Origin of the sequence: Nonomuraea sp. KM88, from assembly GCF_052245635.1 — a bacterium.
In the GTDB taxonomy this organism is placed as follows: domain Bacteria; phylum Actinomycetota; class Actinomycetes; order Streptosporangiales; family Streptosporangiaceae; genus Nonomuraea.
In genome coordinates this window covers 1-115,343 of sequence record NZ_JBQQCC010000005.1, presented here as the reverse complement: position 1 = coordinate 115,343, position 115,343 = coordinate 1, and the positions used below count along the sequence as shown (strand labels likewise).

87 protein-coding genes are annotated in these 115,343 nt (G+C 72.9%); 40 read left to right on the top strand and 47 right to left on the bottom strand.

Annotated elements, in window-relative coordinates; translation table 11 throughout:
* Positions 1-64: 64 nt before the first annotated feature.
* Positions 65-694 carry an Lrp/AsnC family transcriptional regulator gene (locus tag ACTWPV_RS17115; protein WP_347644923.1) on the bottom strand — a complete coding sequence of 210 codons (630 nt, stop codon included), beginning with the start codon at positions 692-694 and terminating at the stop codon, positions 65-67.
* Between the two features lie 109 nt (positions 695-803).
* Here ACTWPV_RS17115 and ACTWPV_RS17110 point away from each other — a divergent pair, with 109 nt between their 5' ends.
* The 6 genes from ACTWPV_RS17110 (at position 804) to ACTWPV_RS17085 (ending at position 7,248) form a co-directional block, all read left to right on the top strand.
* Positions 804-2,381: an ABC transporter substrate-binding protein gene (locus ACTWPV_RS17110; protein WP_443152518.1), complete on the top strand. Its 1,578-nt coding sequence runs from the start codon at positions 804-806 to the stop codon at positions 2,379-2,381.
* A 12-nt stretch (positions 2,382-2,393) separates the two neighbouring features.
* The gene (locus ACTWPV_RS17105) at positions 2,394-3,461 is read left to right on the top strand and encodes an ABC transporter permease (RefSeq protein WP_347644921.1); all 1,068 of its coding nucleotides are present in this window, start codon (positions 2,394-2,396) and stop codon (positions 3,459-3,461) included.
* Complete coding sequence (locus ACTWPV_RS17100; protein WP_443152517.1) at positions 3,458-4,333, top strand: ABC transporter permease; 876 nt, start codon at positions 3,458-3,460, stop codon at positions 4,331-4,333. The genes ACTWPV_RS17105 and ACTWPV_RS17100 overlap by 4 nt, the downstream gene beginning before the upstream one ends.
* Positions 4,334-4,451: 118 nt before the next feature.
* A complete protein-coding gene (locus ACTWPV_RS17095; RefSeq protein ID WP_443152516.1) occupies positions 4,452-5,282 on the top strand; it encodes an ABC transporter ATP-binding protein in 831 nt (276 codons plus the stop codon).
* On the top strand, positions 5,279-6,190 hold the full coding sequence (locus ACTWPV_RS17090; RefSeq protein WP_443152515.1) for an ABC transporter ATP-binding protein: 912 nt from the start codon (positions 5,279-5,281) through the stop codon (positions 6,188-6,190). The genes ACTWPV_RS17095 and ACTWPV_RS17090 overlap by 4 nt, the downstream gene beginning before the upstream one ends.
* Positions 6,187-7,248 carry a M24 family metallopeptidase gene (locus ACTWPV_RS17085; RefSeq protein ID WP_443152514.1) on the top strand — a complete coding sequence of 354 codons (1,062 nt, stop codon included), beginning with the start codon at positions 6,187-6,189 and terminating at the stop codon, positions 7,246-7,248. The genes ACTWPV_RS17090 and ACTWPV_RS17085 overlap by 4 nt, the downstream gene beginning before the upstream one ends.
* 45 nt (positions 7,249-7,293) lie before the next feature.
* Here the strand turns inward: ACTWPV_RS17085 and ACTWPV_RS17080 are convergent, their stop codons facing one another.
* The gene (locus tag ACTWPV_RS17080; RefSeq protein WP_443152513.1) at positions 7,294-8,355 is read right to left on the bottom strand and encodes a hypothetical protein; all 1,062 of its coding nucleotides are present in this window, start codon (positions 8,353-8,355) and stop codon (positions 7,294-7,296) included.
* 233 nt (positions 8,356-8,588) lie between these two features.
* Between ACTWPV_RS17080 and ACTWPV_RS17075 the strand changes: the two genes are divergently transcribed.
* Together ACTWPV_RS17075 and menC are read left to right on the top strand one after the other, a co-directional pair.
* Positions 8,589-9,374, top strand: coding sequence for a GNAT family N-acetyltransferase (locus ACTWPV_RS17075; RefSeq protein WP_443152512.1), 786 nt, complete (start codon positions 8,589-8,591; stop codon positions 9,372-9,374).
* Entirely contained in the window at positions 9,371-10,471 is a 1,101-nt protein-coding gene (menC, locus tag ACTWPV_RS17070; protein WP_443152511.1) for an o-succinylbenzoate synthase, read from the top strand. The genes ACTWPV_RS17075 and menC overlap by 4 nt, the downstream gene beginning before the upstream one ends.
* On the opposite strand, the gene ACTWPV_RS17065 is transcribed toward menC, so the two are convergent.
* The 7 genes from ACTWPV_RS17065 to ACTWPV_RS17035 form a co-directional block, all read right to left on the bottom strand.
* The gene (locus tag ACTWPV_RS17065; protein WP_443152510.1) at positions 10,461-11,138 is read right to left on the bottom strand and encodes an ABC transporter ATP-binding protein; all 678 of its coding nucleotides are present in this window, start codon (positions 11,136-11,138) and stop codon (positions 10,461-10,463) included. The genes menC and ACTWPV_RS17065 overlap by 11 nt on opposite strands.
* Positions 11,135-12,940 carry a dipeptide/oligopeptide/nickel ABC transporter permease/ATP-binding protein gene (locus ACTWPV_RS17060; protein ID WP_443152509.1) on the bottom strand — a complete coding sequence of 602 codons (1,806 nt, stop codon included), beginning with the start codon at positions 12,938-12,940 and terminating at the stop codon, positions 11,135-11,137. The genes ACTWPV_RS17065 and ACTWPV_RS17060 overlap by 4 nt, the downstream gene beginning before the upstream one ends.
* The gene (locus ACTWPV_RS17055; RefSeq protein ID WP_347644912.1) at positions 12,940-13,998 is read right to left on the bottom strand and encodes an ABC transporter permease; all 1,059 of its coding nucleotides are present in this window, start codon (positions 13,996-13,998) and stop codon (positions 12,940-12,942) included. Before ACTWPV_RS17055 ends, ACTWPV_RS17060 begins: the two co-directional genes overlap by 1 nt.
* Complete coding sequence (locus ACTWPV_RS17050) at positions 13,999-15,600, bottom strand: ABC transporter substrate-binding protein (protein WP_443152508.1); 1,602 nt, start codon at positions 15,598-15,600, stop codon at positions 13,999-14,001. It lies immediately after the preceding gene.
* Between the two features lie 97 nt (positions 15,601-15,697).
* Positions 15,698-17,296 carry a PucR family transcriptional regulator gene (locus ACTWPV_RS17045; protein WP_347644910.1) on the bottom strand — a complete coding sequence of 533 codons (1,599 nt, stop codon included), beginning with the start codon at positions 17,294-17,296 and terminating at the stop codon, positions 15,698-15,700.
* Between the two features lie 94 nt (positions 17,297-17,390).
* Positions 17,391-18,731 carry a serine hydrolase domain-containing protein gene (locus ACTWPV_RS17040; RefSeq protein ID WP_443152507.1) on the bottom strand — a complete coding sequence of 447 codons (1,341 nt, stop codon included), beginning with the start codon at positions 18,729-18,731 and terminating at the stop codon, positions 17,391-17,393.
* Positions 18,695-20,563, bottom strand: a complete 1,869-nt coding sequence (locus ACTWPV_RS17035; protein ID WP_443152506.1) for a S9 family peptidase — start codon at positions 20,561-20,563, stop codon at positions 18,695-18,697. The genes ACTWPV_RS17040 and ACTWPV_RS17035 overlap by 37 nt, the downstream gene beginning before the upstream one ends.
* A gap of 368 nt (positions 20,564-20,931) precedes the next feature.
* Between ACTWPV_RS17035 and tuf the strand changes: the two genes are divergently transcribed.
* Complete coding sequence (gene tuf, locus ACTWPV_RS17030) at positions 20,932-22,098, top strand: elongation factor Tu (protein ID WP_443152505.1); 1,167 nt, start codon at positions 20,932-20,934, stop codon at positions 22,096-22,098.
* A gap of 147 nt (positions 22,099-22,245) precedes the next feature.
* Here the strand turns inward: tuf and ACTWPV_RS17025 are convergent, their stop codons facing one another.
* Together ACTWPV_RS17025 and ACTWPV_RS17020 are read right to left on the bottom strand one after the other, a co-directional pair.
* Positions 22,246-25,014, bottom strand: a complete 2,769-nt coding sequence (locus ACTWPV_RS17025; protein WP_443152504.1) for a glycoside hydrolase family 2 TIM barrel-domain containing protein — start codon at positions 25,012-25,014, stop codon at positions 22,246-22,248.
* A 64-nt stretch (positions 25,015-25,078) separates the two neighbouring features.
* Complete coding sequence (locus ACTWPV_RS17020) at positions 25,079-26,233, bottom strand: amidohydrolase family protein (RefSeq protein WP_443152503.1); 1,155 nt, start codon at positions 26,231-26,233, stop codon at positions 25,079-25,081.
* A 205-nt stretch (positions 26,234-26,438) separates the two neighbouring features.
* Here ACTWPV_RS17020 and ACTWPV_RS17015 point away from each other — a divergent pair, with 205 nt between their 5' ends.
* The 7 genes from ACTWPV_RS17015 to ACTWPV_RS16985 all read left to right on the top strand — a co-directional run bounded on the left by ACTWPV_RS17015 (position 26,439) and on the right by ACTWPV_RS16985 (position 32,656).
* A complete protein-coding gene (locus ACTWPV_RS17015) occupies positions 26,439-26,813 on the top strand; it encodes a YbaB/EbfC family nucleoid-associated protein (RefSeq protein WP_347644902.1) in 375 nt (124 codons plus the stop codon).
* The gene (locus ACTWPV_RS17010; RefSeq protein ID WP_443152502.1) at positions 26,810-27,715 is read left to right on the top strand and encodes a WXG100-like domain-containing protein; all 906 of its coding nucleotides are present in this window, start codon (positions 26,810-26,812) and stop codon (positions 27,713-27,715) included. The genes ACTWPV_RS17015 and ACTWPV_RS17010 overlap by 4 nt, the downstream gene beginning before the upstream one ends.
* A 10-nt stretch (positions 27,716-27,725) precedes the next feature.
* A complete protein-coding gene (locus tag ACTWPV_RS17005) occupies positions 27,726-28,085 on the top strand; it encodes a hypothetical protein (RefSeq protein WP_443152501.1) in 360 nt (119 codons plus the stop codon).
* 147 nt (positions 28,086-28,232) lie between these two features.
* A complete protein-coding gene (locus ACTWPV_RS17000) occupies positions 28,233-29,237 on the top strand; it encodes an NAD-dependent epimerase/dehydratase family protein (protein WP_347644899.1) in 1,005 nt (334 codons plus the stop codon).
* On the top strand, positions 29,224-29,913 hold the full coding sequence (locus ACTWPV_RS16995; RefSeq protein ID WP_347644898.1) for a PIG-L deacetylase family protein: 690 nt from the start codon (positions 29,224-29,226) through the stop codon (positions 29,911-29,913). Before ACTWPV_RS17000 ends, ACTWPV_RS16995 begins: the two co-directional genes overlap by 14 nt.
* Positions 29,910-30,854, top strand: coding sequence for a methionyl-tRNA formyltransferase (locus ACTWPV_RS16990; protein WP_443152500.1), 945 nt, complete (start codon positions 29,910-29,912; stop codon positions 30,852-30,854). The genes ACTWPV_RS16995 and ACTWPV_RS16990 overlap by 4 nt, the downstream gene beginning before the upstream one ends.
* Entirely contained in the window at positions 30,839-32,656 is a 1,818-nt protein-coding gene (locus ACTWPV_RS16985; protein WP_443152499.1) for an NAD-dependent epimerase/dehydratase family protein, read from the top strand. The genes ACTWPV_RS16990 and ACTWPV_RS16985 overlap by 16 nt, the downstream gene beginning before the upstream one ends.
* A 70-nt stretch (positions 32,657-32,726) precedes the next feature.
* Here ACTWPV_RS16985 and ACTWPV_RS16980 read toward each other — a convergent pair whose 3' ends face one another.
* The 3 genes from ACTWPV_RS16980 to ACTWPV_RS16970 are packed head-to-tail and all read right to left on the bottom strand — an operon-like array spanning position 32,727 to position 36,234.
* On the bottom strand, positions 32,727-34,712 hold the full coding sequence (locus tag ACTWPV_RS16980) for a N,N-dimethylformamidase beta subunit family domain-containing protein (protein WP_443152498.1): 1,986 nt from the start codon (positions 34,710-34,712) through the stop codon (positions 32,727-32,729).
* Positions 34,709-35,989 (bottom strand): condensation domain-containing protein, encoded by a 1,281-nt coding sequence (locus ACTWPV_RS16975; protein WP_443152497.1) that lies wholly within the window; start codon positions 35,987-35,989, stop codon positions 34,709-34,711. Before ACTWPV_RS16975 ends, ACTWPV_RS16980 begins: the two co-directional genes overlap by 4 nt.
* Positions 35,990-36,000: 11 nt before the next feature.
* Entirely contained in the window at positions 36,001-36,234 is a 234-nt protein-coding gene (locus ACTWPV_RS16970; protein WP_347619463.1) for an acyl carrier protein, read from the bottom strand.
* Between the two features lie 147 nt (positions 36,235-36,381).
* On the opposite strand from ACTWPV_RS16970, the gene ACTWPV_RS16965 reads away from it, so the two are divergent.
* From ACTWPV_RS16965 to ACTWPV_RS16950, 4 genes are read left to right on the top strand one after another with little or no spacing between them, the layout of a single operon-like run.
* On the top strand, positions 36,382-37,836 hold the full coding sequence (locus ACTWPV_RS16965) for an AMP-binding protein (protein ID WP_443152496.1): 1,455 nt from the start codon (positions 36,382-36,384) through the stop codon (positions 37,834-37,836).
* 2 nt (positions 37,837-37,838) lie between these two features.
* Complete coding sequence (locus ACTWPV_RS16960; protein ID WP_443152495.1) at positions 37,839-39,341, top strand: condensation domain-containing protein; 1,503 nt, start codon at positions 37,839-37,841, stop codon at positions 39,339-39,341.
* Positions 39,338-45,637, top strand: a complete 6,300-nt coding sequence (locus ACTWPV_RS16955; RefSeq protein ID WP_443152494.1) for an amino acid adenylation domain-containing protein — start codon at positions 39,338-39,340, stop codon at positions 45,635-45,637. The genes ACTWPV_RS16960 and ACTWPV_RS16955 overlap by 4 nt, the downstream gene beginning before the upstream one ends.
* Positions 45,634-51,093 (top strand): non-ribosomal peptide synthetase/MFS transporter, encoded by a 5,460-nt coding sequence (locus tag ACTWPV_RS16950; protein ID WP_443152493.1) that lies wholly within the window; start codon positions 45,634-45,636, stop codon positions 51,091-51,093. The genes ACTWPV_RS16955 and ACTWPV_RS16950 overlap by 4 nt, the downstream gene beginning before the upstream one ends.
* Here the strand turns inward: ACTWPV_RS16950 and ACTWPV_RS16945 are convergent.
* The 4 genes from ACTWPV_RS16945 to ACTWPV_RS16930 form a co-directional block, all read right to left on the bottom strand.
* Positions 51,064-52,275 carry a 2-oxo acid dehydrogenase subunit E2 gene (locus ACTWPV_RS16945; RefSeq protein WP_443152492.1) on the bottom strand — a complete coding sequence of 404 codons (1,212 nt, stop codon included), beginning with the start codon at positions 52,273-52,275 and terminating at the stop codon, positions 51,064-51,066. The two genes, ACTWPV_RS16950 and ACTWPV_RS16945, sit on opposite strands and share 30 nt — an antisense overlap.
* The gene (locus ACTWPV_RS16940) at positions 52,268-53,404 is read right to left on the bottom strand and encodes an alpha-ketoacid dehydrogenase subunit beta (RefSeq protein ID WP_443152491.1); all 1,137 of its coding nucleotides are present in this window, start codon (positions 53,402-53,404) and stop codon (positions 52,268-52,270) included. Before ACTWPV_RS16940 ends, ACTWPV_RS16945 begins: the two co-directional genes overlap by 8 nt.
* Positions 53,401-54,282 carry a thiamine pyrophosphate-dependent dehydrogenase E1 component subunit alpha gene (locus tag ACTWPV_RS16935; protein WP_443152490.1) on the bottom strand — a complete coding sequence of 294 codons (882 nt, stop codon included), beginning with the start codon at positions 54,280-54,282 and terminating at the stop codon, positions 53,401-53,403. Before ACTWPV_RS16935 ends, ACTWPV_RS16940 begins: the two co-directional genes overlap by 4 nt.
* Positions 54,283-54,447: 165 nt before the next feature.
* A complete protein-coding gene (locus tag ACTWPV_RS16930) occupies positions 54,448-57,852 on the bottom strand; it encodes a phosphodiester glycosidase family protein (RefSeq protein WP_443152489.1) in 3,405 nt (1,134 codons plus the stop codon).
* 106 nt (positions 57,853-57,958) lie between these two features.
* Between ACTWPV_RS16930 and ACTWPV_RS16925 the strand changes: the two genes are divergently transcribed.
* Positions 57,959-59,149, top strand: a complete 1,191-nt coding sequence (locus ACTWPV_RS16925; protein WP_443152488.1) for a cytochrome P450 — start codon at positions 57,959-57,961, stop codon at positions 59,147-59,149.
* Between the two features lie 21 nt (positions 59,150-59,170).
* Here the strand turns inward: ACTWPV_RS16925 and ACTWPV_RS16920 are convergent, their stop codons facing one another.
* The 4 genes from ACTWPV_RS16920 to ACTWPV_RS16905 are packed head-to-tail and all read right to left on the bottom strand — an operon-like array spanning position 59,171 to position 64,712.
* Positions 59,171-61,525 carry a hypothetical protein gene (locus tag ACTWPV_RS16920; protein ID WP_443152487.1) on the bottom strand — a complete coding sequence of 785 codons (2,355 nt, stop codon included), beginning with the start codon at positions 61,523-61,525 and terminating at the stop codon, positions 59,171-59,173.
* Between the two features lie 53 nt (positions 61,526-61,578).
* Complete coding sequence (locus tag ACTWPV_RS16915) at positions 61,579-62,430, bottom strand: sugar ABC transporter permease (protein WP_347644883.1); 852 nt, start codon at positions 62,428-62,430, stop codon at positions 61,579-61,581.
* Positions 62,427-63,422, bottom strand: coding sequence for a carbohydrate ABC transporter permease (locus tag ACTWPV_RS16910; RefSeq protein WP_347644882.1), 996 nt, complete (start codon positions 63,420-63,422; stop codon positions 62,427-62,429). Before ACTWPV_RS16910 ends, ACTWPV_RS16915 begins: the two co-directional genes overlap by 4 nt.
* 3 nt (positions 63,423-63,425) lie before the next feature.
* Positions 63,426-64,712 (bottom strand): extracellular solute-binding protein, encoded by a 1,287-nt coding sequence (locus tag ACTWPV_RS16905; RefSeq protein ID WP_347644881.1) that lies wholly within the window; start codon positions 64,710-64,712, stop codon positions 63,426-63,428.
* A gap of 384 nt (positions 64,713-65,096) precedes the next feature.
* Here ACTWPV_RS16905 and pulA point away from each other — a divergent pair, with 384 nt between their 5' ends.
* Positions 65,097-67,730: a pullulanase-type alpha-1,6-glucosidase gene (gene pulA, locus ACTWPV_RS16900; RefSeq protein WP_443152486.1), complete on the top strand. Its 2,634-nt coding sequence runs from the start codon at positions 65,097-65,099 to the stop codon at positions 67,728-67,730.
* A gap of 196 nt (positions 67,731-67,926) precedes the next feature.
* On the top strand, positions 67,927-68,520 hold the full coding sequence (locus ACTWPV_RS16895; RefSeq protein WP_443152485.1) for a hypothetical protein: 594 nt from the start codon (positions 67,927-67,929) through the stop codon (positions 68,518-68,520).
* A 112-nt stretch (positions 68,521-68,632) separates the two neighbouring features.
* On the opposite strand, the gene ACTWPV_RS16890 is transcribed toward ACTWPV_RS16895, so the two are convergent.
* Genes ACTWPV_RS16890 through ACTWPV_RS16870 form a run of 5 tightly spaced genes read right to left on the bottom strand, consistent with a single transcriptional unit; the run spans position 68,633 to position 74,622 of the window.
* Positions 68,633-70,606 carry a sugar isomerase domain-containing protein gene (locus ACTWPV_RS16890; RefSeq protein WP_443152484.1) on the bottom strand — a complete coding sequence of 658 codons (1,974 nt, stop codon included), beginning with the start codon at positions 70,604-70,606 and terminating at the stop codon, positions 68,633-68,635.
* Positions 70,603-71,547 (bottom strand): N-acetylglucosamine kinase, encoded by a 945-nt coding sequence (locus tag ACTWPV_RS16885; protein WP_443152483.1) that lies wholly within the window; start codon positions 71,545-71,547, stop codon positions 70,603-70,605. Before ACTWPV_RS16885 ends, ACTWPV_RS16890 begins: the two co-directional genes overlap by 4 nt.
* The gene (locus ACTWPV_RS16880) at positions 71,544-72,374 is read right to left on the bottom strand and encodes a carbohydrate ABC transporter permease (protein ID WP_443152482.1); all 831 of its coding nucleotides are present in this window, start codon (positions 72,372-72,374) and stop codon (positions 71,544-71,546) included. Before ACTWPV_RS16880 ends, ACTWPV_RS16885 begins: the two co-directional genes overlap by 4 nt.
* Positions 72,371-73,372, bottom strand: coding sequence for a carbohydrate ABC transporter permease (locus ACTWPV_RS16875; protein WP_443152481.1), 1,002 nt, complete (start codon positions 73,370-73,372; stop codon positions 72,371-72,373). The genes ACTWPV_RS16880 and ACTWPV_RS16875 overlap by 4 nt, the downstream gene beginning before the upstream one ends.
* Positions 73,351-74,622: an ABC transporter substrate-binding protein gene (locus ACTWPV_RS16870; RefSeq protein WP_443152480.1), complete on the bottom strand. Its 1,272-nt coding sequence runs from the start codon at positions 74,620-74,622 to the stop codon at positions 73,351-73,353. The genes ACTWPV_RS16875 and ACTWPV_RS16870 overlap by 22 nt, the downstream gene beginning before the upstream one ends.
* Positions 74,623-74,764: 142 nt before the next feature.
* On the opposite strand from ACTWPV_RS16870, the gene ACTWPV_RS16865 reads away from it, so the two are divergent.
* The 5 genes from ACTWPV_RS16865 (at position 74,765) to ACTWPV_RS16845 (ending at position 80,035) form a co-directional block, all read left to right on the top strand.
* Entirely contained in the window at positions 74,765-75,538 is a 774-nt protein-coding gene (locus ACTWPV_RS16865) for a GntR family transcriptional regulator (protein ID WP_443152479.1), read from the top strand.
* A 152-nt stretch (positions 75,539-75,690) separates the two neighbouring features.
* Positions 75,691-76,734 (top strand): endonuclease/exonuclease/phosphatase family protein, encoded by a 1,044-nt coding sequence (locus ACTWPV_RS16860; RefSeq protein WP_443152478.1) that lies wholly within the window; start codon positions 75,691-75,693, stop codon positions 76,732-76,734.
* Between the two features lie 11 nt (positions 76,735-76,745).
* Positions 76,746-78,545, top strand: a complete 1,800-nt coding sequence (locus ACTWPV_RS16855) for a metallophosphoesterase (RefSeq protein ID WP_443152477.1) — start codon at positions 76,746-76,748, stop codon at positions 78,543-78,545.
* 180 nt (positions 78,546-78,725) lie between these two features.
* Positions 78,726-79,448 (top strand): VIT1/CCC1 transporter family protein, encoded by a 723-nt coding sequence (locus ACTWPV_RS16850; RefSeq protein ID WP_443152476.1) that lies wholly within the window; start codon positions 78,726-78,728, stop codon positions 79,446-79,448.
* Positions 79,449-79,492: 44 nt separating this feature from the next.
* Complete coding sequence (locus tag ACTWPV_RS16845) at positions 79,493-80,035, top strand: GNAT family N-acetyltransferase (RefSeq protein WP_347644869.1); 543 nt, start codon at positions 79,493-79,495, stop codon at positions 80,033-80,035.
* Positions 80,036-80,050: 15 nt separating this feature from the next.
* Here the strand turns inward: ACTWPV_RS16845 and ACTWPV_RS16840 are convergent, their stop codons facing one another.
* Together ACTWPV_RS16840 and ACTWPV_RS16835 are read right to left on the bottom strand one after the other, a co-directional pair.
* Positions 80,051-81,622 carry a serine/threonine protein kinase gene (locus tag ACTWPV_RS16840; RefSeq protein WP_443152475.1) on the bottom strand — a complete coding sequence of 524 codons (1,572 nt, stop codon included), beginning with the start codon at positions 81,620-81,622 and terminating at the stop codon, positions 80,051-80,053.
* Positions 81,623-81,734: 112 nt separating this feature from the next.
* Positions 81,735-82,271, bottom strand: coding sequence for a helix-turn-helix domain-containing protein (locus ACTWPV_RS16835; RefSeq protein WP_443152474.1), 537 nt, complete (start codon positions 82,269-82,271; stop codon positions 81,735-81,737).
* Between the two features lie 76 nt (positions 82,272-82,347).
* On the opposite strand from ACTWPV_RS16835, the gene ACTWPV_RS16830 reads away from it, so the two are divergent.
* Both ACTWPV_RS16830 and ACTWPV_RS16825 read left to right on the top strand, forming a co-directional pair.
* A complete protein-coding gene (locus ACTWPV_RS16830; protein WP_443152473.1) occupies positions 82,348-83,493 on the top strand; it encodes an aminotransferase class V-fold PLP-dependent enzyme in 1,146 nt (381 codons plus the stop codon).
* A gap of 19 nt (positions 83,494-83,512) precedes the next feature.
* A complete protein-coding gene (locus ACTWPV_RS16825) occupies positions 83,513-84,886 on the top strand; it encodes an amino acid permease (protein WP_347644865.1) in 1,374 nt (457 codons plus the stop codon).
* On the opposite strand, the gene ACTWPV_RS16820 is transcribed toward ACTWPV_RS16825, so the two are convergent.
* Positions 84,887-85,522, bottom strand: a complete 636-nt coding sequence (locus ACTWPV_RS16820) for a LysE family translocator (protein ID WP_443152472.1) — start codon at positions 85,520-85,522, stop codon at positions 84,887-84,889.
* A 263-nt stretch (positions 85,523-85,785) separates the two neighbouring features.
* On the opposite strand from ACTWPV_RS16820, the gene ACTWPV_RS16815 reads away from it, so the two are divergent.
* Positions 85,786-86,103 carry a hypothetical protein gene (locus ACTWPV_RS16815; RefSeq protein WP_443152471.1) on the top strand — a complete coding sequence of 106 codons (318 nt, stop codon included), beginning with the start codon at positions 85,786-85,788 and terminating at the stop codon, positions 86,101-86,103.
* A 265-nt stretch (positions 86,104-86,368) separates the two neighbouring features.
* Here the strand turns inward: ACTWPV_RS16815 and ACTWPV_RS16810 are convergent, their stop codons facing one another.
* Together ACTWPV_RS16810 and pgi are read right to left on the bottom strand one after the other, a co-directional pair.
* Positions 86,369-86,725 carry a spore germination protein GerW family protein gene (locus ACTWPV_RS16810; protein ID WP_443152470.1) on the bottom strand — a complete coding sequence of 119 codons (357 nt, stop codon included), beginning with the start codon at positions 86,723-86,725 and terminating at the stop codon, positions 86,369-86,371.
* A 53-nt stretch (positions 86,726-86,778) separates the two neighbouring features.
* The gene (gene pgi / locus ACTWPV_RS16805) at positions 86,779-88,422 is read right to left on the bottom strand and encodes a glucose-6-phosphate isomerase (protein ID WP_443152469.1); all 1,644 of its coding nucleotides are present in this window, start codon (positions 88,420-88,422) and stop codon (positions 86,779-86,781) included.
* A 165-nt stretch (positions 88,423-88,587) separates the two neighbouring features.
* On the opposite strand from pgi, the gene ACTWPV_RS16800 reads away from it, so the two are divergent.
* Both ACTWPV_RS16800 and ACTWPV_RS16795 read left to right on the top strand, forming a co-directional pair.
* Complete coding sequence (locus tag ACTWPV_RS16800) at positions 88,588-90,891, top strand: phosphoketolase family protein (protein WP_443152468.1); 2,304 nt, start codon at positions 88,588-88,590, stop codon at positions 90,889-90,891.
* Entirely contained in the window at positions 90,867-92,075 is a 1,209-nt protein-coding gene (locus ACTWPV_RS16795; protein ID WP_347644859.1) for an acetate/propionate family kinase, read from the top strand. The genes ACTWPV_RS16800 and ACTWPV_RS16795 overlap by 25 nt, the downstream gene beginning before the upstream one ends.
* 117 nt (positions 92,076-92,192) lie before the next feature.
* Here the strand turns inward: ACTWPV_RS16795 and ACTWPV_RS16790 are convergent, their stop codons facing one another.
* Positions 92,193-92,603 carry an ATP-binding protein gene (locus ACTWPV_RS16790; protein ID WP_347644858.1) on the bottom strand — a complete coding sequence of 137 codons (411 nt, stop codon included), beginning with the start codon at positions 92,601-92,603 and terminating at the stop codon, positions 92,193-92,195.
* 235 nt (positions 92,604-92,838) lie between these two features.
* Between ACTWPV_RS16790 and ACTWPV_RS16785 the strand changes: the two genes are divergently transcribed.
* Genes ACTWPV_RS16785 through ACTWPV_RS16775 form a run of 3 tightly spaced genes read left to right on the top strand, consistent with a single transcriptional unit; the run spans position 92,839 to position 95,101 of the window.
* The gene (locus tag ACTWPV_RS16785) at positions 92,839-93,321 is read left to right on the top strand and encodes a cation:proton antiporter regulatory subunit (protein WP_347644857.1); all 483 of its coding nucleotides are present in this window, start codon (positions 92,839-92,841) and stop codon (positions 93,319-93,321) included.
* An 8-nt stretch (positions 93,322-93,329) separates the two neighbouring features.
* Positions 93,330-94,490, top strand: coding sequence for a cation:proton antiporter (locus ACTWPV_RS16780; protein ID WP_443152467.1), 1,161 nt, complete (start codon positions 93,330-93,332; stop codon positions 94,488-94,490).
* 17 nt (positions 94,491-94,507) lie between these two features.
* Positions 94,508-95,101 (top strand): pentapeptide repeat-containing protein, encoded by a 594-nt coding sequence (locus ACTWPV_RS16775; protein ID WP_347644855.1) that lies wholly within the window; start codon positions 94,508-94,510, stop codon positions 95,099-95,101.
* 12 nt (positions 95,102-95,113) lie between these two features.
* Here the strand turns inward: ACTWPV_RS16775 and ACTWPV_RS16770 are convergent, their stop codons facing one another.
* Positions 95,114-95,971 carry a helix-turn-helix domain-containing protein gene (locus tag ACTWPV_RS16770; protein WP_443152466.1) on the bottom strand — a complete coding sequence of 286 codons (858 nt, stop codon included), beginning with the start codon at positions 95,969-95,971 and terminating at the stop codon, positions 95,114-95,116.
* Positions 95,972-96,140: 169 nt separating this feature from the next.
* Between ACTWPV_RS16770 and ACTWPV_RS16765 the strand changes: the two genes are divergently transcribed.
* Positions 96,141-97,127 carry an aldo/keto reductase gene (locus tag ACTWPV_RS16765; protein ID WP_443152852.1) on the top strand — a complete coding sequence of 329 codons (987 nt, stop codon included), beginning with the start codon at positions 96,141-96,143 and terminating at the stop codon, positions 97,125-97,127.
* A gap of 7 nt (positions 97,128-97,134) precedes the next feature.
* Here ACTWPV_RS16765 and ACTWPV_RS16760 read toward each other — a convergent pair whose 3' ends face one another.
* The 9 genes from ACTWPV_RS16760 to ACTWPV_RS16720 all read right to left on the bottom strand — a co-directional run bounded on the left by ACTWPV_RS16760 (position 97,135) and on the right by ACTWPV_RS16720 (position 105,577).
* Positions 97,135-97,347 carry a hypothetical protein gene (locus ACTWPV_RS16760; RefSeq protein ID WP_443152465.1) on the bottom strand — a complete coding sequence of 71 codons (213 nt, stop codon included), beginning with the start codon at positions 97,345-97,347 and terminating at the stop codon, positions 97,135-97,137.
* Positions 97,344-97,970 carry a copper resistance CopC family protein gene (locus tag ACTWPV_RS16755; RefSeq protein ID WP_443152464.1) on the bottom strand — a complete coding sequence of 209 codons (627 nt, stop codon included), beginning with the start codon at positions 97,968-97,970 and terminating at the stop codon, positions 97,344-97,346. Before ACTWPV_RS16755 ends, ACTWPV_RS16760 begins: the two co-directional genes overlap by 4 nt.
* A gap of 76 nt (positions 97,971-98,046) precedes the next feature.
* Positions 98,047-98,619, bottom strand: a complete 573-nt coding sequence (locus tag ACTWPV_RS16750; protein ID WP_443152463.1) for a hypothetical protein — start codon at positions 98,617-98,619, stop codon at positions 98,047-98,049.
* A gap of 125 nt (positions 98,620-98,744) precedes the next feature.
* Complete coding sequence (locus ACTWPV_RS16745; RefSeq protein WP_443152851.1) at positions 98,745-99,713, bottom strand: fatty acid desaturase family protein; 969 nt, start codon at positions 99,711-99,713, stop codon at positions 98,745-98,747.
* Between the two features lie 293 nt (positions 99,714-100,006).
* Positions 100,007-101,146 carry an FAD-dependent monooxygenase gene (locus ACTWPV_RS16740; RefSeq protein WP_443152462.1) on the bottom strand — a complete coding sequence of 380 codons (1,140 nt, stop codon included), beginning with the start codon at positions 101,144-101,146 and terminating at the stop codon, positions 100,007-100,009.
* Positions 101,147-101,171: 25 nt separating this feature from the next.
* Positions 101,172-102,707 carry an MFS transporter gene (locus ACTWPV_RS16735; protein ID WP_443152461.1) on the bottom strand — a complete coding sequence of 512 codons (1,536 nt, stop codon included), beginning with the start codon at positions 102,705-102,707 and terminating at the stop codon, positions 101,172-101,174.
* A 194-nt stretch (positions 102,708-102,901) separates the two neighbouring features.
* Entirely contained in the window at positions 102,902-104,302 is a 1,401-nt protein-coding gene (locus ACTWPV_RS16730; protein WP_443152460.1) for an FAD-binding oxidoreductase, read from the bottom strand.
* A gap of 42 nt (positions 104,303-104,344) precedes the next feature.
* Complete coding sequence (locus ACTWPV_RS16725) at positions 104,345-104,608, bottom strand: hypothetical protein (protein WP_347644848.1); 264 nt, start codon at positions 104,606-104,608, stop codon at positions 104,345-104,347.
* A 69-nt stretch (positions 104,609-104,677) separates the two neighbouring features.
* Complete coding sequence (locus ACTWPV_RS16720) at positions 104,678-105,577, bottom strand: hypothetical protein (protein WP_443152459.1); 900 nt, start codon at positions 105,575-105,577, stop codon at positions 104,678-104,680.
* Between the two features lie 230 nt (positions 105,578-105,807).
* Here ACTWPV_RS16720 and ACTWPV_RS16715 point away from each other — a divergent pair, with 230 nt between their 5' ends.
* Positions 105,808-107,565 (top strand): exo-alpha-sialidase, encoded by a 1,758-nt coding sequence (locus ACTWPV_RS16715; protein WP_443152458.1) that lies wholly within the window; start codon positions 105,808-105,810, stop codon positions 107,563-107,565.
* A 145-nt stretch (positions 107,566-107,710) separates the two neighbouring features.
* Here ACTWPV_RS16715 and ACTWPV_RS16710 read toward each other — a convergent pair whose 3' ends face one another.
* The gene (locus ACTWPV_RS16710; RefSeq protein WP_443152457.1) at positions 107,711-108,682 is read right to left on the bottom strand and encodes a DUF2382 domain-containing protein; all 972 of its coding nucleotides are present in this window, start codon (positions 108,680-108,682) and stop codon (positions 107,711-107,713) included.
* 247 nt (positions 108,683-108,929) lie between these two features.
* Between ACTWPV_RS16710 and ACTWPV_RS16705 the strand changes: the two genes are divergently transcribed.
* Positions 108,930-109,217, top strand: a complete 288-nt coding sequence (locus tag ACTWPV_RS16705) for a HesB/IscA family protein (protein ID WP_132337477.1) — start codon at positions 108,930-108,932, stop codon at positions 109,215-109,217.
* 54 nt (positions 109,218-109,271) lie between these two features.
* On the opposite strand, the gene ACTWPV_RS16700 is transcribed toward ACTWPV_RS16705, so the two are convergent.
* On the bottom strand, positions 109,272-110,252 hold the full coding sequence (locus tag ACTWPV_RS16700; protein WP_443152456.1) for an acetylxylan esterase: 981 nt from the start codon (positions 110,250-110,252) through the stop codon (positions 109,272-109,274).
* A 119-nt stretch (positions 110,253-110,371) separates the two neighbouring features.
* Here ACTWPV_RS16700 and ACTWPV_RS16695 point away from each other — a divergent pair, with 119 nt between their 5' ends.
* Positions 110,372-110,647 (top strand): hypothetical protein, encoded by a 276-nt coding sequence (locus ACTWPV_RS16695; protein WP_347644844.1) that lies wholly within the window; start codon positions 110,372-110,374, stop codon positions 110,645-110,647.
* Positions 110,648-110,731: 84 nt separating this feature from the next.
* Here ACTWPV_RS16695 and ACTWPV_RS16690 read toward each other — a convergent pair whose 3' ends face one another.
* The gene (locus ACTWPV_RS16690; RefSeq protein ID WP_443152455.1) at positions 110,732-114,781 is read right to left on the bottom strand and encodes a hypothetical protein; all 4,050 of its coding nucleotides are present in this window, start codon (positions 114,779-114,781) and stop codon (positions 110,732-110,734) included.
* Between the two features lie 227 nt (positions 114,782-115,008).
* A partial coding sequence (locus tag ACTWPV_RS16685) for a TOBE domain-containing protein (RefSeq protein ID WP_443152454.1) occupies positions 115,009-115,343 on the bottom strand: 335 nt, incomplete at its 5' end.

Sequence of the window (115,343 nt, the reverse complement as noted above, 5' to 3'; positions counted from 1 at the left end):
GGCCCTCGTCACGCGGGCAGCCGTAGTGTCCTGATCAGCCCTCGTCATGTGGGCAGTCGGCCGCTCAGCCCTCCTTGTGGAGGGTGGCGCGGCCCTCGGCGGCGCCGACGAAGCGCATCTTGCCGAGCGGCACCTCGCCCTGCGTCTCCTGGGCGGGCCGCCGCGCCGGCCTGGCCCGGTCGCTGGGCAGCACGTACGGCCGCCTGAGCACCTCGTCGAGGATGAACACGGTCTCTGTCGCCTTCACCGCCGGGATGTTCGCCAGCCGGTCGGTCACCATGGTGTGCACCTCGGCCACGTCGGACACGCGTACCTGGATCATCGCGTCGTGCTGGCCGGTGGTGATCGCGCAGTATTCCACCTGCGGCATCCTGGCCAGCTCGGCCCTGAACTGCTTCCACATCTGCTGGCGCACGGTCACGAAGATCAGCGCGGTGATGCCGAGCCCGGCCCGCACGTGGTCGATCTCGGCCGTGAACCGCTTGATCGCGCCGTCGGCGCGCAGCGCCTCGAAGCGGGTGTAGGCGTTGGCCCGGGAGATGCCCACCCGCTCGGCCAGCGCCGCGACCGAGATCCTGCCGTTCTCGCGCAGGACCTCGAGGATCTTCAGGTGGACGTCGTCCAGTTCGAGACCGATGCCGATCCGTCCAGACTGACCGCCGTCGCCGCCACCATTTCTAGAAATTTCACTCATCATTACCTCACCGACCTTTATATACGTCTCGCTGGGCGCACGGCGCCTGGACGTTCTGCCGGACAATCCTCCGCATCCCCTGCTGAACGTCCCATCATGGAGGACCTACATGGCGACCCGCTCGCAGACGGCGGCTGTGCTGCTCGCCGGTGCACTCGCCCTCGCCGCCTGCGGAAGCGGCGGCACGTCCCGGACCCCCGCCTCCGGCGGCGGCGGCAAGACCCTCGTCATCGACACGTCCTTCGACCTCAAGACGGCCGACCCCGGCCGCACGTACGAGCCGACCGGGCTCATCGTCGGCAAGGCGGTCTACGAGACCCTCCTCACGTTCGACGGCGCCGACGTGACCAAGCCGGTGCCCGCCCTCGCCGAGTCGTACGAGCTGGCCGAGGACGGCAGGAAGCTGACGCTGGAGCTCAGGCAGGGCGCCACCTTCGCCGACGGCTCGCCGGTGACGGCCGACGACGTGGTCTTCTCGCTGACGCGGGTGCGTGACATGAAGGGTACGCCGTCGTTCCTGCTCGACGGCGTCGAGGTGGCCAAGACCGGCGACTCCACGATCACGCTGACGTCGAAGGCGCCCAACCCGGCGCTGCCGTACATCCTGCCGAACCCGGCGCTCGGCATCATCAACAGCAAGGTCGCCAAGCAGCACGGCGCGACCGCCGACGCCCAGGACAAGGCCGAGCAGTACCTGAACGCCAACTCGGCCGGCTCGGGCCCGTACCGGATCGAGTCGTTCAACGTCAGCAGCCAGGTCGTGCTCACCTCGAACCCGAAGTACTACGGCGCCAAGCCCGCCTACGACAAGGTCGTCATCCGCAACGTCGAGGCCGCCACCCAGAAGCTGAACGTGCAGCGCGGCGACAGCCAGATCGCGCTGAACCTGTCGGGCGACCAGGTCACCGGCATGCCCTCGACCCTGCAGGTGAAGAAGACCGCCTCGGCCAACGTCATCTTCCTGCTGGCCAACCAGGACTCCGCGATCAGCAGGACCACCACGAACCCCAAGTTCGTCGAGGCGGTGCGCAAGGGCGTCGACTACGCGGGGCTGCTGGAGCTGGCCGGCGAGGGCTCGACGCAGGCGCCGGGGGTCATCCCGTCGCAGCTGCTCGGCGCGCTGCCCGCCGACCAGGGCGCCGAGCGGGACGTCGCCGGCGCCAAGGCGGCACTGGCGGCCGGCGGGCTGTCGAACCCGACCGTGAAGCTGGAGTACCCGACCGAGCTGACCGTGAACGGCCTGTCCTTCCAGCCGCTGGCCGAACGCATCCAGGCCAACCTCAAGGAGGTCGGCATCACGGTGGACCTCCAGCCCGCGCCGGTCAGCACGGCGCTGGACAACTACCGCAACGGCAAGGAGGAGATGGGCCTGTGGTACTGGGGTCCTGACTACCCCGACCCCAGCGACTACCTGGCGTTCCTGCCGGGCAAGACGGTGGGGCTGCGGGCCGGCTGGAAGCCTGGGGCGGCCAAGGAGATCGAGGAGGCCGGGGAGAAGGCGGCCGCGGCGATCGGCGACGGCGCCCGCAAGGAGGCCTTCGCCGACGTGCAGACCAAGCTCAACGCGTCCGGGCCGTTCGTCCCGCTGATCCAGCCGAGCCAGAACATCGTGACGGCCGGGTCGGTGACGGGCCTGGACTACCACCCCGTGTGGACGGTCGACGTCGCCGACCTCGGCGTGAAGTAAGGGATCAGGCAGGTGCCCGACAAGGAGGGTCCGCCCGCCCCGCGACCGCGGCGGACCGCGCATCCGCTGGCCCGCTTCCTGATCCGGCGCCTCCTCCTGGCCGTGCTCATGGCCTGGGGGATCACGCTGGTGACGTTCGTGCTGACCAACCTGGTGCCCGGCGACCCCGTGGCCGCGAACCTCGGCCAGCGGGCGCTCGGCGACCCGGCCATCGTCGCGCAGTGGCGGGCGGAGCACGGTCTGGACAAGCCGCTGTGGCAGCAGTACCTGATCCACCTGCGGGGACTGGTGCAAGGCGACCTGGGCACCAGCCAGCAGAGCCACCGCCCGGTCGCCCAGGACCTCGCCGAGTACGTGCCCGCCACGCTGGAGCTGGCCGGCGCCGCCATCCTGGTCTCCCTGGTGCTGGGCGTGGCGTTCGGCGTGATCGCCGCCCTGCGCAGGGACCGGCTGCCCGACCACGCGCTGCGGGTGCTGAGCCTGGTCGGCATCTCCGTCCCGACGTTCTGGCTGGCGCTGGTGGCGTTCTACGTGTTCTTCTACCGGCTGCAGCTCACCCCGGGCAGCGGCCGGGTGGACGCGGCCCTCGGCTCGGCCCCGCCCGTGACGGGACTGCAGACGGTGGACGCGCTGCTGGCCGGCCGCTGGGACATCTTCTCCTCGGCAGCCGGCCACCTGGTCACGCCCGCCCTCGTGCTGGCCCTGTACACGATCGGCCTGCTCACCCGCTTCACCCGCTCGGCGGTGCTGGAGGTGCTCGGGCAGGACTACGTGCGCGCCGCCCGCGCCAAGGGCCTCCCGGGGCGGACGATCCTCTTCCGGTACGTCCTGCGCTCGGCGCTGGTGCCCATCATCACCGTGGCGGGCCTGGCCTTCGGCAGCCTGCTGTCCGGCACCGTGCTCGTCGAGGCGATCTTCGCCTGGCCCGGCATCGGGCAGTACGCGTACAAGAGCGCCACCACGCTCGACCTGCCCGCCGTCATGGGCGTCGGCCTGGTGGTGGGCGTCGTCTACCTGGTCATCAACCTGATCGTGGACGTCCTGTACGGCGTCATCGACCCCCGAGTGAGGCTCCAGTGACACGGGACCCCCTGGCCCGCCGGGGCCTGCTCAGGCGGCTCCCCGAGGCGTGGCGGCAGCCGCTGGCCGTGGTCGGCGCCGTACTGGCCGTGGCCTGGATCGTGATCGCGCTGGCCGCGCCCGTGCTGGCGCCGCACGATCCGCTGGCCCAGGACCTGCCGCGGCTGGCCGCTCCAGGACCCGGCCACTGGTTCGGCACCGACCAGCTCGGGCGCGACATCCTGAGCCGGGTCCTGCACGGGGCGCGGGTGTCGATACCGCTGACGTTGCTGCTGGTGGCGCTGTCGGTGCTGATCGGCGGGCTGCTCGGGGCGTGTGCCGGATATTTCGGCAGGTGGGTGGATGAGACGATCATGCGGGTGGCGGATCTGGTGTTCGCGTTCCCGACCGTGATCCTGGCCATGGTGGTGGCCGCCGCCCTGGGCGCGAGCCTCGGCAACGCGGTGCTGGCCGTGCTGGTCGTGGCCTGGCCCGCCTACGCCCGGGTGACGCGCGGGCTGGTGCTGGGGATCCGGGAGCGGGAGTTCGTGCTGAGCGGGCGGCTGCTGGGCTTCTCGGTGTGGCGGTCCCTGCGGGTGGACGTCCTGCCGAACGTGACGGGCCCCGTCCTGGTGCTGGCCACGCTCGACATCGGCACCGCCCTGCTGCTGCTGTCGGGGCTGTCGTTCCTCGGCCTGGGTGCCAAGCCGCCGTCCCCCGAGTGGGGGGCGATGGTGGCCTCGGGCGTGGAGGTGTTCGACAGCTGGTGGGTGGCAACGTTCCCGGGCCTGGCGATCTTGACCGTGGTGCTGGCGTTCAACTTCCTGGGTGACACGCTGCGGGACGCGCTCGATCCCCGGACCGCCCGCGCGATCAAGGAGCGTGCCCTTTGAGCGAGCGAACGAGACCGCACGGCGACCTGGCCGCAGGTCCGGAGGAGGACCGTGACCGAGCGGAGCGAGGGAACAAATCAGCACGGCGACCTGTCGCAGGTCCGACGGAGGAGGACCTGTGACGTTGGACATCAGCGGGCTGAAGGTGTCGATCGGCGGCAAGGAGATCCTGCGCGGCGTCGACCTGAACCTGGCCGCGGGCCGGGTGCACGGCCTGGCCGGGGAGAGCGGGTCGGGCAAGACCATGACCGGGCTGGCCGTGCTGGGGCTGCTGCCGCACGGCGCCCGGGCGTCGGGCACGATCCGGCTCGGTGAGCGCGACCTGCTGGCGCTGCCGGCCAAGGAGCTGAACCGGGTGCGCGGCGGCGAGGTCGCCATGGTCTTCCAGGACCCCGCGACCAGCCTGCACCCGATGCTGACCGTCGGCAGGCAGCTCACCGAGCACATGCGGCACCACCTTCGCCTGGGCAGGGCCGAGGCGAAGGAGCGGGCGGTGGAGCTGCTCGGCAAGGTGCGCATCCCCGGGCCCGCGGAGGCGTACGGGCGGTTCCCGCACCAGTTCTCCGGCGGGATGCGGCAGCGCATAGCGATCGCCGTCGCGCTGGCCTGCTCGCCGAAGGTGCTGATCGCCGACGAGCCGACGACGGCGCTGGACGTGACCGTGCAGGCGGGGGTGCTGCGGCTGCTGCGCGGGCTCTGCGACGAGCTGGGGCTGGCCGTGCTGCTGGTCACGCACGATCTGGGGGTGATGTCGGCGGTGGCGGACGAGGTGAGCGTGATGAAGGACGGCCTGGTCGTGGAGTCGGGGCCGCGCGGGCGGGTGCTGCGGGAACCGGCTCACGCCTACACCCGCGCGCTGCTCGGCTCCCTGCCCGGCGCGGGCACAGCCGAACCCGGCGAACAACCCGGCGGGCCCGGCTCCGGTCCCGTCCCGGAGGGGGAACGATGAGCCTGCTGAGCGTGGACGACCTGGTCGTCGAGCACCGCTCCCCCGGCCGTCCCGCGGTGCGCGCCGTGGCGGGGGCGAGCCTGACCGTCGGCGCCGGCGAGGTCGTCGGGCTGGTCGGCGAGTCGGGGTGCGGCAAGTCGACGCTGGCCCGCGCCGTCTGCGGGCTCAACCCGGTCACCGCCGGCTCGATCACGTTCGACGGGCAGCCGGTCACCCCGCTCGGGCTGCGGCGCAGGCGGCTCACCGGGATCCAGATGGTGTTCCAGGACCCGTACGCGTCGCTGAACCCGCGCCGCCGGGTCGGCGACCAGGTCGCCGACGGGCTGCGCACCGCGCGGGACACCGTCACCTCACCCGCCGACCTGCTCGAACGGGTCGGTCTGCCGCGCGAGTTCGCGGGCCGGCACCCGCACGAGTTCTCGGGCGGGCAGCGGCAGCGCATCGCCATCGCCAGGGCGCTGGCCGCACGGCCGCGGCTGCTGATCGGCGACGAGCCCATCTCCGCCCTGGACGCCTCCGCCCAGTCGCAGGTGGCCAGGCTGATGCGGGACCTGGCCGTGGACGCGGGCGCGGGACTGCTGTTCATCAGCCACGACCTGTCCGTGGTGCGGCTGATCGCCGACCGGATCGCCGTCATGTACCTGGGCAGGATCGTCGAGGTGGGCGACACGGCGGAGGTGTGGGCGGAGCCGCGGCACCCGTACACGAAGGCGCTGCTGCAGGCCATCCCGCAGCCGGACGGGAGGGGCGTGCTGCCCGCGGAGCTGCCCGGCGACGTGCCCGATCCGGCGAACCCGCCGCAGGGGTGCCGGTTCCATCCGCGCTGCCTGCACGTGATGGACGTGTGCCGCGGCAAGGAGCCGGACTTCGGGCCGGTGGCCTGCTGGCTGCACGAGCCGCCGCGGTGACGCCCCCACCGCGCTCCCCGCAGGACGCCGCGCCGGGCGGCGGGTCGGCGGTCCGGGCGGAGGTGGAGGAGGCCCAGCTGATGAGCGGGCGGATGAGTGGGCGGATGGTGGCCGTGCGGGAGGCCATGGCCGGCGCCGGGGTGGATGCCCTGGTGTTGCGGCCGTCACCGGACTTCCGGTTCCTCGGCGGCGGGGAGGGGCCGTACCTGGTGGTGACCCGCGACGCCGTCGCCGAGACCGCCGAGCCCGCCCGGCTGGTGCCGGAGGGGGCGCGGCGGGTCGGCGTGGACCCGGAGATGCGGGTGCGCGAGCTGTTCGGGCTCGCCGTGGAGGCCGAGCTGGTGCCCGCCTCCGCCGTGCTGGCGCCGCTGCGGCTGTGTAAGGAGCCGTACGAGATCGAGGCCGTCGCGCGCGCGGTGGCGGCCGCGGAGGAGGTGCTGGGGCAGGCGCGGGAGCTGGCCTGGTTCGGGGCGGGCGAGCGGGCGATGGCCCGCCGGCTGCGGTCGCTGCTGGTGGAGTCGGGCTGCGAGGAGGTGCTGTCGCTGCGGGTGGCGGCGGGCGAGCACACCGCGCGGCCCGCGCACGCGCCGGGCGAGCGGGTGATCAACCCGGGCGACGCGCTGCTGGTCTCGGTGTGCGGGCGGTGGGACGGCTACTGCGCGGAGGTCGCCAGGGTGTTCGCGGTGGCGGAGCCGCCGGAGGACTTCGAGGCGATGTACTCGGTGGTGGCCGCCGCGCACCGGGCGGGCCTGTCGGTGATGCGTCCCGGCGTCCCGGTGGCCGCGGTGTCCAGGGCGGTCGGCGAGGTGATCGACGGCAGCGGGTACGGGCGGTTCGCGGCGGCGCACGCCGGGCGGGGCATCGGGCTCGGGCACGACGAGGGGCCGCGGCCGGGCGAGGACGCCGTGCTGGCGGCGGGCATGACGTTCTGCCTGGAGCCGGCCATCTACGTGCCCGACCTGTTCGGGGCACGGGTGGCGGACGTGGTGGCCTGCACGGACGGCGGGCCGCTGGCGCTGGGCACGAGCCCGCACTCCCTGACCGTTCTGGACCGGTGAGACCGCCCGCACCTCGCACACGGTCCGGTGAGGCGGTCGCGCCGGTCACAGGTGCTCGGACAGCCGGCGGGCCTCGTCCGCCCATCCCGCCAGGTACATCAGGGCCGCGCCGCGTTGGCGGTAGCGGCGGGCGGCGTCCACCGGCCTGCTCCCGCCGTAGTCGAGTTGCTCCTCCCCCGCCCGCGCCAGCATCAGCGGGGCCAGGAAGTCGTACTTGACCGCCGACGCGCAGACCGCCAGCCGTACCAGGCGCTCGTCGCCGCGCCAGCCGGACTCACGCAGCCCTCGCAGGTAGGACCCGTAGACGGCCGCGTCGAGCTCGGGCAGCAGGGCGGCGGGGAGGAACAGGTCGAAGACGCTGTCGGGGATGTGGTTGCCGACGTCCTCCCCGAGCGCGCCGTCGCCGGTGAACGCCCAGTCGAGCAGCACGCTCTCGCCGTCGCCGTCGATGACGTTGCTGGGCCACAGGTCGAGGTGGCACAGCGTCCTCGGCAGCGACTCCGTGATCGACAGGAACTGCTCGCGGTCGCGGTGCAGGCGTACCAGTTCGGCGCGCAGGCCCGGCGGGAAGTTCTCCGCGACCAGGGGGTGCCGCCAGGCTGCGTCGTCGTCGAGCAGTTCGTACGGCACCCGGTGCGTCGCGGTGTAGTCGCGCAGGAACGACCGGCTCAGCCAGGGCCGCTCCACCTCCCCCACCGCCCCCTGCGCCAGGCCGAGCTGGTGCCCGAGGAGGGCGTGGCGGTCGACGCCCCATGAGGTGCCGGGCGGGCCTAACACGTCCTCGGTCCACAGCGCGAGGTCGCCGTCGTGCCGCTCGACCAGGGCGAGCAGCCGCGGCGCGCGCAGACCGGTGCCCGCCCACAGCTGCGGCAGGCCGCCGGCGTAGACGTCGGCCTCCCTGCGCCAGTAGTTCCAGTGGCGCGGGTCGTCGGAGTGCCGCCACCCTTCCGGGGCGTCCTTCCGCCTGGTCAGCACCTTGAGCACGGCCGAGCGCGAGCCCCTGCGGACCCGCCAGATGCCGCCGGTGACACCGTTCTTGGGGTTGTGCGTGAGCGGCTCCATGACGGCGTCGGCGCCGCCGAGCACCCGCGTGAACTCCTCTTCCACCCGGGAAACCCTAGACCGTGACGACGCGCGGGCCACGGCGGGGCCCTGGCGGCCGTCCGGTCGGGCGCGAGGTGCGGGCGAGTTTGAGTACGACGATACAGGCGGGCTCGCGCGTGCCCGCTAGGGCAGCTCGACGAAGGACCGCCGTTCTCTTGGTGGCCGGGCACGAATCCCGGCGGGCGCACCATGGCATACCGTCGCCAGTGAACGCGTCCACGAGGAGGAGCGGCAGGTTGATCGAGGTCAGGGAGCTCCACGAGATGGCGGAGTTCGAGCGGGTCAACGACCTGTTCGAGGACATCTGGCACTTCGGGCCCGGCGACCCGCCCATCACGATGGAGCTGATGCGGGCGCTGTCGCACGCGGGCGGCTACGTCGCCGGCGCCTTCGAGGGCGACCGGCTGGTGGGCGGCTCGGTCGGGTTCCTCGCCGCGGGAGGCGCGCTGCACTCGCACGTCACCGGCACGACGCGGCGCGGCGCCGGGTTCGAGCTGAAGCTGCACCAGCGCCGCTGGGCTCTGGAGCGCGGGATCGAGCGCATCACCTGGACCTACGATCCGCTCGTGCGCCGCAACGCTCACTTCAACCTGGCGAAGCTGGGCGCGCGGCCCCAGGAGTACCTTCCGCGCTTCTACGGCGTCATGGGCGACGCGATCAACCAGGGCGACGAGTCCGACCGGCTGCTCGCGGTGTGGCCGCTGACCGCGCCGCACGTGGAGGCGCTGGCCCGGCGCGAGCCCGGCGAGAGCGCGGCGCCGGAGGGCGCGGTGGTCGCGCTGGCCGACGACGGCGGCCGGCCGGTGCAGGGGCCGGTGCAGGGGCCGGTGCAGGGGCCGGCGGGGGCGGGAGCCGTGCTGGTCGCGGTTCCCGCCGACATCGAGGGGTTGCGCGGCAGCGACCCGGGAACGGCCAAGGCGTGGCGCCTCGCCGTGCGCGAGGTGCTGGGTGGCCTGATGGCGGAGGGGCGCACGGTCACGGGGTTCTGCGGTAAGTCCTACTACGTGGTGGAGCAAGCGTGAAGATCACTGGAGTTGAGCTGCGCCGGATCGCGATGCCGCTGGTGGCGCCGTTCCGCACCTCGTTCGGCACCGAGACGTCCCGCGACGTCCTGCTGGTCAGGGTCGTGACGCCGGACGCCGAGGGCTGGGGCGAGTGCGTGGCGATGTCGGAGCCGCTCTATTCCTCCGAGTACGTCGACGGCGCGGCCGAGGTGATCCGCCGTTTCCTGCTGCCCGCGTTGCCGCCGAACGTCGACGCGCAGGGCGTGGCCCGCGCCCTGGAGCCGATCAAGGGTCACCGCATGGCCAAGGCCGCGGTGGAGACGGCGGTGCTGGACGCGCAGCTGAGGGCGGCGGGCGAGTCGTTCGGCCGGTTCCTCGGCGCGTCGCGCACCCGGGTGCCGTGCGGCGTGTCGGTCGGCATCATGGACTCGATCCCGCAGCTCCTCGACGCGGTGGCGGGCTACCTGGACGAGGGGTACGTCCGCATCAAGCTGAAGATCGAGCCCGGCTGGGACATCGAGCCGGTCAGGGCGGTGCGCGAGCGATTCGGCGGCGACGTGCTGCTCCAAGTCGACGCGAACGCCGCCTACTCCCTGACCGACGCCCGGCGGCTGGCCCGGCTCGACGCGTTCGACCTGCTGCTGATCGAGCAGCCGCTGGCCAACGACGACCTGGTGCAGCACGCCAAGCTGGCCGAGCAGCTCGCGACGCCGATCTGCCTGGACGAGTCGATCGAGTCGGCCGAGCACGCCGCGGCGGCGATCACGCTCGGCTCGTGCTCGATCATCAACGTCAAGCCGGGCCGGATCGGCGGCTATCTGGAGGCGCGGCGCATCCACGACCTCTGCCGGGCCAACGGCGTGGCGGTGTGGTGCGGCGGCATGCTGGAGACCGGGCTCGGCCGGGCGGCGAACGTGGCGCTGGCGGCGCTGCCCGGGTTCACCCTGCCGGGTGACACCTCGGGATCGCGCCGCTACTACGCGACCGACATCACCGAACCGTTCGAGCTGGCGGACGGGCACCTCGAGGTGCCGGCCGGGCCGGGTCTCGGCGTCGAGCCGATCCCGGCCGTGCTCGACGAGGTGACCACGGCCACGGAGTGGATCACCCTCTGAGGCGGGGCACCGCGGCCAGGAGGGCGCGCGTGTAGTCGTGCGCGGGCTCGCCGACGACCTGCTCTGCGGGGCCCGCCTCGACCAGCCGGCCCTGGTGCATGACGGCGACCACGTCGGCGACGTACCTGACCACGGCCAGGTTGTGCGAGATGAACAACATCGGCAGGCCCAGCTCGTCGCGGAGCCCGCGGACGAGGTTGAGCACCGCGCCCTGCACCGACACGTCGAGCGAGCTGGTGATCTCGTCGGCGACGAGCAGGCCGGGGTCGCCGCCGAGGGCGCGGGCGATCGCGACGCGCTGCCGCTGCCCGCCGGACAGCTCGCGGGGATAGCGGCCGGCCACCTCCGCGGGCAGCCGCACGAGGTCGAGCAGCCGCTTCACCTCGCTGTCACGGTGAGGGCCCCTGATGCCCTCAGCGACCGTGTCGCCGACGGTCATGCGGGGGTTCAGCGACGCGTACGGGTCCTGGAACACCATCTGCACGCGGCGGGCGCCCTCGATGCTCCCCGTGTACGGCACGAGCCCGCAGACGGCCCTGGCCAGCGACGACTTGCCGGATCCCGACTCGCCGACGAGCCCGACGACACGGCCGTCGGGGATCTCCAGCGTGACGTCGTCGACGGCGGTGAAGCCGCCGAAGCGCACGGTCAGGTTCTTGATGATCATGAGACCTCCCAGCACGCGACCCGCCGGCGGGGACCGTGCGCGACGAGTTCCGGGCGCTGCGTGGCGCACCGCCCGGTGGCCAGGGAGCAGCGGGGGGCGAAGGCGCAGCCGGGACCGACCTGGTCGGGCGCGGGCTGCGTGCCGGGGATGCCGGCCAGCGGCTTGCTCCTGTCGGTGTCCAGGTCGGGCAGGGAGGCGATCAGCGCCCTGGTGTAGGGGTGGGCGGCCCCCTCGGCGAGCCGGTCGGCGGGCAGTTCCTCGACGACGCGGCCGGCGTACATGACGACGACGCGGTCGCACAGCTGGCCCACGACGGCGATGTCGTGCGAGATGAACAGCGTGGCCGCGCCGGTCTCCTCCACGACCTCGCGCAGCAGCCGCAGGATCTGCCGCTGCACGGTCACGTCGAGCGCGGTCGTGGGCTCGTCGGCGATGATCAGGCGGGGCGTGCCCATCAGGCCCATGGCGATCACAGCGCGCTGCCGCATGCCGCCCGACAGCTCGTGCGGGTGCTGGGCGGCGCGCCGTTCCGGCTCGGGCAGGTGCACCTGGCCGAGCCGGTCGACGGCGCGCCGGCGGGCCTCGGCCCGGCTCGCGCCCTCGTGCACGACGGCGACCTCGGCGAGCTGGCCGCCGACCCTGAGCGCGGGGTTGAGCGCGGCGAGCGGGTCCTGGAAGACCATCGCGAGCGAGGTGCCGAGCTCCTTGTCCGACAGCGTGGCGACGTCCTTGCCCCCCAGGTGCAGCCGGCTGTGGGTGACCTTCCCCGGGTAGGGGACGAGCCCGCCGACGGCGGCGGCGGTCAGGCTCTTGCCGCTGCCGGACTCGCCCACGAGCCCGACGACCTCTCCGGGCGCGACGGTCAGCGACAGGCCCCGCACGGGGGTCGCGCCTCCGGGAAAGGTGACGGTCAGGTCCCGCACGTCCAGCACGGCGCCGGGGTCCGGCTCTCCCGGCTCGGGCGGCGGCGCCGGCGGCTCCTCGGCCCTGCGTACGGTCGTGCGCGCGGCGGCCCTGGCCAGGGCGTCCCCCAGCAGGTTGAAGCCGATGCCGGCGAGCGCGACGGCGGCGGCGGGGCCGAGCGCGACCTCGGGCGTCACGTAGATCCGCGAGAACCCGTCGAACAGCAGCCGGCCCCAGTCGAACGAGGGTGGTTGCACGCCGAGCCCCAGGAACGACATGCCGGCCAGGCCGAGCAGGGCGCCGCCGAGCGCCTGGGTGAGGTTGAGGATGAGCGGCTCGGCGATGTTGGGCAGCACGTGCCGGGCGAGGATGCGGCGGCGGGGCACGCCGAGCATGCGGGCGGCGGAGACGTAGTCGGCGCCGGCGACCGTGGCGGCCAGCGTCTGGGTGAGCCGGGCGAAGCCCGGCGCGATGGCGGCGCCGATGCCGAGCACCGCGCCGCGCGCGCCGAGGCCGGCGACGACCGCGGTGAACATGGCCAGCAACAACCCGGGAAAGGCCACCAGCGCGTTGACCGTGCCGGTGGCCAGCCGGGCCGCGCGTCTGGGCAGCACGGACGGGAGCGTGCCGAGCAGGATGCCGGCGACGGCGCCGATGAGGGTGGCGGCCAGCGCCAGCGCCAGCGAGAACCGCCCCGCGACCAGCACCCTGGCCAGCAGGTCGCGGCCGAGGTTGTCGGTGCCGAGCGGGTGCTCGGCCGAGGCGCCCTGGAGGATGGCGCCGGCGTCGATGCGCTCGGCGGCCTCGCCCCAGATGATCGGGCCGGCGACGGCGAGCGCCGCCATGAGCGCGACGATCACGGCTCCGGCCACGGCGGGGCCGCTCCATCGGACGGACATCAGGACTGCTCCCTGATCTCAGAGGTGGGGTCGAGGGCGCCGAGCAGGAGGTCGACGGCCAGGTTCACGACCAGCACGATCGCGCCGTAGACGAGGATCACGCCCTGGGCGACCGGGTAGTCCTTCTGCGTGATCGACTCGACGATCTTCAGCCCGAGCCCTGGCCAGGCGAAGACGTACTCGACGAGCACGCTCCCGGCGATGAGCGAGGTCAGCAGCAGCCCGCACACGGTCAGGGTCGCGGTGAGCGTGTTGGGCAGCACGTGCCGCAGGTGCAGCCGGCGCGCGGGCAGGCGCTTGGCCCTGGCCAGGCGCACGTAGTCCTTGCCCAGCTCGCGCAGGGTCTCCACGCGGGCGATGCGGGCGATCATGGCGACGGGGCCGGCCGCGAGGGCGAGGACGGGCAGCACGTACGTGATCGGCCCGGCCTTGCCGGCGGGCGGGAACCAGCCGAGGCCGATGGCGAAGGCGGACACGAGGCCGATCGCGTACAGGAACTCGGGGACGGCCACGGCGGTGCCGGTGACGGAGCCGAAGGTCAGCTCGGAGCCGCGGTTGCGGCCGTTCTGGGTGCGGACGGCCGCCCACATGCCGAGCGGGACGCCCGCAAGCAGGGCGAGGAGGGTGGCGAGGAGGGCGAGGGCGAGGGTGTTGGGGAGCCGGGCGGCGATGACCTCGCCGACGGGCTCGCTGGTGATGAACGAAGTCCCGAAATTTCCTGACAGGACGTTGGTCGCGTAGGTCACGAACTGCTCCGGGAGCGGGCGGTCGAGGCCGAGCGCCGCCCTGCGCGCCTCCACCAGCTCCACCGGCGCGGTCGGCCCGAGCGCCGTGCGCACGGGATCGCCGGGGATGAGGTGGATCATCGCGAAGGAGGCGGCCAGCAGCACGGCCAGCGACACGGCGAACCGCACCGCCCGCCGCACCGCGACCCGAGCCCTGCGCCGCCCGGCCCCTTTCCCGGCCGCCTCGGGTGCGCGGCCCGGAGGAGGGCCGGGCGGGGAGAGCGGCGGGTCGGTGACGGTCCCGGGCGTCTCGAGACCGCTGGTGTCGCGCACTCAGCCTCCCTGGGTGAGCCTGATCGAGGTGGGCACGAACTCTCCCGCCTGCATGTCGTACGTCGCCCCCTTGGCCGCGTGCAGCACCGTGTTCTCCACCACCGGCACCAGGTCGGCGGCCTCGAACAGGGCGGACTCCGCCTCGAGCCATTGGCCGCAGCCCTCGGCCGACGGCAACTGCCCGGCCTCGGCGATGAGCGACTCGTAGCGCTTGTTGTCCAGGTGGGCGAAGTTGGCCCCCTTGGGCGCGGCCGGGCCGGACAGGAAGCCGATGAGCTGGGAGGGCAGGGTGACCCCGATCGGGAGCCAGACGACGTCCCAGTCCTGCGTGGCGTTGAGCGACTCCGACAGCTTGGCGTCGATGATGCCGTTCAGCTTCACCTCGGCGCCCGCCTTGCGCCAGGCCTGGCCCAGATACTCGACCGCGGCCTGCACCCCGGCCCCGCGCGTGGTGGCGTACATCACCCGCAGCGTCAGCCGCTTGCCGTCCTTGACCCGGACCCCGTCGGGCCCCGCCTTCCAGCCGGCCGCGTCCAGGGCGGCCGCGGCGGCCGCGGCGTCGTGGGCGGGGACGTGCCCGGTGACCGAGTCGCCCTTGCAGGGACGCGGCTCCATGACGAGCCCCGTGGCCGGCCTGCCGGTGCCGCTGGAGGCGATGCCGGCCAGCTCCTTGAGGTTGACGGCCTGGGTGAGCGCCCTGCGCACGTCCGGGTCGTGCGCGGGCCTGTCGTCGCCCTGGTGGTAGAAGTACTGGCCGTTGGTGAAGGGGACGACCTTCTTGACCACGCCCGGCGTGGCCTCCAGGCGGGCCCGGTCGGGGCCGTAGACGGTCGCGCCGTTGATGGTGCCCGAGACGAGCAGGTTGGCGGCGGTCTGCTCGTTCGGCACGACCTTGAGCACGACGGTCTCGGGCAGGTCGGCGGCCGTCGCGCCACCCGGGCCCCAGGCGTACTCCCTGCGTACTTTGAACGTGTAGTGGTCGCTGGGCACCGCCTCGGTCAGCCGGTACGGGCCGGAGCCGGAGGTCCCGCGGGCCAGCAGCGAGCGGTCCTTGACGCCCTTGCCGCACACGATGAACAGCGACCGGGCGCTCTCCAGGATGAAGCTGAACGGCTCCGGCATGGACAACGTCACCGTGCCCGCCGCGTCGTCCGCGGCGGCCTTCATCCCGGTGGGCACCAGCACACCGTAGATGGGCGACTTCGTGGCGGGGTCGGTGATGTGGTTGACGCTGTCGGCGACGTCGGAGGCGGTCAGCGGAGAGCCGTCGGAGCAGGTGACGCCCTTGCGCAGGGTGAACGTGGCCCTGTCGGGCTCGACCTCCCACTTCTCGGCCAGCCTGGGCACGATCTTGCCGTCGTCGGAGGCGGTGACGAGCGTGTCGTACGCGAGCGAGAGCGTGGTGTTCGTGATGGAGAGCACGCCCATGGCGGGGTCGAGGCCGCCGGGGTCGGCCGAGATGGCGTAGGTGAACGTGCCGTCCCTGACCGGCGCGCCGGCACCGGCGCCGTCACCGGCACCGTCACTGGCACCGCCGGTTCCTCCGCAGGCGGCCGCGAGCAGGGCGAGCGAGGTGAGAGCCGCAGCTGCCGGTTTTCTCATGGGGACTCCCGTCGGGCGTGGGGGGTGTGCACCACCTTCGCCCCTCGCCGGGCCCGGTGCTTCGTGCCGGGTGACGAAAAAGCCGGGCGGCCTCGTGCTAGCGGCCGAAGATCCGCATCTGCAACATCACCGTGAGCCGGGCGTCGGGGTCCGACAGGTCGAGGCCGCTGATCTCGACGAGACGCTTGAGCCGGTAGCGGAAGGTGTTGGCGTGCACGTGGACCCGGGCGCAGGCGGCGTTGACGTCGCCGAACGCGTCCAGGTACGCCCGCAGCGTGGCGGTCAGCTCGGTGCCGTGCTCCGCGTCGTGGTCGAGCAGCCGCTGGTAGGGGCCGGTGGGCGTCTGCTCCTCCGCGGCGGCCACGTCGGCGACCTGGAGGAGCAGCGCTTCGAAGTGCACGGAAGTGTATCCGGCGACCTGGCCGGTGACGCCGCGGGCGCGCAGCACGCGCAGCGCGCGGTCGGCGTCCGCGCGCGACCTGGCGACGTGCGCCAGGTTGGGCGCCAGGCGGCCCGCGCCGATGTTGGCGGCGTGCCGGGGCCCGACCCTGGCCAGGAAGCTCTCGGCCACGCGTACGGCCCGGGCCTCCTCCCCGCTGCTGTCGGACCCGCCCGGCTGCAGGGGCAGCACCGCGTACGCGACGGAGCCGACGAGCGCGGCGGCGGCCTTGGGATGGATGGCGCCGACGTGCAGCGCGAGCGCGTCGCAGAAGCGCTGCCGGTCGCTCTCGCCGCGTGCCGGGTCGGCGGCGGAGTCGCCGGTCAGCTGGGCGGCCAGCACGCACAGGCGGGTGGTGGCGATGCCGAGCCGCTCGGCCGCCTCGGCCGCGTCGGTGCCGCCGGCCAGCACGGTGGACAGCAGGTCGGCGCGGAGCCGCCGCCGGGTGTCGGCCCCGGCCCGCTCGCGCAGCAGCTGCAGCGCCACGATCTTGGCGGCGTCGGCGAGCGCGCGCTGCCGCTGCTCGCTGAGCGGCTCGTGCACGGCCACCCAGATGGACCCGAGGATCTCGTCGCCGGTGCGGACCGCGACGGCGACCCGGTTGATGACGTTCTCGTCGTCGAGCTCCATGTAGACGGGCTCGCGGCTCTGGTAGAGCTGCTTGAAGAAGCCGCGTTCGTCGAGCATGCGCAGGTAGCGGTCGGGGACCTGGCGGCCGAGCACGGTCTCGACGCGGCCCTGGTCGGCCTCCTCCTGGCGGCCGGAGTAGGCGAGCACCCGCGACGACCTGTCCTCGATCGTGACGGGCGCGTCCAGCAGCGCGCAGACGGCGTTGGCCAGGGAGAACAGGTCGTCCGGCGGTCCCTCCCCCGGCTCGGCCAGGTCGCCCTCGGCCAGCAGCGAGCGCAGCAGCGCGGCCACCTGCGACCAGGAGGCCGCCCTGGTGAGCCCGAGCACGGCCACGCCGGTCTCCAGCACCACGGCCCGCACCCGCTCGTCCACGTCGACGGGCAGCTTGACGACGACGCCGGCGGCCTGCCCGGCCCGCTCGATCAGGGCGCAGATGTCGTCCGCGCGCTGGACGCCGACGGCCAGCAGGATCCCGCCGGGCGGGACGATCAGCTCGTCGAGCGGGTCGTAGACGTGCACGCCGGTGACCTCGGTGTCGAGGTCACCGGGTGACGCGGCGACGTCGAGCAGCGTGGTGCCGAGATCCTGGAGGATGCGCCCGAGACTGGCACGCGGACGATTCCTCATCCGATCACGATAATCCACGAAAACGGAGTTCACCCGGGCACGCCGCGCGCGCGGGCCGCCTCGCCCGGCCCGTCCCGCAGGTCCACGCCGCCCCTCAGCCGGTCTTCGGGGTGGCGCGGGCGCCCATGTGCACGTACGGGGAGCCGTCGGGCAGCTCGTAGAACACGACGGACGTCCAGTCGGGCGAGCCGGCCATCCGGCAGACGAACGTGACGTCGTCCACGGGCACCAGCTCGCACTCCTCCGGCTCCTTCTGCAGGGCGGCCAGCGCTCCCGTGGCCTCGTACCGCAGCCAGGGTCTTCCGTCGCGCGACGACACCGTGATGCGGGCGCCCACCCGCTCGTAGACGCCGGTGTGGCGGGAGGCGTCCCCGCCCACGTCCACGTCCGCGTCCTGCTCGGGCGGCTCCGGCTGCCGAGGCACGGTGAGACCGTCGAGCTCGGCGAACAGCTCCGCGGCCACGGCGCGGGCGAAGGGGCCCGAGTGGCCGCCGTTGGCGGTGACGCACGCGATGGTGCCGGTGCCGGGCACGGCCCAAAGCATGGCGTGCTGGCCGATGGTGTTGCCGCCGTGGGAGATGACGCGTTGCCCGTCCCACTCGTCCAGGATCCAGCCGATGCCCCATTGCTTGCCGAGGGTGTGCGGGTTGGGGATGTCGATCTGCGGCTCCCACATGGCCCGCGGGTCGTCGAGCAGCCCGCCCTCCCCGGCCGTGCGCAGGTGGGCCTGGGCGAAGGCGACCACGTCGGCGGGGCGGGCGCAGATCAGCCCGGCCGGACCTGCCGAGCGCATGAGCCCCCACGCCGGAGCCGGCGCCCCGCCGTCCACGTGGCCCATCGCGGCGCGGAAGCGCAGCACGTCCTCGGGCAGGGTCCAGGTGTGGGTGAGGCCGAGCGGCTCGACGATCTCCTTCCTGAGCGCGTCGTCCCAGCGGTCGCCGGTCAGCCGCTCCACGACGCGGCCCGCGATGACGAACCCGGAGTTGCAGTAGGACTGGGTGACGCCGAGCGGGTGGTTCTGGGTCAGGTCGGCGCACGCCTCGACGTACTTCTCGACGCAGTCGTCACCGCGGCCGGTGTCGAGGAACAGGTCGCCGTCGATGCCGCTGGTGTGGGAGAGCAGGTGCCTGATGGTGACGGTCTTGGTGACCTCGGCGTCGGCGACCTTGAACTCCGGCAGCACCTCCGCCACCGCCGTGTCCAGCGTCAGGCGGCCCCGCTCGATCAGCCGCATGAGCAGGGTGGCGGTCCACACCTTGGTGACCGAGCCGATCTGGTAGAGCGCGTCCGGGGTCGCCTCGACGCCGGTGGCGGTGTTGAGCGTGCCCGCGGCGAACTCGTGCAGCTCTCCCTCGTGCAGGTACGCCAGCGCCGCGCCGGGCACCTCGTACTGGGCGATCAGCTCGGGGAGCCGCTGACCCATTGCTCCAGCCACGTGATGATCCTTTCGTTGTAGTCGTACCGGTGTGAGGGCCGGCCGTTCAGGATGAACAGGTGGCTGGCGCCGGGGTAACGCACCAGCCGCACGGGCACGCGCCGCTCGCGCAGCGCGGCGAACCACTGCTCCGACTGGCCGACCGGGCAGCGGTCGTCGCTCTCGCCGTGCAGGAGGAGCGTGGGCGTGCCGACCTCGGACACGTACGTGATCGGCGACTGGGCGGCGAGGTCACCGGCCCATTCGTGCACCTTCATCACGTGGCCGAGGTCCGAGGTGCCGGCCAGGCTGGTCAGGTCGCTCACGCACCCGCCCGGGATCGCGGCCTTGAAGCGGCCGGTGTGGCCCGTCAGCCAGCACGTCATGTAGCCGCCGTAGCTGTAGCCGGTGACGGCCAGCCGGTCGGGGTCGGCGACGTTCTCCTCGATCAGAGCGTCGACGGCGGCGAGGAAGTCCTGGGCGTCGGCCAGCCCCCACGCGCCGACGGCGGCGGTGTAGAAGTCCTCGCCGTAACCGTCGCTGGCGCGCGGGTTGAGCGCGAGCACCGTCCAGCCCCTGGCCGCGAGGGCCTGGTGGTAGAGGTGGAAGCCGTCGAGCACGGGGGCCCAGGCGTTGTGCGGGCCGCCGTGCACGTCGAGCAGCAGCGGGCCGGGGGCGGCGGCGTTCTCGTCCCGGAGCACGAAACCCTCGACGAGGGTGCCGTCGGGGGCGGTGAACGTGCGCCGGGCCGGAGTGAACAGGTCGACCCCGTCGAGCGCGTGGTCGGTGAGCCGCTCCGGGGTCTCCCCCGGCCGGCCGAGGTAGACGTCGCCGGCGCTGTGCGGGGTCGCGGCCACGTACGCGATCCGGCCGGCCGCCACGCTCGCCCCCGACACGCTCGCCTCCTCGGGCACCAGCCGCTCGCCGGTGGCGCGGTAGAGGTGGGAGCTGCCGCGGTCGCGCACGCAGAACATCAGGTCGTCGCCGTCATCGGTGAGCGGCGCGGGGGCCGCGCCGGGGTAACCGGGGGCGCCGGTCATGACGTTGCGGTCCAGCCCCGTCGCCACCTCCTCGGGCACACCGCCGGGGGTGAGCGTGAAGAGCCGTACGTGCCCGACCGGGCCGCCCTTCACGCCGGTGACGACCAGCCGCTCGCCCGGCCACCACACGCCGGTGCAGACGAGCTCGGGACCGGTCAGCCGCTGCGGCTTCTCGCCGGGCGCCACGGTGTGGACGGCGCCGCCCGCCTCCAGGTCGCGGTCGGCCTCCATGTTCGCGACGAACGCCAGCCGCGTCCCGCCGGGCTCCCACGACGGCTCCCCCGCGAAGAAGTCACCCTCGGTGACCTGGACCGTCTCCCCGCTCGCCACGTCCACCACGAACAGGTGCGCGCTCATCCCGCGCAGCAGCCCCGTGCCGTCCGCCTTGTACTCCAGCCGGTCGGTCACCACGGGCGCGTCCGGATCGGGGGCCTGCCCGCCGGGCCCCACCGGAGCGCTGAACGCGATGCGGGTGCCGTCCGGCGACCACCGCGGCGCCCCCGCTCCCAGCGCCGCCGAGGTGAGCAGGGCCGGCTCGCCGCCGTCCATGGGGAGCAGGTGGATCTGCGGCCTGCCGTCCACGGGCCGCAGGAACGCCAGCGTCCGCCCGTCCGGCGACCACCGGGCCGCGCTCCCGCCGGCCAGCCTACGCGGAGGGGCGCCGGGAGCGGCGAGCCAGATCTCCGTGCGGTTCTCGTCGGCGTCCCGGTCGACGGTGGTCAGCGTGTACGCGACCGCGCCGCCGTCGGGGCGCAGGCAGGGATCGGAGGGGATCGCGAAGCGGTAGAGATCATCCAGGGTGAGTCGCGCCATATCCGAACCGTAGAGCAGCACCATTCCCCCTTCTTCGGACTATCCGACGAACGGCGGGGGTTCAGTTGTGCCCGGGCCCCAAGCAGAGGGTCCCGTCCGGGATCCCGGCGGCGGTCCACGACGGCCGGGCCGGTGCCGACGGGCGCACGGGAATAATGTGTTGCGGTCCCGTGCTGATCCACGCACTATGTTCCGCATGTTCCCGCGCGCTCACCTGGCGACGCCCGCCCTGCCGGCGGGCGCGTTCGAGCGTGCCTGCGACGGCCTGGAGCGCTGACCTCTTCCCGTTCGTCCTGAAGTGACCCGGCGGGGGGAGGTCGACCGGCCCTGACGGGTCACGAAGCTCGGGAGTCTCAAGAGAGGGAATCATGGCCAAGCAGGCCTATATGCGCAACAAGCCGCACCTCAACATCGGCACGATGGGCCACGTCGACCACGGCAAGACCACGCTGACCGCCGCGATCACCAAGGTGCTCGCCGCGCGGGGGCAGGCGACGTTCACGCCGTTCGAGCGGATCGACAGGACCCCGGAGGAGGCCTCCAGGGGGATCACGATCAACATCTCGCACGTCGAGTACGAGACCGCCACCAGGCACTACGCGCACGTGGACATGCCGGGGCACGCCGACTACGTGAAGAACATGATCACGGGGGCGGCGCAGCTCGACGGCGCGATCCTCGTCGTGTCCGCGCACGACGGGATCATGCCGCAGACCAGGGAGCACGTGCTGCTCGCCAGGCGGGTCGGCGTCGAGCACCTGGTGGTGGCCGTCAACAAGGCCGACGGCGCCGACCCGGAGCTGCTCGACCTGGTGGAGCTGGAGCTGCAGGACCTGCTCACCGGGCAGGGCTACGACGGCGTCCCGATGGTGCGGGTGTCCGGGCTGCGGGCGCTGGAGGGCGACCCGGTCTGGACGGCTTCGGTCGACGCGCTGCTCACGGCGGTGGACGAGCACATCCCCGTGCCGGTGCGCTACGTCGACGCGCCGTTCCTCATGCCGGTGGAGAACGTGCTGACGGTCACCGGCCGCGGCACGGTCGTCACCGGCGCCATCGAGCGTGGCGCAGTGCGCGTCGGCGACGCGGTGGACGCCGTCGGGTTCGGCGAGGGGTTCGGCGCCGTCGTCACGGGCGTGGAGACGTTCGGCAAGACGATGGAGCGGGGCGAGGCCGGCGACAACGCCGCCGTGCTGCTGCGCGGCGTGCGCCGCGAGCAGGTGCGGCGGGGGATGGTGCTGGCCGCGCCGGGCACCCAGCGGGCCCGCTCGTCGTTCACCGCCCGCGTCTACCTCCTGACCGCGGAGGAGGGCGGGCGGCGCAGGCCGGTCGTGTCCGGGTACCGGCCGCAGTTCTACGTGCGCACGACCGACGTGCCCGGCGAGCTGGCGCTGCCCGAGCCGGCGCAGCCGGGCGACACGGTCGAGGTGGCGGTGGAGCTGGGCAAGGCGGTGGCGCTGGAGCCCGGGCTCGGCTTCGCGATCCGCGAGGGCGGGCTGACGGTCGGCGCGGGCACGATCCTCACCGTGCCCGGCTGACGATCCCGCTCCGGACCGGTCAGCCTGGTCAGGCTCGGCCGGTCCGGACGGTCTCGCGGGTGCGCGGCGACGGCGGCCCGGCCTGCCGTCGTCGGGTCCGGGTGCCAGGGCCGGGTCCCGCGGCGCGCGGGGCCCGGCCCGCCGGGGTCAGGTCCGGTCGAAGCGGATCCGGAGCGTCGACCGGCGGGCCCGCAGCTCGTACGCGGGCAGCACCCCGGGGCCGCAGGTGGCGGTGCCGATGCCCTGGTGCGCGAGGTCCAGGTGGAGGTGCACGCGGTCGTCCGCCACCAGGTCGGGCCGGTGGCGGGCGCGGGTCAGCGCGTCGTTGCTCCACGGGCGCGCCGTCATCCCGAACACGGGATCCCCCGTGATCCTGAACCCGCCGAGGTCGGCCCACCGCACCTCGGCGCGGTGGCCGTTCTCCTGCGGCTGGACGTACGGCGTCTGGAGCTCGTCGATCGTGGCCGACCAGCGGCCCACGCGGGCGGCCAGCCCGGTGTCCGGGTACGCCTCGCCGGGCCCCATCCCGAACCACGTGACCCGGTCGAAGGTGCGGGGCAGCGACATGGTGACGCCGAGCCGCGGGATCGGGTCGCTCCAGTCGCCGGTGGGCTCGATGTCGAGGAGCAGCCGGAGCCCGCCGTCGAACGTCCACCGGTACGTCGCCCGGATCCCGTGGTCGGTGGCCGCGGGCGCGACCCGGGTGCGGACGGTCAGCTCGTCGCCCTGTTCGACCGCGTCGACCCGGTGCGTGAGCCGGTGCAGGCCGAGCCCGCGCCAGGCGCCTTCGAGCCCGCCGTACCTGTCGTTGTCGGTGGGCGGCCGCCACAGGTCGAGCCGCGGGCCTTCGACGTCGATCCCGAAGAGCCGGACGAGCCGGCCCGACGCGGCGTCGAACGCGCAGTCGCCGGCGGTGATCTCCGAGCCGCCGCGCACGAGCGCCGCGGCCGGCCGTTCGAAGCGGGCGGGATGCCGGACGAGCAGCGCCTGCCCCCACGCGACCTCGTGGCCGGCCCGCGCCCACGGCTCGTCGCGGGCGAGCACGGCGCGCACGGTCAGCCACCGTTCGCCGTCGGGGCCGCTCGCGCCGGGCACCTTGCACTCGCCGCCGCCGGCGGGCACGTCGAGCCGGTGCTCGGCGACGGTCTCGCCCTCCACCTCCACCGAGGCGACGAACTCCAGGTGGGACAGGTCCCGGAAGCCGTGTCCGTTGACGATGCGCACGACCCCGTCGCCGAACTCGAACCGGACCGGCTCGAACACCTTCTTCAGGTCGAGCAGCCCGGGGGACGGCGTGCGGTCGGGGAACACGAGCCCGTCGATCACGAAGTTGGAGTCGTGCACGGGCTCGCCGTAGTCGCCGCCGTAGGCGTACTCGTGGTCGGGGTGCTCGAGCCCGTGGTCGATCCACTCCCAGACGAACCCGCCGGCCAGCCGCGGGTAACGCTCGAACAACTCCTGGTACTCGGCCAGCCCGCCGGGCCCGTTGCCCATGGCGTGGGCGTACTCGCACTGCAGGAACGGCATCGCCCGCCGCCGCGCGTCCTGGCCGGGGTCGTCGAGCGCCTCCTCCTCGTAACGGCCGATGGCCTCGACCTCGGCGTGGGAGGCGTACATCCGCGAGTAGACGTCGGTGTGCGCGCAGGAACGGTCGCCCTCGTAGTGCAGCGGGCGGGACGGGTCGCGCTCGCGGGTCCAGGCGGACATGACGGCCAGATTCCTGCCGACGCCCGCCTCGTTGCCGAGCGACCACATGATGACGCTGGGGTGGTTCTTGTCGCGTTCGACCATGCGGCGCATGCGGTCGAGCAGCGCGTCGGCGTAGCGGGGGTCGTCGGTGGGGTTGCCGTACCAGCCGACCTGGCCGAATCCGTGGGTCTCGAGGTCGCACTCGTCGATCACCCACAGGCCCAGCTCGTCGCACAGGTCGAGGAAGGCGGGGTGCGGCGGGTAGTGGCTGGTCCTGACGGCGTTGACGTTGTGCCGCTTCATCAGCAGCACGTCCTCGCGCATCGTCTCGTAGGTGACCGCGCGGCCGTGCCGGGGGTGGAACTCGTGCCGGTTGACGCCCTTGAGCAGCAGCGGGCGCCCGTTGGCGAGGAGCACGCCGTCCGCGATGGAGATCGTCCGGAAGCCGACGCGCAGGTGCACGGCCTCGCCCGGACAGGCCAGCACGGCGTCGTACAGGCGGGGGGTCTCGGCCGTCCACGGCTCCGCCTCGACCGTGATCTCGGCGCCCGGCTCCAGCCCGGCGACGCCGAGTTCGGGGACGCTCAGGGTGCCCTCGCCGTCGAAGCGGAGCGTGCCGCGCCCGTCGGCGTAGGACGCGTGCACGAAGACGTCGGCGGTGGAGCGGGTGAGCGTGACGTCGCGGAAGATGCCCGGCAGCCACCACATGTCCTGGTCTTCCAGGTAGCTCGCGGCCGACCACTGGTGCACGCGCACGGCGAGCACGTTGTGTCCCGGCCGCAGCCACGGGCCGGCGTCGAACTCGGCCGGCACCCTGCTTCCGGTCCAGAAGCCCAGCTCGTGGCCGTTGAGCCAGACCCTGGCGAAGGATTCGGCGCCGTCGAACCGCAGGCGGCCGCCCGTCCACCCCTCGGGTAGGTCGAACGCGCGGCGGTAGTCGCCCGTGGGGTTCTCCCCTGGCACATGGGGCGGGTCGACGGGGAACGGGTAGGAGACGTTGGTGTAGGCGGGGGCGCCGTGGCCGTGCAGCGGCCAGTGGCTGGGGACGGGCAGGTCGTGCCAGCCGGCGTCGTCGTAGTCGGGCCGGGCGAAGTCGTCGGGGACGCCGGCCACGGGCGAGAGGCGGAAGCGCCACGTGCCGTTGAGGTCGATGGCGGGGGCGTCGGAACGGAGGGCCGCGCGGGGTTCGAGCAGGCCGGAACCGGGGCGGAAGCTTTCGAGGTCCATCGCCGCCGAGCCTAAGGCTTCGCGGCGGTTTCGTCATGGTCGCGTTGTCTGTCCGGTGCTCCGTTCACGTGCCGGGGCCCAGGTCGTAGACGCGGCGGGCGTTCTCGACGCCGATCATCGAGGCCACCCGCGCCGCCTGGGCGGCCGACCACTCCCCCTCGGCCACGAACCCGCCGAGCACGCGCGCCATCGCCCGCCGCCACAACAGGGCTCCGAGAAGGTGCAGTTCGGCCGGGCCCCAGGCGTCGGAGGAGAAGAGCACCTTCGAGAACGGCGCCACCTCGAGGCTCTCGGCCACCAGCGCCGTGCTCCGCGCCCCCGTGTGGGGGACCCCGAGCCCCACGTCGAAGAAGACGTTCGGGTACGCCTCCGCCAGCAGCCCCGCGTGCCGGTGGTAGGGGTAGCAGTGCAGCAGCACCAGCGGCACCCCGGTGGGCTCGGCCCGCTCGATGAGGCCGCGCAGCAGCAGCGGGTCGGAGCGGCGCAGGTCGATGTCGGGGTCGCCGTAGCCGATGTGGAACTGCAGGGGCAGCCCCCGGTCGAGCCCGGCCCAGATCAGGTGCCGCAGCAACACGGGATCGTCCAGCCGCCCGCCTCCCCCGGCCAGCCAGCGCCCGGCGGCCTCGGCGACCTCTGCCGCCGGGGGCGGCTCGGGGTCGAAGTCGAGGCCGTGCCGGTAGGCGACGATGGTCTTGAGCCCGCGCGCCGTGCGGGCGCGCTCCCACAGGGCCTCCGCGAACCGGCCGGCGAACGCGCCCGCCTCGCATCCGGCGGCGGCGACCTGCTCGGCCACGGTCTCCAGCCGCACCACCTCGTCGGCGGGCGAGCCGCTGGCCTCGGCCATGCCGGCCGGCCCGAGGAGCTCGTCGCCGCGGTAGCCGGTCTCGACGAGGAAGTGCCCGGCGCCGCAGGCCGTCAGCAGCAGCCGGTTGACCTCGCCGGTGCCGAGCCTGGCCCGCCTGGCCAGGTATTCCTCCGGCGCGCAGTGCGGGGCGAGGCCGAGCACGGGCGCGCAGTGGCGCAGGATCGCGTAACCGAGCTGGGAGTCGAAGCGGGTCATCCACTCGGGCACCGGCCGGTCGGACTCGCCGATCATCTCCTCGAACGCCCTGCGCGGCAGGTCGCGGGTGGTGGCGCCGTGCACGTGGTGGTCGACCAGCGGCAGCTCGTCGATGACCCGCGCGAGGCCGCTGGGCACGAGGTCGAGCTCCATGGACATCGGCGATGTCTCCCAAGGTCAGCGTAGGCGACCAGGATAGGCGAAGCACCGCGCCCGCCGGGGTTCACGCGCCGCCGCCCGGCGGACGGCCCACGCAAAAGGTCCGGGACGTCCATATATGTCCGGCTTTGTTTGTGGATAAGGTAGAAGATCTTCAATGACAGCAGCGACGTGCCAGGGCAGGGTTGTGAGCCAGGAGACGGGGATGACACCACCGGCGGAGCCTCTCGACGCAGCAGGAGATCAGGAGCTCGGAAGGCTGCTCAAGGGCTACCACGAGGACGTGGCGGCGCTGGAGCGGCTGAACGAGCAGGTCACCGCGGTCAAGGGCCGCGGCGAGGCGGCGCAGGGACGCGTGGTCGCCGAGACCTCACAGACCGGCGGGCTCACTGGGCTCACCATCGACCCGCGTGCCATGCGCCTCGGCTCGGAGGCGCTTGCCGAAGCCATCCTGGAGGCGGCGGGCGAGGCGGCGCGCGACGCCGGGCAGGCGGCGGCCGACCTGGTGACTCCGTTCCTCGCCGGAACACCGCTGGACGACGGCATGCAGGACGACCCCCGCGGGGGTCGCAGACGTTGAAGTTCAACTTCGGCCGCGCGGGCATCCTCGGTTTCGGGACCCTCGGACTGGCCGGCTTCGTCTTCCAGATGCTCGCCGTCGACTATCCGAAAGGGGATCCCGCCAAGGCCCGCCAGGCCGCCGGCGTCTGGAGACGGCTCGCCGACCGCATCGAGCAGAGCCCGCGCCACACGTTCCCCGCGGCCGAGGCCGTCTGGCGGCGCAACGGCGGCGACGGGGTGGACGCCTACAAGCGCGCCGTCGCCGCCGATCTGTATCCCGCGGACGAGGGCGCGGGGTACGCCGCCAGGCTCGCCCGCCGCTGCCGGCAGAACGCCGCGGCCTGCGAGGAGTTCGCCGACGTGATCGACGCGGCGCGGCGCACGTACGAGACGCTCGCCATGGCCAACTTCGCCAGCTTCGTCTACATCGCCACCTTTCCCTGGCAGGCGGGAGCGGCGTACCAGGTCACCCAGTTCCTCATGCGCCGGGCGCAGGCGGGCATGCTGGCGAAGCTGCTGGAGCACAGCATCGCCAGGATCGTGCTGAGCAAGCTGACGGAGTACTCCCTCGGCAGCGCCATCTTCGCGGTCGGCGACGTGTCGGTGATGGCGGGGGTCAAGGCGCTGCGGGGCGAGGACGTCGGGTCGTTCGAGGAGAACGCGACGCGCGCGATGAAGGAGTTCGCCGCGTCGGTCGCCTTCTACGGCGTGTTCGACGCCGCGGCGCCCCTGGTGAAGAGGGTGAGCGCCAACCCTGACGTGCAGTACTACCTGAGCCGGCTGGCCGGCGGATCGATCGGCTACGGCCCCACGTACGACGCCCTGAGCGGGGAGACGGGCGCCGAGCTCGTCCCCACCTGGAAGGAGACCCTCGGCAGGACGCTGGTGTATTTCGCCATGGCTCACAAACCCGCGCAATGAAGGGACCCACATGGAGATCGACCGACCAGGGATCGAATCGTCGGCGGAGGCGTTCGAGATCGAGGCCGGCGAGTTAGCCGCGTTCGTCACGCTGATGGGGGAGGAACTCGACGCCATCGGCGACTTCTGGGGCGACGGCAAGGAGGGCGTGACCTTCTTCAAGGGCCAGGACGGCGGCATGGGGTACGAAGCGGTCACCGGCCAGGTCATGGAGGGCATCGACGTGTTCCACTCCGCGCACCAGGAGATCGCCACCCGGCTGCGGGCGATGTCCGGCAGCGTCGCGGTGGCCGACTGGGAGAGCGTGCTGGCCATCCTCGAGACCCTTCCTCCGCCCGACCCCGGCACGCCGGTCTGGGGCACGATATAGCCGCGTGGACGTGCCGATACCCGGGCCCGGTGAAAAGTTGTGGCCATGGGTGACAAGAAGGGCGAAAACTGTTTTAATCCCGCCTAGATGACAAAGGGGCTACATAGCCCCGTGTGACCGTTTTCCTCGAGCGGGAAAGGCGGGTCCGTGCGAGCACCAGGTGGCGAAGTCGTCATCACCGGCGGTCTCGGTTTCATCGGCTCTCATCTCGTGGACGCCTACCTCGCGGCCGGCCACCGCGTACGGATCATCGACTCGAACGCCGGCGCGGTCATCGACGGCGAGGACTACGACGCCGACCCCCGATGCGCCGTCATCAGGGAGCGCGTCGAGGACTACCTGGCCGCGGGCGGCGACTTCGCGGGCGTGGACCGGGTCATCCACGCCGCCTCCTACGTGGGCCCGGCCAGCATCCTGTCACGGGCGGGACGGCTCGGCCACGACATCATCGGGAGCACCGCGCCGGTCATCGAAGCATGCATGAACGCGGGGACGCCGCTGTGCGTGTTCAGCTCCGCCGAGGTGTACGGCCGCAGCGGCGTCCTGGACGAGAAGGACGACATCGTCGTCCCGACGCAGTACAACACGCGCATCGAGTACGCGGTCGCCAAGACCCTCGCCGAGGCGATGGTCTGCAACAGCCGCCGGCACGGGTTGCGCGGGATCGTCATCCGGCCGTTCAACGTGGCCGGGACGCGGCAGTCTCGGGCCGGCGGGTTCGTGATGCCGACGTTCGTGCAGCAAGCGCTGGCCGGGCGGCCCATCACCGTCTTCGCGGGCGGTGACCAGATCAGGGCGTTCATCGCGGCGGGCGACCTGACGGGCTTCCTCACCGGCTACATGGACCTGGCGCTGCAGGGCGACGAGGTCATCATCAACGTCGGCAACCCCGCCAACGCCGTCACCATCATGGACCTGGCGCAACGCGTCAAGAGCCTGCTCGCCAGCCCCTCCCCCATCGTCAGGGTGGACGGCAGGAGCGTGCACGGCCCCCACTACGCGGAGGCCGAGTCGTTCCACAAGATCCCCGCGCTCAGGGCGGCCACCGACCTGGGCTGGCGGCCCCGGATCCCGCTCGACGAGCTGATCCTGAGCACCGCCGACTACTACCGTGCCAGAGAGGACCGAAGGGCAGTGAATGCGCCGCTTTGACCGCGTCTTGGTGATCTCCCCCCACGCCGACGACGAGGTTCTGGGCTGCGGCGGCCTGATGGCGGCGCAGGCCGACGCCGGAGCCGAGGTGCACGTCCTGTACCTGGCCGTGGACGGCATGCGCCACTACGGGCTCGACGGGGCCACCACCTACCGCCAGCGCCTGGACGAGATCGAGAACGTGCGCGACGTGCTCGGCTTCACGTACGAGATCGCGTACGGGGACCGCGGGCTGACCGAACGGCTCGACACGCTGCCGCGCAGGGAACTGGTCGACCTGTTCGAGCAGGCGCTCAACGAGCGGCGGCCCGACCTGCTGCTGCTGCCCAGCTTCGCCGACTACGACCAGGACCACTGCGCGGTGTTCCACGCCGCCTTCGCCGCGGCCCGGCCGATCGCGCCGCAGTTCGGCAAGTGGCTGGTGCCCAACGTGTTCATGTACGAGATGTCGAAGATCCAGTGGGCCTCGGAGCCGATCCCGCGCTCGACGGCGTACTGCGACATCGGCCCCCACCTGCGGCGCAAGCTCGACGCGTTGCGCGGCTACAAGAGCCAGCACCGGCCCTCGCCGCACATCAGGAGCGAGGAGTCGGTGACGGCGCTGGCCACGCTGCGCGGGGCGGAGATCGGCGTCGCCCACGCCGAGGCGTTCGGGGTGCTGAGGGAGGTCCTGTGAAGACGTTCGCGTTCGCCACCGGCATGGAGTTCGCCGCCCCGGCCGTGGACGTGCTGGTCGCGCAGGGCACGCCGCCGTCGCTGCTGATCGGCTACCCGCCGCGGCTCAGCCACCGCTCCGGATACGCGCCGCTGCGCGAGGCGTCGGACAAGCACGGCATCCCGCTCCTGGAGACGGACGACATCAACGACGGGCAGGCCTACGAGCGGGTCAAGGACATGGACCTGTTCGTCATCGCCGGATGGTCGCAGCTCGTCCGCGAGCCGCTGCTGTCGGCCTGCCCGAGGGGGTCGATCGGCCTGCACCCCACCCGGCTGCCCGAGGGGCGGGGACGGGCCGCGCTGCCCTGGACGATCATCAAGCGGCTCACCACGAGCGCAGTCAGCCTCTTCTTCCTGGACGAGGGCGCCGACACCGGTGACCTGATCGCGCAGCGGGAGTTCACCGTCAGCCGGCGCGACGACGTCACCGCGGTGTACCGCAAGGTCACCGAGATCAACATCGACCTGCTGGCGACGTACATCCCGCTGCTGCTGGACGGGCGGGTGGTGGCGCGGCCGCAGGAGCCCGGCGGGTCGTGGTGGGAGAAACGGCGGCCGGACGACGGGGTGATCGACTGGTCGCGGCCCGCCTCCGACCTCTACGACTGGGTGCGCGCGCTGGCCGCCCCCTATCCGGGCGCGTTCACGTCCGTGGCGGGGCGGCGGCTGTACGTGCACAGCGCCGACCTCATCGAGCACGGCGGGCCGGGAGCGGGGGCGGAGCACCCGGGCACGGTGCTCGCGCCCGTCTGGTCGACCGGCACCGGCGGGATGCTGGTGGCGTGCGGGTCGGGGCTGCTGGTGGTACGCGAGGTCCAGTGGGAGGGCGGCGACCGGCGCGACGCCCTCGGCCTGCTGGAGTCGGACGAGCTCGCGGTCGGCACATGCCTGGGCACCTGAAGCCGTCCACGGTGCGGCTGACCGGTGCGGTGATGGCGCATCCCCGGCGCAGGGAGGCGGCCGCCCGGCTGGCCGGGGACGTCCTGGACGTCGTGACCGACCCCGATCCCGCGGGCACGCCCTCGGCGTTCCGCACCTCCCTGCTGGCCTGGTCGAGCATCCCCGAGCACGCCACCCACCACGTGCTGCTGCACGACGACATGGCCCTGTCCGACCGGTTCTTCGAGCGCGCCGAGCGCGCCGCGCGCGCCATGCCGGGCGCCGCGCTGGCCCTGTTCGCGTTCTGGAACTCGCGCAACGGCGCCGCCGTGCGGATGGGCGCGCTGGCCGGGGCACGCTGGGTGCGCGGGGCGGGCGAGTACACACCGGTGGCCGCGCTGCTGCTGCCCAGGCACGTCGCCGCGGGATACGTGGAATGGGCCGGGGACCGGGGCGGGACCTGGCCGGACGACGTGCTCATGGGCCGCTACCTGCGCCAGGCCGGCGTGCCGGTGTACGTGGCGGTGCCGAGCCTGGCCGAGCACGAGGACCTGGCCAGCCTGGTGGAGAACGACTTCCAGGGGGTGCGCCGCTCCCCGTGCTTCTTCGCCGACGACCCGCCGGCCGGCGCGGGCGAGGAGCGGGTGCTCGACCGGCTGCCGGTGATCCCGTTCTTCAAGCGCGGCGTGGCCCAGTGCGCGGTACGCGTGCCGGAGACCGGCCGGTGGCGGGACCTACGCTGCGACGACTACCTGGCGGGCCTCGGGATCGACGCGGGCCCGCTGCGGAACCAGGCAGGTGCCGGGCCGCACTTCCCGCTGTGGCTGGCGGCGTACACGATGGGGGTCGTCCACCGCGGGCCGCGCGGGGACGCGCGGGTCGTGGACGAGGCGCTGGCCACCATGGGCCCCGGCGGGCTCTGCCACGAGCTCGGGGCGCGCGAGCTCGCCCGGCTGTGGCCGGAGATGCATGACGTCGCCCGGGCGGGCCTCGAAGCGGGGCTTTCCCGCGCGCCGGCCGCGCGCGGACCCCGGCCGCTCCCGGCCACCGCCCGCACACCGCCCGCCGCCCTGGAGCGCGTCGGGGTGGCCGTGAGCGGCGCGGCGACGTTCGTCCGGCAGCACGTGGCGGACGCGCTGGCCGACCGGGGCTTCCGCCTGTCCGGGGGCGGCGGGGGCGACGCCGGCGTCGTGGTGCACGTCTGCGCGCTCGGCTGGGACGCGGACGCGGACCCCGAGGAGGAGGTACGGCTGGCCCGCGCCGCCTTCGCGGGCGGCCGTGGCGGGGTGCTGCTGAGCTCGTGCCGCGTCTATCCGGCGCGGAAGTGGGTGGACGAGGAGACGCCTGTCGACCCGGCGGCCACACCCCTGGCCCGGGCCCTCAGCGCCGTCGAGTCGGCCGCCCCGGGCTCCGTGGTGCTGCGGCTCGGCGAGCCGTACGGGCCCGGCATGCCCCAGCGAGGGGCCGTGGCGGAGCTGGTGCTGCGCTCGTCGCTCAACCGTCCGGCGCCCGTCGACGGCCCTCCCGTGCAGCTCGTGCACGTCCGGGACGTGGCTCAGGCGGTCCTTGCGGCGCTGGAGAACGGGGTCGCGGGGCGGGTGTACAACGTCGCGGGGCGGCGGCGGTGGCGCATGCGGGAACTGGCCGAGGCGGTGTCCAAGGCGGTGCGGCCGGTCCGCATGGAGACGTCGGAGAGTCCCGGCGGGCCGCTGGTCAACGTGGAGCGGGCAGGTGTGGAGCTGGGCTGGCGGGCCGAGGTGACGCTGGACTACGGGCTGCACACCTTCGCGCAGTGGCTGGCGTACGAGAGCGACCGCGCCTGACCCGGCCCCGCAGAGCACCCGCGCCCGGCCGTCACCCGCGGACCACCACCGGCCGCGCGCCCGGTCCCGTTCATGCGATCGGCCGCCAGCGGAGAGTGCCGCCGGGGCCCGTGCCGATGAGGCGGCCGGACGCGGCGGCGAGGACGGTCTGTCCGGCCGCGGGGCCGAGATCCGCCCATGGGGTTTCGTGGCGGCTCACCGATCTGGTGAGGACACGGTCGCCGGCGACGCCGAACAACCTGCCGTTCATCGCGGCCAGGGTTGCCGAACCGACCACTGTGCCGCTCTCCGGGCCGCTCTCCGGGCCGCTCTCCGGGCCGCTCTCTGCGCCGATCTCTGCGCCGATCTCCGGGCCGATCGTTGCGCCGGGTGCCGGGCCGATCAGGGTCCAGTCGTGTGCGGGGAGCCGCCGGATGGGGAGGTGCCAGAGCTCGTTCGCGGTGGTGACGGCGAACAACGCTTCGTCGGCGGCGGCGAGTCCGGTGGTGCCCTCAGGTGCCCGGCCGACGTCCTGCCAGGGTGCGGGACCCGGCACGGGGTCTCGGTAGCGGATCGTCGCGTCGGGGGCGACGCCGTAGAGACCGGCGGGCGGGCCGCCGTGCGCCTCCCTCGGAGCGGCCAGGGCGATCGCGTCCGTCTCGTCGATCGTTCGCCACGGAAGGTTCTGGCCGGAGATGTCCCGGTACGCGAGCGTGCCGTCCGCGCAGGCGGCGAAAAGCCGGCCCTCACAACACACCAGCGCCCGGACGCCACCGGCGCGCGGGGCGGGCACGGCGGGGGTGGGGCCGATCGGTTCCCAGGTGGGTCCGGGCGGAGGTTGGGAGAGGCGGTCGAGGACGTTGCGGGTGATCCGGGCCAGTGCCGGGTCGTGCAGGGTGTTGCCCCAGTTGATGGTGCCCGCGTTGAAGACGGTGCCCGCGCCGAGGCGGTGCACGCTCATGGTGGCCGCCCCGGCCCTGCCGTAGCGGCGCCAGTGGGCGAGGTCGGCGGTGGCGAGCACGACGAGCGACGCAGGCGCGCCGTCGCGGCCGGAGGCCCGGGGGACGCCGTCCACCCAGTCGAGGTCGGCGGCGTCCGTCTCGTAACCGATCGCCCCCCGCCCGAACGTGTCGCCGTCGGCCAGCCCGGCGCCCTCGAACACCCAGTGCCCGGCGAAGCGGACGGTGTAGGACTCCTCGGCCATGACGCGCGAGTCGACCCAGCAGCCGGCGCCGTTCCTGAAGGACAGGCCGGTCAGGAGGTTCTCCGGGCGGTTGACGGGCTCGCTGGGCCATTCGACGGTGACGCGGCCAGGGTCGGTGGCGGCCATCGGGTCGGCGACGGCGTCGCGGTAGCAGACCATGGTCCGCAGGTCGTCCTCGAAACGGACCTGCCACCAGCAGGTGTTGCCGGAGAAGATGGCGATGTTGCCGCCGCGGCGGGCGAACTCCTCGGCCGCGTCCCGCATCTCCCACGACCAGTACTCGTCGTGCCCGTTGACGACCAGCAGCCGGTAGCGGCTCAGCAGGTCAGGACCCCCATGCGGGCCGGGGCCCTCGCGAGGGGCGAGGTCAGGGCGGTCGAGGGCAGGACGGGCGGGGGCGCCGTGCAGGTCGAGGGCCGAGCAGTAGTCGACGGTGTAGCCGGCCGGCGCGAGCCAGCGGAGCAGGCCCAGCTCCCACTCCTCGATCTGCGGCCCGGCTCCCGGCCGGTCGAAGGTGACCTTGACGGCGCGGTCGGGCTGCTCCGACTGGTAGAGGCCCTCGCCGGGGACGCCGGGCCGGTTGTACGCCTCCCAGGTGGGGAACGGGATCGACACCAGAATCGGCGAAGCGGGCATAACACTGCGTACGACGAAATATGCTGGAGTTTCATGGTAGACGGCTCGGTAGAGCGAGCTGGGCCAGTCCGCCCCCACCTTCAGCGTCCAGCCCGGCCCGGGCGCGGCGGCGCCTTCCAGGACGGTCCGCCCGGACGGCACGTCCTCCACCCTGATCGGCCCGCCGCCCTCGTCGAGCAGGCGGAAACGCAGTGCCTCGCCCTGCGCGCACGACGTCGCCGTGGCGTACAGGCTCATGAGCGGGCCTCCCCCACGACCAGCTTCTCCAGGTCGAGCAGATAGCGCTCGGCCCCCGGCGGCGGCAGCAGCGCGGTGTCGGCGTAGCACGACACCTCCATCCGGCCTGGCTCGCCGCCGACGTGCACGCGGAAGTCGCAGATGTTGCGGTCCATCGCGTCCGTCCTGGCCACCTCCGCCACTCCTGGTACGGGCTCGCGCGGCGCGCCGTCCTCCTGCACGAGCCGCTGGTCGTTGAAGCAGCCGAACGACCTGATCCCCGGCCCGGCGGCGCCGACCGCCTCCGCCATCGCGCACGGGTCGTACTGGGCCAGCCGGTAGGCGCGCAGCGCGCTCCCCCACGCCTGGCGTACCAGCGCGTCGAACGACTCCGTACGGAGGTCGAGCACCACGAGCGCCTCCTGCGAGATCGTGCCCACCACGTCGCGGCGGCCGGCCGCGAACCGGTTGTTCACGATCACCCGCATCCCGTGGAACCGCTGCCCGGTGAGCCCGCCGGCCAGCCGCATCACGGCCGCCAGCAGCACGGTCGAGGAGCTGACCCGGTTGCGGGCGGCGACGTCCTGCGCGGCGGCGTCGAGGGCGGGCGAGCGGAGGGTGACCTCCACGAACCGGGGCCGGCCTGGCGGGTGGGACGGCGGCGGGACCGGGTCGAGGCGGGCGTGCTCGGCGAGCCAGGCGGCGATGGTCTCGCGCGACAGACGCAGGCCCTCGGCCGAGCCCTGCCAGGCGGCCAGTTCCCTGGGGGTCGGGCCCTGCGGGGGCGGCAGGGAGTCGCGCAGCAGGAGCAGCCGGAAGTCCTTGACGACGAGGTCGGCCGCGTGGCCGTCGGCGGCGAGGTGGCTGAGGACCAGGACGACCTGGCGTACGTGTGCTCCCTCCGTCACGAACGCCACCCGCAGCGGCCACTCCTGCTCGTACCGGAACGGCACGGCGGCCAGCCGGTCGCACACCTGCTGGGCCGGCTCGTCCCCGGTCACCTCGAAGGCGGGCCGCGCCTCGGGGAAGATCCGCTGCAGCGGCGCGTCGCGCGGTCCGGCGAGCCGGGTGCGCAGGGACTCGTGCCGGGCGACCAGCCGGTCGAGGGCCTGGGCGGCGCGCTCCACGGTGACGGGCCGCTTCCTGGGCGCGTCGAACACGCGGCCGATGGTCAGGTAGTGGTCCTGCGGCTCGGCCGCGCGGACGGCCCGCCAGATGTCCTGCTGGCCCCAGGTGAGCGGCACGGTCAACGGCGCGGCGAGGGGCGCGGTGAGCGGCGCGCCGACCGGTTCAGCCATGCCCGGGCGGGTCAGCCGTGCAGCCGTACGTAGTCCACCAGCTCGTCGAGGCCGTCCAGGGTGGCGGGTTCGAGCTGCACCCCGAACTCGGCCTCCACCGCGTCGATCAGCCGCAGGTAGGCGAGCGAGGTGACGCCGAGATCGCTCAGCCGGGTCCGCCCGGCCATCACCTCGGCCGGGTCGACGGCGCCGTCCGTGGCCTTGACGATCATGCCGGCGAGCCGCTCGCGGAGCTCTCCATCCATCTGCACCTGGCGAACCCTCCGTGATCGGGGAATCCGCGGCGAGTGTGTCACGCGTGACCAGATGTCGGCAAGCGCCAGAAGGTGAGGGCTTGACGCCTTTGTGCATTTTTTCTAGCGTCAAGCGGCACGACGAAAAAAATTCTGGGGGTGGTTCCGTCGGCCCTTCCAGTCCCCGAACTCCTGTCGTCCCGAGCAGCCACCGAACCCGAGCACGAAGCGCTCGTCGTCGCCGGCCAGGGAGCCCTGACCCTGCGCGAATGGGACGAGCGCTCCACCGCCGCCGCCCGCGGGCTGCCGGGGCCCCTCCAGGGTGATCGGGTGGCGCTGGTGTTCGGCGGCCAGGACTGGCTGGACTACGCGGTGAGTTGGATGGCCGTGCTGAAAGCGGGCGGCGTGGCGGTGCCGCTGCCGGACCGGGCGGCCCCTCCCGAGCAGGCGTACATGATCGGGCACTGCGGCGCCGCCGCGGTGGTGCACGGCCGCGACGCGCTGCGCGAGCCGCCGGCGGGGCCCGCCGTCATCGCCTTCGAGCAGCTGTCACGCCCCTCGGAAGCGCCGCCTCCGCCCGCGCTCGACCCGCTCTCGCTCGCCCAGATCCTCTACACCTCCGGCACCACCGGCCGGCCCAAGGGCGTGGCCGCAACCCACGCCAACCTGACCTCACCGACGGTGCACCCCAAGCGCCGCCCGTTCGCCCATTCCCGGCATCTGGTGCACGCCTTCCCGATCGGTACGAACGCCGGCCAGGTGATGTTGCTCCACGCGCTCACCGCGGCCCCCACGGTGGTCACGCTGCCGGTGTTCACCCCGTCCCGTTTCGCCGCCCTGATCGAGGAGCACGCGGCCGGCACCTGCTTCGTGGTGCCCGCGATGGCGATCGAACTGCTCAACGCCCGCGTGCAGGACCGCCACGACCTGTCGAGCGTGCTGCTGCTCGGCTCGGCCGCCGCCGCGCTCCCGCCGGCCGTGGCCGCCGAGCTCACCAGCGCGTTCCCCAACGCGACCGTGGCCAACTACTACACCTCCACGGAGGCGGCGCCCGCCCAGACCATCATGATCTACGACGGCGACCGGCCCGGCTCCCTCGGCCGCGCCGCGGGCGGGTCGCGGCTCAGGATCGCCGGCCCTGCGGGCGAACCCGTACCCGCCGGGACCACCGGCGAGGTGTGGCTGCGCGCGGCCGACCACCCCCGCGCCTACTACGGCGAGCGGGACGACGCCTTCCAGGACGGCTGGGTGCGCATGGGCGACTTGGGCTACCTCGACGACGAGGGCTACCTGTACCTCGTCGACCGCGACGGCGACGTGATCAAGTCGGGCGCGTTCAAGGTCTCGACGCTGCAGGTCGAGACCGCGCTGCACGAGCATCCCGCGGTGGCGGACGCGTCGGTCTTCGGCGTGCCGCACCCGGTGATGGGCACGGCGGTGGCCGCGGCGGTGGTGGCCCGCGAGCCGCTGGCGCTCAGCGACGTGCGGTCCTTCCTCGGCGGCCGGTTGGCCGGGCACGCGCTGCCGTCGAAGCTGCTCTGCCTCGACGTCCTGCCGAGGAACGCCGCGGGCAAGGTCATCAAGCGGGAACTGCGCCGTCTGGCAGAGGAGTGAACATGGTCCTGGCATCGCAGGCGCAGCACGGCATGTGGATCACCGAGGTGCTGCACGGCACCGGGACGGCGTACCACATGCCGTTCGCCCTCTGGTTCGACGGGCCGCTCGACCGGGAGGCGATGGTGCGGGCGTGCGAGGCGGTCGTCGACCGCCATCCGGTGCTGAGGTGCGCGTTCGAGCAGCGCGACGGCGAGCTGCACCTCGTGCCGGCCGCCGGTCGGCCGCCCGTGGTGTTCACGACCGCGCCGGATCCGGGGCACCTGCTGCGCACCGAGATCGCGCGGCCGTTCGACCTCGGGCGCGGGCCGCTGGCGCGGTTCACGCTGGCCGAGGTGAGCAGGGAACGGCACGTGCTGCTGTTCGTCGGGCACCACCTGGTGTTCGACGGCATGTCCAAGGACCTGCTGACGCGCGACCTGGCGGCCGCCTACGCGGGCGAGGCGCCGCCGCCGCTGCCCATGCCGTACGGTGCGCCGCCCGCGATCCCGCCGGAGGCCTCCGCGTACTGGCGGGCCCGCTGGCGGGACGCGTCCGAGGTGGTGATCGGCGGGACGGTCAGGACCGTGGGGACGGCGGGCCGCGCCGAGGAGGTCCTGCTCGACCTGACCGGCGAGATGGCCGCGGCGCAGGCGGCCGGGGTCACGCGGTTCGAGGCGTTCCTCGCCGCCGTGCACGGCCTGCTGTACTCCTACGGCAACGCGGAGGTCGCGGTCGCCATCGCCATGTCCACCCGGCAGGCGGGGACGCGGGACCACATCGGTCTGTTCGCCACCGAGCTGCCCGTCTACTCCGCCCCCAAGCCGGACACCACGTTCAGGGAGCTCGCCCACGCCCTCAGGGCGGAGGTGCGCGAGCTGAACCGCTTCCGCGACGTCCCCGCGGCCCGCGCCGCGGGCGGGGTGAGGCCGCGGCCCGCGCTGGCGCCGGTGTCGATCAGTTTCCGGCGGCGGGCGGCGAACGTGGTCTTCCCCGGCCTGCGGACGTCGGCCGAGTGGAAGATGTCGAGCCGCACGGTCAGGAACGTGCTGCACCTGCAGGCCGTGGACGGCGACGACGGGCTCCGGCTCACCCTGCACTACAGCCCGGACCTCGTGTCCGCGCGGGACGTGGAGGCGGCGGGCGAGGACCTGAGGGCCGTGCTGGCCGCCGCGAGCGCCGGCCCCGACGTGCCCCTGACAGCTCTGGCGCCGGCTCGCGCGCGGCCCGCCGCCCCGCCGCCGGTCGCCGCCGGCTCCGGCGGCCCGCCCGCGCCGGCGCGGGAGACGGAGGCGGTGGACGGCGAACTGGTCGAGCAGGTACGGCTCATCTGGATGGAGGTCCTGCGGATCGACGACGTCGCCCCCGACGAGGACCTGTACGACCTGGGCGGCCACTCGCTCACCATCACCCAGATCAGCGCCAGGATCAGGAAACGGCTCGGCGTGGAGGTGCCGTTCGACGTGTTCCTCGACGATCCCACGGTCACCGGGGTGGCGGCGGCGGTGAGCGAGCTGCGCGCATGATCTCTTTCGGGCAGGAGCGGCTCTGGTTCCTGCAGCGGCTCGACCCGGCCGACCCCGCCTACCGGGTGGTCGTCGCGCGCCGGCTGCGCGGCCCGCTCGACGCCGGGGCGCTGACCGGCGCGTTCGCCGACGTGGCGGCCAGGCACGAGGCGCTGCGCACCAGGTTCCCCGAGGCCGACGGGCAGCCTGTCGCCGTGGTCGACCCGCCGGGTCGCGTACCCGTCGAGCTGGTCGAGCTCGCGACGCCCGAGCAGGCCGAGCGGCTGTGCGAGGAACGCGCGAACACCCCTTTCGAGCTGGGCGCCGCGCCGCCCCTGCGGATCACGCTGATCCGGCTGGCCGGCGGCGACCACGTGCTCTGCGTCGTGCTGCACCACATCATCGGCGACGGCTGGTCGCTCAACGTGCTCATGGACGACCTGGCCAGGTGCTACGCCGCCCGGGTCCACGGCACGCCGGCCGCGCTGCCCGAGCTACCGGTGACGTACGCCGGGTACGCCGGCGCGCAGCGGGCCGCGGACGCCGACGTCGGCTACTGGACGGGCAAGCTCGCCGGCGCCACCCCGCTGGACCTGCCCGCCGACCGCCCGCGCCCGGCCCGTCGCGGCAGCAGGGGCGGCGAGTCGCACTTCGACCTCGACCCGGCGCTGATGGGTGGGCTGCGGCGGCTGGCGCGGGCCGGGCGCTGCACGCTGTTCATGGTGCTGCTGGCCGCCTACCAGGCGCTGCTGGCCCGGCACACCGGGCAGGAGGACATCCTGGTCGGCACGCCCACCGCCGGGCGGGCCCGGCCGGAGCTGGAGCCGATGGTGGGGCTGTTCGCCTCCACTCTGGTGCTCCGGGGCGATGTGTCGGGCGATCCGCCGTTCACCGAGCTGCTGCGCAGGACCCGGCGTACCGTGCTGGAGGCGATGGCGCACGGCGAGACGCCCGTCGAGCGGGTGCTGTCCGCGCTCGACATCGACCGCGACCTCAGCCGCACGCCGCTGTTCCAGACCATGTTCGGGCTGCACAACGCGGCGGTCGGCTACGGCGAGGCGGCGACGTTCGCGGGCCTGGAGAGCACGCCGTTCCCGCACGGGGTGCCGCCCGCCATGGTGGACCTGCGGGTGGACCTGTGGCCCGACGGCGACGGGCTGCACGGCGCGTTCGTCTACAGCGCGGACCTGTTCGACCAGGCGTCCGCCGACCGGCTGGCCGCCCGTTTCCGCACGCTGCTCGCCTCGGTCGCGGGCCGCCCGGAGGCGCGGCTGTCCGAGCTCGACGTGCTGCCGTCCGGAGAGCGCGAGCTGGTCGTCACGACCTGGAACGCCACCGCGCTCGCCGTGCCTGACGGCACCGTGGTGGACCTCTTCCTGCGGCAGGCGCGGGCGCGGCCGGACGCGGTGGCCGTCGAGTGCGACGGGGAACACAGCGGGGAGCACGGCGGGGTGCGGCGCACGTACGCCGAGGTCGCGGCGCGGGCGCGGGCGGTCGCCGGGGAGTTGCGGGCGTGCGGGGCCGGGCCGGGGTCGGTGGTGGCGGTGTGCCTGCCCCGCACCGCCGACCTGCCGGGGACGCTCCTCGGCGTCATGCTGGCGGGGGCCGCCTACCTGCCGGTGGACCCGGCGCTGCCGGCGGCGCGGGTCGCCGGGATGCTGGATCGGGCGGGGGTACGCGTGGCGCTCGCCGGCCCGTCGGCCCCGCTCCCCGAGCACATCAGGACGCTGCCCCTGACCGCGCCGGCCGGCACGATGCCGGGCGGCGCTCCGGCCGGGACGGGGCCGGGCGGCGGAGCGCCGGAGGCCGGTCCCGGGCCTGGCGCGGCCGCCTACGTGTTGCACACGTCGGGGTCCACCGGGGTGCCGAAGGGGGTGGCCGTGCCGCATTCCGCGCTGGTCAACCTGCTGGCCGGGATGGCGGACCTGCTCGGATCCGGCCCGGGGGACGCGTGGCTGGGCAGCACGTCGCTGTCGTTCGACATCGCGGGACTGGAGCTGTACCTGCCGCTGGTGACGGGCGGGCGGCTGGTGCTGGCCGGCGACGCCGCCGCGCGGGACGGCGTGGCGCTGGCCGGGCTGGTCGCCCGGTCCGGGGTGACGCACGTGCAGGCGACGCCGTCCGGGTGGAGCATGTTGCTGGCCGGCGGCCTGGACCCGGCCGGGCTGGTCGCGCTGGCCGGAGGCGAGGCGCTGCCGCTCGCGCTGGCCGGAAGGCTGCGGCGGCGGGCGCGGCGGCTGTTCAACATGTACGGGCCGACGGAGACCACGATCTGGTCGACCGCCTGGGAGGTGCCCGAGTCACCCGGGCGAATCAGCATCGGCAGGCCCCTGGCCAACACGACCGTCCAGGTGCTCGACCGGTGGGGGTCGCCGGCGCCGGTCGGCGTGCCGGGAGAGCTCGTCATCGGCGGGGCGGGGGTCGCCCTCGGCTACCTGCGCGGGCCCGGGGAGCCGCCGGAGCCGTTCGAGGGCGGCCGGTACCGGACGGGCGACCGGGTCCGGTGGCTCGGCGACGGCACCCTCGAGTTCCTCGGACGGGACGACGGCCAGGTCAAGGTGCGGGGCCACCGCGTCGAACCCGGCGAGATCGAGGCCACGCTGCTGCGGCATCCGCGGGTGCGCGAGGCCGCCGTGGTGGCGCGGGACGACGTGCTCGTGGCCTACGTCGCGCCCGGCGCTCCCGGCGACCTGCTGGATCGGGCGGCGGAGTGGCTGCCGGCGTACATGGTGCCTTCGGCGGTCGTGGCGCTGGACGCGCTGCCGCTGACCCCGAACGGCAAGGTGGACCGGCAGGCGCTGCCCGCCCCGTCGCGTCCCGCGGCGGGGCGGGGCAGGCGGCCGGCCACCGCCAGGGAACGGCAGGTGGCGCGGATCTTCGCCGAGGTGCTCGGCACCGGCGACCTCGGCGCCGGCGACGACTTCTTCGCGCTCGGCGGCCACTCGCTGCTGGCGACCCGGGTCATCGCCCGGCTGGCGGCCGCGGGCACGCCCGCGCCGCTGCGGGCATTGTTCGCGCACCCGACCGTGGCCGGGTTCGCCGCGACGCTGGACGAACAGCAGGACGCGCCGGGCAGGCCGCTGCTGCCCCGCCCCGCGGGCACGCTGCCGCCGCTCTCCCCCGCCCAGGAACGCCTGTGGTTCCTGCACCGGCTCGATCCCGGCGACGCCTCGTACAACATGTACGTCGTGCGCAGGCTCCGGGGCCCGCTCCACGAGGAGGCGCTGCGGCGGGCGCTGACCGGGGTGGTCGCCAGGCACGAGTCGCTGCGAACCCGCTTCCCCGAGGTGGACGGCCGGCCGGTGGCCGTCGTCGAGCGCCCCTCGCCCGTCCGCGTCGAACGGCTCGGCGCCCGCGACGAGGACGAGGCCCGCGCGCTGGTCGCCGCCCGCACCAACGCGCCGCTGGATCTCGGTGCGGCGCCGCCGCTGCGCGTCTCCCTGATCCGGCTCGGCCCCGACGACCATGTGCTGTGCGTGGTGCTCCACCACATCGTCGCGGACGGCTGGTCGATCACCGTCCTCCTGGACGACCTCGCGGCCCTGTACGAAGCGGCCCTCCACGAAACGGCCCCGTCCGGAGCGGCCCCGTCCGGAGGGTCGGGCACCGTCAGGTCGGGCCCGCCGGGGCTGCCCGCCCTGGCCGTGCAGCACGGGGACGTGGCCCTCTGGCAGCGGGAGCAGGACACCGGGGAGGCGCTGGAGTACTGGCGGGCCCAGCTCGCCGACCCGACGGCGCTGGACCTGCCCACCGACCGGCCGCACGGCGCGGAGCCCTCGCGCGGCGGCGTCCACCTGCTGGACGTGCCCGGCGACCTGCTGGCCGCGCTGGAGGCGACGGCGCGCCGGCATCAGGTCACGTTGTTCATGGTGCTGCTGGCCACGTACCAGCTCCTGCTGTCGCGGCACACCAGGCAGGACGACGTGCTGGTGGGCTCGCCCACGGCGGGGCGGAACCGGGTGGAGCTGGAGCCGCTCGTCGGTTACCTCAGCACCACGCTGGTGCTGAGGGGCGACCTGTCGGGTGACCCGACGCTGGAGGAGCTGCTGGCCCGCACGCGCGGCACGGTCCTGGACGCGATGGCGTACCAGGACGTGCCCTTCGAGCAGCTGCTGGCGGAGCTGGACGTGGAGCGGGACATCACCAGGAAGCCGATGTTCCAGACCCTGTTCGCGCTGAACGGCCAGGCGGCCGACCTCGCCGGTCGCGACGGGGCGCGGGACCGGCTGGGCGACCTGCGGATGTCGTTCTTCGACGACGGGTACCGGCAGGCGAAGTTCGACCTGACCGTGGAGGCGTGGCGGGCGCCCGGGCGGTTGCGGGTGGCGTTCGGGTACGACGCCGGGCTGTTCGACGCGGCGACGGTGGCCGGGCTGGCGGCGCGGTTCGAGGTGCTGCTGCGCGGGGTGGCCGACGCCCGCAACCGGCACGCGCCGCTGTCGCGCCTGCCGGTGCTCACGGCCGCCGACGAGGCGCTGATCGAGACGGCGAGCTGCCCTCCGCCCGGCTGGGCGGCCGCGGGCGGGGACGGCCCCGATCCCGCGGCCCGGGTGCCGGAGTTGATCGCGCAGGCGGTGGCGGCGTACCCGGACCGGGTGGCCCTGAGCTGCGGCCAGGCCGCCGTCACGTACGCCGGCCTGGAACGGCGCGTGGCCCGGCTGGCCGGGCAGCTGGCCGGGCGGGGGGCGGGGGGCGCGGTGGGGCTGCGGATGGCCGGCGGCTCCGTCGACGCGGTCGTGGCCATGCTGGCGATATGGCGGGCCGGCGCCGCCTACCTCCCGCTGGATCCCGCCTGCCCGGAGGAGCGCCTACGCGCCATGGCCTCCGTGGCGTCCCTCGTCGTCACGGACGGCCTCGTCATCGAGGACGGCCCCGCGCGAGGACCCCACGTCGCGCCGCGGGGTGAAGCGGGCGGGGCGGTGCACGAAACCTCCGGCGGCCCGGCCCGCGACCACCGCGACGGGGCGGCGTGCGAACACTGCGGCGGGGCCGCGTACGTCCTCTACACCTCGGGATCGACCGGCGCGCCGAAGGGCGTCGTGGTCGAGCACGCCGGGCTGGCCGAGCGGGTCCGGTGGATGCGGGCCGTCTACGGCCTGCGTCCCGGTGACCGCGTCGTCCAGCTGGCCGCGCTCGGCTTCGACACCCACGCGGAGGAGATCTACCCGGCGCTGGCGGCGGGCGCCACGGTCGAGCTGCTGCCCGGTGGCGGAGCCGCCCTGCCGGAGCTGCTCGCCGGACGGCCCGACGTCACCGTGCTCGACCTGCCGACCGCCTACTTCCACCACCTGGTGGGCATGATCGACGAGGTGTCCTGGCCCGAACGGCTGCGCCTGGTGATCCTCGGCGGCGAGCAGGTGCGGGCCGGGGCGGTGGAGCGCTGGCGGGAGCGGTTCGGCGACCGGGTGCGGCTGGTCAACACGTACGGGCCGACCGAGACGACGATCATCGCCACGGCCGCGGAGTTGCGCGGCGGCGACCCGCGCCCGCCCATCGGCCGGCCGGTCCGGGCGACCACGGTCAGGGTGCTCGACGCGTACGGAAGCCCGGTGCCTCCTGGCGCGCCGGGCGAGCTGCACGTCGGCGGGCCCGGCGTGGCCCGCGGCTACCTCGGTGGGTACGACCCGCGTTTCGCCGGCGGGCCGGGCGGCCGCGTTTTCAGGACCGGCGACCGGGTGCGCCTGCGGCGGGACGGGCAGCTGGAGTTCCTCGGGCGGCTGGACGACCAGGTGAAGGTGCGCGGGTTCCGGATCGAGCCCGGCGAGGTCGAGCACTGCCTCCTCGGCCATCCGGACGTGCGCCAGGCCGCGGTGCTGGCCAGGGACGGCGACCTCGTCGCCTACGTCGTCCCCGGCACGTCCTGCGGGTACGCGCCCGAGCCCGCCGAGTACGTCGCCCGCAGGCTTCCCCCGCACCTCGTCCCCACCCGCTGGGTCGTGCTGGACGCCCTCCCCCTCACCCGCAACGGCAAGCTGGACAGGCGCGCGCTGCCCCTGCCAGGGCCTGCCGAGGGCGGCGGCGTGCCGCCGCGCACCGACGCGGAGGAGCTGGTCGCGGACGTGTGGGCGGAGGTGCTCGGCGCCGGCAAGATCGGTGCCTTCGACGACTTCTTCGCGCTCGGCGGCCACTCGCTGCTCGCGATCAGGGTGGCCGCCAGGCTGCGCGCCCTGGCGGGCGTGGACCTGCCGATCCGCACCCTGTTCGACCGCCGTACCGTGGCCGCGCTGGCCGTCGCCGTCGAGGAGGCGCTGGCCGCCGAGGTGGCGGTGCTGTCCGACGAGCAGGCGAGGAGCCTGCTGGATCGGGAGGGTCCATGACGGAACTGAGCGAGGCGCAGCGGGCGCTGCTGACCCAGCGGCTGCGCAGGCGCCGCCCGCCGGCCGGGCCGTCGATCCCCGCGCTGCCGCCCGGGCAGGCGCCGCCGCTGTCGTACGCGCAGGAGCGGCTGTGGTTCATGGAGCAGTACGCCCCCGGCAGCCCGGCGCACACCATCCCCCTGGTGCGGCGGGTGCGCGGCCCGCTCACCGCGGACGCGCTGGAGGCGGCGCTGGAGCGGATCGTGTCCCGGCACCAGCCGCTGCGCACGACGTTCCCCACGGGCCCTGACGGGGAGCCGTCCGTGCTGGTCGCGCGGGAGGCGGCGGCGCCCCTGGCCGTCGCGGACGCGGAGTCGGCCGCGGCCGCCAGGGAACTGGTGGGCCCGTTCCTGGCCGAGCCGTTCGACCTGGCGTCGGGGCCGGTCATCAGGGCGCTGCTGGTGCGGCTGGCCGCCGACGACCACGTGCTGGCCATCGCCGTGCACCACATCGCGGCCGACGGCTGGTCGGCGAACGTGCTGCTGCGCGAGATCGTGGCGCTCTGCGGCGGGGAGCCGGTGCCCGGCCTGCCCGTGAGCTACGGGGACTTCGCCGCCTGGCAGCGGGACCGGCCCGGCGGCGACGTGGAGTACTGGCGGGAGCGGCTGGCCGGGCTGGAGCCGCTGGAGCTGCCCACCGACGCGCCGCGCCCTCCCGAGCTGACCCACGCGGGGGCGGCGCACCATTTCTCCGTCGGCGCGGAGCTGGCCGGGCGGCTCGACCGGGTGGGGCGCGAGCACGGCGCGACGCCGTACATGGTGCTGCTGGCGGCGTTCGCGGTGCTGCTCGGCCGGTACGCGGGCCAGCGGGACGTGACGATCGGCTCTCCCGTCGCCGGCCGGATGGTGCCGGAGCTGGAGGGGCTGATCGGGTGCTTCGTCAACATGCTGGCGATGCGGGTGGACCTGTCGGGCGAGCCGACGTTCGCGGAACTGCTGCGCCGGGTGCGCGACACGGCCACCGACGCGTACACGCACCAGGAGGTGCCGTTCGAGCGGCTGGTGTCGGAGCTGAACGTGGCGCGGGAGCCGTCGCGCCCGCCGGTGTTCCAGGTGATCCTCGCCATGCAGAACTACGGCGGCGAGCCGGAGGCGGGGGCGCTGGCGCTGGAGGGGTTCGAGCCGGGACGCTGGGCGACCCGGTTCGACCTGGAGCTCTACACCGGAGGCGACGGGTCGTTCCTGTTCGTCTACAACACCGCGCTGTTCTCGGCCTGGCGGGTCGAGCGCATGGCGGGGCACCTGGCCACGCTGCTGGCCCAGGTGGCCGACGCACCGGAGACGCCGGTGGCGGAGCTCGACCTGCTGACCGCCGCCGAGCGGGAGGAGCGGCGGCGCTGGAACGACACCGCGGCCGACCTGGGCCCGCCCGGGCTGCTGACGGACCCGGCCCGTGACTGCGGCGCCGTCGCCGTGGTCCACCCCGGCGGCGCGCTGACCTACGCCGAGCTGCTCGGGCGGGCCCGCGCGCTGGCCGCCGAGCTGGTGAGCGCCGGCGCCGGCCCCGGGCGGCTCGTGGCGGTGGTGATGGAGCGCGGCTGGGAGCAGGTCGCCGCCGTCCTGGCGATCAACCTGGCCGGGGCCGCGTACCTGCCGGTCGACGCCGACCTGCCCGACCAGCGGCGGTTCGAGCTCATCGAGCGCGGCGGGTGCGAGATCGCCGTCACCCAGCCGTGGCTCGGCCTCGCCTGGCCGGCCGGCCTGACCCGCCTCACCGTCCCGGACGCCTGCGGCGACCCGCTGGACAACCCGGCCACGCCCGGCGACCTCGCGTACGTGATCTTCACCTCGGGCTCGACCGGCGCCCCCAAGGGCGTGGTGATCGAGCACCAGGCCGCCGTCAACACCGTGCGCGACCTCAACCACCGCTACCGGATCGGCCCCGCCGACCGGTTCCTCGCCCTGTCGGCGCTCAGCTTCGACCTGTCCGTGTACGACGTCTACGGCGCCCTCGCGGCCGGAGCCACCCTCGTGATGGGCGACCCGTCGGGCGACAAGGACCCGGCCGCGTGGGCCCGCCTGGTCGCCGAGGAGCGCGTCACCGTCTGGAACTCCGTGCCCGCCCTGATGGAGCTGCTCGTCGACCACGCCGAGCACGAGGGGACCGACCTCGGCTCGCTGCGCCTGGTGCTGCTCTCGGGCGACTGGATCCCGCTGACCCTGCCGGACCGCATCCGCGCGCTCGCCCCTGACGCGGAGGTCGTCAGCCTGGGCGGCGCCACCGAGGGCTCGATCTGGTCCATCTCCTACCCGATCGGCGCGGTGGACCCGTCCTGGACGTCCATCCCGTACGGCCGCCCGCTGGCCAACCAGACCTTCCACATCCTCAGCCCCGGCCTGCGGGACGTCCCCGTGGGCGTGCCCGGCGAGCTGTACATCGGCGGCGCGGGCGTCGCCACCGGCTACTGGCGCGACCCGGACAGGACGGCCGCCTCCTTCGTCACCCTTCCGCGCACCGGCGAGCGCCTCTACCGGACCGGCGACCTGGGCCGCTACACCGGCGACGGCACCATCGAGTTCCTCGGCAGGGCCGACGCCCAGGTCAAGATCCGCGGCTACCGGATCGAGCTCGGCGAGATCGAGACCCACCTCGCCCGTCACCCGGACGTCGCCGAGTGCGTGGTGACCACCGACGGGGAGGGCAACGGCGCGCAGCTCGTCGCGTACGTGGTCGGCGCCGGCCCCGACCCGGTGCGGCTGCGGACGCACCTCGTCGAGACCCTGCCCGCGTACATGATCCCCACCCGTTTCATCCCGCTCGACCGGCTGCCCCTCACGGCCAACGGCAAGGTGGACCGCCGCCGCCTGCCCGCGCCGCCGCCTGCCCGCGCCGCCGCCCGCGAGTGTGGCAACGGCGCGGGCGGCGCACGCGCCGAGCCGGGCACCGGCACCGAGCGCCTGGTGCACACCGTCTGGGCGGACGTGCTCGGCGGCGCGGACTTCGGCATCGACGACGACTTCTTCGACGCCGGCGGGCACTCGCTGCTCGCCATCAAGGTCGTGGCACGGTTACGCAGGGAGCTGCCGCGGGGCTCGGCGCCGGTCGCCGTGGTGGACCTGTTCAAGCACCCGACCGTCAGGGAACTGGCCGCCCACGCCGACAGCGGAGCCACCGGGCCGCGCCCCCTCCTGCACGAGCTGACGCCGCGCCGGGCCGGGCCCGCCGACCTCACGTACGTGTGCGTCCCGTACGGCGGCGGCGCGGCGGTGGCGTACCAGCCGCTGGCGGACGCCCTGCCGGCGACGCACGCGTTGTGGGCGGTGTCCATCCCCGGGCACGACGTGGGCCTGGACGAGGACCCGCAGCCCCTGGAGGAGGTGGCGGAGCGCTGCGTGGAGGAGATCCTGCGGAACGTACGGGGACCGCTGGCCCTGTACGGTCACTGCGGGGTCGGGTCGGCGCTGACCGTGGCCATCGCGCGGCGGCTGGAGGCGGCGGGGCGGTCGCTCGAAGCGGTGTACATCGGGGCGATCTTCCCGTTCGCCCAGCCGGGGAACCGGGTGCTGGCGGCCCTGTCGCGGCTGGCCAGGCGCGAGTACATGCGCAGCGACCGCAGCTACGCCAACTGGCTGACGTCGATGGGGCTCGACATGAGCGACCTCGACCCGGGCCAGGCGCGGCACATCATCAGGAACATGCGCGAGGACACGGAGGCTGCAGAGGAGTATTTCACCGGCCTGTTCCGGAGCTCCGTGACGCCGCTGCGGGCGCCGATCATCAGCGTCGCGGGTGAGCGGGACCCGGCGACCGAGTACTTCGAGGAACGGTTCAGGGAGTGGCACTTCCTGACGCCGGTGGCGGCCGTGGTGGAGCTGGACGAGGCTGGCCACTTTTTCCTGAAATATCGGGCGGAAGAGCTCGCCGAGATCGTCACCAGCGTCCACGGGGCCGTGGCCTCGGGAGGCGAGACGTCAGGACCCAACTGGCGCCTGCGCGAGGTGTCCAGGACGGACCCCGGCCACCGGCCCGCGGCCCGCGAGCACTCCGGCGAGCACCCTGGCGAGCAGGCCGGCGGGCGGTCCTGTGAGCGGTCCGGCGGCGCAGGCGGGCGGTCCGGAGTGGCGGGCCGCCCCGGCGGGCGGGCGGTGGCTCCGGAGCCGAGTATGCGGCGCTTCCTCGGCGTCGTGAGCGGGCAGCTCATCTCGATCATGGGGTCGGCCCTGACCGAGTTCGCCATCCCCATCTGGATCTACCTGACGACGGGCTCACTCGCCCAGTTCGCCCTGCTCGCCGTCATCGGCCTGGTGCCGGGGATGCTGGTGGCGCCGCTGGCGGGAGCCGTGGTCGACAGGAACGACCGCCGCACCGTCATGCTCGCCGGCGACTACGCCGCCATGGGCACCCAGCTCATGCTGGGCGTCCTGCTCTGGACGGGCAACCTGCAGACCTGGCACGTCTACCCGCTGCTGGCGGTGTTGTCCGTGGCGCTCACCTTCCAGCGCCTCGCGTACAGCTCCGCCATCCCGCAGCTCGTCCCCAAGCGATACCTCGGCCACGCGAACGGCATCGTGCAGATGGCCGGGGGCATGACGCAGCTGCTCGTGCCGCTGGCCGCCGTCGGGCTGATGGCCGTCATCGGGCTGGAGGGCATCCTGATCCTGGACGTGGCAGGATACGCGTTCGCGATCGTGGTGACGTCGCTGGTGCGCTTCCCCGCGAGGCTGGCGTGGCGGCGCAAGGAACCGGTCGTGGCCGAGCTGGTCGCCGGGTTCCGTTACTCCTGGGGCCACCACGGCTTCCGGCGGATGTTGCTGTTCTTCGCGGCGCTGAACATCTTCCTGTCGCCGCTCTTCCTCATGCTCTCGCCGCTGGTGCTCTCGTTCGCCGAACTGCAGGACGTGGGACGCATCTCCTTCCTGTCGGGGCTCGGGGTGCTGATCGGCGGCCTGGCCATGACGGTGTGGGGCGGGCCGGGGCGGCACCGCATGCGGGCGGTGCTCTGGTGCACGCTCGCGCTGGCGGCGTTCTGCCTGGTCACGGGTTTGCGCGCGGATCTCGTGACGATCGGCGTCGGCGCGTTCGGGATGTCGTTGTGGCTGACGCTGCTCAACGGCATCTACGCCACGATCGTGCAGGTGAAGGTGCCGCAGCGGTTCCACGGCCGGGTCTTCGCGCTGAACACGCTGATCGCCTGGTCGACGCTGCCGCTCGGGTTCGGGCTCGTGGCGCCGTACGGGGCGGCGGTGTTCGACCCGCTGGTGGCCCCGGACGGGCCGCTCGCGTCCACGGCCGGCGCGCTGGTGGGCACCGGGGAGGGGCGCGGCGTCGGGCTGATGTACGTGCTGTTCGCGGTGGCGATGGCGGGGCTGGCGCTGGCCGCGCTGCGCTCCCGGCTGCCGTCGCTGGTCGACGACGGCGCCGACGCCCTGCCCGACGACCTGGTGGGCCTACAGGCCCTCGGCCGGCGTCCCCTCTAACGTCTCCTGGAGCGCCTGGAGGAACAGCACGGCGTCCCTGCCGTTGATCAGCCGGTGGTCGTACGAGAGGCCGACCACGGCCACCGTGCGCCCTCCCTCCGGCTGCGGGGAGGTGAGGGCGACGGCGCACGCCTGGCCGGGGAAGATGATCGGCACGGCCATGACGACGCCGGCGTCGTGGTGCAGGGTGACGACGATGTTGCCGCCCGCCAGCTGCTCCTCCCTGAACCCGCCGCGCTGCGCCAGCCTGCGGTACGCGCCCAGCTCCCCGGCGATCTCGGTCACGGACTTCGTGTTCGCGTCCCGGATGACGGGGACGTACAGGCCGGTGCCGAGGTCGATCGTGACGCCCACGTGCGGCGCGTCCGGGACCCTCGCGGTGCCCTCGTCCACGAGGGTGGCGAAGAACAGCGGGAAGTCGTGGTGCAGGCGGGCGACGGCGGAGATCAGCAGGTCGGGCAGCCCGACCAGCATGCGCAGCCGCCGGGTGAGGTCGCGGGCCGCGGCGGCGGCCGCCCCCACGTCCACCTTGACGGCGGCGAACGCGGCGGGCACGGTCCGGTGCGAGAGGCTCACGGTCCTGCCCACGGCCCGCTGGTTCGCGCTCAACGACCGCGGGCTCCCACCGCCGGTCGTGGGCGCGCCCCGGTCGACGGTCACCGGCCCGGGCTCGCCGCCGCCGAGACCACCTTCACGGCCTGGCGGGCTCGCGTGCGGGCCGGCGGCGGCCAGGCGTTCGACGTCGGCGCGGCGCACCACCTTCACCGGGAGCGCGCGTACCCGCTCCGGGTCGATGCCCAGCTCGTCGATGAGCGCCTGGGCGGGCGCGGTGACCAGCGGCCCGCCACCGGTCCCCGCGCCCACCGGAACGGCGGCGGGCACGGCGGCGGGCACGGCGGACGCGGCGGCGGACGCGGGCGGGTGGCGAGGAGGCGGGCCAGGGGCTTCGGCCGGGGAGGTGAGGCGGGCGATGGGGTCGCCGGGGGCGATGTCGCGGCCCGCCGGCGCCAGGTGGGTCAGAACGCCGTCGTGCTCGCAGACCAGCTCCTCCACCGTCTTCGACGTCTCCACCTCGGCCACCACCTCGCCCGCGCGCACCGCCGCCCCGTCGGGTGCCAGCCAGGCGACCAGCACGTACGCCGAGTCGTTGGAGTTCAGCTTGGGCACCCGGATCTCAACCATCGAGCCCTTCCAGTACGGCGCGGCGGATCGTGCTGTCCTGCACCAGCACGTCCCGTTCCAGGTGGGCGGCCGTGGGGATGACGCTGTCGGCCGAGCTGACCAGCTTGACCGGCCGCCGGAGCCGCCCCCAGAGCCGGGTGTGCAGGTCGGCGGCGACGTGGCCGCCCCAGGTGCCGCCCGCGCTGCCGTCCTCGGCGACGCAGATCAGCGGCGCCCGCCCGAGCAGGTCGAGAAGGGGCGCCGGGTCGAAGGGGTACAGGCGTGAGGGGACCAGGATCACGCCGGCCAGGTCGTGGCCGAGCAGCAGGGCTCGCATGGCCGCCAGCGCCCGGTGGGCCAGCCCTCCGGGAACGATGACGACGTAGTCGAGGTCGCCGGGAGGGATCTCCGGAGCACCGGCGAGCGGCGGTGAACCGGGGCCGGTCACCGGGCCGGTCACCGGGCCGGTCACCGGCGGGTCGAGGCGCACCACCGCCACATCGCCCACGAGATCCCATCGGAACAGTTCCTCCGCCACTCCCGGCGGATACATGCGCCGCGTGTAGAGCACCTTGTCCTCGAAGAGCAGGCACGGCTCCCCCAGCGCGAGCATGCGGTCGAGGACGGCCCGGTTGTCGTGGAACGGCGACATCTCGAACAGCGACAGGCCGGGGATGCCGATGAAGTGCTTCTGCGGGCTCTGGCTGTGCGTGGGGCCGTAACCGCGGTGGCCTCCGGAGGGGCAGCGGACCACCAGCGGCATGGGGACGCGGGCGCCGTACATGGTGACGGACTTGCTGGCGAAGTTGAGGATCTGGTCGAAGGCGAGCGCGGCGAAGTCGGCGAACATGATCTCAGCGATCGCCTTGCCGCCCGCGAGGGCCAGCCCGGAGGCCGCCCCCACGATGGTCCCCTCGCTGAGCGGGGTGGTCAGGACGCGGTCGGGGAAACGCGTCGACAGGCCCTTGGTGATCTTGAAGGCGCCTCCGTAGGGGTCGAGCAGGTCCTCGCCGAGGACGTACACAGAGGGGTCGTCCTCCAGAAGGCCGTGGAGGGCGCGGTTGAGGTCCTCCCCCACCCGGGCGCCGCCACGGTCCGCGACCGGCTGGACGGCGGGCCCCGGACGCCCGGCGGGCTCCCCCGGGCTCACGCCGCCGTCCAGGCCGCCGGTGGGCGGGCGGTCACCTCGGCGGCGACCTCGTCGACGCGGGCGCGGGCCTCGGCTTCGACCCGGGCCGCCTGGCCGGGGTGGGCGGCCCGGTAGGCGGCGTACCAGTCGGTGCGGGGGAAGCCGGGCGGGCGGGTGTCGTCGCCCTTGCTGTGGGGGCCGAGGCGGTGGGTGGCGAACTCGACGACCAGGGGCCGGGGGTCGGCGCGCACGGACTCGATCAGGGGCGCCAGGCCGTCCCGGATGCGGGGGATCTCGAACCGGTCCACGCGGTGGTGGCCGATGCCGAACGCCCGTGCCCGGCCCTCGATCGTCCCCGCCATCTGGAGGGCCGTCGGCGTGGACTGGGCGATGCCGTTGTGCTCGACCACGACGAGCAGCGGCAGGCGCCACAGTTGCGCCAGGTTCATGGCCTCGTACACGGAGCCCTCGCCCCACGTGCCGTCACCGATGTACACGCACGTCAGCGCGCCCGGCTCGTGCCGCTTCAGCCGCAGCGCCACCCCCGCGGCGACGGGCAGGCTCTGGCCCTGCACCCCGGTCGACAGGTAACGGTCCCGCCGCAGGTGCTGGCTGCCGCCGACGCCCTCGCAGACCGCGCCCTTCCTGCCCATGATCTCGGCGAGCAGCCCTTCGGGGTCGCCGAACCTGGCCAGGTAGTGCCCGTGACCGCGGTGGTTGCTGAACACCCAGTCGGGTTCGCGCAGGAGCGGGCGCAGGGACACGGGGACGTACTCCTGCCCCAGACAGGTGTGGGTGGTGCCGTCGAGCTCGCCCCGCTCGAAGAGCTCGAGGAGTTTCAGCTCGAAGGACCGGATGAGGAGCAGCAGCGCCAGGTCGTCGTCAGAGAGTCTGTCCATAGGCTCCTCGAGCACCAGGAAAACCTCCTGAAAGCGTATACAACACCCGCATATCGCGTCCAGGACGGGGATGCCGCCGGGGCCGCGCCGCGTCTCGACGACGCGGCCCGGCCCCGGCGTGGAGCGGCCCGGCCGGAACGGGATCAGGCGGGAATCAGGCAGGGCTCAGGCGGCGGCCTTGGCGGTGGCCGCCACCGACGCCCGCTCGGTGACGCCGTTGACGGTCACCGCGACCGTCACCTTCCCCTCGCGCAGCGCCGTGAGCGTGCCCTTCTCCGGGTCGAGCACGGCGACGTGCCAGGGTTTGGCCGTCTTGCGGCTGCCGACGTGCAGGTTGGGCGAGCCCGACCACGCCGCCGAGACGGGGTAGGCGGCGGGCACCGTCCTGTCGTCCTGCCTGACGGCGGCGCTCACCTCGGCGGGCGCGCCGACGGCGACGGTGGCCGGGGCGGTCAGCGTGAGCGCGTCCACGTGCGGGCGCACCTGGGTGCCGATCCAGTCGGGCGCGTCGGCGAACCAGTTCCGCCTGACGTGCTCGGCCTCGGCCGGCGTGACCGGGTCGACGCCCCACAGCGACCAGCCGGTGAACCCGCCGTCCTCGGGTGCGGTGGCGGGGTTCTTGCCGGAGTTGCCGTTGATGAAGTACGGCACCGCGTCCACGTGGGCGGCGTGGAACGTCCCCACGTGCGCCCCGATGTGGGCGGCGCCCTTGCCGGTGGTGCGCTGGAAGTCGGCCAGCCAGCCCTCCACGAGCGCCGCCTCCTTCCGGTCGCCGAGCTGGCTGCCCTTGCCCGGTGTCGGGTCGCGCGGCGGCACGTGGAACAGGACGGTGACCGACCCGATCGAGGCGTCCTTCGCCGCCTTGTCCAGCTCGGACCTGAGCATGGCCACCTGCTCGAAGCCGCCGCCCCGCAGGCTCAGGCGGGAGGTGTCGAGCGTGATGAAGCGGGTGCCCTTGTGGTCGAAGGTCCGGTACGTGTCGCCGAAGGCGGCCTTGAAGTTGTCGATCGCTCCGCCCATGACCTCATGGTTACCGGGGATGTAGTGATATTTCAGCTCTCCGCCCAGTTCCTCGTCGAGGATCCGCTTGGCCAGCGCGAAGTCCTCGGGCGACGCCTCGTCCACCAGGTCACCGTTGATGACCAGGAAGTCGGGCCTGGCCGCCTTGATCTCGCGCAGCGTGCGGCGGGCGTTCTTGACGAGGTCGCTGTCCGGCTCCCTGGCCACGAACTGCGCGTCCGACATGACCGCGAACCGCCACGGCATCGTCGCCACGTCGTCCCTGACCACCGGGTCGGCGACCTCGGGCACGGGCGGCGCGTCGACCGGCGGCGGCACCTTGGCCACCAGGCCGTCGATCATGATCTCGTTGGTGTACCGCACGTCGGCCTTGGTCTCGGCCACGTAGAAGCGCCGCAGCCGCAGCGGGTGGTTGACGCCGGGCGGCACGGCGAACTCGACGTACTTCCAGCCGGTCCACGTCATGTACGGCCCGCGCAGGATCTGAGACTGCCCGAGCGCGTCGTAGAACTCCAGGCTCGGCCACTCCCCCTTGCCGGTGGAGTGGATCCAGAGCCCGAACGCCTGCGGCTGCCCCTCCACCACGATCTCCTCCGGCGGGCTGGCGTACGCGGCCCGGGTGGCGGTCGAGGTGCTGAAGTCGTATGACAGCTTGAGCCCGCCGCCGTCGTGACCGGGTGCGGCCGACAGCGAGCCGGTGGCGCGGGCGGCGGCGAACTTCCAGGTGGCCGCGTCCTCGAAGTCGGCGACCGCTTTCTCCTCGAACCCCACGGTGACGGGCACGGCGGTGGTGAGCTTGCCGACCTTGGCGGTGATCAGCCCCGCGCCCGAGGCCTGCTTGGCCTTGACGGTGAAGGAGCCGTGCTCGGCGGCGGTCACCTCGAAGAGGTTCCCGTCGTAGTCGAGCTCGAGGTCGGCGGGCTCGATGGGCGCGGAGTTGCCGTTGCGGTCGTAGCCGACCACGCCGAACGTGGCCGCGCCGTCCGCGCCGGCGATGGCGAGCCGGTCGGCGGTGGCGCCGAGCCGCTGGAGCGGCTGCAGGACGGTCAGCTCGATCTCGCCCTTGGCGCGGCCGCGGGAGGCGGTGACGGTGGTCTGGCCGGGCACCAGGGCGTGGAACCTGCCGTCGCGGACGACGCCGTGCACGGCGGGCTTCGCTCGCCAGGAGGGCTCGCCCTTGGCGGGACCGTATGTCTCGTCGTACCCGGCGGCGGTCAGGCGCCTGGTGAGGCCGGGGAAGACCCGGTCGGGGCGGCCGCCGGCGACGGGCGCGACGCCGGGCGCCTTGGACGGGTCGCTCGCGGTCTCCAGCCAGAAGCCCTTCAGCTTGCCGCTGCCTTCGGGCGCGTAGAGCGCCAGGCCGTTGGGGACGTGCCGCTCGCCGCCGTCGGAAGGGCTGTTCTCCACCTGGACGTCGGCGGAGCCGGGCTCGCGGGCGAGCATGGTGGAGGAGCCGCCGCCGTCCAGGTTGAGCGCGTTGGCCGCGCCCAGCTCGACCATCATGGCCGCGAGCTCGTTGAGCGTGACGCCGCGGCTGTCGGCCTGGCGGCCGTCCACGGTCAGCAGGTACATCTTCCTGCCGTCGGCCGAGAACCCGACGGCCGTGCGCGGGTGGGCGCTGGTGTCGGTCGAGTTCTGTACGGCGCCGTCCTTGACCAGCACCCAGTTGCCGCCGACGGCCGCCTTGACCGTGCTGCCGTCCGACGCCTTGGGCTGGTACTTCACGTCGATCCGGTCGCCCTGCTCCAGCGCGGACAGCGCCTCGGCGCCGGCGTCGCGGCCGAGCAGGATCGAGGTGCCCGCCGGGATCGGTCCGGTGCCCGCGGAGGTGCGCACCTCGGTGACCACGCCGTCTTTCATGACGACCTCGGCGACGGAGGTGGCGCCCTCGACGGCGCGGGCCCGGTTGTAGGAGCCCCACAGCGGCGTGAAGAGCCCCACGCCGCCGTCCTGCACGATCTGGTTGAACTGGGTGAGCGTGATCGGCGAGCCGCCGTCAGGCGTGGCGGTGCCCTCGAAGTACATCTTGAGCACGCGTCCGACACCGTCGCCGGTGATCGCGACCGCGTTCTCGTGCCCGGCGACGGGCGACTGGACGAGCGTGCCGTCCTGGACGCCGATGCCCTGGGCGGCGCCGGAGTTGTTGATGTCGAAGAAGTCGCCGTTGACGGCGGCGACGGCGTGGGAGCGCTTGGCGGGCCCGGACAGCGGCTCGGTCTTGGACACCTCGCCGGAGAACACGTAGTCGGCCTTGGCTCCGTGCTGTCCTGCCAGGTCTGCGGTGATCGCGTCGGCGCGCAGCCAGCCGAGCGGGTCGTAGGTGTCGAACGAGGTCAGCGAGATCCCCGGCGCGACCGGCCGGGTCCTCTTGTCCGTCTCCAGCCGCTGCCGCCCTTCGGTGGCCCGGGTGACCAGCGTGGACGGCGGCGGGTAGGACGACGCCTGGGGAGCGTCCTCCGCGGGGGGTGCGGCATCGGCCTGCGCGGGCACGCTCAGGGCCACGGGGGCTAACACAAGCGCGGCGGCGGCCAGCAATCTGAGGGTCTGCACGACCGAACTCAATCGTTCATGGATATAACTTTCAAGGCTTACACATGAACCAAAAGAAAATTTCAGATCTTGTACGCCCCCCGCGGGGCCCACCACGATGGAAGGTGTGGATCGAGAGGCCTTCTACCGCGACCCGTACCCCGTCTACGCCCGCGCCCGCGCCGCCCCCGGGCTGACCTTCACCGGCGAGCTGGACGCCTGGCTCGTGGCCCGGCACGCGGACGTGCGCGAGGTGCTGGCCCGGCCGGCCGACTTCTCCTCCCAGGGCGCCTTCCGCGGAGACGTGACGCCGAGCCCGCGCGCGTTCGCCGAACTGGCCGGCGCGCCCGGCAACGCCCCCGTGGTGCTCAGCTCCGACGGCGAGGCCCACCAGCGTTACCGCAGGCCGCTCACCCGCGGCCTGTCGGCCGCCCGGGTGGCCGCCGCACGCCCGTTCATCCAGGCCACGGCGGCGGAGCTGCTCGCGTCGTTCGCGGCCGCGGGCCGGGTGGAATGGATGGGCGGCTACGCCAGGCCGCTGCCCGCCACCGTCATCGGCCACCTGCTCGGCCTCGACCCGGCCGACGTGCCCGCCGCCGTCCGGGCGGGTGACCGCGCCGAGGACCTGATCTTCACGCCCATGCCGGAGGACGAGCAGATCGCCGCCGCCCGAGAGGTGTCCGCGCTGCGGCACCTCCTGGTCGCGCACGCCGCCCGTTCGCGCGACCAGGAGAGCCTGACCGGCGAGCTGGTCCGCGGCCTGGCCCCCGGACCCGGCGAACCGACCGACCGGCAGCGCGACGAGATCGTCTCCAACACCCAGAACCTCATGCTGGCCGGCCACCTGACCACCACGGCGCTGCTCGGCACCGCCGTGCACCGCCTGCTGCGCGACCGCCGCCAGTGGGAGCTGCTGTGCCGGCGGCCCGAGCTGATCCCGGCGGCGATCGAGGAGGCCGCCAGGTTCGAGGCGCCCGTGCAGGGCTTCCGCCGCCGGGTCACCAGGCCGCTCACGCTGGGCGGCACGGAGCTCGCCGAGGGCGACACGGTGTTCGTGTCGTTCGCCTCGGCGGGCCGGGACGAGGCCGTGCACGTGGACCCCGACGTGTTCGACATCGCGCGGGAGCCGGCGCGTCACCTGTCGTTCGGGCACGGCGTGCACGGCTGCCCCGGCGCGCTCCTGGCCCGCGAGCAACTCCGCATCACGCTGGAGCTGCTCGTACGCGAACTGCCCGGCCTGCGCCTGGCCGAACCCGAGGTCACCATGGCGGCCACCCTGATCCACCGCGCCCCCGAGAAGCTCGTCCTGTCGTGGTGATCCGCGCCCGTTCACGGGCCCCTACAGGGCCGTACGCTCGGGCGGCAGGCTCGGGGTGATCAACCGGTCCAGCTCGTCGCGGTAGGGCGGGTCGAGCCAGTAGCCCGAGTGCCAGCGCGCCTCGGGCAGCGGCTCGCCCGGCGCCGGCCGGAGCGGATCCCAGCAGAACCGGTCCACCGTGTTGCCGCGATCGGGTTCGGCGGCGAGGGGGTCGACGCGGCGGAACGCGGGCCCGCCGATGGGATCGCTCAGGCGGTACAGGTTGCGCCACGCGACCGCGTCACGCAGGACCGGCAGGCCACGGCCGGCGAAGTACGCGGGGAAGAACGGGGCGTACAGGCGGCGCAGCGGCGACCCGTGGGTGAGCAGCCTGACCTGCCGGCGCACGTCAGGGTCGAGCTGCAGGACCAGGGCGGCCGCGATGACGCTGCCCTGGCTGTGCCCGGACAGGACGACGGTGTCCCGATCGGTCGCGGCCAGCCGGCCGAGGCGGGCCATCAGCTCGGGGATGACGCGCTCGGTGTAGCAGGGCGGGGCCAGCGGGTGGATGGCCCTGGGCCAGAAGGTGGACACGTCCCAGACGATCCCGACGGTCCTGCGCAACCGCGAGCTGCCGTACGTGCGGCGGCCGAGCAGCACCAGGCCGACGACGGCGGCCGCCGTGGCCCAGCTCCCGATCGAGGCGAGCAGCCCCGCGAACCCCGCCGTCGGCGTGTACAGCCGCAGCTGGTGGATCACGGTCACCACGGCGAACCCGGCCACTCCGATGCCGGTGAGCAGGCCCAGCACCAGCCCGGCCCGGTCGGTGAGCGCGGCCAGCGCCCACTTCCGCGCGACCTTGGCGCCGCCGCGCTCCCCGTAGTGCTCCTCCAGCTCGGGCGCCAGCCTGCCCGCCTCGGCGCGGCGGACCAGCCAGAGGGCGATCGCCACCCCGGCCGACGCCGCCCCCAGCAGCGGCACCAGGGCGGCCGTCCACCAGACCGGGTCGTCGATGAAGAGCTTCCTGCCGGGCGGCCCCGGGTCGGCCAGGCTGCCGGGGACGCCGAAGAACGTGGCGGTCCAGAACAGCACGCCGAGCGCCAGCACGTTCGCGCAGCCCGCGGCCACCATCAGCATGAACCACGCGGCGAGCCCGCCCATCGCCGGCCGGTCGAGCGGGTCCCGGCCGCCGCCTCGCCGGTCCATGCGGGCCAGCACCCACGTGGCGGCCAGGATGAACGCCCCGAGCCCCAGCATGAGCGCGAACTGCACCGGACCCGCGCCCACGCTGGGCAGCACGAGCCCCTCCACGCCCGCCGGCAGACCGGCCAGCGCCGCCCAGAACGTGGCCAGGAACACCAGCGGCGCGGCCACCCGCAGCACGTGGCACGCGACCTTGAGCCAGGTGGGCTCGCGCCCGCCGGAGTGCGGGTCCAGCCGCCGGCCGGTCCACGGCAGGACGACCAGCACGGCGGCGGCGAGCTCGACGCCCGCGTTCGCCGAGGTGAGCGCCAGCCCCAGCGGGGTGGCGGCGAAGGGCGCGGCGACGGCCATCCCGATCGAGGCGATCGCGAAGGCGACGTGCACGATGCGCAGGCGCCACACCGGCGCGCCGCCGTGCCACAGCCGCGCCCGCGCCAGCAGCAGCCGCTCACCAGCAGGCCCGTCCTCAGGTCCCTCGGTGGCGCCGCCGGGACCGCCGCCCGGATCGCCGCCCGGATCGCCGCCCGGATCGCCGCGGGGACCGCTGCCCGGATCGCTGCCGGAAGCGGCGGGGACGACCTTGCTCTCGTCGCGGCGCCAGGTGCGGCGGGCGAGCCACCACAGCAGGACGACCACCAGCAGCGGCGCCAGGGCGGTGACGGCCAGGCGCTTGGACGGCTCGTGCCCCCACATCTCGCCCATCCACCGCAGCCAGACGGGCGCGAGCACATCGGTGCAGGCCCGTCCCGCGGCCGTGCACTGCCAGCCGACGAGGTCCACGCAGGCCCTGGTCACGGCGCCGACGAGGGTGCCGGTGAGGAGCAGGGCGAACAGCCGCTGCGCCGCCTCCGTCACGTGCCGCAGCCGGTCGCCGCCCCGCGGCCTGGGCAGCATGAAGTAGGACAGGTTCGCGAGTGAGAACGGCAGCAGGAGCAACCACAGCGCGATCGTCCGCCCGCCGGAGGTGAGGCCGCCCCACGCGTACGCCTCCCGCCGGCGGACGCCCGGCACGTCGGCCCGGTCGCCCACCGGCTGCCCCGCCGTCCACCAGCGCCGGTAGAACCCGGTGGTGCCGTCGCCCGCGACCAGCCGGGGATGGGGGTGGTTGAGCATGCCCGCCGGCGGCGTGCCGGAGACACCGTGGACGCGCAGCTCCGTCACCCCGCCGCAGGTCTCGTCGAGGAATCCGTCCATGTGGACAAGGATCCTGCGACAATCCCGTCACGTACAGTTATCGGCCGAATACTTTACGCTTTGGTCGCGCCGGCGGTGAGCCCGGTGACCAGGTGGCGCTGCACGAGGAGGAAGACCGCGCCCGCCGGGATGGCGATGAGCACGGCGGAGGCGGTCATCAGCCCCCAGTCCGACCAGTGCTGGCCGACGAACTGCTGCAGGCCCACCCCCAGCGTGCGTTTGTCCTCCTGCGACATGAACACCGTGGCGTAGCCGACCTCGCCCCAGGCGGTCATGAAGCAGTAGAACGCGGTCACCGCGATGCCCGGACGGGCCAGCGGCAGCACGACCCGCCAGAACGTGCCGAACGGCGTCAGCCCGTCCACCATCGCGGCCTGGTCGATCTCCACCGGCACGGTGTCGAAGTAGCTCTTCATCATCCAGGCGCAGAACGGCACCGCGATCGTCATGTAGGCGATCACCAGGCCGGGGATCTGGTTGAGCAGGCCGAGCCCGGCCATCAGGTTGTACAGGGGGACGATGAGGATGGCCACCGGGAACATCTGGGTGATCAGCAGCAGCCACATGACCGAGCGGTGACCGGGGAAGCGGAAGCGGCTGACGGCGTAGCCGGTGGTGGCGGCGAGGAACACGCCGAGCACCATGGTCAGCCCCGCCGTCAGCACGCTGTTGAGCAGCCACTGCGGGAACGCGGTGGCGGTCAGCACGCGGGTGTAGTTGTCCAGCGAGGAGTCGTCGAACAGCCGGAGCTCGGCCGACAGCCAGCTGTCGCGCGGCTTGAGCGAGGTGAGCACCAGCCACACCACCGGGAACAGCGAGATCGCCACGGCGACGAGCAGGCCGGCGTGCAGGCCGATGGAGGCCAGCGGTCCCCGCTCGCCGCGGGGCCGGGTCGCGCGGGTCACCAGGGGCCTCCTTGACTGCGCAGGGTGCGGCGGTAGCCGATGGCCAGCACGACCAGCATGGCGAGGATGATCACGCCCCACGCGGCCGAGCCGGAGTAGTTGCGGATGCCGGTGAAGGCCTCGCGGAAGGCGTAGGTGACGAGGATCTCGGTCTCGCTGCCCGGCCCGCCCCGCGTGACCAGGAAGATGATGGGGAACATGTTGAACGTCCAGATCGTGCCGAGCAGGACCACGGTCGTGGAGACCTGCCGCAGCCCGGGCAGCGTGATCGCCTTGAAGCGCTGCCACGGGGAGGCGCCGTCGACCTCGGCCGCTTCGTACAGCTCGGCGGGGATCGACTGCAGGCCGCCGAGCATGGCGACCATCATGAACGGCACCCCGATCCACACGTTGACCGCGATCACCGCGATCCTGGCGGTGACCGGGTCGTCCAGCCAGCCCACGCCGGACAGCCCGGCGACCTCGAGGAAGCCGTTGATCACGCCGTAGTCGCTGTTGTAGAGGTAGCGCCAGATGAACGCGGCCACGAACGCCGGCACCGCCCACGGCAGGATCAGCAGCACCCGGTAGACCGACCGCAGGCGCAGCTTGCGGTTGAGCATCACGGCCAGGCCGAGCCCGATGCCGTAGTGGAGGCCGACGCACACCACCGTCCACGTCACGGTCCAGAGCACCTTGTCCCAGAACAGGCTGCTGGTCAGGATCTGGAGGTAGTTGTCCAGGCCGACGAACTCGTACGTGGACGGGATCACGTTGACCCCGATGGTGCGGCCCATGTTGGCCTCGGTCGCGTCGGTCAGCGACAGGTAGACGCCCCTGGCCAGCGGCCAGCCGATCAGCACCAGCATCACGACCGCCACCGGCGCGATCATCGCCCAGGCGTACCAGTGGGCCGACAGGGCGCGTCTCAGCCGTCCGGGGCTGTCATGGCGGCGGCTCCGGCCGCGGGCGGACTCGCCCGCGGCCGGAGCCCGTCCGGTCGAGACTGCCACCGGTCAGCTCCAGTCCTTCATGATCCCGTGGTACTGCTCATCGACCTTCTTGAGCATGTCGGCGGGCGTGACCTGGCCGCCCACGAGCGACTGGTAGCCCTCCAGCAGCGGCTGGAACAGCTGCCCGCCCTCGGGGATCCACGGGCGCGGCACGGCGGTGTCCATGATCGGCTTGAACACCGCGACGTCCGGGTTGCCCTGAACGTCGGGGTCGGCGTAGGCGGAGGTGCGGGTGGGCAGCAGGCTGATCTCCTTGGCGATCTTCGCCTGGGCCTTGGCCGTGGTCATGAACCGTACGAACTCGTACGCGGCCGGGATGTTCTTCGACCCGGCGTAGATCGCGAGGTTCCAGCCTCCCGTCGGAGCCCCTGCCTTGACCGAGCCGGCCGGGACGGGGGCGATGCCGAGGTTGGACTTGTCCTTGAACTCCTTGCCCTGGTAGATCTCCGACAGCGCCCACGGCCCGTTGTAGATCATGGCCGCCTTGCCCTCCTTGAGGGCCGTCATGGCGTTGGCGTAGCTGTCGGTCGTGGCCGGCTTGGGCGCGGCGCCGGAGTTGATCAGGTCGGCCACCGTCTCGATGGCCTTCACGTTGGCCGGCGAGTTGACCACGATCTTCTTGCTCTGCACGTCGAGCAGGTCGCCGCCCTCGCCGTACATGAACGGCAGCAGGAAGTAGGAGTCGACGTTGAGCGCCAGGCCGTCGGCGTCGGTCTTGTCCTTGACGTCGAGGGCGGCCTGCTTCAGCTCGGCGATCGTCCTGGGCGGCTCCTCGTGGCCGGCCTCCTTCAGCAGCCGCTTGTTGTAGATCAACGCCAGCGTGTCGGTGACCTGCGGCACGGCGTAGGTCTTGCCGGTGTACTTGGTGCTGCTCAGCGGCCCGGGCAGGAAGTCGGACCCGTCCTCCACCGCCCGGGTGCCGTCAAGGGGCTGCAGATAGCCCAGCGAGGCGAACTGCGGTGTCCACGCCACCTCGGAGCGGATCACGTCGGGCGCGCCGGTGCCGGCCTGCGCGGCCGTCTGGAACTGGTTCTGGGCCTGGTCGGACGGCACGTTCACATATTTGACCTTGATGCCGGGGTATTGCGCCTCGAACTCCTTGATCAACGCCTGGAACGTCGGGCCCTCGCTGTCGGGCCTGGTCGTGTCCCACCAGGTCAGCTCGCCGGTGATCTTCGATGGGTCGGTGACGGAGGCGGTGGGAGCGGCGGCCTCACCACCCCCGCCGCCGCAGGCGGTGGCCGTCAGGGTGAGCGCCGCCACGGCCGAGGCCGCTAAGAGTCGTCGCATGTCCTTGTCCTCACAGCTGTCTGTATCAGAGGTCGGGGTACGCCGGAGGTTACGCCGAGGCGGCGTTCTCGGATAGATGGGGACGCAAGATTTCTGCAAGTTGTTACATTGATCCGCACGCGCGGCCTCGGGCCCGCCATTCGCCGCACCCGCAGGCGTTTCCGCAGGTGCAGGCAGAGCCGTTTCCCCATGGCGGACGGCCGGACGGCGTGCCACCGCCGCCGGACGAGCAGGGAACCGGGCGTGGCGTTGCAGAAATTTCCAGAAATGATTGCAAGCGACGCCGGCCGCCAGGTCGCTCAGGTGCTCCGCCCGAGCCCGACATGAATGGTAATCTCACGATTGCACAGGGTGAACATCGGGAGTGGGGATGCGGGGTTCCGCGTGATCCGCCGTCGGCCGGCTCGCACCGGCGCCGAAGGCGACCGGCCACGATCCCCGCGCGCGGACGTCGACCTGACCGGGGCGAGAGCCTGCTGGATCGACCGAGACACGGTGGCCTGGCGCGTCGAGCCGTCGCTGCGGCACGCGCTCGCCTGCAGCGCCGGCGGCGACATCGCCCTCGACGAGGGCGAGCTGACCGGCGACCCGCGGCTCATCCGGCTCGCGCCCGGCACGATGAGCGAGGAGCAGCGACGCCGCTGGCCCCACCTGGCCTCCTTCACCGCGCTGAAGGTGGACCCTCGCGACGCCGGCCTGGTGAAGGACTCTCTGCGCGGCCAGATCGTGGCCGTGGAACGCGACGCCGCGGGCGAGCTGCTGGCGGCGACCGGCGTGCAGCTGCCCGGAGTGCTCGACGACGTCTACGCCGAGGCCGCCACCGCCAGGCTGGGCCCTGCGGGGCGGATGATCCCGTCGTTGTCGTTGTGGGCGCCGACCGCCCGCACGGTCGAGCTGGCGCTCTACGCGCCCGGTACCGACCGGCGCCGCGTGCGCCGGATGCGGCGCGACGACCGGACCGGCGTCTGGTCGGTGCGCGGGCTGCCGACGTGGCTGGGCCGCGAGTACACATTCCTCGTCACGGTCTACTCCCCCAGGGAGGGCAGGATCGTGACGAACGAGGTCACCGACCCGTACGGCCTGGCCGTCGCCCCCGACGGCGGGCGCAGCAGGCTCGTCAGCCTGGAACGCGCCGCGCACAAGCCGCGCGGCTGGGACCGGCTGGTCAAGCCCGCGGCCGTGCCGCAGCACCGGGCGTCCATCTACGAGCTGCACGTACGCGACTTCTCCGCCTCCGACGCCACCGTCCCCGCCGCGCTGCGCGGCACGTACGCGGCCTTCGGCGGCGACGGCGCCGGGATGCGGGAGCTGCGTGCGCTGGCCGCGGACGGGCTGACCCACGTGCACCTGCTGCCGGTCTTCGACTTCGCCACCGTGCCCGAGCGGAGGGCCGACCGCACCGAGCCCGGCTGCGACCTGGCCGCGTTCCCGCCGGCGTCCGAGCGGCAGCAGGAGGGCGTGGCGAGGACCGCGGCGAAAGACTCCTTCAACTGGGGGTACGACCCGCTGCACTACACGGTGCCCGAGGGCTCGTACGCGACGGACCCCGACGAGCGCACGAGAGAGTTCCGCGGCATGGTCGCCGGGCTCAACCGGGCCGGGCTGCGCGTGGTGATGGACGTCGTCTACAACCACACCCACTCCACCGAGGTGCTCGACCCGATCGTGCCCGGCTACTACCACCGGCTGCTCGACGACGGCACGGTCGCCACCTCCACGTGCTGCCCCGGCACCGCGCCCGAGCACACCATGATGGGCAGGCTGGTCGTCGACTCCGTCGTCACGTGGGCCACCCGGTACAAGATCGACGGTTTCCGCTTCGACCTGATGGGCCACCACCCGAAGGCCGGCATGCTCGCCGTCCGCGCGGCCCTCGACCGGCTGACCCCCGGGAGGGACGGCGTCGACGGAAAGTCGATCATCCTGTACGGCGAGGGCTGGAACTTCGGCGAGGTGGCCTACGACGCCAGGTTCGAGCAGGCCACACAGGCGAATCTGGCCGGCACCGGCATCGGCACGTTCAGCGACCGGCTGCGCGACGCGGTGCGCGGCGGCGGCCCGTTCGACGCCGACCCGCGCGTGCAGGGCTTCGGCTCCGGCCTCGCGGGCGCGCCCAACGGCGCACCGGCCAACGGCACCGAGGAGGAGCAGCGGGCCAGGCTGGCCGCCTGCACGGAACTGGTCAAGGTGGGGCTGAGCGGCAGCCTGCGCGACTACGTCCTGCCCTCGGGCAGGAAGGGCTCCGAGGTCGACTACAACGGCTCGCCCGCCGGCTACACCGCCGCGCCGGGCGAGGCGGTGGCGTACGTCGACGCGCACGACAACGAGACGCTGTTCGACGCGCTGGCGTACAAGCTGCCGCAGCGGACGCCGATGGCCGACCGGGTGCGCATGCAGGTGCTCTCGCTGGCCACCGTGGTGCTGGCGCAGGGGACGGCGTTCGTGCACGCGGGCAGCGAGCGGCTGCGGTCGAAGTCGCTTGACCGCAACTCCTACGACTCGGGCGACTGGTTCAACCGGCTGTTGTGGGACTGCTCTGCGGGCAACGGCTTCGGCGCCGGCCTGCCGCCCAGGGCGGCCAACGAGGCCGCGTGGCCGTACGCGAGACCCCTGCTCGAAGACCCGGCGCTGCGCCCTGACTGCGCGGCCGTCAACGCCTGCCGGGCCGGGTTCGGCGAGCTGCTGCGGATCAGGGCGTCGTCACCGGCGTTCGCCCTGGGCTCGGCGGCCGAGGTGCGGCGGCGGTTGACGTTCCCCGCCTCGGCGGAGGGCGTGATCGCCATGCACATCGACACGACGGGCCTCGACCCGCGCTGGACGTCCGTCACCGTCGTGTTCAACGCGACGCCGTACACGCACGCGCAGGCGATGCCCGGCCTGGCGGGACAGGCCGTGTCGCTCCATCCCGTGCAGGGGTGCTCCGGCGACGCGGTGGTGCGGAGCTCGGCGTTCGACCCGGCCACCGCGACCCTGTCGGTCCCGGCCCGCACGGTCGCGGTCTTCGTCACGGCCCGGTGAACGAAGCCGGTAGACGGCGGGCGTGCTGGGTAGGGGAACCGAAGGTCGAAAACCCATGGCTTTCAGCCGCACGACAACGCAGACTGGATAGACGGCGATCGCGTGGAGCAGTGGAGCACCCGTGGACTATCACCTTGATCACATGCCGGTTCTGTCCCGAGGCAGACATCGCAACCCGAAACGCGGTGCCTGTTTCATGGAGCTGGCCTCATATCTGGCCGGAGAGCGCTGGAGCGACCATCCGGCCTGCACACACCCGTTGCTGGCCGCGCTCGCCCGCCTGGTCAACGACAACACCAGCGACGAGAGCCGGGCCGGGCTCGTCCACCTGGTTCCGTCCATCATCGGCCTGGCCAGCGACGACCTGCGCGTGGACGCGCGGATCGCGCTGCGCTGCGCCACCACGGCGCTGCCGGTGGCGGCGGCCGAGCGCCAGCTCGCGCTGGCGGTGTCGGTGCTGGCGGCCGAGGAGATGCTGGCCAGGCTCGACGGCGCCCCGTCGGGGCGGCTCAGCGAGTCGAGCGTGCGGGTGATGGAGGATGTCCCGCACGCGGCCGAGCAGGCGCGCCGCTTCAGCCGCGCGGCCAGGATCACGCAGAAGGGCTTTCGCCGGTACGCCGCGCCCAACGCGGTGCAACTGTCGGTGGTCGGCATCGTGCAGGCCTGCATCCCCGACCCGGACGCGCTGCTGCGCCGGCTCCTGGAGGAGACCATCGCCGACTGCGACGCCATGATCCACGGCCGGCAGGCCGACACCTCCGGCGCCATCACCACCCCGGCCCACGCCTGAAAGGGCGCGGCGTCCCCTGCGTCCGCCGGGGACGCCCCCAGCAGCCCGCCGGTAGCGGCGCGTGTCCTCGAACGCGCCGCTACCGGAGGACGTCCGCGCCGCGCACCGCGGGCTACGGCTCGAGCGGGCGCACGCGTTCGCGATAGCGCTCGTACAGCGCGGCGTTGTGGTCGTCGCCGCTCGCCAGGTTCGCCGAGACGAACACCGGGAGCTCGGCTCCTCGTTCGAGCAGCTTCCTGCAGACGAGCTCGGCGAGCACCTGCGCTATGAGCACCCCCGTGAAGGAGGAGACCGCGCCGACGCGCGCCCCGGGGCCGAGCTCGACCGTGGCGTCGCCGGCCGGGGCACAGTTGTCGATCACGACGTCCGCGAGATCGGCCAGGCGTGCTCCCCCCGCCTTTCGCGCGAACGACGAGCGGGTGTGTTCGAGCGACGTGAGCGCGATCACGCGATGGCCGTTGCCGCGGGCGAGCTTCGCCATCTCGACGACCGCCGCGTTGAGGCCGGAGTTCGACACGATCAGGAACACGTCGGCCGGTTCCGGCCGCGCCAGCGTGTAGATCCGCTCGGCGAGGCCGGGCGTGCGCTCGTACGTCGGATCCAGGATGAGCGCCGGGTCCACGCCCCCGAACATCACCAGGTCCTTGACCGCGAGCATGCTCACGGCCGCCAGGCCGCCGGCGCGACCGGTGAGCTCCAGCGCGACCGCCCGCGAGTGCCCGGTGGCGAACGCCTGGAGCACCCCGCCGGCGGCCATCGAGCCGGCGACGAGCTCGGCCGCCTGGTGAATGGCGGTCATCTGCGTCGTCAGCACCTGCTCGACGAGTGACCCGGCACGGGCTGCGAACTGTGATTCGGCCATGGAGCGTCCCTTCCTTCCCGATGTCTCGACGGCATGGACCGCGGCCGCCACGACGCGCTCGCCGCTGCCCTCCGCGACCGGGCTGACGAGGGTCTCGTACGTGGCCGGAGTGCCGCGGCTGGGCAGGTACCCCAGGTAGCCGTTGGCGTAGCCGAGGACGACGGGTGAAGCGTGCGCAGGGAACTCCGCGCGGACGGCCTCGCCCAGGTCGAGGAAGAGCTCGCCCGGCACGGCCACGAGGGTGACGTCGCCGAGCCGGATCGCCTGGACCTCGATCTCGTAGGGTCGTGTGCGCCCCTGGCTCTGGAGATCACGCGCGATTCGCCGGCCCTGGTGGACCACGCTCCGGTGGCGTTCGCCGGCGCCCTGGGCGTCCGCCGCCGCGGCGATGGCGGCGGCGAACTCCTCGGGCCGCTTGGGCGCGAGCTCGACCCGGACGGAAGCCGGTGCGAGGACGGGCGCCTCCCCCGGCTCGCCTGTAGGGGGCGCCGCGACGGGGAGCCGCTCGGCCACCAGCATGCCGAGCCGATCGATCTCCGCTCGGTCCCGCGCCTGCCGCGTGTGCCGCGTGCTGATGTCGCCCGCGGCGCCGGTCGCCACCACGATCCACCGGTCACCGGCCTGGAGGGCACGGCGGATGCCGCCGGTGAGGTCCGCGCCGGCGCCGCTGTTGCCCGCCGGGAGCACCGTGGGATGCACGGGCGAGACCACGATGACGCCGACGGTCTCTCCCGCGGGGGACGAGACGACGAGCGCGTCGACCGGCAGGTCGGCGGCGTGGCGGTCCGGGAACGCGCGCCGCCCGCCCAGGTTCGGGACATCCGCCCGTACGGTGTGGAGCCGCGCGTCCCGCTCGTCGGCGAGCGCGGCCCTGACGGCCTGGAGCGACGCGCGGACCAGGCGTTCGGCCAGCGAGGCAGGGGTCGGTGCGCCCCCGGGGACGCATCCGGCCTCCGGGCTCGCGTGGGTGTGCGTCGCCGCCACCCAGCAGGAGTCGACGCCCAGGTCACCGACGGCGGCCCGGATCCGCTCCACCACATCCGTGTTCACGCACACGAGGTCGGCGACGATCAACGCGAACCGGTGCCCGCCGTCGGTGAAGGTGACGGCGTGGACCTCCAGCGGGTCGAGGGTGGCGGTGATGCCCTCCGTCCGGTCGGCGTACCCGCCCATGGCCTCGCCCACGACGACGTCGAGTCGCTCGGCGCCGTGTCCGGCCCTCACGCCTGGCCTCCCGGCTGGGTGGTGAGCCGCCGCAGCAGGCCTCGATACGGTTCTTGCGAACGGAGCAAGGTCAATCCACCTTCCAGAGATGTGGCGAGCGGCGCGGCCAGGTCCAGCCCGCGGCCGGACAGACTCGCGACCAGAGCAGTGTGCAGGAGGTTGCCGGGAGCCAGGAGGCGCCCGTTGTAGGAGACCCGCCGGCCCGCGTCCGGCAGGCGGGACACCGCCGCCGCCGCGGCGGCGGCGAGGGCCTCGGCCGCCTCGACGCAGATGCCGCGGGCCACCGCGTCGCGTTCCGCGGCCTCCAGGACGGCACGCGCGAAGGCGGCGGTCCGCGCGACCAGCGCGGCGTCCCGGTAGAAGCGCTGCAGGCCGGCCAGATCCGTGCCGCCCAGTTCCGCGACGAGCCGGTCGGCCAGCTCGGTCGCCGGCCCCACGCCGTCGTGCGCCGCCGTGGCGGCGCGCAGCCCGGCCAGGCCGATGGCGTGGGCGCTGCCGCGGTCTCCCAGCAGCGGCCCCCAGCCGTCGATCCTGACGCTGCGCCCGGAGTCGCCGACCGCGAGAACGGTGGTCCCGGTGCCCACGCACAACACCGTGCCCGCGCCCTCCAGGGCCCCGGCGTGGGCGAGCAGGCTGTCCTCCACGACGAGGGCCGGGCATCCGAAGAACTCCTCGAGGAGGGAGACCAGCCGGCGCCTCGCCGCCGGGTCGCCGGGGACCCCGGTGAGGCCGGCGGCCACGCCTGCCGCCTCCGCGGGCAGGCGGACCGCCTCGGCGGCGGCCCGGACGCTGCCGAGGATGCGGGCGACGCCGTCCTCGCCCGGCTCGTACGACATGCCAGGCCCGACGCCGTACTGCCGGTCCCGGCCGGTGCTCACGAGCAGGCGAAGCTCGGACTTGCCGCCGTCGATGCTGATGCGGGCCTTGTGATCCGCCGTCAACGGGACATCCCTGCCGTCAGCCCGGCGATGATCTGCTTGGTCGCGAGCGCGAACACCAGGGCCAGCGGCACGAGGGCGATCACCAGCCCGGCGAAGAGCGTCGCCCGGTCGGTGGCGAACTCGCCGAAGAAGCGGGTCAGGCCGACGGGGACGGTGTACTTGGAGTCGCTGCGCAACAGGACGAGCGGGTAGAAGAAGTCGTTCCACGTGGGCGCGAACTGGAAGACGGTGACCACGGCCAGGGCCGGTCGCATGAGCGGCAGCGCGATCGACACGAAGAGCCGTCCCTCGTTCGCGCCGTCCAGGCGGGCGGCCTCTTCGAGTCCGGTGGGCAGCCCCCGCATGAAACCCATGATCACGAAGATCGAGAAGGGCACGCCGCTCGCCGCGTACAGCAGCATCAGGCCGGGCCGCGTGTCGATCAGCCCCATGGACAGGTACATGTAGAAGACCGGGAGCAGCCCGAGTTTGGCCGGGATCATCAGCCCTGACAGGAAGAAAGCGGCCAGGAGCGCGCGCCCGCGAAACCGCCAGCGCGACAGCGCGTAGGCGGCCGTGGCCGACACCGCCACGCACAGCGTGACGGCGCCGACGGTGACCAGGAGCGAGTTGGCGAAGTACGTGGAGATCGACGCGGTCTCCCAGGCCCGCAGGTAGTTGTCGAGGGTGAGCGACTCCGGCAGCCCGACCGGCTGCCGCAGGATGTCGGCGTTGGTGCGGAACGAGCCGATCGCCACCAGGAGGAGCGGGCCGAACGCGACCGCGGCGTAGGACCACAGCAGGGCGTGGACGACCAGGACCCGTACGCCCCGGCGTCTCGTGGTCACGAGGTCACCTCCCGGCGCCGCAGGAAGCGCTCCAGGACCGCGGAGGCGCCGAAGACGAGGATGAAGATCATGATGGCGAGCGCGGAGGACTCCCCGATCGCGTTCGTGCCGCCCTCGAAGGCCGTGCGGTAGTAGAGCAGGCCCAGCACGTCCATCGCGCCGCCAGGGCCGCCGTCCGATCCGCCGAGCGCGTAGACCAGGTCGAAGAGGTTGAAGCAGCCGATGAAGGTCAGCACGGTGATGACCCCGACCGCGGGCATGAGGAGCGGGAACCGCACGCTCCAGAAGGCCCGGAACGGGGAGGCGCCGTCCATCGCGGCGGCCTCCTCCAGTTCCCTGGGGATGCCGCCCAGCGCGGCGAGAAAGATCAGCATCGGGCCGCCGATCCACTGCCAGGCGTTCACCAGGACCAGGACGGGGAGCGCCGTGTCGGGATCGCCGAGCCACGGCCGGGCCCACGCGTCCAGGCCGGCCGCCCGCAGCAGGAAGTTGATCGGCCCGAACGTGGGGCTCAGCAGCAGGGACCAGACGTATCCGACGATCAGCGGGCTGATGAGGTACGGCAGGGAGAAGATCGTCTGGAGGAAGCGCTTGCCGCGGGGGTTGCGGTACAGCAGCACCGCGAGGCCGAGACCGACGGTGTTCTGGATGGCCATCGTGCCGGCGAAGAACAGCACGTTGTGCCAGAGCGCGGCGGGAATCTCCTGGTTGAGCGGATACCTGGTCAGCACCTCGAGATAGTTGCCGAGCCCGGCGAACTCCCCCTGGCGGATGCCTTCCCACCGGAACAGGCCGTAGTAGAAGGCCGTGACCAGCGGGACGACGACGAACATGCCGTAGAGCACGAGGGCCGGCAGGCAGAACGCCGCGATCCAGGCCGGGGAGGTGCGGCCGGCCCGGTAGGCGGCCCGGTAGCCGGCCCGGTAGCCGGCCGGGTGGCCGGTACGGTGGCGCGCCGGCTCGGGACGCTCGGCGGTCACTGGGTCGGCTCGAACCACTGGTCCACACCCTGCTGTACGTGTTCGGCGGCGTCCTCGGCGCCGGAGCGCCCGGTGACGAACGTCGAGAACGCCTCCGAGGCCAGGTCCCAGGCGGTCGGCGAGCCGCCGGAGAAGTACGCGTAGGTGACGTACGGGCTGGGGTCGGCCTGGTAGGCGGCCAGCGCCTGGGCGAGCAGCGGGTCCTGGGGCCGCACGCCCGGCACCGCCGAGATCTGCCGGAGCTCGGTGGAGAACGCCTGGCCGAACTCGGGGGAGGCCATCCAGCGCACCAGGTCCATGGCCGCCTTCTGGTGGGGGGACTTGGCCGAGACGCCGAACGAGCCGTCGACGTAGCCGGGGACGAGCGTCCGGGTGGCCGCCGCGCCCGGCGGCGGTGGGACGTTGAAGATGCCCAGCTCGAGTTCCGGGTTGGTTTTCTCGAAGACCGCCAGCTCCCAGACCCCTCCGGGGAACATCGCCGCCCGCCCGGAGGTGAACAGCGCCTGGGCGTCGACGTAGCTCACGCCCTCGTACTGCTCGGGCCAGTACTTGCTCGTGCTCTTCCACTTCGTCAGCGAGTCCACCCAGGGCCGGTCGGTGAACGCGGCCTGCCCGGCCAGCATCTTGCTGAGGTAGTCGTGGCCGCCGTAGCTCGTCGCGCCGAAGATCTCCTGCTGGATGGGGAGCATCCACGTGTCGGTCACCGTCGTCGCGAGCGGGACGAGGCCGGCCGCCGCCAGCTTGTCGAAGGCCGCGATCATCTCGTCCCAGGTCTTCGGCGGGGTCAGCCCGTGCTTGCCGAAGAGGGCTTTGTCGTAGATGACGTGCAGGGTCTGGATGGCGAACGGCACGCCGTACACCCGCTTGTCGCGCTCGCCGCGGGCGCCGTCGAGGACCGGCTCGGGGAAGCCGGCCAGTTCCTGGACCTGGCCGTCCAGGGGGACCAGGCTCTTGGCGGCGACGAGCGGCTGGAGCAACCCGTACGAGCGCAGCTGGGCGACGTCGGGGCCGTTGGCGTCGCTGAGCCCTGTCCGCAGGATGGTGTCGTACTCGTCGGCCTTGTAGGGCACGTACTTCACCTTCACGCCCGGATGGGCGTCTTCGTAGATCTTGAAGATCTTCTCGTAGGCGGCGACGTCCTCCTGGCGCCATCCCCAGACGTCGAGAGTGACCTGTTCGGAGGTGGTGCCTGAGCTCGTCTGCCCTTCGGGGGCGCTCGGGGCGCAGGCCGACAGAGTCATGGCCAGCATCCCGGCAGCCGCGATCAAGCCGCGCCGTGTACGAAACATACGCATTTCTCCATATCGGGCGCTCATGCGATGGTCTGGAACGTAATACTGGTATAGACCGTAAGTCAACAGGCGCGAGGCCATAAGATGGTGCGCCGACAGGACTGGGAGGGAGCCGGCGGTGGCGAGGCCGCGACACGAACCGCGTGATGTCGCACCAGAGGTGTTCTCGGCGGGAGAGGGAGGCCCGAAGGGCAAGCACATCCAGGACGTCCTCACCGCGCTGGTGCTCGACATGCGCGACGGCGCCCTGCTCCCCTCCGAACGCGTCCTCGCCGAGCGGTTCGGCGTGGCCAGGATGACGGTCCGCGGAGTGATCAACGACCTGGAGGCGCGCGGGCTGGTCAGGCGCGTGGCGGGGCGGGGCACGTTCGTGCAGCAGCCCACCCTCACCCACTCGGAGAACTTCCGCTCCTTCAGCGAGGACATGCGGATGCGCGGGATGGTTCCCGGCGCCAAGAGCTACCGCGGCCGCACCCGGCCCGCGCCGCGCGACATCGCGTCCCGCCTCGGCCTCGCCACCGGCGATCCGGTCCACTCCATCGAGCGGGTGCGGACCGCCGACGGCGTCCCCATGGCGCTTGAGCGCACGAACCTGTCCGCCGCGCGGTTCCCTGGCCTGCTCTCCGAGATGGGACGGGACGACTCGCTCTTCGAGCTCCTGGGACGCCTGTTCGGCGTGCGGCTTGAGACCGCGGAGCAGACCGTCTCCATCGCCCGGCTGAGCCGGTCGGAGGCCAGACGGCTGGAGGTGCCGGACTATGACCCGGCGTTCCTCGTGGAGCGGGTCGCCGTGGACAACATGGGCAACGTGGTCGAGTTCGGCCGCTCGCTCTACCGCGGCGATCGCTACGTCATCCAGATGCACGTCAGCCGGCCTCCGGCCGCCGGCTGACCCCGGCCCGGCGGGCCCGCACCGCGAGCTGCCCGGCGCCTTTCCTGCACACGCCTCCCCCTTGTCACTCCCGCCACGCGGTGTTACGTTTCCGCCAAATACTGGTCTAGACAGGAATGTTCGAGCGGAACTCACCCCCCGGGAGACGCACCATGAGATTCGGACTCATCGCGATCGTGGCAACTGCCGCATTACTCCTGGCGACGCCCGCCGTCGCCGCCGCGGAACCGTCGGACGCCGCTCCGGCCGGCAAGGCCGAGCGCAGGATCCGGATGCTGGACTTCAACTTCGCCGGAAACGGCTTCAACGGCGGGAGCACGGGCGCCCCGGTCGACGACGCCGTGACGAAGATCTACGAGCAGGGCGCCGAGATCATCTCTCTCAACGAGATGTGCTACACGCAGTGGGTCGCGTTGCGGGACCGGCTGAAGGCGAAGCCGGGCTACGGCGGCCTCACCGAGCAGGTCGTCGTGACGAACCACGACATCCCCAACTGCCACGACCCGGACGTCAATCCCGGTGGCTGGTACGTCATGGGACTGCTGAGCAAGCACCCGTCCGACCGGGTGATGTTCGGTGACACGCCGTACCTGGATCTCGGCTACCACTATCGCCAGCGGTTCCGCAAGCTCGTCTGCGGCGACGTCCACGTGCCCCGCGCGGCGGCCGTGCGCGCGTGCGTGACCCATACCGAGGTGCCCCTGGTCATCATCAACGAGGACTCCTTCCCCGACGACCCGGACATCGCCGCCGACCCCCATTACGGCCGCTCCATCAACTACGCCCAGTCGAAGCTGATCGCCGACACCATCACGCCGATGGCCGCCCGGATGCCGGTCGCCCTGCTCGGCGACCTGAACGAGTTGCCGTTCCTGCCCTCGCTCTCCCACTTCTACGCCAGGTGCGGCGGGACCGGGGTCTTCGACGAGGTCGACGGAGCGGACCCGCGCTGGCGCGGCAACATCAGGCGATGGCACCTCGGGACGGAGGCGTGCCCCCACCGCCAGGGCGAGTGGACCATGGGCGCCGAAGGCCTGCCCGACGACTACCACCAGCCCTACGAGAGCAACCGGAAGATCGACTACATCTTCGTGGACCGCCGTCACTTCAGGGTCGGCCCCACGTCCGGCTGGGTCGTCTCGACACCGTACTCCGACCACCGCATCGTCGTCGGCGACGTCGCGCTGAAGCACTGAAAGGTCCGCACATGCTCAGGCGAACGAGACTGTGCGCCGCGGCGCTGACCGCGGCGCTCCTTCCGGCGGGGACCCTGACCGGTCAGGCCACGGCGGCCACCCGGCAGGCGGACTTCCGCATCCTTCCGTATCTGCAGAGCCCGAGTTCCTCGGGCATCACCATCACCTGGTTCACCGAGGACGGCGAGCCGGGCCGGTTGACCGTCCGCGGGCCGGGCCTCCCGGGCCGCCAGGTCGCGCGGGTCGCCGGCGAGCCGCAGCCGGACCTGGCCTACACGGCCGCCGAGCTCACCCAGGAGATCCCCGGGCTGGAGCAGGGATCATGGCTCGGAGGGCCGGACAGCTACAAGCACTCCAGGCAGGTGAGCGGCCTGCGACCGGGCGCCCAGTACCACTACACGGTGGAACAGGGCGGGAAGACCTTCCGCGGCCGCTTCCGCACCGCCCCGGCCGCCGACCGCTGGCAGCACATCAGGCTGATCGCCATGTCCGACTCCGAGACCGAGCCGCGCGGGCGCGTCCAGCGCCGGGAGTGGGCGCCGGGCGCCGGCGCCGCCGGCCGGCCCCCGGCCGATGCTGACGCGCTCTGGGACCGAACGTACGGCACCACGGTCCTGTCCGGGACGCGCGTCCTGCGCTATCCGCTCACCGAGGACGAGGGCCTGCGCCGCAACCTCGCCGTCGTGCGCGGCAGATCGCCCGACGCGGTGCTCTTCACCGGAGACCTCGTCCAGGGCGGCGGTTACCAGCCCGGCTGGGACGAGTTCTTCCGTCACACCGCCGGCGCCTCCGGCGACCTGCTGACCGGCGTGCCCATCATCCCCGCGTTCGGGAACTGGGAGAGCTTCGGGGCGATCAACGGCGGGTACGGCACGCCGGAGGACCGCACGCCGGTCGTACGATCGCGCGCCAAGTTCCACGCCTACTTCGACGCGCCGCCCAACGGAACGCCGGAGCACCGCGACAACTACCACCGCATCGACTACGGGCCGGTCACCGTGCTGACGCTCGACAGCAACAACGGCGAACCGGATGACAGCGCGGCGAGCTACCCGCCCGAGGAGAAGCTGACCGGCCGCGAGTACACCGGACCGGGCACCGACACCCAGGAGAACTTCACGCGCTCGGAGTACGAGGCGGCCGGCGGCCGTGACCTGTCGGACTACAGCCCGGGCGGCCGGCAATGGACGTGGGTGGAGCAGCAGCTCCGCGATGCCAGGGCAGCGGGTCAGATCGTGCTCGTGCAGTTCCACCACGTCCCCTACAGCAGCGGGGAACACGGCCTGCCCATGAACCACGCGCTGACCTCGGGCCAGGGCGGCACCCCGATGCGGGTCTACCAACCCCTGTTCGAACGGTACGGGGTGAGCGCCGTCATCTCCGGGCACAGCGAGATGTTCGAGCGGAGTTTCGTCGACACGGACGGCGACGGCACCGGTGTGCACTACTACGACGTGGGTGTCTCGGGCGACGGCCTGCGGGGCGTGCGCAGGGACGGCCCCACGCTCGACAGCCCGCCCCTGGCGTACAACGCGTTCAGCCGGTGGACGGCTGACCAGGGCGAGCCCGAGGCGTGGGACGTCGCCGGCGAGACGCCGCGGCTGCTCTCGGGCGGCAAGCACTACGGCCATCTCGAGATCGACGTCGACCGGGTCCGGGGAAAGGGCGGCCGGAAGGCGCGGATCACCCTGACACCCGTCCATGTCTTCCCGGTCATGGACGACAAGCTGGCGGTGCTCCGTACCGAGCGGCGAACCTACTCCGACCGCGTGGTGATCGACGTCGACGCCGGCGGGAGGCCCGCGCGCTAGCCGCGACGCCGGCCGCGCGGCTGCCGCGCGGCCGGCGGAGGCCGGCGAGCACCGCCGGACCGCGCCCGCCGAGCCGTTCTGGCGGCGGAATGCCTGGCCAGGGAAGGCTTTCCTTCGTTGCGGATCTTGGCGACATATGCCTACATTTCCGGATAAGGCACCCGAAAGCGGAGGAATTGCATGACCGTCGAGCTCGCCCGGCCGTACTCGCCCGAGAAGCATCACAGCCACCGGGACGTCACCGGCGGCTGGCTGCGGCCGGCCGTGTTCGGGGCGATGGACGGGCTCGTGTCCAATTTCGCGTTGATCTCCGGGGTCGTGGGCGCGGCGGGCGCCGGGCGCGGCGCGGTGCTGGCGGGGTTCGCCGGCCTCGTCGCCGGCGCGTGTTCCATGGCGGCCGGGGAGTACACGTCCGTGAAGTCCCAGACCGAGCTGATGCGGGCGGAGATCGCCGTCGAGCGGCAGGAGCTGGTCAGGAACCCCAAGGGCGAGCTGGCCGAGCTGGCGGCTCTCTACCAGGCGCGCGGGCTCGACCCCGCGCTGGCGCACCGGGTGGCCGAGGGGCTGTCCGCCGATCCCGAGCAGGCGTTGCGGGTGCACGTCCGCGAGGAGCTGGGCGTGGATCCCGACGACCTGCCCTCGCCGTACGTGGCCGCGGGGTCCTCGTTCTGCGCGTTCGCGACCGGGGCGCTGGTGCCGCTGGCGCCCTTCCTCTTCGGAGCGTCAGGGCTGGCGGTGGCCGTGGTGCTGAGCGTGCTGGCGTTGTTCGGGTTCGGGGCGGCGGTGGCGCGGATGACGGCGCGGCCGTGGTGGCTGGGCGGGCTGCGCCAGCTCGTGCTGGGCGTGGGGGCGGCGTCCGTCACCTTCGGGCTGGGCCACCTGCTCGGGGTGGCCGTCTCCTGATCGCGGGCGACCGCGCGGGAAGTTCCCAGGTACGTTTCCGGAGTATGAGCATGAGCAGTCCCCGCGAGCACACCTTCCGCCCGGCCCGCCGTTCCGACGTCCCCGCGCTGGTCGACCTGGTGCAGTCGGCGTACCGGGGAGAGACGAGCAGGAGCGGGTGGACCGGTGAGGCGGACCTCCTCCAGGGACAGCGCGTGGACGCGGCGATGGTGACCGAGATGATCGACGATCCGTCCACGACCGTGATCGTCGCCGAGGCCGACGGCGTCATGGTGGGGTGCTGCCAGCTCGAACGCCATGACGGCCACGCCTACTTCGGGACGTTCGCCGTCGCGCCCGATCTGCAGGGCGCGGGCACGGGGCGGGCGCTGCTCGCCGAGGCCGAGCGGCTCGCCCGCGACGAGTGGGGCGCCGGCGAGCTGCGGATGACGGTGATCGTCCAGCGCGAGGACCTCATCGCCTGGTACGTGCGCCGCGGCTACGTCCGCACCGGCGAGCTGTCGCCCTTCCCGTACGGCGACGAGCGGTTCGGAGTGCCCATGCGTGACGACCTGGCGTTCGAGACCCTGGCGAAGAAGCTCGGCTGACGCCGCGTCCGGCGGTCAGCACATGGTCCACGAGGTGGACCGGCTCTTCCGCACCGGCGACGTGAGCTGGAAGACGACCGTGTGCTCGGTCCCGAGGTCGGGGCTGATCTGCTTCTTCGAACCGAAATAGTCGGACCTGGCGTGGGACGGGATGCGCCTGGAGCCGCTCTCCACCACCTGGCCGTCGACCACCCACTGGTAGGAGAACGGGGCTCCCGTCTCGGACGCGTCCAGCCCGATGCCGAAGCCCAGCGAGCCCGTGTAACAGGTGACACCCTCGCTGTTGATCTTGGACGAGCCGGCGACCCGGACGTAGGCGAGGGTGAACGACGCGGCCTTCGCGCGCTGCTTGCTCGGGGTGGGCGACGGCCGCCTGGTCGCCGGCCTCCTCGTCGGCCCCGGCGTGCTCGTGGGCGTTCGCCGGGCGGCGGTGCGCTCCCGCGACGGCTGCGTGGCGGTGCGCTCCCGCGACGGCTGCGTGGCGGTGCGCTCCCGTGACGGCTGCTTGGCGGTGCGCGAGCGCGTGGTCTCGGGAGCGGCCGATGGAGTACGCGCCTTTCTTCTGGGCGGGGCGGTCCTCTCGCGCCGGGGCGTGGTGGTGGCGGAGGGGGACGGCTCGCTGGAGCCGGCGGCCAGCACCGGCGGGGCGGGACTCCTGTCCGCCGAGGCGGTGTACACGACGGCGCCGGCCGCCAGGCACACGGCGACCGCCCCGGAAACGGCGGCTACCAACGGCACCCGCGCTCGTGCGCGCCGCGGCGAAAGCGTGCGGCGCGGATCGCCGCCCTCCGCCGGACGGCCGGGCCGTGACCCGCCGAGCAGGTGCAGCAGGACGTCCCGCATCCGCGGGCGGGCGTCCGGGTCCTTGGCCAGGCAGGCGTACACGACCTGGCGCAGCGGCTCCGGCAGGTCGCCGAGGAACGGTTCCTGGTTGAGCACCCGGTTGATGACCGCGGGCAGCGAGTCCTCGCCGAACGGCGGCGTGCCCGTCCCCGCGAACACCATGACCGCCGCCCAGGCGAAGACGTCCGCAGCCGGTCCGACGTACGCGCCCGCCAGTTGCTCGGGGGCCATGTACGCGGGCGTCCCGACCACGCTGCTGGTCACGGTGACCGCGGAGTCGGCGAGCCGGGCGATGCCGAAGTCGACGACGCGCGGCCCGTCCCGTCCGAGCAGCACGTTGGAGGGCTTGAAGTCGCGGTGGACGACCCCGGCCTCGTGGATGGCGGCCAGCGCCGTGGCCGTGCTGACCGCCAGGCGCTGCAGATCGGCGCCGCGATGGGGGCCCGCGTCCTGCAGGGATGGGCCTTCGACGTACTCGCTGACGATGTACGGACGCCCGCTCATGGAGGCGTCGAGCACCTGCGCGATGCAGAACGGCTCCACGCGCCGGGCCGCGGCGATCTCCTTGGCGAAGCCGTTGCCCCCGGCGACGGACTGGCGCAGCACCTTGACGGCCACCGGCCGGCCGTCGGGAGCCTGTCCGAGGTAGACGGTGCCCTGGCCGCCCTCGCCGAGCCGCCCGACGAGCCGGTAGGCCGCGATCGCCTCTGGATCGTCTGGGCGCAGCGGCTCGGCGTTCGGCATGAGGGGGATGACTCCTGTGACGGCTGGGACGGACCTCATGCACATTAACGGGATATATCCCGACGCGTGGGCGTGTTACGTGATCGACGCGCTCATCTGCCGGCGCACCGGCTCAGTAGCTGGGCGGAGTGGCGACGATCAGGAAGTCGACCGGCTCTTCCCCGGTGTTGAGATACCGGTGCGGCAGCGACGAGTCGAAGGAGCAGCTGTCCCCCGCCTCCAGCACGTGCTCGGCCCCGGACACCTCGACGACGAGCCGGCCCCGCAGCACGAGCACGCACTCCTCGGACGGGTGCGACCACGGCTGGGTGGCCGACGATCCGCCGGGCAGCAGGTGCCCTTCCAGCACCTCCAGCCGCCCGCGCCCGGGCGACACGCGGGTGTAGGTGATCCCGCCCGCGGGGGACCTGACCAGCATCCGCCCCTCGCGCCTGACCACGGCCACGGTGGCCGCGTCGGGCTCCTGGAACAGGCTGAACAGCGGCAGGTCGAGCACCTTCGCGATCTTCCTGAGCGTTTCCAGGCTGGGGTCGGCCAGATCGCGCTCGACCTGGCTGATCAGCCCGCTCGACACGCCCGCCTCCGCGGCCAGCTGGGCGAGGGTCAGCCCGCGTACGGTGCGGAGCTCACGGATCCTGGCGCCAATCACGCGCAGATCCTATCGGGCATTAATACCGTTGAAGGTGTATTGACCTGGTTAAAACAGTCCGGATAAGGTGCCCGAAATGTCGCATCTGCTGAACGCCACTCAGTTCCGGGCCGAGTTCCCCTCCCTGACCGACTCCGTGCACCTGGCGAGCTGCAGCCAGGGCGCCCTGTCGTCGCGGCTGGCGTACGCGCTCCAGGAGATCGGCCACACGCTGCGCGACGCGGGTGCCCCCTGGGAGGTGTGGATGGGCGAGGTCGACCGTGCCAGGGAGCGGTTCGCCCGGCTCATCGGCGCCGAGCCCGGCGAGGTGGCCGTGCTGTCGTGCGCCTCCGAGGCGGCCTTCCAGGCCGCCTCGTCACTCGACTGGTCGCGCCGCCCCCGCATCGTCACCACCGACCTGGAGTTCCCGTCCATCGCCCACGTGTGGCTGGCCCAGCGCGGGCGCGGCGCCACGGTCAGGATGGCCGCGGACACCGGAGAGAACGTCACGGCCGAGGCGTACGAGCAGGTCGTCGACGAGAGTGCCAACCTGGTGTCGGTGCCGCTGCACACCTACCGCAACGGCGCCCGCCTCCCGGTCGAGGACGTCGTCCGCCTGGCGCACGAGAAGGGCGCGCGCGTGTTCGTGGACGCCTACCAGGGCGCCGGCGTCACCCCGATCGACGTGAAACGGCTCGGCTGCGACTACCTGGCGGCCGGGTCGCTCAAATACCTGCTCGGCCTGCCCGGCATCGCGTTCCTCTACGTACGCGGCGGCATGGAGCAGCAGCGCGAACCCGAGCTCACCGGCTGGTTCGGCCGCACCGACCCCTTCGCCTTCGATCCCCGGCTGCTCGACTTCCCCGCCGGCGCCCGGCGCTTCGAGACCGGCACGCCGCCCGTCCCGTCCGCCTACGCGGCCAACGCCGGGTTCGACCTCATCGAACGGGTCGGCATGGACGCCGTGCACGAGCACGTGTCCGCCCTGGTCGAGGAGGCGGCGGAGCGGCTGGCAGCGGCCGGCGAGCGCGTGGCGAGCCCGGCGGGCGCCCGCGGCCCGCAGGTGGCCATCGCCGACGACGACCCGGCCCGGCTGGCGGCCCGGCTGGCCGAACAGCGCATCTGGACCGCGCCGCGGGGCGACCTGCTGCGGCTGTCCTTCCACTACTACAACGACCGGTCCGACGTGGACGCGGCCGTCGAAGCCATCAGCACCTCCCGCCGGGCCTGCAGCCGGGCCTGATCACCCCGAAAGGTCTCTTGTGGACAACGCATCCGGACTGCGACGCAGGCTGACCGGGCGCCAGCTCACCATGATCGGGCTGGGCGGCGCGATCGGCACCGGGCTCTTCCTCGGCTCCAGCCTGGCGATCTCCCAGGCCGGCCCGGCGACCATCGTCGCCTACATCATCTGCGCGGGCGTCGCCCTGGTGATCGGCTGGTCGCTGGCGGAGATGGTCGTCGTCCACCCCGAGGCCGGCGCCTTCGGCGTCATCGCGCACCGGTACCTCGGCCCGTGGGCCGGATTCGTGGTCCGCTGGACGTACTGGACGATCCAGGTCATCGCCATCGGCGGCGAGGTCATCGCGGCCGGGATCTACGTGCAGTTCTGGTGGCCGTCGCTGCCGCTGTGGTTGCCCGTCACCGTCTTCTCGGCCGTGGTGCTCGTCGTGAACACCGCCGCGGTCAAGCTGTTCGGCGAGGTCGAGTACTGGTTCGCCATGATCAAGGTCGTGGCGATCATCGTGTTCATCCTGCTCGGCGTGCTGCTCGTCACCGTCGGCCTGCCCGGCGCGGAGGCCACCGGGGTCTCGAACCTCACCGCGCACGACGGATTCCTGCCCAACGGGATGAGCGGCCTGTTCCTCGCCATGGTGTTCGTGCTGTTCAGCTACATCGGCACCGAGGTCGTCTCGGTCACCGCCGCCGAGTCGGAGAACCCGGTGCGCGACATCCCGCGCGCCGCCCGCCGCATGGTCACCCGGCTGGCCCTGTTCTACGTGCTGGCCATCGCGGTCGTGCTCACGGTGGTGCCGTGGACCACCACCGCGCAGGGCGGCTCCGTGACCGAGAGCCCGTTCGTCAGCGTGTTCTCCGCCGCGGGCATCCCGGCCGCGGCGACCGTCATGAACTTCGTCGTGCTCACCGCCGCGCTGTCCAGCGCCAACACGAACCTCTACCTGACCACCAGGATGATGCACTCGCTGGCCGCCAACAGGTACGCCCCCGCCTGGACCGGGCGGCTCAGCGCCGCCGGCGTGCCGCGCAACGCGCTCGCCCTGTCGGCGCTCGGCCTCGCGCTCGCCGCGGTCGTGTCGGCGGCCAGCGAGAGCGACGCCTACCTGGCGCTCTTCGGCGTGTCGGTGTTCGGCGCGCTGGTCGTGTGGCTGCTGATCCTCCTCACCCACCACGCCTTCCGGCGCACCCGCGCCGCGCAGGGGCTGCCGCCCTCACCGGTCCGGCTCTGGGGCGCGCCCGTCACGTCGGGCGTCGTGATGCTCTTCCTCGCCGCGGTGCTCGTCTCGACGTTGTTCATCGAGTCGCTGCGGCCGGCGTGGTGGGCGGGCGTGCCGTTCTTCGTGATCGTCAGCCTGGCGTACGCCGTCGTCTCCCGCCGCTCGGCGTCATCGGTGTAGCTAGGGGTTGCCGGAGCCGGCCAGCTTGACGCCGAGGGCGATCAGGGCGGCGCCCGTCAGGCCGTCCACGGTCCTGCGTACGGCGGGCCTGGCGAAGACCTTGCGCAGGGTCCCCACGATGGTGGCCACCACCAGGAACCACGCGGCCGAGCCCGTCAGCGCGATCATCGACAGCACCAGGATGTCCGGCAGCGAGGCGCCGGAGCTGACGAACTGCGGCACGAGGGCCACCAGGAACACGGCGGCCTTGGGGTTGAGCACGTTGGTGAGCAGCCCTTCCGCGAACGCCGCCCACGCGCCCTGCATTCCCGGGTCCGGCGCGTCGAACGTCAGGTCGCCGCCCCGGCGCAGGGCGGCGCGCAGCGCCCTGACCCCGAGGTAGAGCAGGTAGGCCGCGCCGGCCACCTTCACCACGGTGAACGCCATGGCCGAGGCGGCCAGCAGCGCCGCGACGCCGGTGGCCGCGGCCACCACCCAGGCGAAGACGCCCACGGAGATCCCCGTCGCCGCCGCCATGCCGTGCCCGCGCCCGGAGACGGCCGAGCGGCGTACGACGACCGCGAAGTCAGGGCCCGGCGACATCGCGCCGAGCAGCACCACCCCACCGAAAGCGACAAGCTGCGTCACAGAGGTCATGGCGTCAACTCTAGCTTGATCTTCAACCTTGGTGGTCTGGGAGACGACCCGCATACTTTCGTCGTCGAGTCGGCGAACGTAGGGAGCCGAATGTGTACGACATGGAGTTCCCAACCACGAGCGCTCTGTTTATCGACCACATGACTGGACAGGAAATGGGCGGACCGCGCACATGGAATCCCATATCGCCCGAGCAAGGGATACGCATATGCCCATAGGTCCTTCCGTCCCAGGCTGGCAAAACATACGGGAGGCTGAGGCCAATGCCAGAATCGTTCGGAACCGCACCCACCGAGGATGGAGCGGTTGCGTTCACCGTCGCGGGACGTTTTATCGGCGACGCCGTCGTCACAGAAAATCTGTTCGTCCAGAACGTCAACATTCTGCAGCGGCTCATCGAACTCGAACAAAAGATTACTGCCGCATCTCAAGTCCAGCAGCAGATATCTCAGCTCACTGGGAAACTCAACACGCTGCAAGACCAGGTAAATACAGCCGTCTCGAACCTGACGAACCGGATCTCTGCGGTTGAGTTCCAGGTCGCCGGCCTGCAAACGACCGCCCACACGCATAGCGGATAACAAAATCCATCGCGATGAATGTACAGCCGGAGCTACCGCACACCCGGCGAGTTCAGCTGCGGCAACGAGGGGGCGCGGACCGTCACTACGGCCCGCGCCCCCCATCCGCAACAACGGTTACGGCTGACGCCTGGCCACCTCCGATGACGTAGCCGAGCACCGCGGTCAGCGCCTTCGCCGGCAGGCCCCTCGCCTGAGCAACGTCCGTCTTCAGCGCCCTCTCGATTGCCGGGACCACGTGTCCGTCCCGGCGGCGGGGCGGCGGTCAGTGCCTGCGCCGCCGGCGCCGCCAGAGGATGGAGCGCACGGTCAGCAGGAGCGCGACGGCCACGATCTGGCCGCCGATGACGATGCGGTTGACGTCGACGGCGGGCCGCCACTGGGCCTCGCCGTTCTTGAGCACGAACACGCCCGCGGGAGTGGCGCTGAACCCGAAGCCGCCGCCGCTGCCCTCCCCCTTCTCGTCCTTCTCCTTCGTGCCCCGCCCCTGGCCGCCGCCGCCTCCCTGGGCGACCCTGGCGACGGGGATGACGACGATGTCACCGTGGTGAATGGGCTCGCCGAACACGCGGTTGACGGTCGCCGCGTCCTTGGACTGCTCCACCAGCTGCATGATGTCCATGCCCCCATCGTGGCCCCGCGCCGCCGGCCTGGCCAGCGACGCGGGGCGGAGCCTCAGACGCGGCGGCCGCGCAGCTCGCGGTATCGGCGTACGAGCCGCTCGGTGGAGGGGTCGGGCAGCGCGGCGCCGCTCACCTGCGGCGGCTCGCCGGAGGTGAGCGCGGGCGCCAGGTCGAGCGCCATCTTCTTGCCCAGCTCCACGCCCCACTGGTCGAAGGAGTCGACGCCCCAGACGGCGCCCTCGACGAAGACGATGTGCTCGTACAGGGCGACGAGCTGGCCCAGCGTGGACGGGGTCAGCTTGGGCACGAGGATGGTCGAGGAGGGGCGGTTGCCCGGCATGACCTTGTGGGGGACGATCCCGGCCGCGGTGCCCTCACCCGCGATCTCCTCGGCCGTCTTGCCGAACGCCAGCGCCGAGGTCTGCGCGAGCAGGTTGGCGACGAGCTGGTCGTGCATGCCCTCACGGTCCTCGAAGGGTTCGGCGAATCCGATGAAGTCGGCGGGCACCAGCCGGGTGCCCTGGTGGAGCAGCTGGTAGAAGGCGTGCTGGCCGTTGGTGCCCGGCTCGCCCCAGAAGATCTCGCCGGTGGCGGCGGTCACGGGAGCGCCGTCGGCGCGCACGGACTTGCCGTTGGACTCCATCGTGAGCTGCTGCAGGTAGGCCGGGAAGCGGTGCAGCCGCTGGCTGTAGGGCAGCACGGCGCGGGTCTCCGCGCCGAAGAAGTCGTTGTACCAGATGCCGAGCAGGGCCATCAGCACCGGCAGGTTGGCCTCGAATGGCGCCGTGCGGAAGTGCTCGTCGATGGCGTGGAAACCGGCCAGCATCTCGCGGAACCGCTCGGGCCCGATCGCGATCATCAGCGAGAGGCCGATGGCGCCGTCGAAGGAGTAGCGGCCGCCGACCCAGTCCCAGAAGCCGAACATGTTGTCGGTGTCGATGCCGAACTCGGCGACCTTCGCGGCGTTGGTGGAGACGGCCACGAAGTGCCGGGACACCGCGTCCTCGCCCAGCGCGTCGACCAGCCAGCGGCGCGCGACCCTGGCGTTGGTCAGCGTCTCCAGCGTGGTGAACGTCTTGGAGCTGATCACGAAGAGCGTGGTCGCGGGGTCGAGCCCGGCGAGGGCGCCGGTGATGTCGGCCGGGTCGATGTTGGAGACGAACCTGGCGGCGATGCCCGCGTCGGCGTAGTCGCGCAGCGCTTCGTAGGCCATGGCGGGGCCCAGGTCGGAGCCGCCGATGCCGATGTTGACGACGGTCTCGATGGGCCTGCCCGTGGCGCCCTTCCACTCCCGCGAGCGGATCCGGCCGGAGAAGGCGCTCATCTTGTCGAGCACGGCGTGCACGTCGGCCACGACGTCCTGGCCGTCGACCACCAGCCGCCTGTCGCGGGGCAGGCGCAGCGCGACGTGCAGCACGGCGCGGTCCTCGCTGACGTTGATGTGCTCGCCGCCGAACATGGCCGCGATCCGCTCGCGCAGCCCGGCCCGCTCGGCCAGGGCCAGCAGCAGGTCGATCGTCTCGCGCGTGGCGCGGTGCTTGGAGTAGTCGAGGTAGAGGTCGCCGGCGGCCGCCGTCATGCGCTCGGCGCGGCCCGGGTCGTCCGCGAACAGCTCGCGCAACTGCTTGCCGGCCAGCTCGCCGTGGTGCTTGTCGAGGGCCGCCCACTCCTGGCTCCGGGTGATGTCGCCGTTCACGCTCTTCCTCCTCGCGTCGCCAAACCGATCACCATCGTCCCGTAACCACGTACCCTCCGGGATTGATTCCGCGCGTGGCGGAGGAGACCTTTTGCGTACGCGGGACTCCCGCACCTTGCCCGGCGAAAGTGGATTCAGCTCGCTCTCCAGAGGAAGCAGCAGAGCATGGAGCATATAGACGCATACTGGCGGGCGGCCAACTACCTGTCCGTCGGACAGATCTACCTGCTGGACAACCCGCTGCTGAGCGAGCCGCTGCGGCCGGAGCACATCAAGCCGCGCCTGCTCGGCCACTGGGGCACCACGCCGGGCCTGAACTTCTGCTTCGCCCACCTCAACCGGGTGATCAACGAGCGCGACCAGGACATGATCTACATCGCCGGTCCCGGGCACGGCGGCCCGGCGGCGGTCGCGCACGCCTGGCTGGAGGGCACCTACACCGAGCGCTACCCCGACGTCTCGCAGGACGTCGCGGGCATGCGGCGGTTGTTCCGCCAGTTCTCCTTCCCGGGTGGCGTGCCCAGTCACGTCGCGCCCGAGACGCCCGGCTCCATCCACGAGGGCGGCGAGCTGGGCTACTCGCTCGCGCACGCCTACGGCGCCGCCTTCGACAACCCGGACCTGGTCGTGGCCTGCGTCATCGGCGACGGCGAGGCCGAGACCGGCCCTCTGGCCGCCGGCTGGCACGCCAACAAGTTCGCCGACCGCCGGCGCGACGGCGTGGTGCTGCCCATCCTGCACCTGAACGGATACAAGATCGCCAACCCGACCGTGCTCGCCCGCATCCCCGAGCACGAGCTGATCAAACTCATGGAGGGGTACGGCCACCGCCCCCATCTGGTCGGCCCCGACCACGCCGAGATGGCCGGGACGCTCGACACCGTCTGGGACGAGATGGCCGCGTACAAAGCCGGCGACGCCGACCGCCTCCCCATGATCATCCTGCGCACCCCGAAGGGGTGGACCGGGCCGCGCGAGGTGGACGGCAAGCCCGTCGAGGGCACCTGGCGGGCCCACCAGGTGCCGCTGGCGAAGGTACGCGAGAACTCCGCCCACCTGGCCATGCTGGAGGAGTGGATGCGCTCCTACCGCCCCGAGGAGTTGTTCGACGCCGACGGGCGCCCGGCCGCGGAGGTCGCGGACACCGTGCCGGCCGGGCCGCGCAGGATGAGCGCCAACCCGCACGCCAACGGCGGCGAGCTGCTGGAGCCGCTGCGGCTGCCGGACTTCCGCACCCACGCGGTCGAGGTCAAGTCGCCCGCCGTGCAGGAGACCGAGCCGACGCGGGTGTTCGGCGGGCTGCTGCGCGACGTGATCGCCAGGAATCCGCGCACATTCCGGCTGATGGGGCCCGACGAGACCGCCTCCAACCGGCTGCAGGAGGTGTTCGAGGTCACCGACCGGGCCTGGGACGCCGAGTTGCTGCCCACCGACGAGAACCTGGGCGCCGGCGGGCGCGTCATGGAAGTGCTCAGCGAGCACCTGTGCCAGGGCTGGCTGGAGGGCTATCTGCTGACCGGCCGCCACGGGCTGTTCAACTGCTACGAGGCATTCATCCACATCGTGGACTCCATGTTCAACCAGCACGCCAAGTGGCTGGAGTCGTCGCAGAAGATCCCGTGGCGGCGGCCGGTCGCGTCGCTGACGTACCTGCTGTCGTCGCACGTGTGGCGCCAGGACCACAACGGCTTCAGCCACCAGGACCCCGGCTTCCTCGACGTCGTGGTCAACAAGAAGGCCTCAGTGGTGCGGGTCTACCTGCCGCCGGACGCCAACACGCTGCTCTCGGTCGGCGACCACTGCCTGCGCTCCCGTGACTACGTCAACGTCGTGGTCGCCGGCAAGCAGCCCGTGCTCGACCTGTTCACCATGGACGAGGCCATCGCCCACTGCACGCGCGGCCTCGGCATCCTGCCCTGGGCCTCCACCGACCAGGGGGGCGAGCCGGACGTCGTGCTCGCCTGCGCCGGCGACGTGCCCACCCTGGAGACGCTCGCCGCCGCCGCGCTGCTGCGCGAGCACCTGCACGAGCTGAAGGTACGCGTGGTCAACGTCGTCGACCTCATGCGCCTCCAGCCCCGGTCGGAGCACCCGCACGGCATGTCCGACGCCGAGTTCGACACGCTCTTCACGACAGGCAGGCCGGTCATCTTCAACTTCCACGGCTACCCCTCGCTCATCCACCAGCTCACCTACCGGCGGAACGGCCACGACAACATCCACGTGAGGGGGTACAAGGAGGAGGGCACCACGACCACACCCTTCGACATGTGCATGCTCAACGACATCGACCGCTACCACCTGGTCATGGACGTCATCGACCGTGTCCCCGGGCTCGGCGCCACCCAGGCGCACCTGCGCCAGCACATGAGCGACGAACGGCTGCGCGCCCGCGCCCACACGCGCGAGCACGGCGAGGACCCCGCCGACATAAGGTCGTGGACGTGGCCGGCCGCATCCTCGTCCTGAACACCGGCTCCTCGTCCATCAAGTACGAGCTCATCGACGTCCGCACCCGCGAGCGCCCCGCCAGGGGCCTGGTCGAGCGCATCGGCGAGGACGAGGGGCGCCTGACGCACCATTGCGGTGACGGGCCCGCCCACGAGAGGCGGGCCCGCTTCCCCGGGCACGCCGAGGGCCTGGACGCGGTCATGAAGGCGTTCGAGACGGCCGGGCCCGAGCTGAGCCCGGTCGCGGTCGGGCACCGGGTCGTGCACGGCGGCACCACGTTCACCCGGGCCGTGCTCATCGACGACGCCGTGATCGCCGCCATCGAACGGCTGGCGCCGCTCGCGCCCCTGCACAACCCGGTCAACCTGACCGGCGTCCGGGTCGCGCGCGCGGCCTTCCCCGGGGTGCCCCAGGTGGCCGTGTTCGACACCGCCTTCCAGCTGACGCTGCCGCCGGCGGCGCACACGTACGCGGTGCCGCGCGACTGGCGCGAGCGGCTGGGCGTGCGGCGCTTCGGCTTCCACGGCACCTCCTGCGCCTACGTCTCGCGCCGCGCCGCCGCCCTGCTCGGCCGCGACCTGGCCGGGCTCGACCTCATCGTGCTGCACCTGGGCAACGGCGCCAGCGCCACCGCCGTCTCCGGCGGCCGCAGCGTCGACACCTCCATGGGCCTGACCCCGCTGGAGGGCCTGGTCATGGGAACGCGGTCGGGCGACGTCGACCCGGCGGTCAGCGGCTATCTCGCCCGGGTGAACGGGATGGACGCCGAGCAGGTGGAGGAGGCGCTCGGGCGCCAGGGCGGCCTGCTCGGCCTCACCGGCAGCGGCGACATGCGCGAGGTGCGGGCCCGCGACGACGACGAGGCGCGGCTGGCCCTGGAGATCTACACCCGGCGCATCCGCAAGTACGTCGGCGCCTACTACGCGCTGCTGGGCCGGGTGGACGCGATCGTGTTCACCGGCGGGGTCGGCGAGCACGACGCCGCCACCCGCGCCGAGTCGCTGGCCGGGCTCGGCCGGCTCGGCATCGCGGTCGATCCGGCGCTCAACCGGGCCGCGTCGGCCGGGGAGCGCGCGGTGTCCCCGCCCGGCGCCGAGGTGGCCGTGCTCGTCGTCCCCACCGACGAGGAGTGGGAGATCGCCCGGGAGGCCCTCGCCCTGATCGGCACGGGACCCGAGCAGGACACCGCGCCGGATCCCTGACGACCGGCCCCTGACAACCGGCCCGGATCGTCCGGGCCGCATCGTCCGGGCCGCATCGTCCGGCACGGATCGTTGACCGGCCGCACGTACGGACGGGTCACGTCACCGGCGGGCGGATCAGAGCTCCGCCGGGCTCCGGGTGAGGTCGGCGGTGAGCTCGCACCACACCGTCTTGCCGTCCTCGGCCGGCGCGATGCCCCACCCGGTGGACAGCAGCCTGACGACGTGCAGCCCCCAGCCGTCGCCGGGGCCGGGCTCGCGGGGCCGGGGCAGCTCGGCGCCGGCGTCGCCCACCTCGATCCGCACGTCAGACGCGTCGGCCCGCATGCGCAGCGAGGGCGGGCCGTCGCCGTGCACGAGCGCGTTGGTGACCAGCTCGGACACCACCAGGAGGACGTCCTCGTGCCGCCCCTGGTAGCCACGGGCGGCCAGGGCCTCACCGACGATCTGCCGCGACGCCGTGATGCTGCCCATCTCCTCCGGCAACCGGGTGTCCACGGTGTACGGCTGCGCCTCCTTGCTGCCCATTCCTCTGCTCTCGGGGGGTCTCGTGCGGCCGGTCGGCCGTCCGTCGAACGGGTTCGTCACGTTGCGCCGTTGAGCAGTCTCCCACGAGTCACCATCCAGCGCGCGGCGGGGGGCGCGACCGGCCGCGAACCGGCCCGCGCAGGTGTGGCCGGCGGGTTCGGTAAGCGTGTGTATAGCGCGGGTAATGCATTGGTAGGGTTGTCCGGAAAAATACGGATTTGAACAGGTGGGACAGGTGGAGGTCGAACAAACAGCACTGCCCGGCATCGGTCTGCGGCACGATTTCACGACGCGCAAAGGACAGCGGGTCGGCATCGTGTCCCACCGCACCGGGCGCCGGGACCTCGTGATCTACGACAAAGAGGACCCCGACGCCGTCTGCCATACGGTCAAGCTCAATGACGAGGAGGCGGACACCCTCGCCGAGCTCCTGGGGGCGCCCCGCATCGTGCAGCGGCTCAACCAGCTGCACGAGCAGGTCGAGGGCCTGGTCAGCGTGCAACTGCCGATTCCGGCGGACTCCCCGTACGTGGGACGCCCCATGGGGGACGCGCGTGTGCGCACGCGTACGAGCGCCTCCATCGTGGCCGTCGTGCGCAGCGGCAAGGTCGTCGCCAGTCCGGGACCCGACTTCGTCTTCACCGGTGGCGACGTCGTGGTCGTCGTCGGCAGCGAGGACACCACCGCCGAGGTCGCCGGCATTTTGGCAGAAGGGTAGGGCCGCGGGTGCACCATACCGCGATCCTTTTCCTCGAATTCGGTGCTGTACTGCTGGGTCTCGGGGTGCTGGGCGCGCTGGCGTTGCGCGGCGGCATCTCCCCCATCCCCCTCTACCTGATAGCCGGGCTGGCGTTCGGCACCGGCGGCGTGCTGCCGCTGGCCACCAGCGAGGAGTTCATCTCCGTCGGAGCGGAGCTGGGCGTGGTCCTGCTGCTGCTGACGCTGGGCCTGGAGTACAACGCCGACGAGCTCGTCACCAGCCTCACGAGCAACGCCCGCGCGGGCATCGTCGACCTGGTGCTCAACGCGGCGCCCGGCGCGATCATCGCGCTGCTGCTGGGCTGGGGCCCGGTCGCGGCGGTGGCCATGGCCGGCGTCACCTACGCCACCTCGTCCGGCATCACCGCCAAGGTGCTGTCGGACCTCGGGTGGATCGGTAACCGGGAGACGCCGACGGTCCTGTCGCTGCTGGTGTTCGAAGACCTCACGATGGCGGTCTACCTGCCGATCCTGACGACCATGCTGGCCGGGCTGAGCCTGGTGAGCGGGGCGATCTCGGTGGGCATCGCGCTGCTCACGGTCAGCATCGTCCTGGTCGTGGCGCTGCGGTTCGGGCGCTTCATCGAGGCGTTCGTGTCCAGCCCCAACTCCGAGGTGTTATTGCTCAAGGTCGTCGGCCTGGCCCTGCTGGTCGCCGGCCTCGCCCAGCAGCTGCAGGTGTCGGCGGCGGTCGGCGCGTTCCTGGTGGGCATCGCGCTCTCCGGCGAGCTGGCCGAGGACGCGCAGGCGCTGCTGGCACCGCTGCGCGACCTGTTCGCCGCGGTGTTCTTCGTGTTCTTCGGCTTCCAGACCGACCCGGCGAAGATCCTGCCGGTGGCCGGGCTGGCCGCGCTGCTGGCCCTGGTCAGCATGGTCACGAAACTGCTCACGGGCATGTACGCGGCCAAACGGGCGGGCATCGCCAGGGCCGGTCAGACACGAGCGGGCATCGCGCTCATCCCGCGCGGCGAGTTCAACATCGTCATCGCCGGTCTGGCGGTCGGCGCGGGCGCGCATCCCGACCTGGGAGCGCTGGCGGCGGCGTACGTGCTGATCCTGGCCGCGTTCGGGCCCCTGGCGGCCAAGGCCGTGCAGCCCTTCATCACCGCCATCGCGAAGCGGGCCTGATCCGCTAGCTTGTTCGCATGGCACACCCCACAGAGAAGACGGTCTGGTCCACGGACTGGGACACGCTCGAGATCTCCGGCGAGAGCCATCGCCGGGTTCTCTTCCAGGACGTGGACATGACCGAGCTGGTCGACCATGGATCCTCGTTCGAGGAGTGCCATTTCAGCAACGTGCGGTTCAACGTGTCGGAGCACACCGACGCGAAGTTCCTCAACTGCACGTTCACGCGGTGCTCGCTGTTCGACGCCACGTTCACCGGGTGCAAGCTCACCGGGAGCGTGTTCGACGGCTGCACGTACGGCCTGCTGAAGGTCGAGGGCGGCGACTGGTCCTACACCGGCCTGGCCGGGGCCGATCTGCGAGGCAGCACCTTCCACGGCACCCGGCTGCGCGAGGCCGACCTGGCGGGCGCCCGGCTGGAGCGGGCCGAGCTGCGGCGGGCCGACCTGACGGGGGCGTCGCTGCGCGGCGCCGACCTGACCGGGTGCGACCTTCGCGGCAGCGACCTCAGCACGCTCGACCCGCGCGCGGTCACGATGACCGGCGCGGTCATCGACCCGTTCCAGGCCACGGTCGTGGCCGCCGCGCTGGGCTTCGACGTCCGCGAGTGAGCGGCCGCGAGGTCAGCCGCTCACCGCGTGCAGGGCCCCCGGGACGCGGCCCGTGAGGCGGTCGAGCGCGCCCGCGGCGTCGGCGCCGGCCGGCAGGTGGACGACGATGCTCTGCTCGCCGTCCGGCAGGTCGAGCGTCTCGCGCGACAGCCGCAGCTCGCCGACGCCGGGATGGGCCACCCGCTCCACCGGCACCGTCGGCGGCGTCAGCGGCGCGGCGGCGAACCACGACGTGAACGCCTCCCCCGCCGCGAACGACAGCTCGGAGACCAGGTCGTCGACATAGAGGTCGTCGTAGCCGCTGACCAGCTTCAGCCGGGCGGCGTGCTCGGCCGCGACGCGCTCCCACTCCGGGTAGGCGTCCCTGGCCCGCTCGTCCCCGAACACGAATCTGTGCACGTTGGGCGGGTCTCCGTCCAGGAGGCCGAGGGGCTCGAAGAGCCGCGCGTACCCCTCGGTGTGGGCGATCACGTCGCCCAGCCTGTTGAGCACCGCGGCGGGGGCGGGCTCCAGGCGGTCGAGCAGGGCGCGCACGGTGGGACGCACGTCGCGGGAGGGCTCCTGCCCTGCCGACATGCACAGCGCGACGCCGCCGCCGGCCATCTTGGCCAGGTTGCGCAGGTGCAGGCGCTCCTCCTGTGTCATGCGCAGGGCGTCGGCGAGCGTGACGAGCACCTGCGTGGACGGGTTGCGGTCCCGCCCCTGCTCCAGCCTGGTCAGATATTCGACGCTGATGCCGGCCACCGTGGCCAGCTCGGACCTGCGCAGCCCCGGCGTGCGCCGCCGCGTGCCGTCGGGAAGCCCCACGTCGGCGGGCTTGACGGCCTCGCGGCGGGAGCGCAGGAAGGCGCCCAGCTCGTTGTCGCTCACGTGCCCGAGTGTACGGAACATCCGCCTCGCCCTATCGTGGCCCCGGCAGGGCCAGTCCCGGCGGGGTCTCCCTCGACCGCGCGGTTCCCGGGAGGGTGGTGCGCATGACGTCCACGACTCGATCGCAGGCCGGAGCACCGGCCGTCCGTGCCAGGAGGGTGCTCCCATGATGCGTTACCGTCTGCTGGGCCGTACCGGGCTCAGGGTATCCCAGCTCTTCCTCGGCGCGATGACCTACCGCGAGGCGTCCCCGGAGGTGCGGCGCACCTTCGACCTGTACTCCGACGCCGGCGGCAACGTCGTGGACACGGCCTCCATGTACGGCGAGAGCGAGAACGTCGTCGGCCAGGTGCTCCAGGGCCGCCGCGACCGTTACGTCCTGGCCACGAAGTACACCGGCACCATCGACGGAACCGACCCGAACGCCGCGGGCAACCACCGCAAGAGCCTCGTCCGGTCGCTGGAGCAGAGCCTGCGGCGGCTGCGCACCGACTACATCGACCTCTACTGGGTGCACGTCTGGGACCGGCACACCCCGGTCGAGGAGACGATGCGGGCGCTGGACGACGCGGTCAGCGCGGGCAAGGTGCTCTACGCCGGCATCTCCGACGCCCCCGCCTGGGTGGCGAGCCGGGCCAACACGCTGGCCGAGTGGCGCGGGTGGACGCCGTTCGCCGGGTTGCAGGTGCCGTACAGCCTGCTGTCGCGGGACGTGGAGCGGGAGCTGCTGCCGATGGCGCAGGCGTGCGGGATGAGCGTGGCGGCGTGGGGGGTGCTCGCGAGCGGCGTGCTGTCGGGCCGCTACAACGCGCCGGACGCGGCGGCGTCGCGGCTGTCGCCCGGCTCCCTCACCGAGCGGGACCGTACGGCGGCGCGGGCCGTGACGGAGGTGGCCGCCGAGCTGGGCGTCACCGCCTCTCAGGTGGCCATCGCGTGGGTGCTGCGGCGCGGGGTGCACCCGATCCTCGGCGCGAGCAGCGCCGAGCAGCTCAAGGACAACCTGGGGGCGACCGAGGTGGAGCTGCCCGGCGAGGCGGTGCGACGGCTGGAGTCGGCGGTCGGCTTCGAGCTGGGCTTCCCCGGCGACTTCATCGGCGAGGTGGACCGCAGCCCCGGCGTCTACGGCGACGCCGTCGACCGCCTCGACGGCCGGTGACCCCCGGTCAGCACAGCGACATGGCCGTCTCCGCTCCCCGCGCCTGCGCCCGCTTGGGCGGGCACCGCACGGCGGCTGCCGTGTCGAACACCGTCTCCAGCGCCGCCGGGTGGCGCTCCACCCGGGCCGGTCCGGGACCGGCGCAGCCGAGCCCGTCGAGCAGGCTCTCGTGGACGTCCAGCCGGCCGTGCGCGGCGAGCAGCGAGTCCGGCCTGTTCATTGAGCATCCGGCTCCTCTCCTCCTGGGCGGCGGCGGGCGGCCCTGAGCGCGACGACCGCGCCGAGCACGACGAGCACGGCCAGCGCGCCCCAGATCCACGCGGGCACGCCGGACGGCGCCGTCTCCGAGGAGGCGGCCGCCGAGGCGGCGGCGTCCTGCCCGCTCGCGGTGGCGGGCGCGGAAGGGGCCGGCTCGGCGGAAGCGGGCGGTGCGGACGAGGAGGCCGTGCCCTTCACGGTGAACGGGATCTCCCCCTCGATGGGGTGGCCGTCGGAGGAGACGACCCGCCAGGCGATCACGTACGGGCCGGGGTCGAGCGGCTGCGGCACGGCGGCGGACACCTTCGGCCCGTCGAGCCGGGGCTCGCCGAGCGCGACCTGCTCGCCCGCCGCGTCGCGCAGCACGACGAACGGGAACTTGACCGTCGCGGTGTACTCGAGCTCGATCTCCTCGACCGCGGACACCTCGGCGTCCTTGGCTGGAGAGCTGCTCTTGAGCTTGTCATGGGCGTGGGCGGGCGCGGCGGGAAGGGCGAGAGTGAGCATGCAGGCGAGCGCCGCGAGCGCCGCCGTGCGGATGCGTGTCGTGCGGATCATGCGGATGGTGGATGGCAGGAATGCCATGAAAGGTCTCCAGAAGGGTCTCCCGGACGACCGCGCCCGTGGCGCCGGCGTCCGGATGCTGGCAGGGCGGCGAGCTTCAGCGCGAACGCTGGACCTTTCCTGGCGGGCCGCGCCTGCTGACCATTCCGGAGACGATCTCTCCCGCGTACGCGGGGACGTCGGGAGTGGAGGGCCGCCATGACGGCAGGGCGACCTCGACGGGGGCGGCGACGAGCAGCCGGATGACCGGCGGCGGCGTGGCGTACAGGCGGATCATGAGCCACAACGCGCGCTCGCCGCGGTGCAGCCACCACGCCGTCAGCGCCGCAACCGTGAGATGGACCAGCACCATGCCCGGCCCCGGGTGCGCGTGCGCGAGCTCGGGAGTGGGGACGGGGGCCAGCCGCTCGAAGAGCTGGTGCAGCAGCGTTTGAGTGCCCGTGGTCGCGGCGAGCACCGCCACGGGCCCGCGCTCGCGCCCGTCGATCAGGTAGGCCAGGCCGAGCGCCGCCAGCACCGCGGCGGCGTAGACCGGGAGCGGCACCGGCCCGCCGCCCGCCAGCGCGTGCCCGCCCGCCGACACCGCGCCGCAGGCGGCCGCGAACACGACGGCCCGCGCGAGCCGCAGCCCGGACGCCGCCGGGAGCGCGGATGATGGCGGAAGGGACACAGCGCCATCCTGACACAGGGGGCGGCCGGTCCCGCGTCCTCACCACCCGCGGCACATCGCCGGGCGGGCCGTCAGGCCCTGGCTGTCCCGCCTTCCACCACCCGGCGCCTCGCGGGACCCGGCCGTCAGGCCCTGGCGGTCGCGCGCAGGGGCCGGCCCACCTCGTGCAGGTGGCGCAGTGCCTGCCCCCAGGACCGGAAGAGGCCGCATTCGACGTAGTCGATGCCGAGCGACTCGCAGTAGTCCCTGACGATGGGCTGCGCCTTGCGCAGGTTCGCGGTGGGCATGCTCGGGAACAGGTGGTGCTCGATCTGGTAGTTCAGGCCGCCGAGCGCGGTGTTGACCAGGCGGCCGCCGCGGACGTTTCGAGAGGTCAGCACCTGGCGCCGGAGGAAGTCGAGCTCGTCCTCGGCGGTGAGCACCGGCATGCCCTTGTGGTTGGGCGCGAACGTGCAGCCGAGGTAGACGCCGTAGCACGCCTGGTGCACGGCGAGGAAGGCCAGCGCCAGGCCGGGCGGCAGCACCAGGAGCAGCGCGCCCGCGTAGGCCAGCACGTGGCCGGTGAGCAGCAGCCCTTCGAGTCTCCTGTTCTTCAGCGACTTCCTGCGCAGCGCGCGGAAGCTCGACACCTTCAGGTTCAGCCCTTCGAGGGTGAGCAGCGGGAAGAACAGGAACGCCTGCCAGCGGCCCACGAGCCTGGGCAGCCCCCGGCTGGCCTCGGCCTGCTTCTCCGACCAGAGGAGGAAGTCGGGCGAGACGTCGGGGTCGTGGTCCTCGTGGTTGGGGTTGGCGTGGTGGCGGGTGTGCTTGTCCATCCACCAGCCGTAGCTGAGCCCGATGGCCAGGTTGCCGGTGATCAGCCCGGCGATCCTGCTGGTGCGCCGCGAGCGGGAGATCTGCCCGTGCGCCAGGTCGTGGGCCAGCAGGGTGACCTGCCCGAACGCCACGGCCATGAGGACCGCGACGGCGAGCTGCCACCACGAGTCGCCGACCCAGGCGAACAGCGCCCAGCTTCCCGCGAACAGGCCGGCGACGAGGGTGATCCTGGCGGCGTAGTAGCCTGGCCGCTTGTCCAGCAGGCCCTCCTGCGCCATACGGCGCGCCAGCTTGGCGAAGTCGCTTCCTCTCTCTCCTGATGGCCGGGCACGGGACGTGTCCACCACGGTCAAAGTCTTCTCCGATGCTGATGCGTCGTACGGGGAATACGTACAGCATCGCTGACGATGCGACCTGGTGTGACCCCGCTGCCACCCTTTCCCGTGGTGGGGCAGGCCCTACCACGGGTGCCGGGACGACGCCCCCGCCGCCCGGGCCTGGGCTGCCGTACCCTCCGGGTGGGGCGGGCGGCGGGGACGCCCGGCTCGGATCGGCCGCTCGGATCGACGGCTCAGATCGATGGCAGGGCCGGCACCTCCTCGGGCGCGGCGGCGTCGCCGTGGACGTGCAGGTCGGGGCGGAAGGCCCCGAGATAGGCGGCCCGGTCGCGGAAGGTGGCGGCCAGCGCGTCTCCGTAGTCGATGAGCTCCCTGTGCGCGTGCCTGCGGGGCTCGTAGCGGGCGTAGAGCAGCCGGTCGAGCAGGTCGTGGTCGCCGCCGGCCGTGCAGATGACGTCGGCCAGAATCTCGGCGTCGTGCAGGGTGTAGCTCATGCCCATGCCCGTCATCGGGTGGCAGGCGAAGGCGGCGGATCCGAGCAGCGCGGCGTTACCCTTGTGGTAGGCGGCCACGCGCAGCGACGAGACCTTGATCCGCTGCCAGGTGGCGGGCTGCAGGGCGTTGAAGGCGTCCGAGCTGTCGGTGACGAACTTCTTCAACGTGTCGATGAGGACGGGGATGCCGTCCTGGAAGATCTCCTTGTCGTCCTCCGGCGGCAGGCCGACGAACACCCTGGCCTGGTCCCTGTTGAGCGGGTAGAGGTAGGCGAGCCAGCCTTCGGAGCTGAAGTAGAGCCGGTTGAGCCGGGCGACGCTGGCGGTCAGCGGCACGGTGGCCACCCGCATGAGCAGCCGCTCGTACGGCATCGTCTGCTGCTCGATGTCGAGCGCCCGGCGTACGGCGGACTTGGTGCCGTCGGCGCCGATCACGACGCCGGCCCTGAGCGTGCGGCCGTCGGAGAGCGTCAGCTCCTCCACCCGGCCGTCGCCGATCGCGATGTCGTCGATGCTCGTGTCGAACCAGAACTCGACGCCCTCCATGGCGCAGGAGGTGTAGATGAGCTCGACCAGCTCGCGGTAGGGGCGGATGAGGAAGCCGCCGTCGGGGAAGCGGCATTCCCTGATCGGGTCGCCGTCGTGGTAGTAGCGGATGGTGTCACGCCTGAGGCCATGGCGTTCGACGAGGTCCGCCAGCCCGTGACGGGCGAGCACGCGCTGGCCCGGAGGCTTGAGGAAGTCGGCGCCCGCGCTGGGGACCGAGGGTCCCTGCTCGATGACGACGACGCGCTGTCCGCGGCGGCCCAGTAACAGGGCCAGGAAGCAGCCGCCGAGCCCAGCGCCGACGATGGCCACGTCGCACGATGTGGTTGCCATGACGAGAGCCCTTCTGAAGGTTGAACTAGTTCGCAGGCCCGCGGGTGCCGGCGAGCGGGCCTGTTCCGGCCGCCCGCGGCAGTGGGACCCGGCCCATCCGGGTGTCCGCGGGGGAAACCGGCTGGGCGTCCGGCCGCAGGGCCGGTGGGGTGGTCGTGGGGGGTGTGCGGGTCTCGACCGGCAGCAGAGCGTCCGCCTCCGCCGCGACGGTGGCGAGGGTCGTGCGCAGTTCGAGCAGGAGCTTGCGCGGCACCTTGACCATGACGTCGCCCGGGTCGGGGCGCATCTTGGTGATCTTGGTGAGGGCCAGCGCGCCGATCAGCACGGAGATGGCCACGCACAGCGCCAGCGCGCCCGCGAGGCCGGCGAAGGGGCCGGTCATGAACGGGTGGTCGATGACGACCGACACCACGGCGACCCCCACGGCGCCGCCGACCATGCGCGCCATGGTCGCCGAGCCGACGGCGGAGGCGTACTGGTGAGGGCTGGCGGCGAGGGTCGTGGCGACGGAGGTGCCGGGCGCGAGCGCGCCGACGCCTACCCCGACCACGACGCTGGCGATCAGGCCCCACACGGTGGGCCCCGACTGCACCAGTACGAGCACGCAGGCGCCGCCGCAGAGCAGGGAGCCCGCGTAGATCAGCCCGTACGGGCCGACGCGCTTGATGAGCCGCCCGGCCAGGAAGCTGGACACGACGACGGCCACCGACGTGGGCGTCAGCCACATGGCCACTTCGAGCATGGGGTAGCCGAGGTGCAGCAGGTAGAGCGGCTGCACGGTCAGCAGCCCGTACGACAGCGCGCCGAAGCCCCAGGTCGCCAGCCAGCCCCAGACGAAGCGGGGCCGCCGCCACAGGGCCAGGTCGATCGCGGGGAGCCGGTGGTGCCTGGCCTGCGCGAGCGCGCCGCCCAGCAGGGCCAGCGCGGCGAGCGCGAGCCACAACACGTCCGTGCCCCAGGCCATCGCCTTGGAGATGGCCAGCACGATGATGGCGATGCCGGCCGCGAGCAGCCAGGCGCCCAGCACGTCGGGGACGCCCCTGGCGCCGCCCCGCCTGCCGGACGGGAGCCAGGCGCAGGCGATCAGCAGCGCGACGCCGATGACGACGTCGGGGATGAACAGCGCCCGCCATCCGACGGAGGCGGCCAGCCAGCCGCCGCCCGCCTGCATGAGCAGGCAGCCGAGGCCGGACGCGGAGCTCCACAACGCGATCGCGCCGCGCCGTTCCGACTCCGGCAGCTCTCCCAGCAGCAGCCCGAGGCTGGCCGGGATCATCGCGGCCGCTCCCGCTCCCTGGACCGCCCGCGCCGCCAGCACGTACGACCAGGGCTCCACGGCGACGGCGGCGATCCCGCCGAGCACGAACACCACGAGGCCGACGGCCAGCACCCGCCGGCGGCCGAACAGGTCGGCCCACCGGCCCGCGGTGGCCAGCAGCGCCGCGATCGGGATGAACGCCGCGCTGGTCAGCCAGACGAGGTCACCGAGCGGCATGCCCGCGCCGGCGGGCGTGTACCGCAGCACTCCGACTGCCAGGGTGGTGGCCGTGGTGTCGGCCATCACCGTCAACATGACACCCGCACCGACCAGCCGCAGCATCACGCCGTGTCGGCGGTCTGCGCCGGCCGTGCTCGTTCCCCGGACGGCCGCTGGTGACGAACGCACGTGGTCCCTCCATCTTCGCTGTCGATCTCAGGTCGCCCCGCCGCCTGGCACACTCCGGCTGTGCGGACGGCGGAGCCGGACGGGTGGGGTCAGGCGCCGTACCGGCCGGGCGAGAGCAGGCCGTCCGGGTCGAGCGCCGTCTTGAGCCGGTGCAGCATGCCGAGGCTGGCGGTGCTGGTCTCGGACCAGACGTCGGCGGCCGCGTGGTCGATGTCGGAGCGGTAGATGGCGCAGCCGTTGGCGCGCAGGACGCAGCTGCCGTCGTTGCGGAGCTGGTGCGCCCGGTGGGCGGCGTCGGGCGCCCCGCGGTCGAAGAAGATCTGCATGACGCCGTTGGCCATGTGCCTGCTGACCAGGTTCCACTCGACCATGAGGGCGGTGGTGTGCGCGTCGACGGCCGTCTGCAGGGCGGCCAGGACGTGCTCGGTCTTCCGCGCTTGCATGGGCATCAGCGGCAGCAGCGCGAGGAAGCCCATCGGGCCCTCGTCGATCTGGTCGCACGAGGTCACGCCGAGCGCGTTGTGCACGCCCATGCAGGTGGGGATGCCCTGCGACATGAGCGCTCTGGGGTAGAGCGGGTCGCCGGCGTCGACCTCGGCGGCGTCGACCACGCGCAGCGCCTCGGCGCCCTCGACCTCGATCAGCGCCTTGCGCAGCAGTTCCTCGGCCAGCTCGACCGTGGCGTCGCTGCCCATGAGCGGCCCGAGGATGGTGAACAGCGAGGGGTCGACCCCGGCGGGCAGCACCCAGTCGCCGTGGCCGGGCGTGAGCGACAGCTCGCGCACCCGCATCAGCCCTTCCGCCGGGTTGCCGCGGCGCAGGAACCCGGTCATCGCGCCGACCGCGACGCCGGCCTGGTCGCGCGGGATGCGGCCGTGCACCAGGGCGACGGTCTGCGGGCGCGGCACGAGGGAGACGGCCATGGCGGTGACGATGCCCAGGTTGTGCTGGACGAACGAGGACGTCAGGTCCGGGCCGGCGACCCGCCCGTGGTAGCGCCCCGCGGGGTCGAGCCCGCCCGTGGTGACGACGCTGCCGTCGGCCAGCACGGCCTCGATCCCGGCGACGTCGTGGACGCGGGAGCGGATGCAGCCGTCGCCGCGGTCGAGCGCGTTGCCGATGACGGAGGTGTCGGCGCACGAGGCGGTGACGTTCAGCATCCAGGGGGTGCCGCGCAGCACTTCGGCGAGCTGTGCCTGGGTCACTCCCGGCTCGATGACCGCGAAGCCGGCCTCGAGGTCGAGGCTGCGTACGCGGTTCATGCCGCCGAGGTCGACGACCAGGTTGTCGTCGGTGACCGGCATGGCCGAGCCCATGCCCCAGTTCCTGCCGGTGCTGATCGGGTAGAGGCGGCGCCTGGCCGTCATGGCCTGGCGGACGAGCGCGCGTACCTCGTCGAGCGTGCGCGGCGTCTCGATGCCCGCCAGGGAGCGTGGCTGGTGTCCCCCGACGTCACGCGACCTCAGCTCCGGTCGCGACAGATCCTGCATGACTCTCCTCAAAGATCAGATATCGCTCGATGGGGGCACACTTCAGGCAGTGTGCTGGAGCAGGTCGTCGATGGAGCCGATGGCCTGGTTGGACATCTCCCTGATCTCGAGCAGCCGCTGCTCGACGTACTCGTCGGGCTCGTCGGAGGGGAGGGTGTCGGGGAGGGCGAGCGTGTCGCGCGGTCCGGCCTGCGCGGGGATCTCGTGCAGGCCGTAGGGGTGACGCCGGACGTGCCCGGCGTCTCGGTGCTCGGTGTCTCGGTGCTCGCGCCTGGCGCGGGCGGGCAGGTGCGGGGGGGTTCGCATGACGGGAGCTCTCCTACCGGACTCGGATGGGGTTTTCCGGGTGACCGCTCGCCCTTGAGCGGATCGGGGTCAGCGTGCGTCCTCCGTACGGCCGAGGTGTTCGGCCCGCGGGGCGGCGGCCGCGCGGATCACGCGTGGCACGCCGTGGTTGATGACGCTCGCGGCGATGCGGCGTTCGGCCAGCCCCATGTGCGGACGGCCGATGCCTGGAGCGCTCGGCCGGGCGCCGGCCGAGCCACGGATCATGGTGCTGGCGTGCACCCAGCGGCGCGACTCCGCCAGCACGTCCCGCTGCGCGCGGGGCAGGTCGCGGTGCCGCGCGTACTGCTCGCAGACGGCCCGGGCGAGCACCCGCGCCATGACGAGGTGCTCCTCGCAGGCCCGGGCGACCTTCGCCTCCAGGCCGGCGACCTGCGCGAGGAGCAGCTGCAGGTGCGGCAGCTCGGAGCTGCGCTCGTACCCGGCGAGCTCGGCCAGCCGCTCCGGCCAGCGCAGCCGCCGCTCGATCGAGGCGCAGACGGTCGTGGCCACCAGCGCGGGCGGCTCGCCGTCCGGGTCCTGCCCGTCGAGCTGCACGGCCCGCTGCGCGGTGTGCTCGAAGTCGGCCAGGCGGCGCAGCCCGCTCTGCAGCAGGCGTACGCGGTTGTGCAGGCAGGCGGCGCTCCAGCCGAGGACCAGCAGGCGGTCGGCGTCCGCCTCGCAGTGCCAGCCGACCAGCGCCACTTCGCGTGCCATGCGGTGGTGCAGCACCCACGGCTCCGGCGCGGCGCCGGCGTCCACCGTTGTCTCGATCCACACCTGCAGCCCGCCGGGCGGCAGGTCGCCGACGCCGATCTCCATGCCCCCGGGGGCCACCCTGGCGCAGATCCGCTGGACCACGCGCTGCTGCGCGGCCGCCTCCGGCGCCACGGGCACCGGGCCTGGCAGCACGCGCTCTGGGGCCACTTGCGCCCTGGGCTCGATGCTCATCTGGGGCCACCTCCCGACCCGCGGTCTTTCGACCTACGTAAATTCACACTTAATGGTGCCGCCTCGATCGTCGTCAGACATCGGTTCTCTGTCAACTGTCAGTTTACGAATGGCATGAATCATCGGCCGCCCGGACGTGTACCTGCGACTCCCCGCAGGTGAATGCCGGGTTGGCGGCGCGGGGTGATCTAGAGTCCGTACCGTTGGCGTACGGGGGAAAGGCGGGGCCGGTGCTGGTGCACGCAACCGTGGTCACGGCCCTGTCGGTGACCTTGACGCTGCCCGCCGCGCCCGCGACGGCACGGGCGCCGGCCGGCTACTGCCTGCTGCCCGACCAGCCCGCCGCGGGCGAGGGTTACCTGATCGCCAGTGCTTCCTCACCCGATCTCGTCCATCCCTTCCCGCGGCCGCCCGCGCGGGAGCCGACGGCCTCCGAGCGGCTCGACTTCGCCGGCTTCCCGAACGTGTCGGTGCTCGACGTGACCGGGCGCGGGGGCGCTCCGGAGCGGAAGGTGATCGTCACCTACACCACGAACGTCGACGAGGTCGTCACCCTCACCAACGCGGCCGCGGTCTCGGACGACGGCGGCGCCACGTTCGGCCCGCCGAGCCGGACGCCGCTGCGCGAGTCGCCCGTCGAGCTGCACGACGGGCGCTTCTTCGCCACCGAGTACTACCCGGCCAGGACGGGCCCGCACACGGCCGCTCTCGGTGTGCTCACCTCGTCCTCGCTGGACGACGCCGAGAGCTGGCTGCGTTCCGAGGCGACCCTGACCACGCCGGACGACCTGCTGCCGGGCGGGGCCGTGCACGGGACGCCGATCCAGCTGGCCGGCGGCACGATCCTGATCACGCTCTACGCCCGTTACAGCGGCACGGGGGCGTACCAGGCCGAGGTGTACGCCAGCGAGGACGGCGGGACGACGTTCTCGCGGCGCGGCGTGATCGCCACGCCGGCCGAGGGGTTCGCCTACACCGAAGCGGCCCTCGCGCAGACCGTGGACGGCAGCCTGCTGGCCGTGCTGCGCCACGACGGCGGGAAATACTCCACGCTGCGCCAGAGCCGCTCGGTGGACGGCGGCCGCACCTGGTCGCCGGCGCGCGAGCTGCGCTTCACCGGCTCTTTCGCCGGCCCGTCCACTGAAGGTGGCTGCGTGGTACGCGGAGTGGCGCCGAGACTGCTGCTGACCCCGGCGGGCGTCCTCGTGCTGAGCGCGGGGCGGCCGGACAACTGGCTGGCCGTCTCCCCCGACGGGCGTGGCGAGGCGTGGCAGGAGCCGCGGGTGACCTACCACAACCGCGACGGCATCTGGGACACGCACGGATCGTCCGGCTACACCGGCCTGGCCGCCGTCGGCCCGCACCGGCTGATCCAGGTCTTCGACAACTGCAAGCTCCCGGGCGTGCGGCCCGACGGGCTGCTCAACGAGACGGCGTGCCCGGCGCACGGCCGGTTCGAGCACGGCGGCTGGTACGCGATCAAGCGCCGCCTGTTCACCGTGGCCCCGCCCGGCCCCGGCCTGCTGGACCTGGCGGCGATGCGCCGGCGCGGCGACCTCACGATCGACACCACCATGACGTGGACCGGCCGCTACCGCCCCAGGACCCGGCCCGCCGCGGCCTTCGACGGCAGCACGTCCTACTGGTCGGGCGCGGTCGCCGCCGGCCGCGGCCGCTACGTCCTGCGTCTGGACCGGCCGTACGCCTTCACCCGGATCGGCCTCAGCCTGCGCCCCGGGCATCCGGCCGGAGCCCGCGTGTACATCTCACGGGACGGCCGCTCCTGGGGCGAGCCGGCGCTCACTGTCACCGGCAGGACCGACTACGCGATGCGCTACTCGGAGGTCGAGCACACCGGACGGCACGTCAAGATCGTCCTCACGCCCACGCGTGACTGCGACCCCGAGATCGGCCGTTCCTGCAGCATGCTGAACGAGGTCGAGCTGTACGCGGGGGCCGGGCCTGGACGGCGCGCGCCCGGCCGCTGAGGCCGCCACCGGCAGCGCGGAGACCCCGGGCGCCGAGGCCCGCCACGCGGCCCGGCAAAGCCCGGGCGCTGATGCCTCTCACCAGCGACCGGGGCTTTTGCCTGCGAGGTCCGCAGCGGCGCGTCCGGCGCCACTGCCCCGTATGTCACCGCTCGGGGGGAAGGTCACTCCCGCCGCGGCCGAACATGCCGTCGTCCCTGCCGATGGTCACCCCGTCCTCGTCGATCTCCAGCCGCTCCTTCCGGATCTGGCCCTCGACGGTCTCCTCGTGCTGCACGTCCCGCTTGCGGACGTGGATCCGCTCGACCGGCCTGCTCTCCTTGCCGACGACCGGACGCTCCTCGTGCAGGATCATCTCGCGATCTTCCTCGCCGATCTCCTGCACCGCCGTCGCGTCCCCTTCGCTGATGGGCTCGCGCTCGATCACGACCTCCTCGCGCGAGAGCGGCACCGTCTCGTGGACGGTCTCGGTGTCGACGTACTTGTGGAGGCGGACGCGGCCGGTCTCCCTCGTCTCCTTGCCGATGCGCAGCCGCTCTTCCGACCTGGTCATGGAGATGTCGTCGACGTCGGCGAGGTCGCCGGTGACGCCGTGACCGGCCGTCCTGCCGGCGAAGTCCCGGCGGCCCGTCTCCCCCGCGGCGCCTTCTCCGGCCATCCCCTTGCCCGCCGTGCCACCCGCTGGGCCGCCCGCCGTGCCTCCTGTGATGAGGTCGTCGCGGGGCGCGCCCGCGGGCCTGTCGGGCCGCTCCCCCGTCACGGGGGTCTTCTCCGTACGCGGTTCGCCGGCGCGCTGCTGCGGGACACTCGTCGGCCGCATGCCGTAGTAGCGGTAGAGGTTGGCCTCCTCGTCGATCGTGAGGCGGTCGTCGACGTCGATGTTCGGCGCGCCCTTGATCATCTCCTTGTCGAAGGGGACCCGGATCTCCTCTCCCGAGCGACGGGCGTTGGCCAGAGGCACGAAGGTCTGCTTCATACCGAAGAGCCCCGTGCGTACGGTCACCCACTCCGGCTCGCCCGAGCGATCATTGAGGTAGACCTGGCCCACCTTGCCGATCGACTGGCCGTCCGACCCCACCACGTGGCAGTCGAGCAGGTTGCGGATCTCTGTTTCCATTGCCACGACGATCCCCCAATGCGCTCGTCCTGGTGTCAAACAGAACAAATACCCCATATCGCCATAAATTCACGTTCTTTCCGGCAGTTTCTGGCCTGGTCCGGGCGGCACGCACGCTGTCCAGGGGACGGCGCGCCACCCGCACGCTCCCTGAGAATTCGGTAAAGAAAGGGTCACGAAGGGTTGAGCCCGAGCGAGGAGGGAAGGGCAGGCAACTCGTGAACGTCGAACGTGAGGAGGAGCCGTAGTGCTCACCCTGACAGCCAACGCAGCCCAGGCGATCCGCGACCTGACCGCGGCCGCGCCCGAGCCCTCCCAGAGCGGGATCCGCATCTCGTCTCAGGGCGAGGGCGCGAGCTCGCTCACCCTTTCCCTGGCCACCGCCCCCGAACCGGCGGACGCGGTGGTCGAGTCGGAAGGAGCTCGGGTCTACCTCGACCCTGTGGCTGCCACTGTGCTGGAGGACAAGTCTCTGGACGCCGGTGCCGACGACCAGGGGAGCGTGTCCTTCCTGGTCACCGAGCAGAGCGCCTGACGCGGCCTCCGCCGTGCCGGACCCGATCGGCGGTCCGGCACGGCGGGCGTCCGCTCAGCCGTCGCCGAGCAGCTTGTCCAGATAGCGCAGCTGCTCCTCGGACTGGAAGCCGCCGCCGCCCTCGTGGTTGTTCCAGGGCCACACCGTGATCTCCTTGGGCCCCTGCCAGTGGTTGTAGGCGGCGAACACCGTGGACGGCGGGCACACGTCGTCCATCAACGCCACCGAGTACAACGCCGGGACCCGCCCGCGCGCCGCGAAGTTGAGGCCGTCGAAGTACGACAGCGTGCGGAACACCTGGTCCGCCGTGTCGCGCCGGGTGGCGAGGAAACGCACCAGCTCCTGGTACGGGTCGCGCCCGGTGATCTCCACCGCGCGCCTGAAGTGGGTCAGGAACGGCACGTCGATGAGCGCGGCCTTGACCGACGGGTGCAGCGCGGCGGTGGCCTGCGCGATGCCGCCGCCCTGGCTGCCGCCCGAGACGACGATGCGCGCGGCGTCGACCGCCGGGTGCTCGATCGCCGCGTCCACGGCTCTGACGGCATCGGTGAAGACGCGCCGGTAGTAGTAGTCGTCGGGGTCGAGGATGCCGCGGGTCATCATGCCGGGCGCCTGCGGTCCCGCGCTGCCGTGCGGGTCTCCGGTGGCGCCGGGACTGCCCACGTTGGCGCCGCCGTGGCCGCGTGTCTCCATCACGAACACCGCGTACCCGGCGGCCGGCCACATCAGATGGTCCTTGGGAAACCCGCGCCCGCCGCTGTAGCCGATGTAGTGCATCACGCACGGCACCGGGCCGTCCGTGCCCTTCGGCAGCAGGAACCAGCCGTTGATCCGGTGACCGCCCCAGCCGGCGAACGAGACGTCGAACACGTCCACGGAGGCGAAGGGCAGGTCGTACGGGACGTACTCGGCGGCCGGGCCGGACTCCCTGGCCTCGGCCAGGGTGCGGGACCAGAACGCGTCGAAGTCGGCGGGCTCGTCGCGGTCGGGAAGGTAGCCGCGGAGTTGCTCAAGGGGCATGTCGAACAGGGGCACGAGGTCTCCAACCTGTAGCGGGAACAATGACATTTCATCGCATAGCACTGGAAAGCGCTATCCCGCCCCTGGATCGGACCGGCCGTTCGAACCCGTCCCCGCCGGGTAGGCGATCACCCGTGACTGAACACGTTGTCGAGGTTCCCTACTCGCACCTCTATCCCGGCCTGGTCCTGGACGCCCCCGCGGGCGCCTTCGACTTCCTCGTGCTGTTCGGCGACGACTCCGAGTCGCGGGCGCAACTGGTGAGCGACGACACCGGGCGCCCGGTGCTCAGGATGGGCGGCTACATGACGGCCAGGGGCACCGTCATCGACGAGCGCGTGTGGACCGTGCGCGAGAGCGTGCGGCACGGGGACCGCGTCCGGCTGCGCCTGGGCCGCTCCCTCCCCTGACCGCCCGCTCCTGACAGCAGCAGCCTCCGACAGCGCCGTCCTGACAGCACCGCTCCGTGACCGGGCCGCCGCGCGACCCCGCCGTCAGCGGGATTCCGGTCGCGAGGAGTCGCCGCCGGCGTCGCAGGCGCCCGCCTTGGTGTTCGCCACCTTCCACTCCGCGCCCGGGAACGGGCTCATGAAGTGCGTCAGCAGGTCCACCGCGTAGTCCGGCACCTGGCCGCCGGGGTCGAGCAGCGAGACCATCTGGGGCCCGTCGGCGCCGCGCAGGGTGATGGAGTTCTTGGCGCCCCCGGCGACGAATCCCGGCTTGGCGTCCACCGTCAGGCAGGCCACGCTGAACCCGGCGGCCTTGATCTCCTGCTTGGCCCCGATGCGCCTCATCCGCTGGTCGTAGCGGCGCATGGCGAGCGACTTGGTGCCGCCGATCCGTACCGACTCGTGGAAGAGGTCGTTGCCGATGTCCCTGCTCAGCCTGACGTCCAGGGAGACGTCCGGCCGCAGGTCGACACCGTCGGCGGACAGCTTCAGCCGTCCGTAGTTCCCCTCGAAGGAGGGCGCCACGTAGCCGAGGGCGGGCGGCGCCTTCATGCCGAACGGGATCTTGCCCGGCCTGATCCGCAACCACGACATGCCCTGCACCGACAGCCCGACGTCCTCGACCGAGCTCTTGCCGAGCCCGAACTGGCCGGCCACCTGGTAGGTGAGGAAGCCCTTGGTGTGCGGGACCTCCTTGCTCACCGCGATGCGCTGCTTGGCGACCGGGTCCATCCGCAGCCCGGCGCGCAGCGTGATGCGGCCGGTGGCGACGGGTTTCGAGACGAGGTTGAGCGACCGGTCGGGATTCATCCGGATGGTGGTGTCCGAGGCCAGGTTCCTGACCGCGACCGCCACGTCCCCGAGGCGGCCCTTCGGGTCGATCAGACCGCCTTCCACGCCCAGATAGCCGTCGAGGGTGTTGACGCCGCCCAGCGCCTTGTACGTGACGGCCGGCACGCTGAACCCGGCGCCCGAGGCGTCGGCGTCCACCCCGAAACGGGCGGGCACGTCGGAGAAACGCAGCTCGCCGGTGCCCTTGCCGGGCAGGGTGACCTTGGCGCTGAGGCGCTTGACGGCGGCGGAGTTCGTCACGCGGATGCGGGTCTTGGCGCCGTACGTGCCCTGGACGGCCACGGCGGCGGGGACCGGATCGACCGCGACCCTGCCGCGCACCCCTCCCGACTCCGCGTGCACGTCGAGGCTGCCCAGGGTGGCGGCGGGCTCGATGCGGTAGCCGGCGTTCACGGCGTTGCCCTTGGTCACGTCAAACGGCCCCAGCGACATGCTGGTGATCTTGGAGGGCAGCCCGGTCAGGGTGGCCCTGGCCTTGATCGGGACGGGCGCCAGCACGCTGCTGGCCAGGTAGACGCCCAGGCTCTCGCGCTTGGGGTTGAACCCGGAGAACCCGAACGTCTTGCCCGCCGGGTCGACCGAGACCCGCTCGGGCAGGCCGGTCACGTCCAGGAAGCCCTGGAGCCCGTAGCAGCCGCGCTGCGGCGTGCAGAAGGGCCCTGGCGAGCAGCCCTTCGACCCGGCGGCGCAGCCTCCGTCCACCAGGGACACGCCGCCGCCGGGCAGGGCGGGGGCGGCTCGCATGCGGTCGAGCGCCGCGACCTTGCCCAGCCAGGCGCGGGCGCGCACGTCGAGCCGGGAGCCCTCGTACGTGAGCTTGCCGCCGGCCGAGGTGACGGCCAGGCGGCCGGGCGCGGGGCCGAGCGTGCCGATCAGGCCGAAGCGGGTGTCGCCCCGGGTGACGTCGGCGTCGACGGCGAGGGTCTGCTTGGCCGAGCGGAAGTCGGCGGTGAAGCCTTCGGCGGCCGGGGTGAACTCGACGTGTTCGAGCCCGTTGACCAGCACGCTGCCGTCCATGTCGCCGGAGGCCTCGTCGTAGTGCGCGGCCAGGTGGGGGCCGGTGGGCGACTTGGCGCCGTCGTGGTTGGTGAAGGCCAGCTCGGCCGTCCCGACGGGGCCCGACTGGCCGCGGAAGCGGGAGGACGTGGCGTTCCACGAGGCGTCGAAGCGGGCCGGCACGTCGCGCACGTCGGCGGCGGCCCTGACGTAGCGGTCGCCGAGCTTGACCCTGGCCAGCGCCGTCACCTTGTCGATCGGGCCGGCGGCGGTCCAGGCGAGCGTTCCCGCCTTGGTGTCGGCGACGAGCTCGGCCTGCTTGCTCAGGCCCTTGGCGGTCACCTGCAGGTCCTCGCCGGTCGGCTGCTTCACGTACGCTTTATTGGCATAAATCCGCACTTCGTCGAGCTTTCTGGGCGCGGCGATCCGCATCGTGGACCGCTCGCCCAGCTCCCATGACGCCTTCACGTCGTCGCGCACGCCCATGAGCGTCCCGTCCACGGTGGGCCCGGACTTCAGGTTGGCGTAGGCGGCGTGGATGCGCTTGATCTCGCCGCTGGCCCGGAAGGCCGCCTTCCTGGCGGCGGGGTCGAGCGTAACGTCGACGGTGGCGGGCGTGTTCGAGATCTCCATCCTGGCCACGTGGGTGCCGTCGAGGCTGGCCGCGCCGGTGAACGAGCGGCCGCTGGAGTCGACCTCCAGGTGGGCGTGCGGCTTGCCGCCGTACGTGACGTCGAACTCGGACAGGCCCGACAGCAGCGCGGAGACACCGACCGCGGCGCCGTTCTTGATCATGGTGACGTGGCCGCCGCGCGGGCTGGCGATGGCGCCCCCGTTACGCTGCAGCACCGCCTCGAACGTGCCGACCGGCGAGCTCGTCCTGTGCGTGACGCGATGCTTGGTCAGGTCGTTGACCAGGCGCAGCTTGGCCGGCAGGGCGCTCAGCTCCGTCCTGACCACGGTCTGGGACGCGTTCCTGTCGTAATAGAGCAGGCTGGCGGCGCCGGCCCGCGACCGGCCCGAGCCGGCGTTGACCGACACGGTCTGCTTGCTCTTGCCGGAGCCGTACTTCGCCACGAAGGAGCGCGGAACGCGTTCGAGCTCGGCGCTGACCACCTTCGACAGCCGCCCGTCGCGGTAGGTGAAGGAGTTCAGGCGGGCGCGCGGGACGCTCGACGAGCTGGTGAAGCGGATCTGGCCGCCGGACAGGCGCACCTCGGCGCGGGCGGCCATCTTGTCGAGCACCGCGTGGACGAAGCGGTGGCCGTTCACGGCGAGCGCGTCCAGCGTGGCGGGCGAGGAGGCGGCGACGTCCAGCGTGGGCGTGTCGAGCGCGGCGTTGACGGTCAGCTTCTCGGTGGCGGGCGTCTGGCGCAGGCTCACCGCGCTGCGCCCGGTCATTCCGGCGATCATGGCCGCGGACTCGCCGGGCTCCTTGCGGGTGATGCTCGCCTTGACCCGCCTGCCCTCCATGTCGACGGTGAAGTTCCCCCAGTCGCTGGCCGAGAGGGAGGATCCGCGCTTCAACCCGTCGAACCCGACCGACACCTTGCCGTCGTACTCGGCCCAGACGCGGGCCCTGAGGTTCTCCTGCGACAGCCGCTTGACGGCGAACCCGAGCCCGACGGAGCCCCCCGCGGGGCTGGCGGTGGGTACGAGGTCGGCGGCCAGGTCGGGCTTGACGTCCCCCGTGACGTCGGCGGCGACCGGCACGCCGACGGGCTTGGAGATCGAGCAGGACACCGGCACGCTCTCGCTCTCGACGCAGAGCCGGTACGTCAGCCCCGGCACGGCCTTGCCGAGATTGCCGAACGTCTTGAGCACGGACGCCAGCGGCTTGATGAGCGTGAGCGTCTCGGCCTGGGAGGTGTCGGGCAGCACGTCACGCGTGTCGGGCGCCTTGGCGCCGAGACCCTGCTCCTTCTGGACGGCCGCGGCCTCGGCGGTGATCTCCTGGACGAGCCCGGGGCCGGCGGAGGTGGTCACCTCGGGCGCCTGGGGCCCCACCTTGTCGTCGCCGGCGGGCCGGAGCGCCAGCGACTCGCGGGTGGGCAGGGTGACCGTGGCGGGCGCCGGCTCCTCCACGGCGGGCACGGGACGGACCTTCGCCGCTTCCCTCTGGACTGCGGCTGATGCGACCCCAGCTGGGGTGATCTCGGCTTCTGCGACGGCCGGCGGCGCGGCCACCAGGGCCGCGGCACTTGCGATGGACGTCGAGACGAGCACGCGCAGGAAGGCGTGCGGCATGTAGCGTTCTCCCCGTACCGGTCTAATTCATCCCATCAGAAACATAGGTCACGAGCCGACCACATCCCCTCACTGGCCGTCAAACTGGTTCCGACATTGGAACTCCAGTTTTCTTATGCGGACGATCACTCACGGTCATCGCCGCAGCGCCAGGGAAGGCGTGTCCGCGCTGGTGGGGGGTGGAGCCGCGGCCACCGCCGGGACGATGCGAACGGTGACGGGCGCCTTCAGGCGACGCCGGTGTCCCTGCCGACGACGGTGAACCTCTCGGCCACCAGGCCAACGGTGGCGCCGGTGGACAGGGGGCGGCGGTGCTCGAAGGCGAGCCGCTCCCCTCCGGGCAGCTCGGCGACCGACTCCCTGGTGCCGCCCTGGAAGCTGCTGCGCACGACCTTGCCGGTGAACTGGGCCTGACCGCTCTCGACGATGCGCAGGTCCTCGGGACGCAGTGCCACGTGCACGGCGGCCCCGGCCGGGCCGAGCGGCCGGCCGAGGCCGCCCTTGCCGCCGCTGTCGAGTGCGAGCTCGCCGTCGGCGGTGACCTGGCCGCGCAGCGGGGTGA

Bases quoted from the DNA above. Each gene is read 5' to 3' on its own strand.
- ACTWPV_RS16850 (WP_443152476.1), top strand. From the start codon at position 78,726: ATGACCGTCGAGCTCGCCCGGCCGTACTCGCCCGAGAAGCATCACAGC.
- ACTWPV_RS16820 (WP_443152472.1), bottom strand. From the start codon at position 85,522: ATGACCTCTGTGACGCAGCTTGTCGCTTTCGGTGGGGTGGTGCTGCTC.
- ACTWPV_RS17115 (WP_347644923.1), bottom strand. From the start codon at position 694: ATGAGTGAAATTTCTAGAAATGGTGGCGGCGACGGCGGTCAGTCTGGA.
- ACTWPV_RS17065 (WP_443152510.1), bottom strand. From the start codon at position 11,138: ATGATCATCAAGAACCTGACCGTGCGCTTCGGCGGCTTCACCGCCGTC.
- ACTWPV_RS16735 (WP_443152461.1), bottom strand. From the start codon at position 102,707: ATGGCCGACACCACGGCCACCACCCTGGCAGTCGGAGTGCTGCGGTAC.
- ACTWPV_RS16970 (WP_347619463.1), bottom strand. From the start codon at position 36,234: ATGGATGGAGAGCTCCGCGAGCGGCTCGCCGGCATGATCGTCAAGGCC.
- ACTWPV_RS16895 (WP_443152485.1), top strand. From the start codon at position 67,927: ATGGAGCTGGCCTCATATCTGGCCGGAGAGCGCTGGAGCGACCATCCG.
- ACTWPV_RS17015 (WP_347644902.1), top strand. From the start codon at position 26,439: ATGACACCACCGGCGGAGCCTCTCGACGCAGCAGGAGATCAGGAGCTC.
- ACTWPV_RS16840 (WP_443152475.1), bottom strand. From the start codon at position 81,622: ATGCCGAACGCCGAGCCGCTGCGCCCAGACGATCCAGAGGCGATCGCG.
- ACTWPV_RS16800 (WP_443152468.1), top strand. From the start codon at position 88,588: ATGGAGCATATAGACGCATACTGGCGGGCGGCCAACTACCTGTCCGTC.
- ACTWPV_RS16945 (WP_443152492.1), bottom strand. From the start codon at position 52,275: ATGGTTGAGATCCGGGTGCCCAAGCTGAACTCCAACGACTCGGCGTAC.
- ACTWPV_RS16975 (WP_443152497.1), bottom strand. From the start codon at position 35,989: ATGGCTGAACCGGTCGGCGCGCCGCTCACCGCGCCCCTCGCCGCGCCG.
- tuf (WP_443152505.1), top strand. From the start codon at position 20,932: ATGGCCAAGCAGGCCTATATGCGCAACAAGCCGCACCTCAACATCGGC.
- ACTWPV_RS16905 (WP_347644881.1), bottom strand. From the start codon at position 64,712: ATGCGACGACTCTTAGCGGCCTCGGCCGTGGCGGCGCTCACCCTGACG.
- ACTWPV_RS16730 (WP_443152460.1), bottom strand. From the start codon at position 104,302: ATGCAGGATCTGTCGCGACCGGAGCTGAGGTCGCGTGACGTCGGGGGA.
- ACTWPV_RS17060 (WP_443152509.1), bottom strand. From the start codon at position 12,940: ATGTCCGTCCGATGGAGCGGCCCCGCCGTGGCCGGAGCCGTGATCGTC.
- ACTWPV_RS17020 (WP_443152503.1), bottom strand. From the start codon at position 26,233: ATGTCCATGGAGCTCGACCTCGTGCCCAGCGGCCTCGCGCGGGTCATC.
- ACTWPV_RS16995 (WP_347644898.1), top strand. From the start codon at position 29,224: ATGCGCCGCTTTGACCGCGTCTTGGTGATCTCCCCCCACGCCGACGAC.
- ACTWPV_RS16845 (WP_347644869.1), top strand. From the start codon at position 79,493: ATGAGCATGAGCAGTCCCCGCGAGCACACCTTCCGCCCGGCCCGCCGT.
- ACTWPV_RS16690 (WP_443152455.1), bottom strand. From the start codon at position 114,781: ATGCCGCACGCCTTCCTGCGCGTGCTCGTCTCGACGTCCATCGCAAGT.
- ACTWPV_RS16815 (WP_443152471.1), top strand. From the start codon at position 85,786: ATGCCAGAATCGTTCGGAACCGCACCCACCGAGGATGGAGCGGTTGCG.
- ACTWPV_RS16720 (WP_443152459.1), bottom strand. From the start codon at position 105,577: ATGAGCATCGAGCCCAGGGCGCAAGTGGCCCCAGAGCGCGTGCTGCCA.
- ACTWPV_RS16790 (WP_347644858.1), bottom strand. From the start codon at position 92,603: ATGGGCAGCAAGGAGGCGCAGCCGTACACCGTGGACACCCGGTTGCCG.
- ACTWPV_RS17110 (WP_443152518.1), top strand. From the start codon at position 804: ATGGCGACCCGCTCGCAGACGGCGGCTGTGCTGCTCGCCGGTGCACTC.
- ACTWPV_RS16760 (WP_443152465.1), bottom strand. From the start codon at position 97,347: ATGAACAGGCCGGACTCGCTGCTCGCCGCGCACGGCCGGCTGGACGTC.
- ACTWPV_RS17025 (WP_443152504.1), bottom strand. From the start codon at position 25,014: ATGGACCTCGAAAGCTTCCGCCCCGGTTCCGGCCTGCTCGAACCCCGC.
- ACTWPV_RS16860 (WP_443152478.1), top strand. From the start codon at position 75,691: ATGAGATTCGGACTCATCGCGATCGTGGCAACTGCCGCATTACTCCTG.
- ACTWPV_RS16960 (WP_443152495.1), top strand. From the start codon at position 37,839: ATGGTCCTGGCATCGCAGGCGCAGCACGGCATGTGGATCACCGAGGTG.
- ACTWPV_RS16935 (WP_443152490.1), bottom strand. From the start codon at position 54,282: ATGGACAGACTCTCTGACGACGACCTGGCGCTGCTGCTCCTCATCCGG.
- ACTWPV_RS16710 (WP_443152457.1), bottom strand. From the start codon at position 108,682: ATGGAAACAGAGATCCGCAACCTGCTCGACTGCCACGTGGTGGGGTCG.
- ACTWPV_RS17045 (WP_347644910.1), bottom strand. From the start codon at position 17,296: ATGAGGAATCGTCCGCGTGCCAGTCTCGGGCGCATCCTCCAGGATCTC.
- ACTWPV_RS17050 (WP_443152508.1), bottom strand. From the start codon at position 15,600: ATGAGAAAACCGGCAGCTGCGGCTCTCACCTCGCTCGCCCTGCTCGCG.
- ACTWPV_RS16985 (WP_443152499.1), top strand. From the start codon at position 30,839: ATGCCTGGGCACCTGAAGCCGTCCACGGTGCGGCTGACCGGTGCGGTG.
- ACTWPV_RS16775 (WP_347644855.1), top strand. From the start codon at position 94,508: ATGGCACACCCCACAGAGAAGACGGTCTGGTCCACGGACTGGGACACG.
- ACTWPV_RS17035 (WP_443152506.1), bottom strand. From the start codon at position 20,563: ATGGCGCGACTCACCCTGGATGATCTCTACCGCTTCGCGATCCCCTCC.
- ACTWPV_RS17090 (WP_443152515.1), top strand. From the start codon at position 5,279: ATGAGCCTGCTGAGCGTGGACGACCTGGTCGTCGAGCACCGCTCCCCC.
- ACTWPV_RS16980 (WP_443152498.1), bottom strand. From the start codon at position 34,712: ATGAGCCTGTACGCCACGGCGACGTCGTGCGCGCAGGGCGAGGCACTG.
- ACTWPV_RS16810 (WP_443152470.1), bottom strand. From the start codon at position 86,725: ATGGACATCATGCAGCTGGTGGAGCAGTCCAAGGACGCGGCGACCGTC.
- ACTWPV_RS16740 (WP_443152462.1), bottom strand. From the start codon at position 101,146: ATGGCAACCACATCGTGCGACGTGGCCATCGTCGGCGCTGGGCTCGGC.
- ACTWPV_RS16955 (WP_443152494.1), top strand. From the start codon at position 39,338: ATGATCTCTTTCGGGCAGGAGCGGCTCTGGTTCCTGCAGCGGCTCGAC.
- ACTWPV_RS16745 (WP_443152851.1), bottom strand. From the start codon at position 99,713: ATGGCGCAGGAGGGCCTGCTGGACAAGCGGCCAGGCTACTACGCCGCC.
- ACTWPV_RS16755 (WP_443152464.1), bottom strand. From the start codon at position 97,970: ATGGCATTCCTGCCATCCACCATCCGCATGATCCGCACGACACGCATC.
- ACTWPV_RS16855 (WP_443152477.1), top strand. From the start codon at position 76,746: ATGCTCAGGCGAACGAGACTGTGCGCCGCGGCGCTGACCGCGGCGCTC.
- ACTWPV_RS17005 (WP_443152501.1), top strand. From the start codon at position 27,726: ATGGAGATCGACCGACCAGGGATCGAATCGTCGGCGGAGGCGTTCGAG.
- ACTWPV_RS16830 (WP_443152473.1), top strand. From the start codon at position 82,348: ATGTCGCATCTGCTGAACGCCACTCAGTTCCGGGCCGAGTTCCCCTCC.
- ACTWPV_RS16725 (WP_347644848.1), bottom strand. From the start codon at position 104,608: ATGCGAACCCCCCCGCACCTGCCCGCCCGCGCCAGGCGCGAGCACCGA.
- ACTWPV_RS16920 (WP_443152487.1), bottom strand. From the start codon at position 61,525: ATGGACGGATTCCTCGACGAGACCTGCGGCGGGGTGACGGAGCTGCGC.
- ACTWPV_RS16950 (WP_443152493.1), top strand. From the start codon at position 45,634: ATGACGGAACTGAGCGAGGCGCAGCGGGCGCTGCTGACCCAGCGGCTG.
- ACTWPV_RS16765 (WP_443152852.1), top strand. From the start codon at position 96,141: ATGCGTTACCGTCTGCTGGGCCGTACCGGGCTCAGGGTATCCCAGCTC.